The 114,876-nt window shown below is 61.5% G+C and carries 109 protein-coding genes, 5 tRNA genes, 1 other RNA gene and 1 riboswitch (2 of these 116 running past the window's edge); of the genes, 36 read left to right on the plus strand and 79 right to left on the minus strand.

The annotated features are described in order from the left end of the window. A protein-coding gene (locus ABI796_RS11095; RefSeq protein WP_170224962.1) for an Fpg/Nei family DNA glycosylase crosses the window boundary here: on the plus strand, nt 1-591 show its 3' portion. It extends 285 nt beyond the left edge of the window; the window shows 591 of its 876 coding nt (coding positions 286-876); the start codon falls outside the window, past its left edge; its stop codon occupies nt 589-591. 10 nt (nt 592-601) lie between these two features. On the opposite strand, the gene ABI796_RS11100 is transcribed toward ABI796_RS11095, so the two are convergent. From ABI796_RS11100 to ABI796_RS11125, 6 genes are all read right to left on the minus strand, one after another. After that, nucleotides 602-1,216 (minus strand): DsbA family protein, encoded by a 615-nt coding sequence (locus ABI796_RS11100; protein ID WP_141285095.1) that lies wholly within the window; start codon nt 1,214-1,216, stop codon nt 602-604. 80 nt (nt 1,217-1,296) lie between these two features. Further along, nucleotides 1,297-2,586 carry an ATP-dependent Clp protease ATP-binding subunit ClpX gene (clpX, locus tag ABI796_RS11105; RefSeq protein ID WP_141285093.1) on the minus strand — a complete coding sequence of 430 codons (1,290 nt, stop codon included), beginning with the start codon at nt 2,584-2,586 and terminating at the stop codon, nt 1,297-1,299. A 182-nt stretch (nt 2,587-2,768) separates the two neighbouring features. Beyond that, nucleotides 2,769-3,428: an ATP-dependent Clp protease proteolytic subunit gene (locus ABI796_RS11110; protein WP_024816918.1), complete on the minus strand. Its 660-nt coding sequence runs from the start codon at nt 3,426-3,428 to the stop codon at nt 2,769-2,771. Nucleotides 3,429-3,467: 39 nt separating this feature from the next. Next, complete coding sequence (locus ABI796_RS11115) at nt 3,468-4,079, minus strand: ATP-dependent Clp protease proteolytic subunit (protein ID WP_090825208.1); 612 nt, start codon at nt 4,077-4,079, stop codon at nt 3,468-3,470. A 221-nt stretch (nt 4,080-4,300) separates the two neighbouring features. Beyond that, nucleotides 4,301-5,683 (minus strand): trigger factor, encoded by a 1,383-nt coding sequence (tig, locus tag ABI796_RS11120; RefSeq protein ID WP_141285091.1) that lies wholly within the window; start codon nt 5,681-5,683, stop codon nt 4,301-4,303. Between the two features lie 68 nt (nt 5,684-5,751). Next, a tRNA-Pro gene (locus ABI796_RS11125) sits at nt 5,752-5,826 on the minus strand. 128 nt (nt 5,827-5,954) lie between these two features. On the opposite strand from ABI796_RS11125, the gene ABI796_RS11130 reads away from it, so the two are divergent. After that, nucleotides 5,955-6,028, plus strand: a tRNA-Gly gene (locus tag ABI796_RS11130). Nucleotides 6,029-6,106: 78 nt separating this feature from the next. On the opposite strand, the gene ABI796_RS11135 is transcribed toward ABI796_RS11130, so the two are convergent. The 3 genes from ABI796_RS11135 to ABI796_RS11145 all read right to left on the minus strand — a co-directional run bounded on the left by ABI796_RS11135 (nt 6,107) and on the right by ABI796_RS11145 (nt 8,560). After that, nucleotides 6,107-6,994, minus strand: a complete 888-nt coding sequence (locus ABI796_RS11135) for an Fpg/Nei family DNA glycosylase (protein ID WP_141285089.1) — start codon at nt 6,992-6,994, stop codon at nt 6,107-6,109. After that, nucleotides 6,994-7,476 carry a ribose-5-phosphate isomerase gene (locus ABI796_RS11140; RefSeq protein ID WP_141285087.1) on the minus strand — a complete coding sequence of 161 codons (483 nt, stop codon included), beginning with the start codon at nt 7,474-7,476 and terminating at the stop codon, nt 6,994-6,996. Before ABI796_RS11140 ends, ABI796_RS11135 begins: the two co-directional genes overlap by 1 nt. 79 nt (nt 7,477-7,555) lie before the next feature. Beyond that, nucleotides 7,556-8,560 (minus strand): hypothetical protein, encoded by a 1,005-nt coding sequence (locus tag ABI796_RS11145; RefSeq protein ID WP_141285085.1) that lies wholly within the window; start codon nt 8,558-8,560, stop codon nt 7,556-7,558. Nucleotides 8,561-8,694: 134 nt separating this feature from the next. Between ABI796_RS11145 and pepN the strand changes: the two genes are divergently transcribed. Further along, on the plus strand, nt 8,695-11,256 hold the full coding sequence (pepN, locus tag ABI796_RS11150) for an aminopeptidase N (RefSeq protein WP_141285083.1): 2,562 nt from the start codon (nt 8,695-8,697) through the stop codon (nt 11,254-11,256). A 55-nt stretch (nt 11,257-11,311) separates the two neighbouring features. Further along, on the plus strand, nt 11,312-11,791 hold the full coding sequence (locus tag ABI796_RS11155; RefSeq protein WP_141285081.1) for an OsmC family protein: 480 nt from the start codon (nt 11,312-11,314) through the stop codon (nt 11,789-11,791). Here ABI796_RS11155 and ABI796_RS11160 read toward each other — a convergent pair. Continuing rightward, on the minus strand, nt 11,788-12,786 hold the full coding sequence (locus ABI796_RS11160) for an NAD-dependent epimerase/dehydratase family protein (protein ID WP_141285079.1): 999 nt from the start codon (nt 12,784-12,786) through the stop codon (nt 11,788-11,790). The genes ABI796_RS11155 and ABI796_RS11160 overlap by 4 nt on opposite strands. An 87-nt stretch (nt 12,787-12,873) precedes the next feature. Here ABI796_RS11160 and ABI796_RS11165 point away from each other — a divergent pair, with 87 nt between their 5' ends. Both ABI796_RS11165 and ABI796_RS11170 read left to right on the plus strand, forming a co-directional pair. Further along, complete coding sequence (locus ABI796_RS11165; RefSeq protein ID WP_141285076.1) at nt 12,874-13,572, plus strand: mechanosensitive ion channel family protein; 699 nt, start codon at nt 12,874-12,876, stop codon at nt 13,570-13,572. Continuing rightward, nucleotides 13,565-14,041: a globin gene (locus tag ABI796_RS11170; protein ID WP_141285074.1), complete on the plus strand. Its 477-nt coding sequence runs from the start codon at nt 13,565-13,567 to the stop codon at nt 14,039-14,041. Before ABI796_RS11165 ends, ABI796_RS11170 begins: the two co-directional genes overlap by 8 nt. Here the strand turns inward: ABI796_RS11170 and ABI796_RS11175 are convergent. After that, the gene (locus tag ABI796_RS11175) at nt 14,027-14,716 is read right to left on the minus strand and encodes a hypothetical protein (protein ID WP_141285072.1); all 690 of its coding nucleotides are present in this window, start codon (nt 14,714-14,716) and stop codon (nt 14,027-14,029) included. The two genes, ABI796_RS11170 and ABI796_RS11175, sit on opposite strands and share 15 nt — an antisense overlap. 63 nt (nt 14,717-14,779) lie before the next feature. Here ABI796_RS11175 and ABI796_RS11180 point away from each other — a divergent pair, with 63 nt between their 5' ends. Next, nucleotides 14,780-15,685: an acyl-CoA thioesterase II gene (locus ABI796_RS11180; RefSeq protein ID WP_141285070.1), complete on the plus strand. Its 906-nt coding sequence runs from the start codon at nt 14,780-14,782 to the stop codon at nt 15,683-15,685. A 76-nt stretch (nt 15,686-15,761) separates the two neighbouring features. On the opposite strand, the gene ettA is transcribed toward ABI796_RS11180, so the two are convergent. Together ettA and ABI796_RS11190 are read right to left on the minus strand one after the other, a co-directional pair. Next, the gene (gene ettA / locus ABI796_RS11185) at nt 15,762-17,444 is read right to left on the minus strand and encodes an energy-dependent translational throttle protein EttA (protein ID WP_141285068.1); all 1,683 of its coding nucleotides are present in this window, start codon (nt 17,442-17,444) and stop codon (nt 15,762-15,764) included. Between the two features lie 56 nt (nt 17,445-17,500). Continuing rightward, a complete protein-coding gene (locus tag ABI796_RS11190; RefSeq protein WP_246095856.1) occupies nt 17,501-17,770 on the minus strand; it encodes a DUF6993 domain-containing protein in 270 nt (89 codons plus the stop codon). Between ABI796_RS11190 and ABI796_RS11195 the strand changes: the two genes are divergently transcribed. After that, the gene (locus ABI796_RS11195; protein ID WP_170224960.1) at nt 17,760-17,996 is read left to right on the plus strand and encodes a hypothetical protein; all 237 of its coding nucleotides are present in this window, start codon (nt 17,760-17,762) and stop codon (nt 17,994-17,996) included. The two genes, ABI796_RS11190 and ABI796_RS11195, sit on opposite strands and share 11 nt — an antisense overlap. 126 nt (nt 17,997-18,122) lie before the next feature. Beyond that, nucleotides 18,123-18,581, plus strand: coding sequence for an SRPBCC domain-containing protein (locus ABI796_RS11200; protein ID WP_141285062.1), 459 nt, complete (start codon nt 18,123-18,125; stop codon nt 18,579-18,581). Between the two features lie 71 nt (nt 18,582-18,652). Here the strand turns inward: ABI796_RS11200 and ABI796_RS11205 are convergent. Next, a tRNA-Arg gene (locus tag ABI796_RS11205) sits at nt 18,653-18,725 on the minus strand. Between the two features lie 220 nt (nt 18,726-18,945). Here ABI796_RS11205 and ABI796_RS11210 point away from each other — a divergent pair. Beyond that, a complete protein-coding gene (locus ABI796_RS11210; RefSeq protein WP_141285060.1) occupies nt 18,946-19,500 on the plus strand; it encodes a single-stranded DNA-binding protein in 555 nt (184 codons plus the stop codon). Between the two features lie 72 nt (nt 19,501-19,572). On the opposite strand, the gene ABI796_RS11215 is transcribed toward ABI796_RS11210, so the two are convergent. Both ABI796_RS11215 and map read right to left on the minus strand, forming a co-directional pair. After that, nucleotides 19,573-19,848 carry a hypothetical protein gene (locus ABI796_RS11215; RefSeq protein ID WP_170224961.1) on the minus strand — a complete coding sequence of 92 codons (276 nt, stop codon included), beginning with the start codon at nt 19,846-19,848 and terminating at the stop codon, nt 19,573-19,575. A 102-nt stretch (nt 19,849-19,950) separates the two neighbouring features. Continuing rightward, nucleotides 19,951-20,718 carry a type I methionyl aminopeptidase gene (gene map, locus ABI796_RS11220; RefSeq protein WP_141285058.1) on the minus strand — a complete coding sequence of 256 codons (768 nt, stop codon included), beginning with the start codon at nt 20,716-20,718 and terminating at the stop codon, nt 19,951-19,953. Between the two features lie 96 nt (nt 20,719-20,814). Between map and ABI796_RS11225 the strand changes: the two genes are divergently transcribed. Beyond that, nucleotides 20,815-21,501 (plus strand): DNA alkylation repair protein, encoded by a 687-nt coding sequence (locus tag ABI796_RS11225; RefSeq protein ID WP_141285056.1) that lies wholly within the window; start codon nt 20,815-20,817, stop codon nt 21,499-21,501. A 24-nt stretch (nt 21,502-21,525) separates the two neighbouring features. On the opposite strand, the gene mptB is transcribed toward ABI796_RS11225, so the two are convergent. Further along, nucleotides 21,526-23,082: a polyprenol phosphomannose-dependent alpha 1,6 mannosyltransferase MptB gene (mptB, locus tag ABI796_RS11230; protein WP_174754582.1), complete on the minus strand. Its 1,557-nt coding sequence runs from the start codon at nt 23,080-23,082 to the stop codon at nt 21,526-21,528. A 147-nt stretch (nt 23,083-23,229) separates the two neighbouring features. On the opposite strand from mptB, the gene orn reads away from it, so the two are divergent. From orn to ABI796_RS11250, 4 genes are all read left to right on the plus strand, one after another. Next, the gene (gene orn / locus ABI796_RS11235) at nt 23,230-23,856 is read left to right on the plus strand and encodes an oligoribonuclease (protein ID WP_141285054.1); all 627 of its coding nucleotides are present in this window, start codon (nt 23,230-23,232) and stop codon (nt 23,854-23,856) included. 140 nt (nt 23,857-23,996) lie between these two features. Then, nucleotides 23,997-24,072, plus strand: a tRNA-His gene (locus ABI796_RS11240). Nucleotides 24,073-24,190: 118 nt separating this feature from the next. Continuing rightward, nucleotides 24,191-24,763 (plus strand): peptide deformylase, encoded by a 573-nt coding sequence (gene def, locus ABI796_RS11245; RefSeq protein WP_141285052.1) that lies wholly within the window; start codon nt 24,191-24,193, stop codon nt 24,761-24,763. Nucleotides 24,764-24,766: 3 nt separating this feature from the next. Next, nucleotides 24,767-25,597: an acyltransferase domain-containing protein gene (locus tag ABI796_RS11250; protein ID WP_141285050.1), complete on the plus strand. Its 831-nt coding sequence runs from the start codon at nt 24,767-24,769 to the stop codon at nt 25,595-25,597. Here ABI796_RS11250 and ABI796_RS11255 read toward each other — a convergent pair. From ABI796_RS11255 to rnpB, 4 genes are all read right to left on the minus strand, one after another. Next, nucleotides 25,582-26,382, minus strand: a complete 801-nt coding sequence (locus tag ABI796_RS11255) for an HNH endonuclease family protein (RefSeq protein WP_141285048.1) — start codon at nt 26,380-26,382, stop codon at nt 25,582-25,584. The two genes, ABI796_RS11250 and ABI796_RS11255, sit on opposite strands and share 16 nt — an antisense overlap. Nucleotides 26,383-26,504: 122 nt before the next feature. After that, on the minus strand, nt 26,505-26,714 hold the full coding sequence (locus tag ABI796_RS11260; protein ID WP_141285046.1) for a hypothetical protein: 210 nt from the start codon (nt 26,712-26,714) through the stop codon (nt 26,505-26,507). Between the two features lie 73 nt (nt 26,715-26,787). Continuing rightward, nucleotides 26,788-28,275 (minus strand): glyceraldehyde-3-phosphate dehydrogenase, encoded by a 1,488-nt coding sequence (locus ABI796_RS11265; RefSeq protein ID WP_141285044.1) that lies wholly within the window; start codon nt 28,273-28,275, stop codon nt 26,788-26,790. A 263-nt stretch (nt 28,276-28,538) separates the two neighbouring features. Next, nucleotides 28,539-28,930: RNase P RNA component class A (rnpB, locus tag ABI796_RS11270), an RNA gene on the minus strand. 58 nt (nt 28,931-28,988) lie between these two features. Between rnpB and ABI796_RS11275 the strand changes: the two genes are divergently transcribed. Beyond that, nucleotides 28,989-29,753: a YaaA family protein gene (locus ABI796_RS11275; protein WP_141285042.1), complete on the plus strand. Its 765-nt coding sequence runs from the start codon at nt 28,989-28,991 to the stop codon at nt 29,751-29,753. A 30-nt stretch (nt 29,754-29,783) separates the two neighbouring features. Here ABI796_RS11275 and ABI796_RS11280 read toward each other — a convergent pair whose 3' ends face one another. Both ABI796_RS11280 and ABI796_RS11285 read right to left on the minus strand, forming a co-directional pair. Then, nucleotides 29,784-30,521, minus strand: a complete 738-nt coding sequence (locus ABI796_RS11280) for a zinc ribbon domain-containing protein (protein WP_141285040.1) — start codon at nt 30,519-30,521, stop codon at nt 29,784-29,786. A gap of 89 nt (nt 30,522-30,610) precedes the next feature. Continuing rightward, a complete protein-coding gene (locus ABI796_RS11285; RefSeq protein ID WP_141285038.1) occupies nt 30,611-31,522 on the minus strand; it encodes a Nif3-like dinuclear metal center hexameric protein in 912 nt (303 codons plus the stop codon). 145 nt (nt 31,523-31,667) lie between these two features. On the opposite strand from ABI796_RS11285, the gene msrA reads away from it, so the two are divergent. The 3 genes from msrA to epsC all read left to right on the plus strand — a co-directional run bounded on the left by msrA (nt 31,668) and on the right by epsC (nt 33,820). After that, complete coding sequence (msrA, locus tag ABI796_RS11290) at nt 31,668-32,192, plus strand: peptide-methionine (S)-S-oxide reductase MsrA (protein WP_141285036.1); 525 nt, start codon at nt 31,668-31,670, stop codon at nt 32,190-32,192. A gap of 66 nt (nt 32,193-32,258) precedes the next feature. Next, the gene (gene cysK / locus ABI796_RS11295; protein ID WP_024817121.1) at nt 32,259-33,194 is read left to right on the plus strand and encodes a cysteine synthase A; all 936 of its coding nucleotides are present in this window, start codon (nt 32,259-32,261) and stop codon (nt 33,192-33,194) included. Nucleotides 33,195-33,235: 41 nt separating this feature from the next. Continuing rightward, nucleotides 33,236-33,820 (plus strand): serine O-acetyltransferase EpsC, encoded by a 585-nt coding sequence (epsC, locus tag ABI796_RS11300; protein WP_141285034.1) that lies wholly within the window; start codon nt 33,236-33,238, stop codon nt 33,818-33,820. Here the strand turns inward: epsC and ABI796_RS11305 are convergent. Together ABI796_RS11305 and gndA are read right to left on the minus strand one after the other, a co-directional pair. Continuing rightward, on the minus strand, nt 33,817-34,656 hold the full coding sequence (locus tag ABI796_RS11305) for an oxidoreductase (protein WP_141285032.1): 840 nt from the start codon (nt 34,654-34,656) through the stop codon (nt 33,817-33,819). The genes epsC and ABI796_RS11305 overlap by 4 nt on opposite strands. 102 nt (nt 34,657-34,758) lie before the next feature. Then, nucleotides 34,759-36,195: an NADP-dependent phosphogluconate dehydrogenase gene (gene gndA, locus ABI796_RS11310; RefSeq protein ID WP_141285030.1), complete on the minus strand. Its 1,437-nt coding sequence runs from the start codon at nt 36,193-36,195 to the stop codon at nt 34,759-34,761. Between the two features lie 220 nt (nt 36,196-36,415). On the opposite strand from gndA, the gene ABI796_RS11315 reads away from it, so the two are divergent. Continuing rightward, on the plus strand, nt 36,416-37,144 hold the full coding sequence (locus ABI796_RS11315) for a FadR/GntR family transcriptional regulator (protein WP_141285028.1): 729 nt from the start codon (nt 36,416-36,418) through the stop codon (nt 37,142-37,144). 4 nt (nt 37,145-37,148) lie between these two features. On the opposite strand, the gene ABI796_RS11320 is transcribed toward ABI796_RS11315, so the two are convergent. Genes ABI796_RS11320 through ABI796_RS11330 form a run of 3 tightly spaced genes read right to left on the minus strand, consistent with a single transcriptional unit; the run spans nt 37,149 to nt 39,912 of the window. Then, complete coding sequence (locus ABI796_RS11320) at nt 37,149-38,198, minus strand: L-idonate 5-dehydrogenase (RefSeq protein ID WP_141285026.1); 1,050 nt, start codon at nt 38,196-38,198, stop codon at nt 37,149-37,151. Continuing rightward, on the minus strand, nt 38,198-38,968 hold the full coding sequence (locus ABI796_RS11325) for an SDR family oxidoreductase (RefSeq protein ID WP_141285024.1): 771 nt from the start codon (nt 38,966-38,968) through the stop codon (nt 38,198-38,200). Before ABI796_RS11325 ends, ABI796_RS11320 begins: the two co-directional genes overlap by 1 nt. A 2-nt stretch (nt 38,969-38,970) precedes the next feature. Continuing rightward, nucleotides 38,971-39,912: an NAD(P)-dependent oxidoreductase gene (locus ABI796_RS11330; protein WP_141285022.1), complete on the minus strand. Its 942-nt coding sequence runs from the start codon at nt 39,910-39,912 to the stop codon at nt 38,971-38,973. Nucleotides 39,913-39,982: 70 nt separating this feature from the next. Between ABI796_RS11330 and ABI796_RS11335 the strand changes: the two genes are divergently transcribed. Further along, nucleotides 39,983-41,050: a D-2-hydroxyacid dehydrogenase gene (locus ABI796_RS11335; RefSeq protein ID WP_141285020.1), complete on the plus strand. Its 1,068-nt coding sequence runs from the start codon at nt 39,983-39,985 to the stop codon at nt 41,048-41,050. Between the two features lie 8 nt (nt 41,051-41,058). Here ABI796_RS11335 and ABI796_RS11340 read toward each other — a convergent pair whose 3' ends face one another. From ABI796_RS11340 to ABI796_RS11375, 8 genes are all read right to left on the minus strand, one after another. Further along, nucleotides 41,059-43,116, minus strand: coding sequence for an acyltransferase family protein (locus ABI796_RS11340; RefSeq protein WP_141285018.1), 2,058 nt, complete (start codon nt 43,114-43,116; stop codon nt 41,059-41,061). A 176-nt stretch (nt 43,117-43,292) separates the two neighbouring features. Further along, nucleotides 43,293-44,651 (minus strand): MFS transporter, encoded by a 1,359-nt coding sequence (locus ABI796_RS11345; RefSeq protein ID WP_141285016.1) that lies wholly within the window; start codon nt 44,649-44,651, stop codon nt 43,293-43,295. Nucleotides 44,652-44,793: 142 nt separating this feature from the next. Then, on the minus strand, nt 44,794-45,588 hold the full coding sequence (locus tag ABI796_RS11350) for an IclR family transcriptional regulator (RefSeq protein WP_141285014.1): 795 nt from the start codon (nt 45,586-45,588) through the stop codon (nt 44,794-44,796). 222 nt (nt 45,589-45,810) lie between these two features. Then, nucleotides 45,811-46,101 (minus strand): hypothetical protein, encoded by a 291-nt coding sequence (locus ABI796_RS11355; protein ID WP_141285012.1) that lies wholly within the window; start codon nt 46,099-46,101, stop codon nt 45,811-45,813. Nucleotides 46,102-46,229: 128 nt separating this feature from the next. Continuing rightward, nucleotides 46,230-46,305: transfer RNA gene (locus tag ABI796_RS11360), tRNA-Val, on the minus strand. Nucleotides 46,306-46,371: 66 nt separating this feature from the next. Beyond that, entirely contained in the window at nt 46,372-47,328 is a 957-nt protein-coding gene (locus ABI796_RS11365) for an NAD-dependent protein deacetylase (protein WP_141285010.1), read from the minus strand. Between the two features lie 2 nt (nt 47,329-47,330). After that, nucleotides 47,331-47,828, minus strand: a complete 498-nt coding sequence (locus tag ABI796_RS11370) for a peroxiredoxin (protein WP_141285008.1) — start codon at nt 47,826-47,828, stop codon at nt 47,331-47,333. After that, on the minus strand, nt 47,825-48,244 hold the full coding sequence (locus ABI796_RS11375) for a DUF3052 domain-containing protein (protein WP_026005795.1): 420 nt from the start codon (nt 48,242-48,244) through the stop codon (nt 47,825-47,827). Before ABI796_RS11375 ends, ABI796_RS11370 begins: the two co-directional genes overlap by 4 nt. Before the next feature lie 379 nt (nt 48,245-48,623). Here ABI796_RS11375 and aceE point away from each other — a divergent pair, with 379 nt between their 5' ends. The 6 genes from aceE to ABI796_RS11405 all read left to right on the plus strand — a co-directional run bounded on the left by aceE (nt 48,624) and on the right by ABI796_RS11405 (nt 56,688). Then, a complete protein-coding gene (gene aceE, locus ABI796_RS11380; protein ID WP_344762962.1) occupies nt 48,624-51,428 on the plus strand; it encodes a pyruvate dehydrogenase (acetyl-transferring), homodimeric type in 2,805 nt (934 codons plus the stop codon). Between the two features lie 208 nt (nt 51,429-51,636). Further along, entirely contained in the window at nt 51,637-52,881 is a 1,245-nt protein-coding gene (locus ABI796_RS11385) for a CdaR family transcriptional regulator (RefSeq protein WP_141285309.1), read from the plus strand. Nucleotides 52,882-52,969: 88 nt separating this feature from the next. Next, the gene (locus ABI796_RS11390; protein ID WP_174754590.1) at nt 52,970-53,899 is read left to right on the plus strand and encodes an ACP S-malonyltransferase; all 930 of its coding nucleotides are present in this window, start codon (nt 52,970-52,972) and stop codon (nt 53,897-53,899) included. Then, nucleotides 53,896-54,957: a beta-ketoacyl-ACP synthase III gene (locus ABI796_RS11395; protein ID WP_141285305.1), complete on the plus strand. Its 1,062-nt coding sequence runs from the start codon at nt 53,896-53,898 to the stop codon at nt 54,955-54,957. The genes ABI796_RS11390 and ABI796_RS11395 overlap by 4 nt, the downstream gene beginning before the upstream one ends. Nucleotides 54,958-55,074: 117 nt before the next feature. Beyond that, nucleotides 55,075-55,320 carry an acyl carrier protein gene (locus tag ABI796_RS11400; protein ID WP_011692310.1) on the plus strand — a complete coding sequence of 82 codons (246 nt, stop codon included), beginning with the start codon at nt 55,075-55,077 and terminating at the stop codon, nt 55,318-55,320. 132 nt (nt 55,321-55,452) lie between these two features. Further along, on the plus strand, nt 55,453-56,688 hold the full coding sequence (locus tag ABI796_RS11405) for a beta-ketoacyl synthase (RefSeq protein ID WP_141285303.1): 1,236 nt from the start codon (nt 55,453-55,455) through the stop codon (nt 56,686-56,688). A 107-nt stretch (nt 56,689-56,795) separates the two neighbouring features. Here the strand turns inward: ABI796_RS11405 and ABI796_RS11410 are convergent, their stop codons facing one another. The 17 genes from ABI796_RS11410 to ABI796_RS11490 all read right to left on the minus strand — a co-directional run bounded on the left by ABI796_RS11410 (nt 56,796) and on the right by ABI796_RS11490 (nt 70,194). After that, a complete protein-coding gene (locus tag ABI796_RS11410) occupies nt 56,796-57,299 on the minus strand; it encodes a DUF3145 domain-containing protein (RefSeq protein ID WP_018776197.1) in 504 nt (167 codons plus the stop codon). Nucleotides 57,300-57,549: 250 nt separating this feature from the next. Next, on the minus strand, nt 57,550-58,476 hold the full coding sequence (locus tag ABI796_RS11415; RefSeq protein ID WP_141285301.1) for a tyrosine recombinase XerC: 927 nt from the start codon (nt 58,474-58,476) through the stop codon (nt 57,550-57,552). Between the two features lie 61 nt (nt 58,477-58,537). Next, complete coding sequence (dprA, locus tag ABI796_RS11420; protein ID WP_141285299.1) at nt 58,538-59,770, minus strand: DNA-processing protein DprA; 1,233 nt, start codon at nt 59,768-59,770, stop codon at nt 58,538-58,540. After that, complete coding sequence (locus ABI796_RS11425; protein ID WP_141285297.1) at nt 59,767-61,308, minus strand: YifB family Mg chelatase-like AAA ATPase; 1,542 nt, start codon at nt 61,306-61,308, stop codon at nt 59,767-59,769. Before ABI796_RS11425 ends, dprA begins: the two co-directional genes overlap by 4 nt. Beyond that, nucleotides 61,308-61,673 (minus strand): YraN family protein, encoded by a 366-nt coding sequence (locus ABI796_RS11430; RefSeq protein WP_141285295.1) that lies wholly within the window; start codon nt 61,671-61,673, stop codon nt 61,308-61,310. Before ABI796_RS11430 ends, ABI796_RS11425 begins: the two co-directional genes overlap by 1 nt. A gap of 116 nt (nt 61,674-61,789) precedes the next feature. Beyond that, nucleotides 61,790-62,134 (minus strand): DUF2469 domain-containing protein, encoded by a 345-nt coding sequence (locus tag ABI796_RS11435; protein ID WP_018776202.1) that lies wholly within the window; start codon nt 62,132-62,134, stop codon nt 61,790-61,792. 57 nt (nt 62,135-62,191) lie between these two features. Then, nucleotides 62,192-62,977 carry a ribonuclease HII gene (locus tag ABI796_RS11440; protein WP_141285293.1) on the minus strand — a complete coding sequence of 262 codons (786 nt, stop codon included), beginning with the start codon at nt 62,975-62,977 and terminating at the stop codon, nt 62,192-62,194. Nucleotides 62,978-63,009: 32 nt separating this feature from the next. Continuing rightward, nucleotides 63,010-63,837, minus strand: a complete 828-nt coding sequence (gene lepB / locus ABI796_RS11445) for a signal peptidase I (RefSeq protein WP_141285291.1) — start codon at nt 63,835-63,837, stop codon at nt 63,010-63,012. Next, nucleotides 63,838-64,515 (minus strand): signal peptidase I, encoded by a 678-nt coding sequence (gene lepB, locus ABI796_RS11450; protein WP_141285289.1) that lies wholly within the window; start codon nt 64,513-64,515, stop codon nt 63,838-63,840. Nucleotides 64,516-64,595: 80 nt separating this feature from the next. Further along, complete coding sequence (gene rplS, locus ABI796_RS11455; RefSeq protein ID WP_141285287.1) at nt 64,596-64,949, minus strand: 50S ribosomal protein L19; 354 nt, start codon at nt 64,947-64,949, stop codon at nt 64,596-64,598. 267 nt (nt 64,950-65,216) lie between these two features. Next, a complete protein-coding gene (gene trmD, locus ABI796_RS11460) occupies nt 65,217-66,017 on the minus strand; it encodes a tRNA (guanosine(37)-N1)-methyltransferase TrmD (RefSeq protein WP_141285285.1) in 801 nt (266 codons plus the stop codon). Continuing rightward, a complete protein-coding gene (gene rimM, locus ABI796_RS11465; RefSeq protein ID WP_141285283.1) occupies nt 66,018-66,572 on the minus strand; it encodes a ribosome maturation factor RimM in 555 nt (184 codons plus the stop codon). Nucleotides 66,573-66,701: 129 nt separating this feature from the next. Beyond that, nucleotides 66,702-66,944, minus strand: coding sequence for an RNA-binding protein (locus ABI796_RS11470; protein WP_011775119.1), 243 nt, complete (start codon nt 66,942-66,944; stop codon nt 66,702-66,704). Nucleotide 66,945: 1 nt separating this feature from the next. Further along, a complete protein-coding gene (rpsP, locus tag ABI796_RS11475; protein ID WP_017199647.1) occupies nt 66,946-67,365 on the minus strand; it encodes a 30S ribosomal protein S16 in 420 nt (139 codons plus the stop codon). A 235-nt stretch (nt 67,366-67,600) separates the two neighbouring features. Continuing rightward, a complete protein-coding gene (locus tag ABI796_RS11480) occupies nt 67,601-68,038 on the minus strand; it encodes a hypothetical protein (protein ID WP_246095862.1) in 438 nt (145 codons plus the stop codon). Between the two features lie 122 nt (nt 68,039-68,160). Beyond that, complete coding sequence (locus ABI796_RS11485) at nt 68,161-69,033, minus strand: VOC family protein (RefSeq protein ID WP_141285279.1); 873 nt, start codon at nt 69,031-69,033, stop codon at nt 68,161-68,163. A gap of 78 nt (nt 69,034-69,111) precedes the next feature. After that, complete coding sequence (locus ABI796_RS11490) at nt 69,112-70,194, minus strand: amidohydrolase family protein (protein ID WP_141285278.1); 1,083 nt, start codon at nt 70,192-70,194, stop codon at nt 69,112-69,114. Between the two features lie 82 nt (nt 70,195-70,276). Beyond that, nucleotides 70,277-70,384: riboswitch (TPP riboswitch) on the plus strand. On the opposite strand from ABI796_RS11490, the gene thiC reads away from it, so the two are divergent. Beyond that, the gene (gene thiC / locus ABI796_RS11495; protein ID WP_281283988.1) at nt 70,380-72,239 is read left to right on the plus strand and encodes a phosphomethylpyrimidine synthase ThiC; all 1,860 of its coding nucleotides are present in this window, start codon (nt 70,380-70,382) and stop codon (nt 72,237-72,239) included. Its footprint overlaps the riboswitch before it by 5 nt. Here thiC and ABI796_RS11500 read toward each other — a convergent pair. Together ABI796_RS11500 and ffh are read right to left on the minus strand one after the other, a co-directional pair. Continuing rightward, nucleotides 72,222-72,944 (minus strand): alpha/beta fold hydrolase, encoded by a 723-nt coding sequence (locus ABI796_RS11500; protein ID WP_141285276.1) that lies wholly within the window; start codon nt 72,942-72,944, stop codon nt 72,222-72,224. The genes thiC and ABI796_RS11500 overlap by 18 nt on opposite strands. Nucleotides 72,945-73,013: 69 nt before the next feature. Beyond that, nucleotides 73,014-74,594, minus strand: a complete 1,581-nt coding sequence (gene ffh, locus ABI796_RS11505; RefSeq protein ID WP_141285274.1) for a signal recognition particle protein — start codon at nt 74,592-74,594, stop codon at nt 73,014-73,016. Nucleotides 74,595-74,624: 30 nt separating this feature from the next. Between ffh and ABI796_RS11510 the strand changes: the two genes are divergently transcribed. Beyond that, the gene (locus tag ABI796_RS11510; protein WP_141285272.1) at nt 74,625-76,163 is read left to right on the plus strand and encodes a glucose-6-phosphate dehydrogenase; all 1,539 of its coding nucleotides are present in this window, start codon (nt 74,625-74,627) and stop codon (nt 76,161-76,163) included. Between the two features lie 74 nt (nt 76,164-76,237). Here ABI796_RS11510 and ABI796_RS11515 read toward each other — a convergent pair whose 3' ends face one another. Together ABI796_RS11515 and ABI796_RS11520 are read right to left on the minus strand one after the other, a co-directional pair. Next, nucleotides 76,238-76,576 (minus strand): P-II family nitrogen regulator, encoded by a 339-nt coding sequence (locus ABI796_RS11515; RefSeq protein WP_011775128.1) that lies wholly within the window; start codon nt 76,574-76,576, stop codon nt 76,238-76,240. Next, entirely contained in the window at nt 76,573-77,904 is a 1,332-nt protein-coding gene (locus ABI796_RS11520; protein WP_141285270.1) for an ammonium transporter, read from the minus strand. Before ABI796_RS11520 ends, ABI796_RS11515 begins: the two co-directional genes overlap by 4 nt. Before the next feature lie 276 nt (nt 77,905-78,180). Here ABI796_RS11520 and ABI796_RS11525 point away from each other — a divergent pair, with 276 nt between their 5' ends. Then, nucleotides 78,181-79,419 carry an MFS transporter gene (locus ABI796_RS11525; RefSeq protein WP_141285268.1) on the plus strand — a complete coding sequence of 413 codons (1,239 nt, stop codon included), beginning with the start codon at nt 78,181-78,183 and terminating at the stop codon, nt 79,417-79,419. Here ABI796_RS11525 and ftsY read toward each other — a convergent pair. Further along, a complete protein-coding gene (gene ftsY / locus ABI796_RS11530) occupies nt 79,412-80,617 on the minus strand; it encodes a signal recognition particle-docking protein FtsY (RefSeq protein WP_141285266.1) in 1,206 nt (401 codons plus the stop codon). The genes ABI796_RS11525 and ftsY overlap by 8 nt on opposite strands. A 20-nt stretch (nt 80,618-80,637) precedes the next feature. Continuing rightward, a complete protein-coding gene (smc, locus tag ABI796_RS11535; protein ID WP_174754589.1) occupies nt 80,638-84,216 on the minus strand; it encodes a chromosome segregation protein SMC in 3,579 nt (1,192 codons plus the stop codon). A 351-nt stretch (nt 84,217-84,567) separates the two neighbouring features. Between smc and ABI796_RS11540 the strand changes: the two genes are divergently transcribed. Further along, nucleotides 84,568-89,460, plus strand: a complete 4,893-nt coding sequence (locus ABI796_RS11540) for a DUF4082 domain-containing protein (protein ID WP_141285262.1) — start codon at nt 84,568-84,570, stop codon at nt 89,458-89,460. Between the two features lie 31 nt (nt 89,461-89,491). Here the strand turns inward: ABI796_RS11540 and ABI796_RS11545 are convergent, their stop codons facing one another. From ABI796_RS11545 to coaD, 8 genes are all read right to left on the minus strand, one after another. Beyond that, entirely contained in the window at nt 89,492-90,520 is a 1,029-nt protein-coding gene (locus tag ABI796_RS11545) for a PD40 domain-containing protein (RefSeq protein ID WP_141285260.1), read from the minus strand. Beyond that, nucleotides 90,517-91,740 carry an MFS transporter gene (locus tag ABI796_RS11550; RefSeq protein WP_141285321.1) on the minus strand — a complete coding sequence of 408 codons (1,224 nt, stop codon included), beginning with the start codon at nt 91,738-91,740 and terminating at the stop codon, nt 90,517-90,519. The genes ABI796_RS11545 and ABI796_RS11550 overlap by 4 nt, the downstream gene beginning before the upstream one ends. 80 nt (nt 91,741-91,820) lie before the next feature. Next, a complete protein-coding gene (locus ABI796_RS11555; protein WP_141285258.1) occupies nt 91,821-92,555 on the minus strand; it encodes a hypothetical protein in 735 nt (244 codons plus the stop codon). 180 nt (nt 92,556-92,735) lie between these two features. Next, nucleotides 92,736-93,698 carry a bifunctional DNA-formamidopyrimidine glycosylase/DNA-(apurinic or apyrimidinic site) lyase gene (gene mutM, locus ABI796_RS11560; RefSeq protein ID WP_141285256.1) on the minus strand — a complete coding sequence of 321 codons (963 nt, stop codon included), beginning with the start codon at nt 93,696-93,698 and terminating at the stop codon, nt 92,736-92,738. Between the two features lie 3 nt (nt 93,699-93,701). Continuing rightward, nucleotides 93,702-94,409: a ribonuclease III gene (rnc, locus tag ABI796_RS11565; RefSeq protein WP_141285254.1), complete on the minus strand. Its 708-nt coding sequence runs from the start codon at nt 94,407-94,409 to the stop codon at nt 93,702-93,704. A gap of 23 nt (nt 94,410-94,432) precedes the next feature. After that, nucleotides 94,433-94,636, minus strand: coding sequence for a 50S ribosomal protein L32 (rpmF, locus tag ABI796_RS11570; protein WP_011775139.1), 204 nt, complete (start codon nt 94,634-94,636; stop codon nt 94,433-94,435). Nucleotides 94,637-94,669: 33 nt separating this feature from the next. Next, nucleotides 94,670-95,197: a DUF177 domain-containing protein gene (locus tag ABI796_RS11575; RefSeq protein WP_141285252.1), complete on the minus strand. Its 528-nt coding sequence runs from the start codon at nt 95,195-95,197 to the stop codon at nt 94,670-94,672. 167 nt (nt 95,198-95,364) lie between these two features. Next, nucleotides 95,365-95,865, minus strand: a complete 501-nt coding sequence (gene coaD, locus ABI796_RS11580) for a pantetheine-phosphate adenylyltransferase (RefSeq protein ID WP_141285250.1) — start codon at nt 95,863-95,865, stop codon at nt 95,365-95,367. Between the two features lie 35 nt (nt 95,866-95,900). Here coaD and ABI796_RS11585 point away from each other — a divergent pair, with 35 nt between their 5' ends. After that, nucleotides 95,901-97,166, plus strand: a complete 1,266-nt coding sequence (locus ABI796_RS11585) for an aminotransferase class I/II-fold pyridoxal phosphate-dependent enzyme (RefSeq protein ID WP_141285248.1) — start codon at nt 95,901-95,903, stop codon at nt 97,164-97,166. Next, entirely contained in the window at nt 97,163-97,957 is a 795-nt protein-coding gene (locus tag ABI796_RS11590; RefSeq protein ID WP_174754588.1) for a spermidine synthase, read from the plus strand. The genes ABI796_RS11585 and ABI796_RS11590 overlap by 4 nt, the downstream gene beginning before the upstream one ends. A gap of 34 nt (nt 97,958-97,991) precedes the next feature. Here the strand turns inward: ABI796_RS11590 and rsmD are convergent, their stop codons facing one another. From rsmD to ABI796_RS11610, 4 genes are read right to left on the minus strand one after another with little or no spacing between them, the layout of a single operon-like run. Beyond that, nucleotides 97,992-98,558 carry a 16S rRNA (guanine(966)-N(2))-methyltransferase RsmD gene (gene rsmD / locus ABI796_RS11595; protein WP_141285244.1) on the minus strand — a complete coding sequence of 189 codons (567 nt, stop codon included), beginning with the start codon at nt 98,556-98,558 and terminating at the stop codon, nt 97,992-97,994. 33 nt (nt 98,559-98,591) lie between these two features. Continuing rightward, nucleotides 98,592-100,847: an ATP-dependent DNA helicase RecG gene (locus ABI796_RS11600; RefSeq protein ID WP_141285242.1), complete on the minus strand. Its 2,256-nt coding sequence runs from the start codon at nt 100,845-100,847 to the stop codon at nt 98,592-98,594. Continuing rightward, nucleotides 100,837-101,913 carry a DAK2 domain-containing protein gene (locus tag ABI796_RS11605; protein WP_141285319.1) on the minus strand — a complete coding sequence of 359 codons (1,077 nt, stop codon included), beginning with the start codon at nt 101,911-101,913 and terminating at the stop codon, nt 100,837-100,839. The genes ABI796_RS11600 and ABI796_RS11605 overlap by 11 nt, the downstream gene beginning before the upstream one ends. A gap of 22 nt (nt 101,914-101,935) precedes the next feature. Further along, nucleotides 101,936-102,949, minus strand: coding sequence for a thiamine-phosphate kinase (locus ABI796_RS11610; RefSeq protein WP_141285240.1), 1,014 nt, complete (start codon nt 102,947-102,949; stop codon nt 101,936-101,938). 234 nt (nt 102,950-103,183) lie between these two features. Between ABI796_RS11610 and ABI796_RS11615 the strand changes: the two genes are divergently transcribed. Next, nucleotides 103,184-103,693 carry a DUF3515 family protein gene (locus ABI796_RS11615; protein WP_141285238.1) on the plus strand — a complete coding sequence of 170 codons (510 nt, stop codon included), beginning with the start codon at nt 103,184-103,186 and terminating at the stop codon, nt 103,691-103,693. Nucleotides 103,694-103,708: 15 nt separating this feature from the next. Here the strand turns inward: ABI796_RS11615 and ABI796_RS11620 are convergent, their stop codons facing one another. From ABI796_RS11620 to leuC, 6 genes are all read right to left on the minus strand, one after another. After that, on the minus strand, nt 103,709-104,845 hold the full coding sequence (locus ABI796_RS11620) for a D-alanine--D-alanine ligase family protein (RefSeq protein WP_141285236.1): 1,137 nt from the start codon (nt 104,843-104,845) through the stop codon (nt 103,709-103,711). Further along, entirely contained in the window at nt 104,845-105,897 is a 1,053-nt protein-coding gene (locus tag ABI796_RS11625; RefSeq protein WP_141285234.1) for an NAD(P)H-dependent glycerol-3-phosphate dehydrogenase, read from the minus strand. The genes ABI796_RS11620 and ABI796_RS11625 overlap by 1 nt, the downstream gene beginning before the upstream one ends. Next, a complete protein-coding gene (locus ABI796_RS11630) occupies nt 105,894-106,664 on the minus strand; it encodes a lysophospholipid acyltransferase family protein (protein ID WP_141285232.1) in 771 nt (256 codons plus the stop codon). The genes ABI796_RS11625 and ABI796_RS11630 overlap by 4 nt, the downstream gene beginning before the upstream one ends. An 11-nt stretch (nt 106,665-106,675) precedes the next feature. Next, a complete protein-coding gene (murA, locus tag ABI796_RS11635) occupies nt 106,676-108,001 on the minus strand; it encodes a UDP-N-acetylglucosamine 1-carboxyvinyltransferase (protein ID WP_024817180.1) in 1,326 nt (441 codons plus the stop codon). Nucleotides 108,002-108,209: 208 nt separating this feature from the next. Then, nucleotides 108,210-108,818, minus strand: coding sequence for a 3-isopropylmalate dehydratase small subunit (leuD, locus tag ABI796_RS11640; RefSeq protein WP_141285230.1), 609 nt, complete (start codon nt 108,816-108,818; stop codon nt 108,210-108,212). A 9-nt stretch (nt 108,819-108,827) separates the two neighbouring features. Beyond that, nucleotides 108,828-110,279, minus strand: a complete 1,452-nt coding sequence (gene leuC, locus ABI796_RS11645) for a 3-isopropylmalate dehydratase large subunit (protein ID WP_141285228.1) — start codon at nt 110,277-110,279, stop codon at nt 108,828-108,830. 123 nt (nt 110,280-110,402) lie between these two features. On the opposite strand from leuC, the gene ABI796_RS11650 reads away from it, so the two are divergent. Continuing rightward, the gene (locus ABI796_RS11650) at nt 110,403-111,122 is read left to right on the plus strand and encodes an IclR family transcriptional regulator (protein ID WP_014922101.1); all 720 of its coding nucleotides are present in this window, start codon (nt 110,403-110,405) and stop codon (nt 111,120-111,122) included. Nucleotide 111,123: 1 nt separating this feature from the next. Further along, a complete protein-coding gene (locus ABI796_RS11655) occupies nt 111,124-111,660 on the plus strand; it encodes a DUF1697 domain-containing protein (RefSeq protein ID WP_141285317.1) in 537 nt (178 codons plus the stop codon). Between the two features lie 27 nt (nt 111,661-111,687). On the opposite strand, the gene ABI796_RS11660 is transcribed toward ABI796_RS11655, so the two are convergent. Both ABI796_RS11660 and ABI796_RS11665 read right to left on the minus strand, forming a co-directional pair. Next, on the minus strand, nt 111,688-113,307 hold the full coding sequence (locus ABI796_RS11660; protein ID WP_141285226.1) for a GTPase: 1,620 nt from the start codon (nt 113,305-113,307) through the stop codon (nt 111,688-111,690). Further along, a protein-coding gene (locus ABI796_RS11665) for a dynamin family protein (protein ID WP_141285224.1) crosses the window boundary here: on the minus strand, nt 113,304-114,876 show its 3' portion. Its footprint extends 209 nt past the window's final position; the window shows 1,573 of its 1,782 coding nt (coding positions 210-1,782); its start codon lies off the right edge, out of view; it ends in the stop codon at nt 113,304-113,306. The genes ABI796_RS11660 and ABI796_RS11665 overlap by 4 nt, the downstream gene beginning before the upstream one ends.

Below are 114,876 nucleotides of genomic sequence, written 5' to 3' on the forward strand. Positions count from 1 at the left end.
ATTGCGGCCCGCCTCTTGTTGCACCGGCCCTCGGATGACGCCCACATCGGGGTGGACTTGACTGAAGCCGGGACCAAAAAGAGCCTGGCAATCCACGTGGTGAAGGATCCGCAGGATGTTCCCGGCATTGCCACCCTCGGGCCGGAGCCCCTCAGCCCGGATTTCGACCTCGATGCACTGGCAGGCATCCTCGGGGCAAGTTCGCAGCAGATCAAAGGGCTCCTGCGAAGCCAAAGCGTCATTGCCGGCATAGGCAACGCCTACAGCGATGAGATTCTCCACGCCGCCAGGATTTCGCCCTTTGCCACCGCCAAGTCCTTGGACCAGGCAACCGTGACACGGCTCTATGACGCCATGCAGGAAGTTCTGGTGGGGGCGGTCAACGCAGCAGCCGGCAAGCCATCCAGCGAGCTCAAGGACACCAAGCGCAGCAACTTCAGGGTGCACGCCCGCACGGGCCTACCTTGCCCGGTGTGCGGGGATACAGTCAGGGAGGTGTCCTTTGCGGACACCTCCCTGCAGTACTGTGCTACGTGTCAAACCAACGGAAAAATCCTGGCTGACCGGCGAACTTCACGGTTCTTGAAGTAGCCGTGCACACCTAGTTGAATTCGGGGCTTTCAGTGCGGCTGCGCTTGAGTTCGAAAAAGTGGGGGTAGCCGGCCAAAGTCACCGTGGCGTCCCAGATCTTTCCGGCTTCCTCACCACGGGGAATACGGGTCAGGACCGGGCCGAAGAACGCCGTGCCGTTCACGGCTACCACGGGAGTTCCTACGTCCTGGCCTACCAATGAGATGCCTGACTCGTGGCTCGCCCGCAACTGGGCATCGTATTCCTCTGAGTCCGCGAAGCGTGCCAGCTCAGCAGGCAGGCCGGTCTCGGCCAAGGCTTTACGGATAACCGATGCACGGTCCTTGTTGCCCTCATGATGGATCTGCTCCCCCATGGCATCGTAAAGAGGCTTCACGTAGCTGCTGCCATGGATCTCCTGGGCTGCGATGATCACGCGAACAGGACCCCAGCTGTCGTCCATCATTGCCCGGTAATCCTCGGGCAGATCCCGGCCCTCATTCAGCACCGAGAGGCTCATGACGTGCCATTCGGTCTCGATCCCCCGCACCTGCTCCACTTCGCCGATCCAACGCGAGGTGATCCACGCAAACGGGCAGACGGGATCGAACCAAAAATCAGCCTTGTTGACGTTCTGCTCGGGCACAGGTAACTCCTCTGAAGGGTATGAAAGCGACAGGATAGTGGCCCTGGGAGGAACCACGTCTTGTTGAGGCCAACAGGTGGCTAAGCCGACTTATTCCGGCGCTTGGCCACGACGTCGTGGGCGATCATGGTCGGTTGCGCGGTCTTTGCCACCACGTCAGCGGTGATCACCACGGTTGCTATGTCATCCCTGCTGGGGAGGTCGAACATAACGGGCAGCAGTACATCTTCCATGATGGCCCGGAGACCACGTGCACCGGTGCCACGCTCAAGCGCCTGATCCGCTATGGCGTCCAGGGCGTCGTCCTCGAACTGCAGCTCAACGCCATCAAGCTGGAACATTTTCTGGTACTGCTTCACCAACGCGTTCTTGGGCGTGGACAGGATCTGGATCAAAGCCGGCCGGTCCAGGCTGGAAACTGTGGTGATCACAGGAAGACGCCCAATGAATTCCGGGATGAGGCCGAACTTGAGCAAGTCCTCCGGCATAACCTCGCCGTACGTGTCAACGTTGTCCCGGGCCTCGTTCAGGGGGGCGCCAAAACCGATGCCCTTCCGGCCGGACCGTGAACCAATGATGTCTTCGAGCCCGGCGAAGGCACCGGCCACAATGAAGAGAACATTGGTGGTGTCGATCTGGATGAATTCCTGGTGAGGGTGCTTCCGGCCGCCCTGCGGCGGAACGGAGGCCACAGTGCCTTCCAGGATCTTCAGGAGAGCCTGCTGCACACCTTCGCCGGAGACATCCCGGGTGATGGAAGGGTTCTCGCTCTTACGGGAGATTTTGTCGATCTCGTCGATGTAAATGATGCCCTGCTCTGCCTTTTTGACATCATAATCAGCAGCCTGAATGAGTTTGAGCAGGATGTTTTCTACGTCCTCGCCCACATATCCAGCTTCGGTCAAAGCTGTGGCGTCTGCTACGGCGAACGGCACATTAAGCCGGCGGGCCAGCGTCTGTGCGAGGTAGGTCTTACCGCAACCGGTGGGACCGATCAGCAGGATATTGGACTTGGCGATCTCCACATCTTCATGATGCGAACCCTCCCCGAGGCTGCCGGTCTTGGGAGCATGACCGGCTTGAATGCGCTTGTAGTGGTTATAAACAGCAACCGCCAGTGAGCGCTTGGCCGGTTCCTGGCCGATCACGTATTCCTGCAGGAAGTCGAAGATTTCACGGGGTTTAGGCAGTTCAAAGCTACCAAGATCGGAAACTTCAGCGAGTTCCTCTTCGATGATCTCGTTGCAGAGTTCGATGCACTCATCGCAGATGTACACACCGGGCCCGGCAATCAGCTTCCGTACCTGCTTCTGGCTCTTTCCGCAGAAAGAACACTTCAGCAGATCCGTGCTCTCGCCAATCCGAGCCATGTGGGAATCCCTTCGTTGCATGCGGGTGATGCGGCTCCACGCCGTACTCAAGTGTGCGGCTGCGCCGCGGTTGGCACCACCGTGACAACATCCACTCTAGGTCACAATGGGCTGCTTAGGTGGAAACAGAACGCCGGTGCGGTCCATATTTCGTGAACCGCACCGGCGTCCAAATCCCTGAACTACCGGGTAATTGCCTGAGGCTTGATCTTCCGTGAGTCCAGCACCTGATCAATAAGACCGTAGCTCAGTGCATCAGCAGCGGTAAGAATCTTGTCTCGCTCGATGTCGTTGTTGACCTGTTCGGACGTGCGGCCCGAGTGGTGCGCCAATGTGTCCTCAAGCCAGGTGCGCATGCGCATGACTTCCGCAGCCTGGATCTCGAGGTCGGACGCCTGTCCACCCTGGCCACCGGAAAGAGCCGGCTGGTGGATCAGGACGCGGGCGTTCGGCAAAGCAAGTCGCTTACCGGGCGTACCAGCGGCAAGGAGGACAGCAGCGGCGCTTGCGGCCTGACCCAGGCATACGGTCTGGATCTCCGGGCGGATGTACTGCATGGTGTCATAGATGGCCGTCATGGCCGTGAACGAGCCACCCGGAGAGTTGATGTAAAGGGTGATGTCGCGGTCCGGGTCAGTTGATTCCAGAACCAACAACTGGGCCATGATGTCATCAGCGGAAGCGTCGTCCACCTGGACGCCGAGGAAGATGATGCGGTCCTCGAACAGCTTGGTGTACGGGTCCTGGCGCTTGAAGCCATAAGGCGTGCGCTCCTCGAACTGGGGCAGGACGTAACGGCTGGACGGGAGATTACCGGCAGACCATCCGAAGTTGTAGTTCATGTTCTTTACTCCTGGGGTTTCAGTGGTTCTTAGTGCCGGTTAGTTGTCGGAGTTCGACTGGTTGGCCGTTCCGCCGCCACCTGCAACAGAACCGGCGTGAGCCGAGATCTTGTCGAAGAAGCCGTATTCCAGTGCCTCAGCGGCCGTGAACCACTTATCGCGGTCGTTGTCCTTGAGGATGGTTTCCACGGATTGTCCGGTCTGTTCTGCCGTGAGTTCTGCCATGACTTTCTTCATGTGCAGGATCAGCTCTGCCTGAATCTTGATGTCCGACGCCGTTCCGCCGATGCCGCCTGAAGGCTGGTGCATCAGGATACGGGCGTTGGGCGTTGCGTAACGCTTGCCCTTGGTGCCGGAGGACAGGAGGAACTGACCCATGGACGCTGCCAGACCCGTTGCCACGGTAACGACGTCGTTGGGGATGAACTGCATGGTGTCGTAGATTGCCATGCCGGCCGTGACAGAACCACCCGGGGAGTTGATGTACAGGTAGATGTCCTTCTCCGGGTCCTCGGCCGAAAGGAGGAGGAGCTGAGAGCAAATGGCGTTGGCGTTCTCGTCACGGACTTCAGAGCCGAGCCAGATGATGCGCTCTTTCAGCAGGCGGTTGTAGATGTAGTTGTCCTGGGCCGCGGGATCGACAGTTGCCATCCGGGGAGCCTCTGATTGCTGTGACATAAGTACTTACCTCTCGCTGGTGCCAGTGACCTCACTGAACTTCACTACTTGGACACTAACCGTTTTCACGGGCGATTTGTTCGCCGAAATCGCACTGTTCGCTGACGGCGCACGTCTGCGGTTGAGCACGAATGTCCAGCCTTAAAGCAAACCAGCCCCGGATCGTGTGATCCGGGGCTGGTTGGAGTTGTTGACTAGAACTTCACTGCTGCGGGGTCATCGCTTGCAGGAGCGTCAGCTTCTTCGCTTGCTTCAACAGCTGCGGCCTCTTCGGCTGCTGCTTCGCCTGCAGGGCGAACGAAGTCGGTGAGGTCAACCTTGTTGCCCTCTGAGTCCACTACCTCGGCCTGGCCAAGCACAACGGCCAGAGCCTTGCGGCGGCGAACCTCGGAAACCATCATGGGAACCTGGCCGCTCTGATCAATGATCTGGGCGAACTGGTTGGGATCCATGCCGTACTGGCTTGCCGTGGTGACGATGTAGTCGATCAGCTCGTTCTGGCTGACGTCCACTTCTTCCTTGTCAGCAATGGCATCAAGGATGATCTCGTTCTGGAAGGCGCGCTCGGTGTTGGCCTTGACCTCGGCGCGGTGCTCCTCGGTGTCGTGGTCACCTTCGCCGTGAGCGTTCTCCGGGTTGAAGTGAGCTTCGATCTGCTCTTCAACAACCGAGTCCGGAACAGGGACCTCAACAAGTTCAACCAGCTTGTCCAGAACCTTGTCGCGGGCTTCAACACCCTGCTCCACAACCTTGGAGTCGGCAGCCTGCTTGGCGAGGTCCTCACGGAGCTCGGCAAGGGTGTCGAATTCGGAGGCGAGCTGGGCGAAGTCGTCATTTGCCTCAGGAAGCTCGCGCTCCTTGACGGCCTTGACAACAACCTTGACCTGCGCGGCTTCACCGGCGTGGTCTCCGCCAACAAGGGTGGTCTCGAAAATTGCCTCTTCGTCGGCCGAGAGGCCGGTTACGGCTTCGTCGAGGCCTTCGAGCATGGTGCCGGCGCCCACCTGGTAGGAAAGGCCGGAAGCGGAATCGATGTCTTCGCCATCAATGGTGGCGGTGATGTCGATGGTCAGGAAGTCATCGTTCTTGGCAGGACGCTCAACGGACTTCAGCGTGCCAAAGCGGCCGCGCAGTTCGTCCAGTGCCTTGTCGACATCAGCTTCGGAAGACTCAGCCGCAGCAACCTCGACCTTGATGCCGGCGTAGTCCGGCAGCTCGATCTCGGGGCGGACATCAATTTCAACCTGGAACTTGAGTTCGCCATCGGTTGCGGACGGATCCGGAACCTCAGTGATCTCAACTTCGGGACGGCTCAGGGGGCGAACGCCCGTTTCCTGAACTGCAGCCTGGTACCAGCCGTTGAGGCCATCATTGATGGCGGTCTCCAGAACGTAGCCGCGGCCAACGCGCTGGTCGATCAGCTTGGAGGGAACTTTGCCCTTGCGGAATCCGGGAACCTGGATCTGCGAAGCAACGGTCTTGTACGCGGCATCGATGCTCGGCTTCAGTTCCTCAAAGGGAACCTCAACGTTGAGCTTGACCCGCGTTGCGGTGAGGTTCTCGACAGCGCTCTTCACAGTCTAAGTACTCCTGAATTTGTGGGTATGGGGTTCTGTCGTGTCCCTGAAGCGACACAAACACAGAGTCGGGGTGACAGGATTTGAACCTGCGACTTCCTGCTCCCAAAGCAGGCGCTCTAGCCAAGCTGAGCTACACCCCGAACGCACAGGACAGTCTACGGGGAAGTGAGCCAAGAATGCACATTTGACACTGCCGCCGGAATTAGGTTTAGTTGTACCCGGCTTCAACAGCCACCGGGAAGATGTTCAGAACAAGAATATCCGTCCTGGGGACGTAGCTTAATGGTAAAGCCTCAGTCTTCCAAACTGATTACGCGGGTTCGATTCCCGTCGTCCCCTCCAAGAAGAAGGGCCCCGATCCACGGATCGGGGCCCTTTCTGTTTTCCGGAACCGCGTTGGATTTGCTTGCCGGAACTGCGTTAGACCTGGCAGCCAGGGCACCAGTAGAGTTTGCGGGCGCCGATTTCCGCCATACCCACCAGCGTTCCGCAGGCGCGGCAGGGAAGGCCGTCCCGCTTATAAACAAAGTGGGCATCGGCGTCGGGCGCTACAACACCGCTACCGGTCCACAGCGCGGACGGAGTGGTAACAATCCGTCCATCACGGACGCCGTCGGACATGGTGGCCACGGTGTCGTCCCAGAGCCGTCCGGCCGTTTCGGCATCGATGCTGCTTCCCGGTGTCCATGGATCCACTGCTTGGCGAAACAAAACCTCGGCCCTGTAAATGTTGCCTACACCGGCAAGGACGGACTGGTCCATCAACAGCAGCGCCACAGGTGTCTTGCGGCGGCGCAGGCGCCGGCTGAATTCTTCGCGGTCCCCCGGGCGATTGCGCAGGGGATCGGGCCCCAATCGGTCCAACACGGCCTGGGCCTCGGCAGAGGTGATCGCCGCGCAGGTGGTGGCGCCCCGGAGATCGGCCCAGCCATGGCCGGAGACCAGGCGGACCCGGACGGCTCCTACCGGCGCCGGAGGGCCGGTGTACTCCCCTGTATCCGAAGATGGCCCCGCTTCCCGCTCGCCAATGCGGCGAGGAGCGCCAATGCTGGAGGCGCCGGTGAAGGAACGGTCTCCGCCAAAGCTCCACGCCCCGTAAAGTCCCAAATGGACATGGAGGAAGAGCTCATGATCAAACCTGAGGAAGAACTGCTTCCCATGGGCCGTCGCCTCCAGCATCGTGTGGCCGGTAAGGAGCTCCGCGCCAGCGGTGAACCTGCCTTGCGGGCTGGAAACATCCAGGCGCCGGCCCCCAAAAACGTCCTGGAATTGACGGGCCAACCTATGGACCGAATGCCCCTCAGGCACTACTCAACAATCTCGCCGGTGTTTTCATACACCGCAATTTTGCCGATGCGGCGAATGTGACGTTCGTCATTGCTGAACGGTTCCTGCAGGAAGGCCTCAATGAGTTCCGTAGCTTCTTCAACGGTGTGCTGACGTCCGCCAACAGCCACCACGTTGGCATCGTTGTGCTCGCGGGCCAGCTTTGCAGTGGAAAGATTCCAGGCCAAAGCGGCACGAACGCCGTTGACTTTATTCGCAGCAATCTGCTCACCATTGCCCGAGCCGCCCAGGACGATGCCCAAAGCGTGGACGCCGGCTTTCTGGTCCGCCACAACCGCAAGGCCCGCGTTGATGCAGAAGGAAGGGTAGTCATCCAAGGCGTCATACTCCTTGGGCCCGTGATCCACCACTTCGTAGCCTTTGGCTGTGAGGTGGCTGACCAGGTGGGCACTGAGTTCCATGCCGGCGTGGTCCGTAGCGATGTGGACGCGGGGTGTAGTCACAGGAAGTCCATTCTTTCTGGGCGCGCGGGTGCGGCATTGGCCGGGCGCGACAATGAGGGATGCGCTACCTAGGGTACCGCTACCGGGGTTGTTGGGCCTGCCCGTCACCGTGGGCCCTGTGCGCTGCACGGTTGAGGACTCCGGCGAGCCTGTCAGCTGAAGCCTGTGTCCCTGCGCTCAGCGCCACCCGGCCTCCGTTAAGTTTCCTTACGACCACCGCCGGGCCACTTCCCACGAGCATCGCGGTTGCGTCGTCGTGGCGCCGCCATCCCCAGCCGCCATAGTCTGCAGCTTTTACCTCCGCGGCGGCGGCTGCATCGATGTCGACGGCGGGCACAGCCAGGACCCGTACGATCCCGCCGGCGAATACCTGGAGCCCTCCCCTGTCCGCGCGCACCCGGGCGAACAGAAATCCCGCGCCCACCAGAGCGGCGGCTGCAACCAGCGCACCGAGCCAAGGAACAGCCACCGCTATCAGTGCCGCCGGGAACAGCGCCGAGACGACGATCATGATGAACACCGAGCTCCGGGCGTGAACCCATAGCCTGAGTGTGTCGCGGGCGAGATCCGGATCCTCCAGAAGCCGCAGCTCTTCTTCAAGCGCTGCGTCATCTTCCCGGGTCCAGCGCGGGTCCGGTTTGAAAGCGAAAATCATCACGACTCCCAACGCCACGGCGGCACCGCTGCCCATGGCCAGCACGATGGGGTCCACATGGGATTCGCGGGCATCTGCCAGTCCGGACTGACCCACCAGTCCGGCCGCCACCACCGTGGTGATGAAAAGGCTCACCGTCAGGCCAAGGCCCATCATGGCCCGGCGCATGACGACGGGCCTGGTGATGGAAACTGCCTGAAGAAAGACCGCCCAACCACAGAAGATGATCAGACCGGCCCCGCCGGCCACATAGGCGCCGAAAGGCGCGAAGGAAGTGCCGCCGTCGGCGTTCCACATCACCGCAACAGGATGCGGGAGGTCGTTGCGCAGCATCTGGGCGCACACCACAAAGCCGATGGCGAGCAGCAGCGGAAAGGCGACCGCAAACCTCAGTGCTCGGAAATCGAGGGTTTCCCGGAACGATGCCATGATCCAACGCTACTCCGTAGGGCGACACTGTGGTGCCTGCTCCTTGCCTTCCGGGGGCGGAGTGAAAGAATGGCTTCACACCAGCGTCCCGGCCTGACGGGCCGGACATCCCAAAGATCCTTCGGAGGCACCACTTGCCAGGCCTGAACCTCACGCGCGACGAAGCCGCGAAACGAGCCGAACTGCTCGACGTCCTCTCTTACAACGTCACCCTGGACCTGACCCAAGGCCCGGAAACCTTTGGCTCCACCACCGTTGTCAGGTTTTCCGCGGAGCCCGGAACATCGACGTTCATTGACGCCATCACGGCCGCAGTCCACAAAGTGAGCCTCAACGGCACCGAACTGGACCCCTCCGAGGTTTCGGACGGCGTCCGGATTCAGCTCCCGGACCTTGCAGCAGACAACGAGCTCGTTGTGGTGGCCGATGCCCCGTACATGAACACCGGAGAAGGCCTTCACCGCTTTGTTGACCCTGTTGACGGCGAGGTTTACCTTTACACGCAGTTCGAAGTTCCTGACTCCCGGCGCATGTTCGCTGTGTTTGAGCAGCCCGATCTGAAGGCGAGCTTCACTTTCACCGTGACGGCACCTTCGCATTGGGACGTGATTTCCAACTCCCCCACGCCGGTTCCCGTTGAAGCCCCGGCTGCCGAGGATGGCACTGCGCGTTCCGTGTGGAACTTCGCCCCTACACCGCGCCTTTCCTCCTACGTCACAGCCTTGATTGCCGGACCGTACCAGTCAGTCCGCTCCGAGGTCACCAGCTCCGACGGCCGGGTCATTCCCCTGGGAGTCTTTGCCCGGAAATCACTCATGCAGTACCTCGATGCGGACAACATCTTCGAACTGACCCGCCAAGGATTCGAGTTCTTCGAAGCACAGTTCGGGTTCCCGTACCCGTTCGAAAAATACGATCAACTCTTCGTCCCCGAGTTCAACGCCGGAGCCATGGAAAACGCCGGTGCCGTGACCATCCTGGAAGGCTATGTCTTCCGGGGAAAGGTCACCGGCGCACAGATTGAACGCCGTGCCATCACCGTCCTGCACGAACTGGCGCACATGTGGTTCGGGGACCTGGTGACCATGCGCTGGTGGAACGACCTCTGGCTCAACGAATCATTCGCCGAATACATGTCGCACCTGGCCGCCGTGGAGAACACGGAGTTCCGCCGGGCCTGGACCACGTTTGCTTCCGTGGAGAAGTCCTGGGCTTACAAGCAGGACCAGCTGCCCACCACGCACCCGATCTTCGCCGAAATCAACAACCTCGAAGATGTCGAGGTGAACTTCGACGGCATCACTTACGCCAAGGGCGCCTCCGTACTGCGGCAATTGGTGGCGTGGGTGGGCCCCGAGCAGTTCATGGCCGGCGTACGCACGTACTTCGCCAAACACGCGTGGAAGAACACCGAGCTCTCCGATCTCATGGTTGAGCTCGAAGCCGCCAGTGGCCGCGACCTGGACGCCTGGGGCAAGCTGTGGCTCGAAACTGCCGGAGTGAACACCCTCGCTCCAGAGCTGACCGTCGACGCCGAGGGCACCATCACCGCTTTCTCGATCCTGCAGTCCGCGATCGAGGATCAGCCCACCCTCCGCCCGCACCGTCTCGCAGTGGGCTTCTACTCACTCTCCGCTGACGGCAAACTCGAACGGACCCACCGAGAGGAACTGGACGTCGACGGCCCCCGCACCGAAGTAACGGCCTTGGTGGGCAAGGCGCGGCCGGACCTGATCCTGCTCAACGATGACGATCTGGCTTACGCCAAGGTCCGCCTCGATGAGCACTCCCTGGCAACTGCAAAAGCACACCTGAAGGACTTCGCCGCCAGCCTCCCGCGAACCCTGGTATGGGGTTCGGCTTGGGACGCGGCCCGCGACGGTGAGACCCCTGCCCGCGGTTACGTGGACCTGATCCTGGCGAACATTGCCTCCGAAACAGACTCTTCGGTCATCCTGGTCCAACTGCGCCAACTCGCAACCACCCTGACCTACTATGTGGCCGCTGAGCACAAGCTTGAGACGACCATCGCGGCTGCGGACACGTTGTGGGAGCTCGCCTCGGCAGCCACTGCGGGCTCGGATGCCCAACTGCAATTCGCCAAGTCCTACGCCCAATTGGCCCGCAGCGGCGGGCAGTTGCACCGCCTGCAGGCCCTCCTGGACGGAACGGACACGCTGGAAGGCCTCTCGATAGACCAGGACATGCGCTGGGAGCTGCTCACAGCACTGGTTGCCGGTGGGCGGCAAGGCCAGGCCCGTATTGATGAGGAGCTTGGCCGAGACAACACCTCCAACGGCCAAAATGCTGCGGCGCAGGCCAAAGCAGCCATCCCTACACCCGAAGCAAAGGCGGAGGCGTGGGAGTCGATCGTGGTCAAGGGAGAGCTCTCCAATGCCCTGCAGGCATCCGCTGTGGCCGGATTCATGCGCGTGGCAGACACCGCTCTGCTGGAGCCCTTCGCGCAGAAGTACTTTGACGCCGTGCCGGCAATCGTCAAGGAACGCACCCACGCCCTGGCCCAGCAGATTGTGGTGGGTCTCTACCCGTCCCAGCTCACTACGCAGGACACGGTGGATCGCACGGATCAGTTCCTGGCGGCACTTCCCGAAGACAGCGCCGCTCTCCGCCGGATGATGCTGGAAAACCGCGACGGCGTGGCACGCGCCCTCCGGGCGAGGGCGGCGGACGTCTAGAACGGGAGCTTATTGAGGCTCATGCGGACAGTCTGCGCCTGACTAGACTGTCCGCATGAGCCTGAGCGAACACCACTATGCATTGACCGTCCGCTGGACCGGAAACCTTGGCGAGGGCACGGCCAGCTACCGGGGTTACTCACGCGACCACGACATCGAGATCAGCGGCCTGCCGACGCTGAAGGGTTCGGCAGATCCCACCTTCCATGGGGACCGGACGCGATACAACCCGGAACAGCTGCTACTCGCAGCCCTCTCGCAATGCCACATGCTGTCTTTCCTTCATGTCGCCGTCAAGCACGGCGTGGTGGTGACCGGCTATGAGGACAACGCTGAAGGGCTCATGAAGCTCAACCGGGACGGCAGCGGGCAGTTCGAAAGTGTCACGCTGAAGCCGCACGTCACCATAACCGATTCCGCCCAGGCGGAATTGCTCCCACAGTTGCATCATGAGGCCAACGAGGTTTGCTTCATCGCCCGCAGCGTCAACTTCCCCGTCCTCCACGAGCCAATGACGACGGCGGAGGCAACCTAACGCTGTTCGCGTCGGCGCAGTGCCACGAGTCCCTGCTCGGTCTCACTGCGCAGCCCGGCCTTGCGGTCCCTGTCCAAGCCCCTTTGCTTCTCGTCCTCAAGAGTGGCAGCCAGGGTCTCCTGCCACGGGCGCAGGGTCATCCCCCGCGCCGTAGCGGCGCGGTTGCTTCTGGCCTGAAAGCCCTCATGGCCTGCCGGTAACCATAAAGGCAGGGAATCCTGTCCGGACCAGTAGCCGACGCCGTGTTGGACCAACCACTCTTCCGGAGCACGCACCGTGACGTCTGCCGAAGCCCCGGCCGCGCGTTGGGATTCCTGGAGGTAGTCCTCGAACCGCACCACCTCCCCCAAGGCGTTGTAGGTACCCGTGAGGCCTTGTTCGGCAGACTGCAGGATCCAGGCCGCGAGATCCCCGACGTCAATGATCTGCGTGGAGGCATCCGGGACATCCGGGACAAGCACGGGATCAGAATTCGCAGCGAACCGCGCCGGCCAGTAGCCGTACCTATCGGTACCGTCCCCCGGTCCGCCAATGAGCCCGGAGCGGACAATATGCGCCTTCTCCCCCACAGCGTCACGGGTCATGCGCTCAATTGCCGACTTTGATTCTCCATACGTGTCCGGGGTGCCCGCCTGTCCCTCGGGCAACGGCTCCAAAAGCGCCGCGCTTTCGTCCGCGCCCGGTACCGAGTGGTCCGCGTACACGGAGCAACTGGAGACGAAAGTCCAATGAGCAGCTGCCGGACCCAACACCTCAAGTGCCACACCGGCCTGAACAGGATCCCGGGTAACATCCACCACCTCATCCCAGCCGCCGGTAACGTCCGCGAAGGCCGCGGCACCCAAGGAACGGTCACCCCTTAGCCACGTGACGCCGTCGGGCGGGTCTGCTGAGGTACCCCGCGCCAAACACGTCACATGATGTCCGGCAGCAACAGCCTGCCGGGCGATTTCTGCGGACAGGAAGACGGTGCCGCCCAAGACCAGGATGCGCATACCGTCACGCTACGGCGCTAGGGTTGTAGGTGGACAGAGTGTTCCGCGCCCGGCGAACACGGGCCGACGACAAGGAGCTATTTCACCTTGACCTCCATCCCCTTGGCGGAAACCATCAATATTGAACCCGAAAAAATTGACCTCATGTCAATCCTCATCACCGTCGGCGTAGGCCTGGCCGTGTGGATCGTGGCACGCTTCATCATCCTTCGCATCACACGGCGGGTATCCGCGGGCAGTTCATTCTTCAAGAAACCGCACTTCAAATGGGTCCAGCCGGCAATCCGTGCCCTGGATCACGAACGCCGCTCCCAGCGCGCCGAAACCATCGGCTCCCTGCTCACCAGCCTTGTGAGCGTCGTGGTGGTGGTGATCGTCATCATCTACGTCCTCAAGTACCTGAATGTGGACGTCGCCCCGCTCCTGACCAGCGTGGGAATCCTCGGTGTTGCCATTGGTTTTGGTGCACAGCAGTTGATTCGCGATTTCCTTGCAGGAATCTTTATCACCATCGAGGACCAATACGGGATCGGCGACGTCATTGTCACCAGTGAAGTCATTGGTACCGTTGAATCGGTGGGCCTGCGAATTACAAGGGTCCGCGCTGAGGACGGAGCCATCTGGTACCTGCGCAACGGTGAAATCCTTCGCGTGGGCAACCGATCACAAGGCGACTACGAGCCGTTGGAGACAACTGACCCCAGCGACCAAGACGACGCCGCAGTTGCGCCAGTTACGGCAGGCGCACCGCGTGTCACCAAAGCCGAGGAGAAGTCCAATGAGTAACACTGCAGGTGGGCAGCCACCAGCGCCGCAGGCAGGGCCCCGACGCCAGCTCATGCAGAACGATCCGTTCAGCCAGCCTGCCTACACGGACAGCTTCTACGCCGCAGTGGGCGGGCACGAAACGTTCGTGAAGCTGATCGACGTCTTCTACGACGGCGTTGCCACAGACCCGCTCCTGCGGCCCATGTACCCGGAGGAAGACCTGGGACCGGCCAAGCGCCGCTTCCTCATGTTCCTTGAGCAGTACTGGGGAGGCCCCACCACCTACGGCGAAGAACGGGGCCACCCACGGCTGCGCATGCGACACATGCCTTTCCAAGTGACCCCTGAAGCTAAGGACCGCTGGCTGTTCCACATGCGGACGGCGGTTGATTCCCTGGAGCTCTCCCCGCTGCATGAAGGCACGCTGTGGGACTACATGGAACGGGCTGCCCTGACCATGATCAACAGTCCGTCAGCCGGCGCCTGAGGCCTGGAAACCCATACCCAGGCCGGCCCCCGTGCGAACCAGCACATGCCCGCGGGGTCCGCTCAGGCGGAACCAACGGCCATTGCGGAAAACCTTCTGCTCAGCATCTCCCAGGAACCCCAGGCCGAAAGCAGCGAAGGCAGCGCCCGCCGGCAGTTCGTCCAAGCCGGGAAGTTCGCGGCCCCAGACTGCCGCCCTGGCGCTGTTGACTACCGCGGCGCCCGCCAGCGCGGGGATAACGCCGGCTACCTCTGCGATCCCGGCCTCCGCCGCTGACCTAAGCTCTGCGTCCGCAACTGTGCCTTGGGGTTCCCAGCCGGTCCGGGGAGCACCTACGCCAGCCCAGGACTCGGAAACCGTGGACGGCGGGATAGGCAACTCCACATCCTCAGTCCCGGCCCGGGCTAATCGGTCCATGACCGAAGCCAGCGTCACAGTGACGTCAGCGTGGGCGGGCTCTGCAAGGGCCATGGTCCGGAGGCCCAGAATGGTGGGGGTCGATTCACCGAGGATGCGAGGCCTCAGGACGCACACATAGGCGGCCAGGACGTTGCCCGCTGCCTGCAGGCGGATGGCGCCGTCGTCGATGCTTTTTGCCCTGGTGACAAAAGTTCGCAAGTCTGCGAGGTCACGGGGATCGGCGAAGCGGAAGGACTGGGTCAAGACGTCTGTCACATCATCGACTCTACCGGCATGTCACCGGTTGAGAGGGGTCGGGGCGGCGTCTAAAGTCGAACCATGACTGAGACGAACGCTGGCCTAGAGGTCCAAACACCCGTAGAAGACCCCATGGAAGTGCTGATCGGCCTGCTGGACCTCGGTGACTTTGACGGAGCCCGGACCAACGAGGACATTTTTCTGGGGCCATCCCAAAAACAGCCCAGGCACCGGGTTTTCGGCGGTCAGGTCCTGGCACAATCCATGATGGCCGGTATGCGGACCGTGGAACCGGACCGGGTGGCTCACTCCATGCACGGCTACTTCCTGCGCCCCGGTGATGCCAACAAGCCCATCACTTTCGGAGTGGAAAGGCTCCGGGACGGCCGATCCTTCTCCGCCCGCCGCGTCCACGCCTACCAGGATGGTGTGCCGATTCTCTCCATGATTGCTTCCTTCCAGGTTGAAGACAGTGGTCTGGATCATCAGGCGCAGATGCCCGAAGGCATTCCTGACCCCGAATCCCTGCCCAGCACGGCCGAGTTGCTATCCCACTACGACCACCCCATGGCGCGGCACATGTCCTCGGAACGGCCCTTCGACGTCAGGCACATCGACCCCGCGCTGTACGTGTCCCCGCCCTCAGATCATGTAGCAAGCAACGCCGTATGGATGAAGACCATGGGACCCTTGCCCGATGACCCCAACCTTCACCGCGCAGCTCTGGCCTACGCGAGTGACTACACATTGCTGGAACCAATTCTCCGTAAGCACGGCCTCGCCTGGATGACGCCGGGGATGAGCGTAGCCAGCCTTGACCACGCCATGTGGTGGCACCGTCCAGTGCGGGTGGATGAATGGATGCTCTACGTCCAGGAATCCCCCAGCGCCCAAGGAGCCCGGGGACTTGCAACAGGACGCATCTTTAACCGCGATGGAGAACATGTTGCCACCGTGGCCCAGGAAGGCATGGTCCGGATTCCGTAGCCTTGTTGGTTCCGCCTTGTTAAAGCCGGGAGGCCGATCCCTTCCGGGATCGGCCTCTTTACGTTTCCGCAGGGTTTTAGTCGCGGGTCAGGCGGCGGTGCGTCACGCGGTGCGGCTTTGCAGCATCGGGGCCGAGTCGCTCCACCTTGTTTTCCTCGTAGGAATCGAAGTTACCCTCGAACCAGTACCACTTGGAGGGGTTCTCGTCATCGCCTTCGTAGGCAAGGATGTGGGTAGCTACACGGTCCAGGAACCAGCGGTCGTGCGATACCACTACAGCGCAGCCCGGGAATTCGAGAAGGGCGTTCTCAAGGCTGCTCAGGGTTTCGACGTCGAGGTCGTTGGTAGGTTCGTCAAGGAGAAGGAGGTTGCCACCCTGCTTGAGCGTCAGTGCCAGGTTAAGGCGGTTGCGCTCACCACCGGAGAGCACACCTGCCTTCTTCTGCTGGTCCGGGCCCTTGAAACCAAACGCCGAAACGTAAGCTCGCGAAGGCATTTCGACCTGGCCGACCTGAATGAAGTCATGGCCTTCGGAAACTACTTCCCAAAGGGACTTGTTGGGATCGATGCCACCACGGGACTGGTCCACGTAGGAGATCTTCACGGACTCGCCGATCTTGAGCTCGCCATCATCCAAGGGCTCCATGCCGACGATCGTCTTGAACAGCGTGGACTTACCTACACCGTTGGGGCCGATGACGCCCACAATGCCGTTGCGAGGCAGCGAGAAGGAAAGATCTTCGATCAGAACGCGGTCCTCGAAGCCCTTCTTCAGGTTCTTGGCCTCAATGACTAAGGAGCCCAGGCGCGGTCCCGGCGGGATCTGGATCTCTTCAAAGTCCAGCTTGCGGGTCCGCTCAGCTTCTGCAGCCATTTCCTCGTAGCGGGCCAAACGGGCCTTGGACTTGGTCTGGCGGCCCTTGGCGTTGGAGCGCACCCACTCAAGTTCCTCGGTGAGGCGCTTGGACAGCTTCGCGTCCTTCTTGCCCTGGACCTCCAAACGGGCTTTCTTCTTCTCCAGGTAGGTGGAGTAGTTGCCCTCATAGGGGTAGAGGTGGCCGCGGTCGACTTCAGCGATCCATTCAGCAACGTGATCCAGGAAGTAACGATCGTGAGTCACGGCAAGGACAGCACCGGGGTACTGAGCCAGGTGCTGCTCGAGCCAAAGTACGCTCTCTGCGTCCAAGTGGTTGGTGGGCTCGTCAAGGAGCAGGAGGTCAGGCTTCTGCAGGAGAAGCTTGCAGAGCGCTACGCGGCGACGCTCACCACCGGAGAGAACTGTGACATCCGAATCGGCAGGCGGGCAGCGCAGGGCATCCATGGCCTGCTCAAGCTGGGAATCGATATCCCAGGCGTCGGCAGCGTCAATGGCTTCCTGAAGTTTGCCCATCTCGTCCAGGAGCGTCTCGTAGTCCGCATCCGGGTTGGCCATCTCTTCGGAGATCTCATTGAAGCGCTGGATCTTGCCGTAGATCTCGCCAACACCCTCCTGGACGTTGCCCAGGACGGTCTTTTCCTCGTTCAGCGGCGGTTCCTGCAAGAGGATGCCCACGGTGTAACCGGGGCTCAGGCGGGCCTCGCCGTTTGACGGGGTGTCCAGTCCGGCCATGATCTTCAGGATGGTGGACTTACCAGCACCGTTCGGGCCCACGACGCCAATCTTCGCGCCGGGGAAGAACGACATGCTGACATCGTCCAGAATAAGTTTGTCGCCAACGGCCTTGCGAGCCTTGGTCATCGTGTAAATGAATTCCGCCATGCCCTTAAATCTAATGGGTAGGCGTACATAACTCACATTCGGCCCTTGTGGCGGAACTAGCGGGCGTCCCCCACGAAGCATTTTCCTGTGGCCAGAACCGGCAGCACAGTGACCACTACCCCGCCGTCGCGGATTTGGCCCATGATGCAACTGTCACCGGCCCGCGCTGCAGCCTCCATGGCGTCAACATCGAGTCCGGTGGGCGTGCGGCTTACGGAAACCTCTACGTCGGCATTGGGGATCCCTGCTGAGACCAAGGCGGCCCTCAACGTCTCACGGTCCGGTTTAGGGTTACCGGCAACCAGCGTTTTCAGCGTGGACTCCACGGTGGATGTGGCAGCCGCAACTGCGGGATCCATTGTCTCCGTGGCTTGTGGACCAGCTGAGATCGAGGGCGAAGCCGTGGGCTTCCCGGCTGCCGGTGCAGGCGTCGCCGTGCAAGCAGTCATCGTCAATGCGGCAGCGGTCATCAGCAATATTGCAGCGATGCCGGGTTTCGAGGCCTCTGCTGCCTTGCTGCTTGCTCCTGGGGTTCGCCTGCTCATCACCTAGCCATTCTGCCATTCACGGGCGTGTGCGCCATTCACGTGGCGTTTGGGCAGGCGTAGCGTTTCCCCTGCAGGGGTTACCTGCGGTCCGGAGTGAAGTTCAGGGAGTCTTGGGAATGGAGAGCCCACCATGAGCGAACAAGCGCGTGATGCTGTGGCATCGATCACTATTGCGGCCCCACATGAGAAGGTGTGGGAGGCCCTGACTGATCCTGCCCTCATAGAGCAATATTTCCTCGGAACCAAGGTCACTACGACGTGGCAGGTGGGCGATCCGATTACCTACGCGGGTGAGTACAACGGAAAGCCGTACCACGACACGGGCACGATCCTTGCTTTCGATCCTCCGAAGTTACTGAGGACCACTCACTACAGCCCGTCCTCGGGGCTTCCGGACATTCCCGAGAACCACCACACGGTGGAATACAGCGTTACTGAACACCCTGCCGGGGCACAGGATTTCGGCCTTACGACCGTAACCATCACCCAAGGCAACAATTCGAGCCAACAGGAAGTGGAACAATCCACGGCAACCTGGCAGCTGGTCCTCCAAAATCTCAAAGAGTTTCTTGAGACAAGAATTTCTTAAGACGAGGCTTTCTTGAGAAAGGCTTGGATGGGACTACCCCCTTGGATGTGGTTCCAAGGGGGTAGTTTCTGTGCCCCAGGAGGGAATCGAACCCCCGACCGGCGGATTAGAAGGCCGCTGCTCTATCCCCTGAGCTACTGGGGCGCACTGACGTCTCGACCAACGGGAGCCGCTGCGCCACAAAGAGTTTACAGTGCGAACGCCCCTCAGCTTGCCACCACCACGCAAACACCTTCTACTCCTCCACAGAGGCGGCATCGTCAAGGTTATGCACATAGACCCGTATGGCACTGCCCTTCGTCTCTGCCCTGGATAAAGCTGATAGAGCCGGACAGGCGCATTCCTACACTAAGAAGGATCACCCATGAATGACATGATCAGCGTCCGGGGCTTCGTGGCCTCGGAGGTCAAGAGTTCCACCACAACGAGGGGCACGGCCACCGCATCGTTCCGCCTCGGAACAACTGAGCGGCGCTTCGATCGCGCCACCAACACCTGGGTGGACGGAAACACCAACTGGTACACGGTTCAATCTTTCCGCTACCTTGCCGGGCATGTTGGATGCAGCATCAAGAAGGGACAACGGGTACTCGTCGTCGGGAAGCTCCGTTTGCGGCAATGGGAACACGAGGGCCGCGTTTACCATGTAGCCGAAATCGACGCAGAGTCAGTAGGGCACGACCTCATGTGGGGCTCTGCCAACTTCACTCGAATGAATGGGACTTCAGCCCCTCCCGAGTCAGCACCTGCTGTGGAAACGCCCGGAACGGCTGAGAACAGCAACGAGTGGGACTCTGAAGACCACGAACCAGTTCCCCCCGAAGATGAGTCCCTCGCAAGCGACATAGAGAATCCCGACGGCACCGGTCCCCTGCTGGTCAACACCACAACGGGAGAACTGGTGGGTGCCGGCGTCTAGGCGGCGCCAGGACGCACGCGCCTGCAGGACCAGCCCTGCCGGTCGGGCCTATTCTGGGTCGATGGCACCCAATCACGCAGCTTCGAGGATCACCACGGCTCCTGCTACCTGGTTGGAGGTCCAGGAATTGTTCGGAACCAAGGGCGAACCTTCCCGGTGCTGGTGCCGCTGGTTCGCCCTTACCGCCAGAGACTGGGCTGATTCATCCCCGGGTGACCCTAAGGAAAGGTTGAAGTCGGCCTTCGGCAAAGGTCCAGCGCCCCGCGTCCTGGCCTTCAGGAATGGAAGTCGACGGCCCCGGAACTGTTCCACGGCACGCTGCGGGTTTTCACCGCTGCCGGCTTCCATGCAGTTTCTGAATCAGTTCCGGGGCGGCCTGTGGTCCGGCTCCAGAGGGGACAAGCGGGTTCACGGGAACAATAGTGCAGTTCAACAGGCGGGCACGGTGGCCTAGGGCAGCGTCAGGATGACGGGCCCCTCAGCAGTGACAGCTATGGTGTGTTCGCTGTGGGCCGCGCGCCGGCCGTTTGCTGAACGAAGAGTCCATTCGTCCTGGTCGTGGTAATAATCGTCCTTGCCGCCCAGGATCAACATGGGTTCAATGGCAATGACCAAACCTTCTTCAAGTTTCATGCCCCGGCCAGGCCTGCCGAGGTTGGGCACTGGCGGCTCGGCGTGCATGGTCCTTCCTATGCCGTGTCCGCCGTGATCAGCCAACAGTCCGAAGCCCGCACGTTTAGCCTCACCGCCGATCGCATAGGCCAGGTCTCCCATTTTGTTGCCGACGCGGGCCGCGTCGACGCCACGCGCCAAGGCTGCTTCTGTTGCGTCCACCAGGGCCTGGTCTTCCGGGTCGGCAGTGCCTACAACAAAGCTGATGGCTGCGTCACCGCACCATCCTTCCAGGAACGCGCCGCAATCAACGCTGAGCAGATCGCCGTCTTCAAGCACATAAGCGTTCGGGATCCCGTGGACCACGGCGTCGTTGACGCTGGTACAAATCACCCCTGGGAATGGCACTGCCGCCCACCGGGGATGGTAATCGAGGAACGCTGGCTTCGCGCCGGCGTCGGAAATCACGGCCGACGCAACGTGGTCGAGTTCCTTCAAGGAGGTGCCTACGGCAGCATGCTCACGCACGGCGGACAATGCATTGGCAACTACGCGTCCGGCTTCGCGCATCATTGCGATCTGGTCCGGTGATTTCAGCATGGACATCTCCCCACTCTACGGCCGCCCCGCAGCCGGAGCGAGGCCCCCTGCCCCGGAAACCAGCTGAGCCTCTGAAGCCGTCACTGGCCCTAGTGTTGTGGCATGACCAACAACCACCTGGTGCATTCGATCCGGGCTACCCTGGTTTCGGCCGCTGACGCCGAGCGGGGACGTGGCGCCCAGGCCTACATGAAATCCGAGATGCCGTCCTTGGGCGTCCGGGTACCCGAGGTACGCAAAATTGTGAAAGCGGCAACGAAGCAGTTCCCCCTGACGTCGCCGGATGAGCTGCGGCATGCCGTTCTTGAACTGTGGCGCAAAGCCGAGGTACGCGAAGAGCGCTACGCAGCCATCGATCTGACGGGGTTGAAAATTGTTGCCGAGGACCTGCAGATGCTGCCTGTCTACGAGGAGATCATTCGTACAGGTGCCTGGTGGGACCTTGTTGACGGTGTTGCGCATCGGATCCTCGGGCTCCTGCTCGCTCACAGGTCAACCATGACGCCTATACTGCTTCAGTGGTCCGCAGATGTAGACATGTGGGTCCGACGGGCAGCAATCACAGCACAGCTGGGAGCCAAGTCCAAGACTGATACGGGCCTGCTTGCTGCGGTCATCACCTCGAACCTGGCCGACAACGAATTCTTCATCCGTAAAGCTATTGGGTGGGCGCTTCGCGAGTACAGCAAAACGGATCCGTCGTGGGTCAGGACGTTCGTTTCCACGAACGGGCATGAGTTGAGTCCATTGTCCGTCCGCGAGGCACTGCGGCTGTTGCCGTCTCTATGAGTGCCATAGACCTGAGCGGTTAACTCAGATGATGGGACGCAAACCTGCTTCGTCCCGCACCCGGAACAACCCCTTTGTTTTGGGATCCACAAAGATCAAGTAAACAGCGAACAAGAGCGCTATGAGGGCTGCACCGTAGCGGGCCAGAATGAGGGCCAGTCCCAAGTCTTCGCTCTGAAGGTAGGGAAACACATCCAACTGGTCCGAGATCGCGTAGACCATGAAGAACGAGACGATGAAGTAGAGCGCCTTGACTTGCCAGTCGTTGCGGATACCGGTCACAGCGAAAAGCGGTATCAGCCAGACCACGTACCACGACTGGATCATGGGGGCGAGCAGGACAATGACGGCAAATGCCAGGGTCAGGCGGCGCATCAGGCGATCGTAGTCACCTCGGAAAATCAGCCACGCCACTGCTGCAACCATCAACACCTTGCCGGCGTCATAGACCCATTTCGCCAACGCCCAGCCGTCCAGGCCGAAGGCGTTGAAAATCAGAGCAACAACCATTCCGATGAGACCAACCGGGGCATACCAGATCCACACGCTGCCGGGCGCTGACAGGCCGTTGATCCATCCGAACCCAAAGCCGTTGACCAGGCTCAAGGCGTAGAGAAGACCGAAGCTCAGGCCTGCTGTGAGGAACCAGTAAAGGAACTTGCGGGGCCACGACGCATGCTTGCCTGCCCACAAGAGCCCTATGAAGGGAAGGAACACCACCGTTATTGGCTTAATCGAGATGGAGAGCGTTACCAGGATCAGCCCCCAAATGACACGGCGGGTTGCGCAGTAGTACAGCCCCGCAAGGGCCAGCCCGATCATCAGGGCATCATTGTGGACACTGGCAATGAAGTTGGTGAGAAAGAGCGGGTTGGCTGCTGTCAGCCACAGTGCCCTGTGCGGATTCACGCCGTGCAGTTCTGCCAGCTTGGGTACATAGATGATGCAGAGGACCACACCCGCTGCAGCAACAAGCCTGAAAAGCATGATGCTTGCTTCGGGCTGCACGTTGGTCACCCACACCACAAACTGCTCAATCCACAGGAACAACTGGCCGTAGGGAACCGGCGCCTCGGTCCACATCTTGTCAGCGCCAAGCTGGAAGTAGTTGGGCAGGGCCGAAATCCCGTTCTCATAAGGATTTATGCCTTCCACCATCAACCGGCCTTGACCGATATAGGCGTAGACGTCCCGGCTGAAGAGGGGAATCGTGAACATCATGGGCAAACCCCAGGCCGCCACCGCCTGCAACGTTGCCTTCCGGGCTTCCAGGCCCCAAACGCGGACGCGTTGCCCCAGCCGAAGCCAGGCTCGGACAAGCAGCATGCCACCGATGGCCAGCAACACAATGGACAGGCCAACGCCCACGCCTTCGGTGCGCATCCAGATGAAAAGCGGCAGACGACGGAGTTCAGAGACCGGCGCGAGCCAGCCAACGCCCAACGAGCCGAACACCATGAACATCGAACCGATGAAGCCGGCCATCAAGGGCGAACGTGCGTTATCCACTTCGCCGGCTGCGGCGTCGCCTGACGGCTTTGCTGTCCCTGCCAACCGGGCGGCGGGTACGGGCACCGTCATGTGGTCCTCATCCAATCGTTCACCCGCTGTGTTCGGGTCAAAATTCTGCGTCATGGGGGCTTCCGGCAACAGGAATAAGCGACACTGCCGCGCTCAAAAATCCTACCATCGGAGCACTTGTAAGCTGCTGAGCGATAGGCTGGGCGCGTGCCTATTACTAATGAACGCATCGTGTGGATCGACTGCGAAATGACCGGCTTGGACCTCAATAACGACGCCTTGATAGAGGTTGCGGCGTTGGTGACAGACTCCGAGCTCAATATTCTGGGCGACGGCGTGGATGTGGTCATCAAGCCCGACGATGCCGCCCTGGAGCAAATGAACGACTTTGTGCGGGACATGCACACCCGCTCCAAACTCCTGGACGAGCTCCCCCACGGCAAGACCATGGCCGAGGCCGAGGCACAGGTCCTCGAGTACATCGAAAAGTGGGTGCCGGACCCCCGCAAGGCTCCCTTGGGCGGAAATTCAGTGGGAACCGACAGGATGTTCCTGGCCAGGGACATGCCCAACATTGTGGAACACCTCCACTACCGCGTCATTGATGTCAGCACCATCAAGGAACTCTCACGCCGCTGGTTCCCGCGTGCGTACTTCCAGTCACCGGCCAAGCACGGGGGCCACCGCGCGTTGGGCGACATCAAGGACTCGATCGACGAGCTGCGTTACTACCGCCAGGCTGTCTTCGTCCCGGCACCGGGACCGGACACGGCCACCGCACAGCGCATTTCCAAGGAAATCATGGCTACCGCGGAGACCTTGGGAACCAGCTAGGGATGTGATCTGCACCATTTTTTGAGGTTTTTTCGCGAAAACCGGCAAAAGTGGACTTTGCACCCCAAAACAGCAGGTAAGCTATTTGTCGTTGCCTTGAAGGAAAGCCGGTCAAACGGTTCAGTCCAAAAAGGCACATGGTGGGCTTAGCTCAGTTGGCAGAGCGCCTGGTTGTGGTCCAGGAGGTCGCGGGTTCAACCCCCGTAGCTCACCCCACCGAGATTGGCTCAAGAGCCGGTTTCCACAAAGGCCGCACCGGTTATCCGGTGCGGCCTTTGCTTTTTAACCCGGGCCGGGCGCACGGGACTACAGCGCTAGACGAAGGATTACTGAAATGACCGTCCTGCCAGTCACCATCTGGGGCGAACCTGTACTGCACCGCCGGGCAAGCGAGGTGGAGGTCTTCGACGACGAACTCCGCAGCTTGATCGCGGACATGTTCGAAACCAATGATGCCGCTAACGGGGTGGGGCTCGCCGCACCCCAAATCGGCGTGGGCAAGCGGCTCTTCGTCTATAAGTACGCCAACGACGACGGTGTTCCGGAGCAGGGTGTGGTGGTCAACCCGGTGCTGACACTGTCCAAGGTCTCAGGAGCGCTTCCCGATCCTGACGAACACGTTGAAGGCTGCTTGTCCTTCCCGGGTGAGTACTATCCTTTGCAGCGCGCAGAGTGGACACGGGTTCAGGGCTTCGACGGTGACGGTAATCCCGTGGATTTCGAGGCAACCGGCTGGTTCGCCAGGATCCTGCAGCACGAGTTCGACCACCTGGACGGCAAGTTGTATGTCAACCGGCTGGTGGATCGGTACTCGAAAAAGGCGCTTAAGCAAGCAAAGAAGAACGGTTGGGGCGTGCCGGGCCTGACATGGATGCCGGGCGTCGATCCCGATCCGTTTGGACACTGAGCCATGGCCACCAGCCCTTATACGGATCTTTTCGGGCTCCTTGATATCACCGGCGAAGACGCCGTTGAGTGTGCACATCTTCTGGACACGCCCCCTGATGAGCCTGTACTGCGGGCAATCACAGCAATGCAGGACCGGCTCGGAAACTTTCCGCTTGACCCCGTCACGGCAGATGGGCCTGTACAGGATGAAGCCGGCGTGGAGAGAATCTGGATTGAGGCACTCCTCCGCTTTGCTCCGAACGTTCACGCCTACCACCAGAATCTGGGCATCAACAAAGCTGTTTCTGCGGCCTCTTTGGCGGATGTAGGTTTGCAGCTCCGCATTAACCGGCGGGTCCACGGTCATTTTGGTCTCGATACCTGGGCTTGGCTCACGTTGCATATGGCCGGAAATCTGTTCCGGCTGGGCCGGTTGCAGTTTCACCTGGTGCCTGACGGCAGCCAAACCCCAGAGTGGGTTCTTGGCGTCCACATACCCGAAGATGGCGGCCTCTCCCCTGAGCTGGTGGATGCCAGTTTCGCAGAGGCCCGGTCCTTCTTCCCCAGGTTCTTCCCCGACAAGCCTGCCCGCAACGCTACGTGTGATTCCTGGATGCTTGACCCTTACCTGGCAGAACGCCTTCCCAAGAGCAACATCGCTTCCTTTGCCCGGCGCTTCACACTGGATCGCTGCACCGATGCTCCTACCGATGCCGTCTACTTCACGTTCAGGCAGCGTGGGCTCCATGACCTCAACAGGCTCCCACGGGAAACCTCACTTCAGCGGGTGGTCCTGGAACGGATCGACGACGGCGGTACCTGGCAGCTCGGGCATGGTCACCTGGCGCTGTAAATGGTTTGTTGTTCCGGACAGGAAACCAGAACCTTTTTCATGGCGTCCTTTTCGGCCTGCGTAATCCACAGTTGATAGGCCGCTTTTACTGAGACCTGCCGCGCAACGTAGTGACAACGGAAATTCTTGTTGGCCGGCAGCCACGTGGCGGCGTCACCGGCACCCTTCTTCACATTGGCCGGACCATCCGCGGCAATCAGGTTCAGGGGGTCGTTGGCGAACATTTGCCGCTGCTGGAGGGTGAGTTGCTGGGCCCCCTTCTGCCAGGCATCAGCGAGGGCTACCACGTGATCGATTTGAACAGCCGAGCTGGTGTTCTGGCCTCTTTGGAAGACTACTTGGGCACCCGTATAGGGCTCCTGAAAGTTACCGCCGGATACTTTGCAGGTGGAACCTTCGGTGAACACCACCGCGACGAGGTCCCTTCGGAGAATGTCATTGCGGGTATCGCACCCATTACGATCAGCGTCTGCCCACGCTTGGCCAAATGCGGAGCGATCGTAATCTGACTTGGGCGCGCGCCCTTTTACCGGGAGCCTCTCCAAAGCATCGACAGCTTTCTCAGGAGCAACAACCGCCGCGCCACGAAGGGGTTTCATCCAACCGGCATTGAATACCGGTGCTTCGCTGGGTCCGCCCACCCACGGTTCAGCAGCACTGAATTGTCCGGAGGTGAAGTACCAGGAGAGTCCCGCGACGACGGTGGCAGCGGCCAATCCAAGAATGGCCCACGCTTGGCGGGACCGTCTGCGGGCGCGTTTATAGGCAGACCAAGTGGTACTCAAGAGACTCCATCCAGAGGGAAAGCAATGTCCTACGAGCGTAGAACATGGCCCCGACAGTCAGAGTCGATATCCACAGTGTTCAGGACGAGTCACACTGTTGAGGTACGTCACAGCGTTCAGGTTTATTGCTCCCGCATCACCCGCTGCAGGTCCTCAGTTGCCACCGCGAGGAGGTTTCGCAGCTGCTCCACCCGTTGATCGCTCACGTCACCGGCGGCGTTGGCTGCTATTGCCTGGTCCAAAAGTCTTTGGGCCTGCTTGTGATTGGCCTTGGCTACGTCCAAGGCGTGTTCAAGCGTGGTTTCATGTTCCAACGTAGATTCGTTTTCCATGAACCCATTTTGATCAGGTTTCCCGGCCGATGCCAGTGACTCAGCCGGGAAACCTGTGGATACTTCGGAGTTGCTAGGCGCCAGCAGTTTCAAGCACAGCGATGGGCGCAACCACGTCACGTGCAGGGAAGGACGGCGGGTTCACACCGGCCATCTCTTCCATGACACGAACAACCTGGCAGGAGTAGCCGAATTCGTTGTCGTACCAGACGTACAGAACGAGGTTCTTGTCGTTGGAAATCGTTGCGAGGCCGTCCACGATGCCCGCGCGGCGGGAGCCAACGAAGTCGGTGGAGACAACATCCGGAGAGTCGATGTAATCGATCTGCTTGCGAAGATCCGAGTGGAGGGACATTTCGCGGAGGAAGTCGTTGACTTCATCCCGGGTGGTGCCCTTTTCAAGGTTCAGATTCAAAATGGCCATGGAGACATCCGGGGTGGGTACGCGGATGGCGTTGCCTGTGAGCTTGCCCTGCAGTTCCGGAAGCGCCTTGGCTACAGCCTTCGCGGCACCGGTCTCCGTGATGACCATGTTCAATGCTGCGGAACGGCCGCGGCGGTCACCCTTGTGGAAGTTGTCAATCAGGTTCTGGTCATTGGTGAAGGAGTGAACGGTCTCCACATGGCCGTGAATGATGCCGAATTTGTCATTAATGGCCTTCAGCACCGGCGTAATGGCGTTGGTGGTGCAGGATGCTGCGGTGACGATCTTGTCTTCATCTGAGATGTCGCGGTGGTTGATGCCGTGAACAATGTTCTTCAGATCGCCCTTGCCCGGGGCCGTCAGCAGAACGCGGGCAGCGCCCTTGCTCTGCAGGTGCTGGGAAAGGCCCTCGGCGTCACGCCAGCGGCCGGTGTTGTCTACTACCAAGGCATCCTTGATGCCGTAAGCGGTGTAGTCAACAGTGGCAGGGTTGTCCGAGTAGATCACCTGGATCTGTACACCGTTGGCCGTGATGGTGTTGGCTTCCTCGTCCACGCGGATGGTGCCTTCGAAGGAGCCATGTACCGAGTCCCGGCGAAGCAGCGAAGCGCGCTTCACGAGGTCATTCTCAGCACCCTTGCGGACAACAATCGCGCGAAGGCGCAGACCGTGTCCGCCGCCGGCCTTTTCAATCAGGATGCGGGCCAGGAGACGGCCGATGCGGCCAAAGCCGTACAGCACGACGTCGGTGCTGGTGCGGTCGTCAGCCCCACGCTTTCCCACGATTTCTGCGAGCTCGGCACGCAGGTACTCATCCAGGGAGGCCCCGTTGCCTTCGGCCCGGAACTTCTCGGTCAAGCGTGCAATATCAATGGCGGCCGCACCGAGTTCCAGCTCAGAGAGTGCGTTCAGCAGCGGAGCAGTCTCTTCGAGCAGCAGTTCATGGTTGCTCATCCGGCGCGCAAATCGGTGTGCCTTGAGGATGTTCATGGTGGACTTGTTGATCAGGCTCCGGCCGTGGATGCTCGTGACCACATTGTTTTCCCGGTACAACCGGCCGATTACCGGAATCATGGCTTCGGCGAGGGCCTCCCGGCCCATCCACTTATCAAGACAAGAATCTGACGTCTGGCTCACAGAACTACCTTCCTTGGGTCAACCACATACGTCCTCGTATGCAGATGGCAGCGGCCGCCCGGAGTAGTCCTGCGGCTCATGCGCCGGCGGGCTTCGGTCCACCCACAGCGCCTTGAACGAGAGCAAAGAAAATCCGCCGGCTGCGAACGCAGTCCCGGCGGCAGAACATCTACGTTCAGTAACCATTCTAAGGCGGAAGGCAGGAGCATAGGACGCCCTGCGGCGTGAAATCACTCACACGCCGGTTTCGCGCCAGTCATAAATGGATGGGTCGACCGATACGCCGGGTTCTGTCATCCCTGCCGTTACCGGAAAGGGAGTGGCGGCCATCCATCTACGAACGCCGTTGCCGACGCCCTCCAGCAGCCTACCCGGACACTCGGGCGAGCAGCCCTCAAACGTGTCCTGTCTGGCCTTGCTCCGGGTGGGGTTTACCTAGCCTCCCCGGTCACCCAGGGAGCTGGTGGTCTCTTACACCACCGTTTCACCCTTACCTGCTGCCCTGCGATGCGGAACATCACAGGACACAGGCGGTCTGTTCTCTGTGGCACTGGCCTGCGGGTTACCCCGAGTGGGCGTTACCCACCACCCTGCTCTACGGAGCCCGGACGTTCCTCGAGCCACTTTCGTGACGCGCGACCGCCTGGTCGACCCATCCGCTGTCCAGTCTACCGGCGTCCGGACGTGCCGATGGCCGACGGTAATATCGACTGGTGCTGATTCTGCTGCCGCCTTCCGAAGGCAAGACCCCCGCCGCCAAGGGCCCATCCATTAACTGGGATTCGCTCAGCTTTCCTGAACTGAACCCCTACCGGGCCAAGGTGCTCGAAGCGCTGGGCACCGTGAGCGCGCATGAGGATGCCCTCGCCTTGCTGGGGGTGGGCGCCTCCTTACGGAACGACGTCGAACGCAACACCAGACTCCACGCGGAGCCGGCCGCACCGGCGCACCAGGTCTACTCCGGGGTCCTTTACGACGCCCTGGGGTACAGCACCATGACGCCGACGCAACGCCGCAAGGCCGACGAGTCAGTCCTGGTGGTTTCTGCCCTGTGGGGCGCCATCGGTTTCGGCGACCACGTGCCCGCCTATCGCTTGTCCATGGGAACCGCACTGCCCGACGTCGGGCGCCTTGCTTCCTATTGGAAGCCGCAGCTTAACGCTGCCCTCGCCTCACGCACTGAAGGCGAGCTGTTGGTGGACTGCCGCTCCAGCACCTACGCCGCGGCCTGGGCTCCTCCGGCGTCCCGGACAGTCAACGTGAACGTCTTCAATGAGGCTGACGGCAAGCGCACGGTAGTCAGCCACTTCGCCAAGCACACCCGCGGCGAACTGGCCAGGCACTTGCTGACCCGTCGCGGCAAAGCACCGGCAACCCCGGAGCAGCTCCTGAAGGCTGCCGGTGAAATGTGGACTGCCGAACTGGTTGAGGGCACGGCCCGCAAGCCGCACGCATTGAACATCATCCTGTCCAGCTGATCCGCCCGTTACAGGCGGGGCGGGCTTGATTCAGTTCCACTCCGCCGAGCGAACAAGGATGACACCTGAATCCGGGCAAAAGACAATATCGTCCTCAGCTGCGGCTTTGACTTCGGCGAGATCGCCGGGGCTGAGCATCATGCCGGAGCCTTCGGACTTACCGTGGAAGAGCCGTGCTGCACCGACGCCCCTCTTGGCAATGGTTTTCTCATAGATGGCAAGAATTCCGGCGTCCAGCGATTCGGCGAAGGCGGCCCGCTGGCCCCGAACCACTGCTTCTTCGGCCGCGATCTCGGCTATGGCCTCATCCAGTTCGGCGCGGATGCTGCCAAAAGAACCCTGGATGTCGTCAACGATCACTTGCTGGGCAGCCTGGCGCTCACGCAAGGTGTCCAGTCGTTCCAGGATTTCGAGCTCCACGTCTTCGAGATCCGAGCGACGCTTGTTAAGGGAAGCGATGTCACTCTGCAGGGCCACCAAGTCCTTGGACAGGCCTGTCCCGCTATTAAGCCGGGCCTCGTCGCGTTCAATGCGGCTGGCTACCTGCTCAACGTCAGCTTCCGCGCGCTTAAGTTCTGCTTCTGCGTCGTGGACGGCAACCTTGGCCGCGCCAAGCTCACCGTTGGCCACGCTCAGGGCATCGGTGAGGTCAGTGATACGTGGATCCGTTTCCAGAACCTTCCGGCGGCCGGCCAGTGACCTGAGCTTGGCATCGAGCCCCTGCAGTTCAAGCAATTTCAATTGTTCTGCCGGTGCTGCTTTCGCCACGCTTACCTCCGCTGTTAGCCACCGGTACTGGGGATCAGTTCCGGCTGAACCGCCACTATCCATCAGGGCGGTCCGTATCTTCCTAGACTCTAGTCCCCGCCGGGAGTGAGTATGAAGTCCCAGGGATCGCTGTTGGTGCCGCTGACGCGGATTTCGACGTCGTAGCCTTGGTCCGCGAGTACGTTGCCCAATGCGTCAGCAGCGGCAGGCAGCCACAGCCATTCACTGGCGAAGTGCGAAACATCAATCAAGTAGGGCCGGCCGTTGGTGGCGCCTTCACGGGCTTCGGATGCAGGATGGTGACGCATGTCCGCTGTGACGTACACGTCGGCGTTACTGGCTCTGACGGCGTCGAAGAGGCTGTCCCCGGCTCCACCGCACACGGCAACACGCCTGACCAAACCATCTTTGTCTCCAGCGACCCGGACCCCACCTGCCACAGCGGGCAGCATTTCAAAGACGCGGGCAGCAAAATCACCCAGCGTCTCAAGGTCAGGAAGGTCCCCAACACGGCCAATGCCTTCCTCAGGCAAGCCGTTGCTGGCCGGGGTCAAAGGGGTCACATTCTCCAGGCCAAAGGCATCAGCGAGGACATCGGAAACCCCGCCCACGGCCGAATCTCCATTGGTATGGACGGTCAGCAGCCCTGTTCCGGCCTCAATCAGCCGGTGGACGGCCAGGCCTTTGGCTGAGGTGGCCGCCACGGAGTTCACCCCTTTGAGCAGCAGCGGGTGATGAGTGATCAGCAGGTCCGCTCCCCATTCCACAGCCTCATCGATCACGGCAAGGGTGGGGTCCACGGCAAAGAGCACTTTTGTGACGGGAACACTCGGGCGGCCCACTACGAGGCCTACCTCATCCCAGTCTTCGGCCAGGGACTCCGGCCATAGTTCCTCCACAGCCAGCAACACCTGACCGAGCGTAGGATCACCGCCGGCGTCCGCTGTCTGGTCCTCTTCGACGGAATCCACATCAGAAAGGGGGGTGTTTACTGCTTCCATGCTCTTATTCTTCCCTACTGAGCCGTATTTCTTCCCTACTGAGCCCCCATCAGGTGGCGGCCACTCCGTGGCACCTCCCCGGCGCCGTAATTCTCCCGTAAGGTGAAGCGGGAATCATCAGGCCCTCCGATCCATTGAAGAGAACATGAAAACTTTCGTACTTGGCGGCGGCTGCTTCTGGTGCCTTGATGCCGTTTACCAGAAGACCCGCGGCGTCAGCTCGGTAGTGTCCGGCTACACCGGCGGCCACGTCCGCAACCCCGATTACTACGAGGTATGCTCCGGGACAACCGGCCATGCTGAAGTCGTGGCTGTGACGTTTGACGAAACCGTGGTTCCGGAGGAGGTCATATTGGACATGTTCTTCGCGCTCCATGACCCCACCACGCTGAACCGGCAGGGCTACGACGTTGGTACCCAATACCGTTCATCAATGTTCTACACAACTACGGAAGAAAAGGTGTTGTTCGAAGAAGCAATCGAACGCGCCCAGCCCCTGTGGTCGGATCCGATTGTGACCGAGGTGAGCCGCCTTCCGGAGTTTTATGACGCTGAGGAAGTGCACCAGAATTACTATGCAAAGTTCCCTTATCAGGGCTATTGCCAGGTGATCATCAACCCGAAGCTGGCAAAGGCCAGGAAATATTACTCTGCATGGCTTACTGCTTAGCGGGGTTTCGATCCCGCTGGTTAGGCTGACCTCAGCATTCCCTCTTCAGAGATAGGCGTAATTTTCATGGCAAGGATCTACGACGACGTCACGCAGCTGGTCGGCCGCACTCCGCTGGTTCGTCTGAACCGGCTCACCGAAGGCCTCGACGCCACCGTTGCAGTCAAGCTCGAGTTCTACAACCCGGCCAACAGTGTCAAGGACAGAATCGGCGTGGCCATCATTGACGCTGCCGAAAAGTCCGGAGCCCTGAAGCCGGGCGGAACCATCGTTGAGGGTACTTCAGGCAACACCGGCATCGCCCTTGCCTTGGTAGGCGCAGCACGCGGCTACAAGGTCATCCTGACCATGCCTGAGACCATGTCCACCGAGCGCCGCGTCATGCTGCGCGCTTATGGCGCCGAGATCGTCCTGACGCCCGGATCTGAAGGCATGCGCGGCGCTGTCGAAAAGGCTCAGGAAATTGTTGCCAACACGGAGAACTCCATCTGGGCGCAGCAGTTCGCCAACGAGGCCAACCCTGCGATCCACCGCGCCACCACAGCGGAGGAAGTCTGGGAAGACACCGACGGTGAAGTAGACATCTTCGTGGCCGGCGTAGGCACCGGCGGCACCATCACAGGTGTGGGCCAGGTCCTCAAGGAGCGCAAGCCCGGCGTACAGATTGTGGCCATCGAGCCCAAAGATTCGGCGATCCTCAACGGTGGAGCCCCTGGCCCGCACAAGATCCAGGGCATTGGCGCCAACTTTGTTCCCGAAATCCTGGACACCAACGTCTACGACGAAGTCCTTGACGCGACCCTGGAAGATTCGGTCCGCGTGGCCCGCGAGCTCGGTGCCCGCGAAGGTATCCTGGGCGGCATCTCCTCCGGTGCGATCGTCTGGGGTGCTTTGGAGCTGGCGAAGCGCCCCGAGAACGCCGGCAAGCTGATTGTGGCCGTGGTGTGTGACTTCGGAGAGCGTTACATCTCCACTGTGCTGTTCGACGACATCCGCGGCTAACACTTAGTCCGCACGCCTTCATTTCCTGTAGAAAGGTCTTTGTGAGCTTCTTCGCAAGGCTTAAGGAAGACCTCGACGCCGCCCGGTCCCACGACCCGGCGGCTCGAGGCTCTTTTGAGAACTTTTTCGCATACTCCGGCCTGCACGCCATTTGGGCGCACCGGATAACGCATCGTCTCTGGCAGAATCCGGCGCTGCGTTTTCCTGCGCGCCTGATATCCCAATTGGCAAGATTCCTTACCGGCATTGAAATCCACCCCGGTGCAACCATTGGCCGCCGGTTTTTCATTGACCACGGCATGGGAGTGGTGATTGGCGAGACTGCCGAGATCGGTGAGGACGTGATGATCTATCACGGAGTAACGCTCGGCGGCCGATCGCTGGCCAAGGTCAAACGGCACCCTACCATCGGTGATCGCGTCACCATCGGTGCCGGCGCCAAAGTCCTGGGTCCGATTACCATCGGCGCGGGCAGTGCAATTGGCGCCAATGCCGTAGTGGTCAAGGATGCCCCGGCTGATTCGATCATCACGGGTATCCCCGCGACGTGGCGCCACCGTGATGCACGATCCGAAACCAAGCCTGCCGTGGATCCGGCGGAGTACTACATCGAATACCGGATCTAACCGGCCAGCCTTCGGTAGAAGTTCCAAAAGACAGCATCGAAGGCGCGGTCCGGAAGAATTCTGCGCATTGCCAGGACGCTCCAGGCGCCCCTGCCCACCGGGTAGCGGGTCCTGGGGCGTTTTGCCGTTGCGGCGCGAGCAATGGTTCCAGCCACCACCTTCGCCGGCGTAGACAACACATGGCCGGTTCCGGAGGTGGATGCCAACGCGGCAGCCACAATGTGCGCTTGTTCCCTGTAGGGCCCGCTGCCCGAGGCCATTAACAGGCCCTCCCCCGCTAAGGCGCCCCACTCACTGTCTGTTCCCGATGGTTCAATAATGACCACGTCGATTCCGTGTGGCTTCAACTCCAGCCGCAGCGAATCGCTCATTCCCTCCACGGCAAACTTGGTGCCGTGATACCAGGCGCCCAGTGGTTCGTAGATCTTTCCGCCAATGGAAGTCACATTGATGATCCGGCCTGAGCGGGCCCTGCGCATTCCCGGAATCACCAGTTGGGTCATCCTTGCCAAGCCCATGACATTGACGTCAAACTGTCGCCTGCCCTCGGCCAGCGGAACCTCCTCCAGTGAGCCGTAGGAACCATAGCCGGCATTGTTGACCAGAACATCGATCCGGCCGTGGGCCGCTTCCACGATCGCCACCGCGGACATCATCGATTCCTCCGAGGTGACATCCAAGGGCAGGACGGTGATGCCGTGCTGCTTCAGCGGCTCCATCTTCTCCAGCCGGCGTGCACCCGCGTAGACCGTAAAGCCGGCCGAACTGAGGGCAATGGCAGTAGCGTAACCGATTCCAGTGGAAGCTCCGGTGACAAGTGCAGTGCGGGATGCCATGGTGGCCTCTTCCGGTGAATTCGAACAAACAGTCAGCGACGGCAAAGGCCGGCCCCTCCCAGCGTAACTGGGCTGAACCGGCCTTTGGCGCGAAGCTGTTTGCTAGTGGGTGTCCACTGCCGAGATCTCGGACTTGTCTTCGCCCCAGAGCGTGTGGAATGTACCTTCGGTGTCCACGCGACCGTAGGTGTGTGCACCGAAGAGGTCGCGCTGGCCCTGGATCAAAGCAGCGGCGACGCGCTTACGGCGCAGACCGTCGTAGTAGGCCAGCGAGGAGGAGAAGACCGGTACCGGGATACCCAGCTGGACAGCTGTTGCCACCACGCGGCGCCAGGCCGGAAGTGCCTCGGCAATTGCCTTGGTGAAGGCCGGGGCGAACAGCAGGTTGGCGGGCTTTTCCTCAGCCGCGTAGGCCTTGGTGATGTCCTTGAGCAGCTCTGCACGGATGATGCAGCCTGCGCGCCACAGCGAAGCGATCTCGTCCAGCTTCAGGTCCCAGCCGTATTCCTTGGCAGCGGAGGTCAGCATGTCCAGGCCCTGGGCGTAGGAGACCAGCTTGGAGGCGTACAGTGCCTGGCGGACGTCCTCAACGAACGTCTCCGGGATCTCCACTGTGGCTTCTTCACCGGCGAGCAGTTCCTGGCCGAGCTTGCGCTGCTCGGTCTGGGAAGACAGTGCACGGGCGAACACGGACTCGGCGATGCCGGAGACCGGTGAACCCAGTTCCAGCGCGGAAATGACTGTCCAACGGCCTGTGCCCTTCTGACCTGCAGCGTCAACGACGACGTCCACGAACGGCTTGCCCGTCTTGGCGTCGACGTGCCCGAGGACCTCGGCGGAGATTTCGATCAGGAAGGAGGACAGATCGCCCTTGTTCCACTCGGCGAAGATCTTGGACTGCTCGGCGGGCTCAATGCCGGCGCCGGAGCGAAGGAGGTCGAATGCTTCACCGATGACCTGCATGTCGGCGTATTCAATGCCGTTGTGAACCATCTTGACGAAGTGGCCGGCGCCGTCGGTGCCGATCCATGCGCAGCACGGCTCACCGTCCACCTTGGCCGAGATTTTCTCCAGCAGCGGGCCCAAGGCGTCGTAGGACTCACGCGAGCCGCCGGGCATGATGGACGGGCCGTTCAATGCGCCCTCTTCACCACCGGATACACCGACGCCCACAAAGTGGAGGTCCTTCTTTGCCAGCGCGGCTTCGCGGCGGCGTGTGTCCTCGTAGTGCGAGTTACCGGCGTCGATGATGATGTCCCCGGCTTCGAGCAACGGCTCGAGCTGCTCGATCACGTTGTCAACGGGAGCGCCGGCCTTGACCATGATCAGGACACGGCGGGGCTTTTCGAGTGAATCTACGAGTTCCTGCAGCGTTTCCGTGCGGATGAAATCGCCGTCCGTGCCGTGCTTTTCCAGCAGGGCGTCAGTCTTTTCCACGGAGCGGTTGTGGAGAGCTACGGTGAAGCCGTTGCGGGCAAGGTTGCGGGCCAGGTTGGCGCCCATCACCGCAAGGCCGGTGACACCGATGTGTGCTGACATCAAAACTCCAATTCGTTCGTTACAAACAGTCGCCCGTTCCCCAATGGGGCACGCGGGAAGCGATCTCAAATCCAGGGGCTGTAATAAACCATACGTATTTAATCCATGTGCGGGAAAGCGGCGCCCACGTTTTGGAACGGTGCCGCGTCACAAACAGTCTATGATGCCGCCCCCGATCCCCGGACGCACCGGACCTCGCCGCGCCACTATGCTTACCTCTATGTCAACCAGCCTTCACCACCGCGCCGTAGAGCACTTGGGCACCAGAATCGTCGGCGGCGCCCTTCCTACAGGCCATGTCATGTTGGCCGAGCATTTGGAAGACGAACTCAAAGTCTCCCGCTCCGTGGTCCGTGAAGCTGTCCGGGTTCTGCAGTCCCTGGGGCTTGTGGAAACCATCAAACGGGTAGGTATCCGGGTGTTGCCGGCACACCGCTGGAATCCTTTTGATCCGCTGGTCATCCGGTGGCGGCTTGCAGGCGAGGGGCGTGGCGCCCAGTTGAGGTCCCTCGCGGAACTGCGTTCCGCCGTCGAGCCTATAGCGGCTGAACTGGCAGCAAACAACGCGCCCGAAAGTCTCCGGCAGGAATTGGTGGGCATCTCCCTTGCCATGAAAGAAGCCGGCGATGCCGGCGACATGGCACGCTTCCTTGACCTCGATATCCGGTTCCATGCATTGGTCCTCTCCGGCTCCGGCAATGAAATGTTTGCCAACCTCGTTGGCCAGGTCACGGAGACCCTCACAGGCAGAACAGTCCACGGCCTCATGCCTGAACATCCCCAGAAGCAGGCCCTGCAGTGGCATATGGACGTCGCCCATGCCATAGATGCCGGAGACGGTTCACTGGCACGCGACGCCGCCGCAAAAATCATGCGCCAGACCATCGCGGAGCTGGCACCCAGCTGGAATGACCAGCCCCGCGTCTTCGTCCCCGTAGCGAAGAACTAAGCGGTTACTGCCGGAAGTTCAGCAGTACCTTTCCGGATTCAGCGGAGTTCCTGGCCACCTCAAAAGCCTCCAGTCCTTGAGCGAGACCGAATTCGTGCGTCACCACAGGGTCCACGAACAATGAACCATCGGCCAGGGCAGCAATAACCTGATCGATTTCGTCATTGAACCGGAACGAACCAAGAAGTTCCAGCTCGCGGGTAATGGCGACGGAGATGAGCACCGGCTGGGGCCCGGATGGCAGGAGTCCCACCATCACCACCTTGCCGCCGCGGGTAGCGCCCTTAATGGCCGAGGCAAGGCCAAAATGGCTGCCTGATGATTCAATGACGACGTCGGCGTCCACTGCCGCGATAGCCTCGGCGTCGTCTCCCTTGAGGACCTCGTCAGCGCCAACGGCACGGGCAATTTCCAAGGGTTTGTCATGCATGTCCACGGCGACGATCCGGGCCGCTCCAGCCCTCTTGAGTACGGCGACGGCGAGTGCGCCTATGGGACCGCTGCCGATTACGAGCGCGGTTTTTCCTTCGATGTCTCCCGCGCGGCCCACCGCATGCCAGGCCACGCTTGCGGGCTCAATCAGGGCGGCAGTGCGGAGATTCAGGCTCTCCGGAAGCGGGCGCAGCATCATGGAGGGAAGGTTGGCGTAGCGGCTGAATGCGCCGTCAGTGTGCGGGTAGCGGGCGGCGCTGCCAAGGTAGGTGCAGCCTGGGGAAAGGTTTGGCCGGTCCTGAGGGTACCTGGCATCTCCGGGTGCCGGGGTTGCAGGGTGAACGGCCACGGGTGTTCCTTCTGCGGGGCCGGTGCCATCGGCTGCCTGCTGGACCACCACGCCCACGATCTCGTGTCCAAGGACCATGGGCTCTTTGAGGATGGACTCCCCTGCCGCACCGTGCAGCCAGTAATGGAGGTCCGAGCCGCAGATACCACCGTAGGCAATCTCCACGATCGCTTCATCGGCAGCCGGCGGGGTCAGCGGGATCTGCTCAATCCTGAGGTTACCTTTGCCGTGGGCTACTACTGCAGGTCCGGAGGCCGGGAGGATGACGCTCATCAGACCACCACCGTCATTCCGCCGTCGACGAAGATCGTTTGGCCGTTCACGAAGTTCGAAGCCTGCGAGGCCAGCCATACAGCAGGCCCGGCAAGATCGGCCACTGTCCCCCACCGGTTGGCGGGGGTCCGGCCAAGGATCCAGGAGTTGAAGTCGGCATCGTCCACCAGGTTTTGGGTCATTTCGGTGTGGATGTACCCGGGGGCAATTCCGTTGATCTGAAGGCCGGAGGCAGCCCATTCCGCGGTCATGGCACGGGTCAGATTCCGGAGCCCGCCCTTTGCCGCAACATAAGGTGCAAGAGTGGGCCGGGCCAGGTCTGTCTGGACCGAACAAATATTGATGATCTTGCCCTGTCCTCTGGGAATCATGTGCCGTGCCGCTTCCCGCCCTACCAGGAAGGCGCTGGTCAGGTTGGTGGTGATCACACGGTCCCAGTCCTCAACATCAAGGTCCAGCATGGGCACACGGTGCTGGATTCCGGCGTTGTTTACCAGGATGTCCAGTGGCCCCACGTTCTCTTCGATCCAGGCCACTGACTCAGCGGCGGCCGTGGAATCGGTGACATCGAAGGCGCGGCTGTGGACTCTTCCTTGCGGGTAATCAACAACCATGGCCTGGTGGGCAGCTTCCAGGCGTTCGGCACTGATTCCGTTCAACACCACTGTGGCGCCTGCGTCCGCCAGACCCTTGGCCAAGGCATTGCCAATTCCCCGGCTGGAGCCGGTGACCAAGGCAACCCTGCCGGTCAGATCAAAAAGTCCACTCATAGTCAGTTGTTCATTCCTTCTTTGCTGGCAAGTTGGCTGGTGGTGGCAGTTGCCGGTATTGCGTCACTGAGGTTGGCCAGTGTTTGGCGGACGACGGCGAGGTCCTGGTCCCCGAGTCCTTGGCGCTTGAGTTCGGCGTACAGGTCGATCGCCGCAGATGCCATGGGCACGGCGGAACCAACGGCTTCAGCGCTAAACACCACGAAGCCCAGGTCTTTATGCATGAACTTCGCCGGCCCGGTGGGCTCATAGTTCTTTGCTGACAACCTTGGACCAACGATGTCCAGCACCCGACTTCCGGCAAGTCCTCCTGAGAGAACCTCGTAGAGGGCCTCCACATCCATGCCTGAGCGTTCGGCGAGTTCAGCCGCCTCGGCGAGGGCCGCCGTCGTGGTTCCCACAATGAGCTGGTTGCAGGCTTTCGCGAGCGACCCCGATCCCAAAGGTCCCATGCGCCGTACCGTGGTTCCCATCGTTTCAAGAAGCGGCTTGAGGGCGTCGAACTGGCCTTGCGTGGCGCCAACCATAATGGCAAGCGTTCCGCTGCGGGCGCCGGCAGTGCCACCGCTGACCGGCGCGTCCACTACCACGGCGTTGCCGCGGGAAGCCTGGTGGACTGTTTGGCCGAACTGCTGGACCGCCGCTGGGGAGACGCTGCTCATGATGACGACGGCGGTGCCTGGCTTGGGTGCTTCGGCGCGCCATGATTCGAGCAGGTCTTCTGCGGCCGCCTCAATGAAGGGCAGATCAGGAAGCATGAAGATGATGATGTCTTCTTGCCGCAGTTCGGCGACGTTGGCAGCGCGCCGAACGCCTGCGAGGCGGTCAAAGACGTTGGCGGAACGGTTCCAGGCGGTCACTTTCCATCCGGCCTTTGCGATGTTTCCTGCCATGGGCGCTCCCATGAGTCCCAGGCCGACAAAGCCCACGCTTTTGCTGGTCATGGTCTGTGATACCTCACTTCTTTGTGGTCATCCTTGCGAATTCTGTTCAATATCCTAGCCGCCATTCAGTATGATGAACACTATGACGACTGATGAACTTACCATCGCCATCGCTGTACCCCTCGAAGCCGAGCATGTAGAGCTGATCCGCGCCGTAGATCCTTCCGTGACAGTTCTCTACGAACCCGAGCTCCTTCCGCCGGAACGCTTCCCGGCCGATCACGCAGGCGATCCTGGATTCAAGCGCACCCCAGAGCAGGAGGAACGCTATTGGGACATGCTGAACCGGGCCCAGATCCTGTACGGCTTCCCCAACGAAAGCCCGGCCGGACTGGCTCGTATTGCCGGAAGCAACCCCCATCTGCAATGGATCCACGCCATGGCGGCAGGAGCCGGTGGCGCGGTGAAGGCCTCGGGGCTGGACACCGAAACCCTGCAAAAGTTCCGCGTCACAACGTCCGCCGGAGTCCACGCATTGCCGCTGGCGGAGTTTTCAGCCTTCGGCATCCTCAACGGCTTCAAGCGCAGCGCGGAGATGGCGCAAGACCAAACTGCCAAGGTTTGGCCTGAGCTGAGGACGCCCACCAAGCTCGCCAACGGGTCAAGAGTAGTGATCGCCGGGCTCGGCGAAATCGGCATGGAGACCGCCCGAATCGCACGAGCCCTGGGAATGAAGGTCAGTGGTACCAAGCGCAACGTTGAGGCCATTGAAGGGATCGACGAGGTCACCGACAACGGTGGCCTGCCTGGCCTGCTCGCTGATGCCGACGCCGTCGTCAACACGCTGCCCGGCACTCTGTACACAGAAAAGCTGTTCAATAAGGACATTTTCTCCGCCATGAAGCCGGGCACCGTGTTCGTGAACGTGGGCCGCGGGACCGTGGTGGATGAAGACGCATTGCTGGAGGCGCTGGACAACGGCCAGGTTTCCTACGCCTGCCTGGACGTTTTTGCGGTGGAACCGCTCCCCCAGGACAGCCCCTTGTGGGCCCACCCCCGGGTCCTGGTCTCACCCCATACCTCGGCCTTGAGCACTGCCGAAAACAGGCTCATCGCAGAACGCTTCTGCAGCAACCTGCGCACCTTCCTGGCCGGCGGGGAACTTCCCCACCTCGTTGATCCGGTCCACTTCTATTAGGCCGGCAACTACCATCCTGTGGCGTCCAGCCACCTCTCGGCCAAGGTCCCGGTCATTGTGCTGACGTAAGTGCTCGAGAGGTGGTTGTCGTCGAGGTACACGTAGACGTTGCCCACAATGCCCGGGCACGAGGTGCCGTCACAGATCAGGTCCGTCATGTCCAGGATGGACAACCCGGTGAAGGTGCCCTCCAACTGATCCAAAGGATTGGTCTCAGCCAGAACCGAGGACAGGGCCGGGCGGCAGCGCGGATCATCCACACCCGAAGCCATGGCACACTCACTGGGGCTGAAGGAGAATCGCGGGTTGTCCCGCATGGCGATAACTTCCACGCCTTGATCCGTGATCTCGCCCAGAAGCTCATCAAGTCCCCACGTAAGTTCCTCCTCCGGCGAGTCCGGAACTGCCGCCGTGCCCACCAGGAAAACGGCATCGGGCTGATGAATGCGGATGTGTTCCCGGACGTTCCGGTTGAAGGCATTGCATTCGTCCCCCACCTCATCGGTTTCGGTCATGAACGGGCAGGCGCCAAATGTGATGGCCTGGACCCTCCAATTGTTCTCCTTCGCCAACGGGCCGATCGCCCCGAGCCACTGCAACGAATGGGACTGACCCACCACAAAGACTGTCTTCGCTGCGTCGGCGCCAACGTCATTCTGCTGGCACTCGGCAAACAGCACCGGATCCGCAGGGCGGAGATCGCCGGTACACGGGCCATCCAGTTTTCCCCAATCCTCCGGAAGCTGCTCAGGGGTGGGCAATGTCCGCGCATCCTTGCCAACCCGGTCCACATAGCCAGGCAACAAGGCCCGCGCCCCGGGGTTGTCATCGGGACTCTGATTGGCAATAAGGCTCCTCTCAGCCTGCTGCTGGAAGCCAAACTGAGCCATCGGGGCGGCTGCCACTGCCAGGCAAACCGCCACGGCCAACGCCAGCCGACGTCGCTTTACCTCCGGCCACCGCCATGCACGCAGCGGCTGCTCCACAAACCGGGTAGTAAGAAACGCCAAGAGCAGTGAGGTACCAACTATCAACGCACCGGTCAGAGCATCGGCATGGTCCCGGTCCAACCACACCAAGGTGACCACCAGCAGCGGCCAGTGCCACAGATACAAGGCATATGAGGTAGATCCGAGCCCTACCAACACCTTGGACGACAGGACCCGGTCCACGCCGAATCGGCTTCCCGATTGCCCTGCGATGATGACGGCCACAGCGGCGAGGGTAGGCCATAGTGCCACGTAACCCGGGAAAGCGGTCTGCACCTGAAGGAGGGCGCCACAACTCAACATGGCCGCCACCCCTGCCCACCCGAGCACGCTGCGGACTCCGCGTCCCGGTTGAAGATAAGGAAGCAACAGCGCCACGAGGGTGCCTAAAGCAAATTCCCACAACCGGGCAAAGGTATCAAAATAGGCCAGTTCCTGATGCGCGGCCGTGAAGTAGATCGAATACGCCAGGGAAACGGCAAAAATCAGCCCGAACACTCCCAACAACACTGCCCTGTAGCGCAAGCCGAAGCGCCTGCAGAGCCAAGCCACAGCAACAAAGATGGCCGGCCACATGATGAACACCTGACCCTGGATGGACAGGGACCAGAAGTGCTGAAAGGGGCTTGCGACGCTGTGGTCCGCCGCATAGTAGTTGACCACCTGCCGCTGAAGCAGCCAGTTCTGAACATAGAACAGGGACGCCCACCCCTGGTTGACTATTTCAATCCAGCGCGTGCGGGGAATGACCAGGTAGGTGGCCGCCAACGTGCCAAGCAAAACCACGACGACGGCGGGCAGCAGCCGCCAGAAAAGGTGCAGCCAGTGCCGCACCAGTGACACCGGCCGGGCATCCTCGAAGCGGCTCACGAACTGCAAGGTCATGAGGAAAGCAGAAATCAGCAGAAAAACGTCCACCCCACCCGAAACCCGGCCGAACCAGATGTGGTACGTAACAACCATGAGCACGGCCAGTGAACGCAGGCCCTGAATCTCAGGCCTGAACGCAGTACCCCGGCCGCCCGCCCGGAGCCGCCCAGGACTTTCCGGTGATGCCAGGCCCTTGGTAGCCGTCATGGACACGCTCCTCTTTCGCTGCACCAATTCTGCACTGCCACGGGTGTTTTGCCATCACGCTCCGGGGGCTCATTTCTGTGTCCCGGACAAAGCAGTAAGGCACCCTCCATAAGAAGGGTGCCGCACTGTTTCTGCTGGTTTTCGGGTATTACTGCGCCGGGTTGTTCGTTGGGGAACTACTTTGCGTCTTCCGTGCTCACCAGATCCCTGCCTGCAGTCTCCGGCGTGAAGAACGTGGTCACGAAGGAGATCAGCGCCAGCACCAGCGAATAGATGGCAAGGACCAGCCAGGAGTGATTGGTGGCGGCCAGCATGAGCGCACCCAGCAGAGGCGCCAGACCACCGGCCAGGACGGCTGAGATCTCGCGGCTCATGGCGACGCCCGTAAAGCGGTACTGCGATCCGAAGAGTTCGGGCAGAAGCGGGCATTGCGGACCGAGCATCGACTGAACACCGATCGCGATGCCTACCGCCATGACTATCCAAACCAAGGTGACGTTGCCCAGGGTGACCAGGTAGAAAGCAGGGACGGCGATGATCGCCTGGAACAGAGCACCGTAACGGTAGACAGGAACGCGGCCGAATCTGTCAGACAGCGCACCGAACGTAACCACCAGGACTGCGGCGAACCCGGCCGCAATCAGCAATCCGACAGGCCCAATGGAGTTGTTGCCGGCAAAGACACCTGCCGGCATGCTCATGAAAGAGACGAGCAATGCCGAGTAGATGGAAGAGTTACCGTTCTCTCCCATGCGGAGGCCGATGCCAATAAGCACGTTCTTCTTGGAGTGCTTCCAGAGCGCACCAATCGGGTTCTTGACCACATTCTTGTGCTTCTCCAGCTCCTGGAAGGCCGGGGTTTCCTTGAGCTTGAGGCGAATGAAGATGGCCACTGCGATCAGGATGAAGCTGGCCAGGAAGGGTACGCGCCACAACCAGCCCTGAAGTACAGATTTATCAGCCAGCGCAATGAGTGCAAAGGTTCCAGCGCCGAGGAGCGTTCCCAACTGTATTCCGACGAATGGCAGTGAAGCATAGAAACCGCGACGGCGACGAGGAGCAACTTCCGAAATCAGCGTAGTTGCCCCTGCCTGCTCCGCCCCTGCTCCCAGTCCTTGGATGATGCGCAATGTAACCAGCAGGACAGCGCCGAGCATTCCAGCCTGTTCGAAGGTGGGAAGCAGGCCGATGGCAAAGCTCGCTGTGCCCATCAAAGCGATGGTCAAGATAAGCACCATCTTCCTGCCGAACCTGTCCCCGATGTAGCCGAAGATCAAACCGCCAAACGGACGTGCAGCGAAGCCAACGCCGTAAGTGGCGAACGAAGCGATCAGGGCACCATCCGGGCCCAGTGGGGAAAAGAACAGCGGGCCGAAGATCAGCGCTGACGCAAGGCCGTAAATGTAGAAGTCGTAGTACTCCAGCGCGGAACCTACAGAGCTGGCCAGCGTAGCCCTGCGGAGCTGTTCCGGCTCAACTACAGCGTCGTCAGCCTCGGCTGCGAGCTTTTCATTTGCACGAGTTATCACAAGCACTCCCTCAAAATCACCCCGGGCCCCCGTTGGCCCAGCGAGATAGTGATGGCATCACCGCCAAGATCACTATGATGAACAGCGTACAGCTTGTTGAACGCACTGCCAAGGTTGAAATCAGATTTATTTCTTTGTGGACCTTGACTCAGCCCATGGGGTTGCCAAGGGAGCGCGCCAATTCCTTGAGTTCTTTGACCATGAGCGCCCCCTGCTCCTCCGAATAAGTTGCCTTCAGTGCAGTCACAGACAGGCCCAGGCTTGGCCCGTGAGCACCGTGAGTGGGGACCGGCACAGCCAGGCACACCACGCCCACCGTGGACTCTTCATCCTCGAAGGCATACCCCTGCTGACGGATGGCGGAAATCTGCGCCTTGAGTTCTTCAGCAGTTTTCAGGGAGTTGGGAGTCATGACCGGGAGCTCCATGCCGTCAGGGAACATCGAGTCGATGTCGTGATCGTGCAGCTGGGCGATGAGGGCCTTGCCCACGCTGCAGAGAGAGACCGGCATTTTGTCACCGATATTTGACGTCAGCCGGACAGCAGGATGGCCCTCGTATCGCGCCAGGTAGATGACGTGGTCGCCGTCGAGCATCGCGATCCGTACGGTTTCTCCGGAGAGGGTTGGCGCCTGTTCGCAGTACTTATAAAACTCCTGAACTTCATCGAGCCGGCTCAGATATGCAGCACCGAGCTCAACGAGCTTTCTACCCAAAGCAAAATCCGCCCCTTGCCGGGTGATGAGGCGTGCTTCTTCCAGCGCCAACAAGAGATTGGAGGTAGAGGACTTGGGAATGCCAAGCTCCCGGGAAAGATCGCTCAGCGTCAAACGGCCCGACGGCGACTCCGCAAGCGCCTCCAGCACTGCGGCTGCACGGGTGACGGCGGGCGCCGGCGATGAGGCACCCAGCCCTTCAGAACGGGGAGAGCGGGAATCGGCCATGATTCTCCTTCAACATCGCAATTCGAGTGTTCAATCTGCTGAACAGTACTCATCATAGTGGAATCCGCATGGCGAAGCGGGGCGCCAGTCTTCGGCGCTTCACCACTCGCGTGCGCCGCACTTTTCAAACCCAAAAGTTCTCTGTATATTCATCTTCGAGCTCTCCACCGCGGCATCCCCCAATAGTCGTGGTGGAGAGCTCATCCATTTAACGGTCACCGGCTACGCCGCGGCAAGTTCCTCGCCCCGGATGAACCAACCTCCCCCGGACCCGTCCCGCACCAGCTCCCACGTGAGAATGACTGATGCCGGATTGTTTCCCAAGCGAACCTGAACCTGCCAGACTTCAACATCAACCCGGCCCTGCCCGCGAGGCATGCGGCGGGATACCTCCCACCAGGCAACCCGCTCAAACCAGCGGACAGGTTCCACCACCATGCGCCATTCGCGGCCTCCCCTGACTACTACTGCCGGGGCGCCCTGCTCAACCGTGGGGATATCTACGTGCTCCATGGAGAGAACCGTAGGGGGTAGCTCTGACAATAAAGAGCCAAGGACGGAAATGAGAATCACAGACGGGAAACGAGCACACAAAAAACCCCGCCTTCCAAGTCCCACAACTTGAATGACGGGGTTTTGTTTGGTGGGTCCTACCGGGATCGAACCGATGACATCCACGGTGTAAACGTGGCGCTCTACCAGCTGAGCTAAAGACCCAAACTTCGGCTTCCACGCTTCGCAACTTCCTCAGCGCTTCAACCAACGAACAATGACTCTACATGATCAACCGCCTGAAACACCAATCGGCTCAGAAGCCCCGGGAAGATCCGGCAAAGTGCGTGCAAGATAGTCCAAAGCACCGCTGACTCCGAGCTCCAGTTTCAGCTGTGCAAACTCATCCCCACGGGTAGTTCCGCGGTTGATGATGACCACCGGCTTCCCTGCTTTGGCTGAGTGGCGCACAAAGCGCAATCCACTCTGCACCGTCAGCGAGGATCCCGCCACCAGGAGAGCATCGGCGTTATCCACCATCTCGTATGCCCGGGCAACACGATCTTTGGGGACGTTTTCGCCGAAGTAGACAAAGTCCGGCTTTAGCGTTCCGCCGCAAATGGGGCAGACAGCCATCACGAATGACGTGATGAGCTCAGAATCCTCCACCGTGGCATCAGCGTCCGGGGCCACTTCCACCACTCCGGACTCCACAGCGGCTTCCAGGAAACCCGGATTGATTTCTTCAAGAATCGCGGCAATCAAGCGCCTGCTGAAGGTATGTCCGTTGTCAAGGCACACCACCTGGTCATAGCGCCCGTGCAGATCCACCACATTGATGCTTCCGGCATCCTCATGCAGCCTGTCCACGTTTTGTGTAATGAGTCCTGTCAGCAAGCCGCGACGCTCCAGGAGAGCGACAGCCGCATGGCCGGCATTAGGATCGGCATGCCTGAGGTGGGACCAACCAATATGATTCCGCGCCCAGTAGCGCCTGCGGTTAGCCTCACTCCCAATGAACTCCTGGAAGGTCATGGGGTTCCGGGGCGCAGAGCCTGGGCCACGGTAGTCAGGGATACCGGAATCGGTACTCAACCCTGCACCTGTGAGGACGGCCAGGCGCCTACCCCCAAGCAGGTCCGAAGCTCTCTTGAGTTCTTCGAGTTCCTTGGGGTTCAGCTCCGCCACCGGCGAGGGCTCCATGCTGGCGAATCCAGTCATACCCACGCCGGGGCTATGGCGGCTCATTGCTACAGCTCTGCCAAGGATGACAACGCCTGGCGGTATGCAGCCAAATCCCTTGCTTGACCGCGAGGATTGACCACCACATAGCGGACGATTCCGGCGGCATCGATGATGAAGGTCCCTCTCAATGCCATGCCACTGGCTTCGTCAAAAACACCGTAGGTTCTTGCTACCGCCCCGTGTGGCCAAAAATCTGCCAGCAGGTCAAAGCCGAAATGCTCGTGCTCTGCGTAGGCCCGCTGGGCGAACTTACTGTCTACGGAAATGGCCAATACCGTGGCATCTGAATCCTCAAAGGCAGCGATGTTGTCGCGAATCTCACAGAGCTCTCCAGTACAGATGCCGGAGAAGGCAAAGGGAAAGAACACGACAACAACGTTGCGGCCCCGGAAATCGGTCAAGCGAACAGGCTCGCCGTATTGATTCAGCAGTTCAAAATCCGGTGCGAGCTGCCCAACTTGGGGAACATGCACGGAGGCAGGTGCCTGCTGGACTTCGGTCACTTGTTCTTCTTGGGCACCAAACGCGTGGCGCTCCAGTCCTTTGAAACACCTGCCGAGGTGGTCAGGTGGAGCCCCGAGGTGGGTGCGGCATCCTGGATGTCTGCCGGAGATACGTAGTTGTCACGTCCTGACTTTGGGGTCAGCACCCAAACAACTCCGCCTTCCTTCAGGTTGGTAAGCGAATCCATGAGGGCATCAACAAGGTCACCGTCGCCGTCCCGCCACCAGAAAACAACAGCATCCACGACGTCATGATCATCTTCATCCAACAACTCGGAACCAGTGACATCCTCGATGTCGTCACGCAAGTCGAAATCGACGTCGTCGTCGTAGCCGCGTTCCTGAATCAGATCCCCATCTTTGAAACCCATTCTTTCCGCCACATTTACCGATGTGGCGGCGTCGGCCTCGCTCACGTTTCCTCCTTTTGCAGTGACTTCCATTACTAACAGCCAACACCCTTTGGGCGCGTGCTTCAAGCTATTGTCCCAGCCAGCGGCCATATTCCGCATTCCACACGGTGTTTCGCCGCCACGAGGATTGCGTGCTTTGCGTCACGGAGGCCACAGGGATGTGACATACAACGCGCCTCGGGCCCCACGGCTACGCATCCCGACGCCGCGAAAGCTAGAGTGGCCATGAGCGTTATGGCTGCAGGGCGATCGCCCCGAGAAGTTTCATGGACAGCCAAACGCTCACAAGACCTGCCCGGCGCATCCGACCGGGCTGTTGAACAGAGATGTCGCACACGACGCATTCACGACGGGCAGATACCCTGCCGGACTTGAGGCGCCGATGCATGCGCCAAAAGGAAGGTTGGACGTGGCTGCAGGAGAAGAGACCTCACACATCCTCAGCGGGTTGACTGCCCAGCTGCCTGATCGTGATCCGGAAGAGACCGCGGAGTGGATTGAGTCCCTTGATGCGTTGATCGCGGAGCAGGGTACCGAGCGTGCCCAGTACATTATGCGTTCGTTGTTGCAGCGTGCCGGTGCGAGGTCGGTGGGTGTGCCAATGGTGACGACCACTGATTATGTGAACACGATCCCGGTGGACCAGGAAGCGCAGTTCCCGGGGAACGAGGAGTTCGAGCGCCGGTACCGGGCGTATATGCGGTGGAACGCTGCGGTGATGGTCCACCGTGCGCAGCGGTCCGATATTGGTGTGGGCGGGCATATTTCCACCTATGCCGGTGCTGCGACGTTGTACGAGGTGGGGTTCAACCACTTCTTCCGCGGCAAGGACCACCCTTCGGGCGGGGACCAGGTGTTTTTCCAGGGCCACGCTTCACCGGGCATGTACGCCAGGGCGTTCATGGAAGGCCGCCTGACCGAGGAGGATCTGGACGGGTTCCGTCAGGAAAAGTCCAAGGAAGGCCACGCCCTGTCCTCGTACCCGCACCCGCGGCTGATGCCTGATTTCTGGGAATTCCCCACGGTGTCGATGGGTATCGGCCCGATGAACGCGATCTATCAGGCCCAGTCCAACCGGTACCTGCAGAACCGTGGCATCAAGGACACCAGTGATCAGCAGGTCTGGGCGTTCCTGGGCGACGGGGAAATGGACGAGCCCGAGTCCCGTGGCCTGCTCCAGCTCGCCGCGAACGAGAACCTGGACAACCTGAACTTCGTGATCAACTGCAACCTCCAGCGCCTGGACGGACCGGTCCGCGGCAACGGCAAGATCATGCAGGAACTCGAGGCGTTCTTCCGCGGTGCGGGCTGGAACGTGATCAAGGTCGTCTGGGGCCGTGAGTGGGACTCGCTCCTGGAAGCGGACAAGGACGGGGCGTTGGTGAAAATCATGAACGAAACCCCCGATGGTGACTACCAAACCTACAAGGCCGAGTCCGGCGGGTTCGTCCGTGAACACTTCTTCGGTAAATCCCCGCAGACCAAAGACATGGTCGCGGACCTGGACGACGAGCAGATCTGGGGCCTCAAACGCGGCGGCCACGACTACCGCAAGGTCTACGCCGCCTATAAGGCAGCGACCGAGTTCAAGGGCAAACCCACCGTCATCCTGGCCAAAACCGTCAAGGGCTACGGCCTGGGACCGCACTTCGAGGGCCGCAACGCGACCCACCAGATGAAGAAACTGACCATGGAAGACCTCAAAGCCTTCCGTGACCACCTCCGGATCCCCATCAGCGATGACCAGCTCGACGCTGACCTGTACCGTCCCCCGTACTACCACCCCGGCATGGACGCCCCGGAAATCAAATACCTCATGGAACGCCGCGCCGAGCTCGGCGGGTTCGTGCCCGAACGGCGCCGCACCCACACCCCCGTGACCCTGCCCGAGGCGAAGTCCTACGAGGTAGCCAAACGCGGATCCGGGAAACAACAAGCAGCCACCACCATGGCCTTCGTGAGGCTCCTCAAAGACCTCATGCGGGACAAGAACTTCGGTGCCCGGTTCGTGCCCGTGGTCCCGGACGAATCCCGGACCTTCGGGATGGACGCGTTCTTCCCCACCGCGAAAATCTACAACCCCAAAGGCCAGAACTACCTCTCCGTGGACCGCGACCTCGTCCTGGCCTACAAAGAATCACCCGCCGGCCAACTGATCCACCCCGGCATCAACGAAGCCGGCGCCGTCGCAGCGTTCACCGCCGCCGGAACCGCCTACGCCACCCACGGCGAACCCCTGGTCCCGATCTACGTGTTCTACTCCATGTTCGGCTTCCAACGCACCGGGGACTCGTTCTGGGCCGCAGCAGACCAAATGACCCGCGGGTTCATCATCGGCGCCACCGCAGGACGGACCACCCTCACCGGCGAAGGACTCCAACACGCCGACGGGCACTCCCCCATCCTGGCCTCCACCAACCCCGCCGTGAAAACCTACGACCCCGCCTACGGCTACGAAATCGGCCACATCATCCGCCACGGCCTCGAAGAAATGTACGGCGAAAACCCCGACGCAACAGCAGACAACACGGACAACAACGTGATGTACTACCTCACCGTCTACAACGAACCCATCACCCAACCCGCGGAACCGGAAAACCTCGACATCAACGGGCTCCTCAAAGGCATCTACAAACTCGCAGAAGCCCCGCAAACCGGGAACACAGACGGTAACCGGCCCACCGCGAACATCCTCGCCTCCGGCGTCTCCGTGCCCTGGGCACTCGAAGCCGCCCGGATCCTGGCCGAAGACTGGAACGTCGCCGCCACCGTCTTCTCCGTGACCTCCTGGAACGAACTCCGACGCGACGGACTCGCCGCCGAAGAACACGCCTTCCTCAACCCCGGCCAACCCGCCCGCACCCCGTTCATCACCGAACAACTCGCAGGCACCACCGGACCCGTCATCGCCGTCTCGGACTACATGAAAGCCGTCCCCGACCAAATCCGCCAATTCATCCCCAACGACTTCGCATCCCTCGGAGCAGACGGCTTCGGCTTCTCCGACACCCGCCAAGCCGCACGCCGCTACTTCAAAAACGACACCCACTCCATCGTCGCCAAAACCCTCCAACTCCTCGCCGCCAAGGGAGAAGTTGAAGCAGGTGCGCTGGAAAAGGCAATCGAGAAGTACCGGCTCCTGGATGTCAACGCCGGCACCACCGGCGGAGCAGGCGGCGACGCCTGACAGATGGTGGGCTGACTCCCGCAACGCCAGCAATAAACCCGACGGCGGCTTTCACTCCAAAAGTGAGGGCCGCCGTCGGGCGTTAAACCGTGCGAGGGCATGCTGGAACCGGGCTGCGGCATGCTTGGCCGCGACGTGACCAGCAACAACATCAGTTGTAGCCTTCTCACAAATGGAGCTTGTCCGGGATGGGCCGTATGCTCGTTCCATGGCAGAGCCGAGCAAAACCACCACCAAGCGCAAGGCAGCGCCGCAAGCATTGTCACCTGAAAAGGCCGAAACCCTCCGGCAACTGCGGGCCAACGTGGGTCAACTCTCCACCAGCACCATGCGGCAACTGGAGAAATCACTGCCCTGGTATGGGCGCCTAAGCTCCGATGAACGCTCTGCCTTGGGCCTTGTAGCCCAGAACGGCATTGCTGCCTTTGTGACGTGGTACGAACGCCCAAGTTCGCCGTCGTGGATCCTCACCGACGTCTTCGGCAACGCCCCTACTGAGCTGACCCGCTCCATCAGCCTGCAGAAGGCCCTGCAACTGATCCGGATCGTTGTGGAGGTTGTGGAGGACCAGGTACCGGTCATCGCGCCGGAATCGGACCAACCATCACTCCGCGAAGCCGTCCTGCGCTATTCGCGGGAAGTGGCGTTCGCCGCTGCCGACGTTTACGCGCGGGCCGCCGAATCCCGTGGATCGTGGGACACGCGCCTGGAGGCGTTGATCGTAGATGCGATTCTACGAGGTGAAAACACTGATGCTTTGAGGTCCCGGATCGCTGCACTGGGCTGGAAAGCGCAGGAGCGGTTCACTGTAATGGTGGGGAATTCGCCCTCTGAGCCCAGCGCCAGCTACGTCAGCGAGCTACGCCGCACCGCCGGGCGCTTCTCAGAGGACGCGCTGGTGGGAATTCAAGGTGACCGGCTCATCCTGATCCTTGGAGGTGTGCAGGACCGCGATACCGCCTACGTCAAGCTCAGTGAGCTTTTCGCCCCCGGAGCCGTAGTTTACGGCCCGGAAGCAAGCTCCCTGCTGGAAGCGAGCGGCTCTGCCCAGGCAGCGTTCGCCGGGCTCACCGCAGCCCGTGCCTGGCCCTCCGCCCCGCGACCGGTGGCCGCCGACGACCTCCTTCCTGAGCGCGTAGTTTCCGGTGATGACGCCGCCCGAAGGTCACTGATCAAGAACATTTACAGACCACTCCTGGCCGCTTCGAATGGGCTCGTGGAGACCTTGGGGACATACTTGGAACTCGGCCACTCACTGGAGGCCACGGCGCGTGAACTGTTCGTCCATGCCAACACGGTGCGCTACCGTTTGAAGCGTGTTTGTGACGTGACAGGGTGGGATCCACTCCTTCCCAGGGAGGCATTTGTGCTCCAAACGGCCTTGGTGGTGGGCCGTCTTTCAGCCCAACCAAAAGCCGCTACCGAACGTCACGCGTCACGTTCGCAGAACTGAACCGTTGTAGACTTCCTACAAACTGACCCAGTGAGCTTGGTGTACCAAAACACCAGTGGATCACGTGGCAATTTGGAAAGCTGGATACGTGCTTGCAATCGTCTGCCCTGGACAGGGCTCCCAGACCCCTGGATTTTTAGCCCCTTGGCTGGAACTCCCCTCCGTCGAAGGCCAATTGGCCGCCCTGAGCGAAATCGCAGGCATCGACCTCAAGGCCCACGGAACCACATCGGATGAAGAGACCATCAAGGACACTGCCGTAGCGCAGCCCCTGATCGTCGCTGCCGGCCTGGTTGCTGCCAAGTCCTTGTTTGATGTGGAACTCAGCACCCTTCCCGTCATCCTTGCCGGGCATTCCGTTGGTGAAATCACAGCTTCTGCCCTTGCCGGTGTCCTCACCGAGTCCGAGGCCATGACCTTCGTCCGGGAGCGCGCCAACAGCATGGCCGCAGCAGCTGCTGTGACACCCACGGGCATGAGCGCAGTTGTTGGCGGAGATCCCGCGGAGGTCCTGGCTGCCATTGAGGCCACCGGCGCCACTCCGGCCAACGTCAACGGGGCCGGACAGACAGTGGCCGCCGGAACGTTCGAGCAGCTCAAGGCCTTGGCGGAAAACCCGCCGGCTAAAGCGCGTGTCATCCCGCTGAAGGTCGCCGGCGCCTTCCACACTTCGCACATGGCACCGGCTGTCAGCGCCCTCGAAGCTCTCAAGCCGTCCTTGGCACCGCAGAACCCGGCTGTTCCGCTGTTGTCCAACTTCGACGGCAAGGAAATAACCACAGGTACTGCCGCGGTGGAAAGCCTGATCGCGCAGGTCTCCCGTCCCGTTCGCTGGGATCTGTGCATGGAGACGCTGGTTGAGCGCGGCGTCACCGGCCTCATTGAACTTGCACCCGCCGGCACCTTGGCAGGGCTCGCCAAGCGCGGCATGCCGGGTGTTAAAACTGTTGCCGTCAAAACCCCGGATGACCTGTCCGCGGCCCTCGCGCTCTTCGCAGAACTGGAGGGACAGGCATGAGCACTCCGGTGTTGAACAAGGCCGTTGTCAACGAGAATGCCCGCATCCTGGGCATCGGCGCCTACCGCCCGGACGTCATTGTCACCAACGAAGACGTCTGCCAGTGGATCGACTCCTCGGACGAATGGATCCGCCAGCGTACCGGGATCATCACCCGTCACCGCGCTGCTGCTGACGTCAGCGTGATCGACATGGCAGAAGGTGCTGCACGCGAAGCTCTCAAGCAAGCCGGGATCGAGGCCTCCCAACTGGGCGCCGTGATCGTGTCCACCGTGACGCACCCGTACGCGACGCCGTCGGCTGCTGCTGCACTCACTGACCGTTTGGGCGCGACGCCGGCACCCGCCTTCGACATCTCGGCCGCCTGTGCAGGGTACTGCTACGGCGTGGCACAGGCTGACGCCCTGGTCCGTTCCGGTGCAGCCCAGTACGTCCTGGTAGTCGGTGCGGAGAAGCTCTCCGACGTCATCGACAACCACGAGCGCACCATCTCCTTCCTTCTCGGCGACGGCGCAGGTGCCGTTGTGGTTGGCCCGTCCGACACTCCCGGCATCGGCCCCTCGGTGTGGGGCTCGGATGGCAGCAAGTGGGACGCAATCGGCATGACCCACTCCCTCGAGGACGTCAAGAAGCTGGGCGAATCCGCACGGCACTCCGACGAAATTGACGATCCCGCCATTCTGTCGGCAACCCAGGATGTGTGGCCCACGCTTCGGCAGGACGGGCAGACAGTGTTCCGTTGGGCCGTCTGGGAAATGGCAAAGGTAGCCCAGCAGGCACTGGATGCCGCGGGCATCGAAGCGAGCGACCTCGCTGCTTTCGTTCCCCACCAGGCCAACATGCGCATCATCGACGAGATGGTCAAGAAGCTCAAGCTTCCCGAATCTGTTGTCATCGGCCGCGACATCGCCCAAGCCGGAAACACGTCAGCGGCATCCATCCCCCTGGCAACACACCGCTTGCTTCAGGAGAACCCTGAGCTCAGCGGCGGCCTGGCCCTGCAGATCGGGTTCGGCGCCGGACTTGTCTTCGGCGCCCAGGTAGTGGTTCTGCCGTAGCCCGGGCCCCCTCCCGGCTACCAACAGCCAACTGAATACGACTTACAAACCCAAGCCGCAACCCGCGGTTTGCCCCCTTTCCGGTAATAGCCGGTCCAACAAGAAAAGGAGCCAACAATGGCTAGCAACGAAGAGATCCTGGCCGGCCTGGCTGAAATCGTCAACGAAGAAACCGGCCTCGCCACCGAAGCCGTGGAGCTGGACAAGTCCTTCACCGAGGACCTGGACATCGACTCCATTTCCATGATGACCATCGTGGTCAACGCTGAAGAGAAGTTCGGCGTTCGCATTCCGGACGAAGAGGTCAAGAACCTCAAGACCGTCGGCGACGCCGTCAGCTTCATCGCCAACGCACAGGCCTAGTCCTGACACACGCTGTGCCGGGCCGGGATTCCTATCCTTGAGCCCGGCACAGCCGCAGTAACACCCATAGATTTTCTTGCCTCCCCCTGTGTACCGCGCATGCGGGACGGCTATCCGACAGAGAGTGATCGCATGGCACGCAAAGTAGTCATAACCGGTCTGGGGGCCACCACTCCCATCGGCGGCGACGTACCCACAATGTGGCAGAACGCGCTGAAAGGGGTCTCCGGCGCCCGCACGCTGGGCGACGAGTGGGTGGCCAAGTACGACCTCCCCGTCCACTTTGCTGCCCGGGCCTCGACGCCGGCACTGGAGGTCCTGAGCCGCGTTGAGGCTAAGCGCATGGACCCCTCCACGCAGTTTGGTGTCATCGCAGCCCGCGAGGCATGGTCTGACTCGGGGATTGAAGAGATTGACCACGACCGGCTCGCCGTGGCGTTTGCCACCGGCATCGGTGGCGTCTGGACTCTCCTTGATGCGTGGGACACGCTCAGGGATAAGGGACCCCGCAGGGTTCTGCCCATGACTGTGCCCATGCTTATGCCCAACGGTGTGGCAGCAGCGGTCAGCCTGGACCTTGGAGCCCGCGCCGGAGCACACACTCCCGTTTCGGCCTGCGCGTCAGGCACCGAAGCCCTCCACTTGGGCCTGGACCTGATCCGTTCCGGCAAGGCCGACGTCGTGGTGTGCGGTGGAGCTGAAGCCGCCATTCACCCTATGCCTCTGGCCGCATTCTCCTCCATGCAGGCCTTGTCCCGCCGCAACGACGAACCCGAACGTGCTTCCCGCCCGTACGACCGTGACCGTGATGGCTTTGTCATGGGCGAAGGCGCCGGTGCTTTGGTCCTTGAGGCCGAGGAACACGCCATTGCCCGTGGGGCGCGCATTTACGCCGAACTCGCCGGTACCTCGGTGACTGCCGATGCCTATCACATCACAGCACCGGACCCCGAGGGCCTGGGTGCCACCCGTGCGCTCAAGGCAGCCATGTTCGATGGCCGGATCCAGGCTGAGGACGTCGTTCACGTCAACGCACACGCCACCTCCACTCCCGTGGGTGACAAGCCCGAGTACACGGCCCTGCGCGCCGCCCTGGGGACGCACGTGGACAACGTGGCGGTCTCCGCCACCAAGTCGCAGATGGGCCACCTCCTGGGTGCTTCAGGTGCTGTTGAAGCCGTACTGACCGTGCTGGCCGTCTACGAACGCAAAGCGCCGGTCACCATTAACCTCGAAAACCAGGATCCGGAGATCCCCCTCGACGTCGTGACTTCCGTTCGCGATCTCCCCGCAGGAGACATCGTGGCTTTGAGTAACTCCTTCGGCTTCGGCGGCCACAACGCCGTCATCGCAGTACGGAACGTCTGAGTTTCCCATTTCCGTCCCAACGGGACATGAGAAGGGCCCCACCTCCTGGTGGGGCCCTTCTCATTGCTATGGGAGACGCTTTTTGAGTCAGTGTCAGTGGCTTGCTGCTAGCCCACCTGGTGCAACCAGCGCACCGGAGCACCTTCGGCTGCGTGGCGGAAGGGCTCCAGTTCTTCATCCCAGGCCTCGCCCAAAGCCAACGAGAGCTCGTGATAGACAGCGGAAGGGTCTCCGGCACCGGACTCATAGGCGTAGCGGATGCGATCCTCGGTCACCATGATGTTGCCGTGCACATCAGTGACGGCATGGAAAATACCCAACTCCGGGGTGTGGGACCAACGCGCCCCGTCCACGCCCTGGCTGGGTTCTTCGGTTACCTCGTAACGCAAGTGCGCCCAGCCCCTCAGAGCAGACGCCAATTGGGCCCCCGTACCGGGAGCGCCGGTCCACGAGAGCTCTGCCCGGAACATTCCCGGCGCGGCCGGTTGCGGGGTCCATTCAAGATCGGTTCGCTTATCCACGACCGATCCAATGGCCCACTCAACGTGCGGGCAAAGTGCCGTAGGGGCCGAGTGCACAAACAAGACACCGCGGGTTGTTGCAACAGACATTCCATCCTCCATAGCTGTAGGTACGTCTTCCCCAACGACCTCTGCCTGGATGTTTGCTGTTGCTGCCGGATGCCTTGGAGTTCAAGGGGCCTGACAGGCTATGTAGTTTTAGGTGCACACAATGAATGTGAGCGTTACAGACGATACTGGCACAGATTTAACCCTCAACCGTAAATTGAAGGTTTCCCCGTGGTGCTTTCATTTTGCCGTACGCTGCCCGTTTCCGCCAGTGGGCAGCCCGGGGCACACCTCAGGCCCTCGGGTGCGCCTGCTGGTAGCTCTTGCGGAGACGGTCCACAGAGACGTGGGTATAGATCTGCGTAGTAGCAAGGCTGCTGTGCCCAAGAATTTCCTGCACAGCGCGAAGGTCCGCTCCCCCGTCCAACAAGTGGGTGGCCGCGCTGTGCCGGAGCGCGTGCGGCCCCGTGGCCGAGGTATCACCCAACGCCTGGAGCAGCTTGTTGACCACAGCACGTACTTGGCGCGGATCAACCCGGTTGCCACGCACCCCCAGGAACAACGCCGGCCCGCTTGCAGCTGTTACTACCGCCGGCCTGCCTCGCCTCAGCCAGTCATCAACCGCCACAGCAGCCGGAACACCGAACGGGACTGTCCGTTCCTTGTTGCCTTTACCCACTACCCGCAGCGTACGCCGATCAGGATCAAGGTCATCGATGTCCAGCCCGGCCAGTTCACCGACGCGGATGCCGGTGGCATATAGAAGTTCCACCATTGCCCTGTTACGCAATGCCATTGGCCCTCCGTCAGCGGCGGCGGTGTTCAGATCGTCCACCATCCGGGCAATCTGCTGCTGCTGAAGGACCCCCGGCAGGGACTTGTCCCGCTTGGGCGCCTGCAGTCGGACTGCCGGGTCAGTGCCGATGAGTTCCTCCCGAAGCGCCCAACCGGTGAAGGAGCGGGCAGTTGCGGCCCGGCGCGCCAGTGTGGCCCGTGCCATGCCGGACTCGCTTTGCGCTCCAAGCCAGCGCCGCAATGAGCCCAACTGCAGTTGCCCCAACTCCTGGACACCCTCTGCCACGGCGAAACCGAGAAGACTCTCGACGTCGGCCAGGTAAGCACGGACTGTGTGAGCAGACCTGGCCCGTTCGCCTTCCAAGTAACGCCGAAAGCCCTCGACAGCACTTTGCAGCGGTGCTGGTAATGGTTGTCCGTTCACCCTTCCTACTGTGCCAGCCTCCGGCGCAAACCCGGTGTACCAACATGCTTCCGTTACCGGGCTAGGAAGTTTTGCTTCGTTTCCAGGCACCCCGTTCGGAGCTGGCTAAACCAAGCAGACCCAACCGGCCCAAGCCGGCACGCACAGCGTCTGCACTCAACCCAGCCACCACCGTCAGCTTCTCCACTGAACTTGCGGATCGAAGCGGCAAAGCGTCGAGAAGAATCAGGTCCTCCAGGGACAGTCCATCGTGCACGGCAGCGCCGGTGTCCCTGTCCTCGCTGAGGCGTTCACCTATCCCGCCGGCAAGTTCTGCAATCTCCCCGACGTCGGTGACGCACACAGCTCCGCCGTCCCTAAGGAGCCTGTGGCAGCCCGCCGAGTTGGCGCTGTGAATGGAACCCGGTACCGCCGCAACCACTCTTCCAATGCTTTCAGCATGATGAGCGGTGTTGAGTGCTCCGGATCGCCATCGGGCTTCTACAACCACCGTCACTGAAGCCAACGCCGCAATAATCCTGTTTCTTTGCAGGAATCTGTATCGGGTGGGAGCGGAGCCTGGCGGAACCTCGGAGATGACAGCACCTTGCGTGGCTACTGCCCGCAGGAGGTCTTCGTTGCCTGATGGGTAGAAGCGATCCACGCCTCCTGCCATGACGGCGATAGTGGGCACGCTGGCAACCCCACCGCTCAGGGCTCCTCTGTGGGCATGGGCGTCAATGCCGTAAGCTCCGCCGGAAACCACGGTGAATCCTCGCTGCGCCAGGCCATATGCGAGGTCGCCCGTGACGGACGCGCCGTAGTTGGTGCTGTCCCTCGACCCAACAAGGGCGATCGAATGTCCGGAACCGGGCAGAGGTTGTTCCCGTCCACGCCACCACAAGCACAGCGGCTCCTGCAGGCCAAGGGCTTCCAATTGCTCCGGCCACAGTGCATCACCAGGGATGATCAATCGCCCTCCCAGCCTGGTCATGGTTTCCAGGTCTCTGTCAGGTGCGAGGTCCCTGACGCGGGGTGCCCAGCGACGAACGCTCGCAGGGAGCCCGGCCCAGGACGATGCCCCTCCCCCGTCAACCAGCACTGCAGAGATCTCACGCTCCAGATTTGGCCCTGCTCCCAACTCCCCAGTTGCCACGCCCAAAGCATCCACGGCGCCCAAAGCCCGCACCAACGCCAAGCCCACGGAGTCCTGCGGCTCCATCAGCCGGGCCAGTGCTGCTCTGGCAATTCGTTCCTTATCCTGCTTCCCCAATCCAGCCATGGCTGTGAATCCCTTCGTGTCTCTAGTACTCATGTCGCAGCCGCGGCTTGGCGCAGACCCAAAGCCTGGCCAATGTGATCGATGTCCGGTGTATCACTGTGCGCCAGGTCTGCCAGCGTCCATGCCAGCCGAAGGACCCGATCGTAGCCACGCGCAGTAAGGGTGCCTCGCTCCAGTGCAGTGTCCAGAATCCGGGTAGTCCCTGGAGCGAGCCGCAACTCACCCCGCAAGGTACGCCCGGGCACCTGCGAATTGGTCTCCAGGCCCATGTCCGCTAGGCGCTCATGTTGCCGCTCCCTGGCCGCCATCACCCGCGCAGCTACCGTGAGTGTGTCTTCTTCCTTGCCGGCCTGGCCAAAGTCAGCCAAAGACACGCGCTCAACCTGCAATTGAATATCCACGCGGTCCAGGAGCGGCCCGGAGATCCGACCGAAGTACCTTCGGCGCATCATGGCAGTGCACGTACAGTCCATGCCTTTCCCGGACGCTTTCCCGCACGGGCAGGGATTCGCGGCCAGCACCAGCTGAAACCGGGCCGGATATGCCGCAGTGCCGGCTGAACGGTGTATGACCAGCTCTCCGCTTTCCAGCGGTTGCCTCAGGGCATCCAATACCCGGCGTTCATACTCGGGAGCCTCATCCAGGAACAAGACACCACGATGTGCACGCGAAGCGGCACCGGGCCTGGGAAGTCCCGAGCCTCCGCCGATGATGGCAGCAGAGGTGGCACTGTGGTGGGGATTCTCAAAGGGAGGCCTGCGGATGAGCGTCAGCGCCGATGACTGGACAGCTGCCAACGAGTGAATGGCGGTCACCTCCATGGCCGCTGTGCCGGCCAGGTCCGGGAGCAGGCCCGGCAAACGCTCTGCCAACATCGTTTTGCCGGCTCCCGGTGGCCCCGTCAACAACATGTGGTGTCCTCCGGCGGCGGCCACTTCCAAGGCACGGCGGGCCTCGCCCTGCCCGGACACGTCACAGAGATCGGGCATCAGCGGCGCAATATCCGCATCATCGCTGTAGACATCGACGTCAACGGGGTTGTAATCCAGAGCGAGCTCTTTGGGATCCGCGCCGAAATCGAAGGCGAGCCGGGCAAGTGTCTTGTAGCCGCGGACCTTCGCACCCGGGACCAGCGATGCTTCCGTAACGTTGGCATCAGCCACCACAATGTCCGGGTAGCCGGCCTGAACGGCCGCCATCACGGCAGGAAGGATGCCGCGTACAGGCCTTAATCTTCCGTCCAGCCCAAGCTCAGCAATGAATACACTTCCGCCGATTTCACGGATGTCTCCGGCCGCATGCAGCACGGCCATAGTGATGGCCAGATCAAACCCGGAGCCTCGTTTGGGAAGTGATGCTGGAATCAGGTTGGCCGTGATCTTACGCCTGCTCAGGGGAATTCCGGAGTTTTGGGCGGCGGAGCGGATGCGCTCCTTGGCCTCGTTCAAAGCTGCATCCGGCAATCCCAGGATGATGAAGTTGGGAAGGGTTTGACCGATGTCCGCTTCGACCTCCACGATGTACCCGTTGAGCCCCACCAGGGCGACGCAGTAGCTGCGGCCGACCCCCATCAGAGAACACCGCGCAAATGCTCCAGAAACGGCTCACCGAAGCCGCTGTCAATTACGGACACAACATCAATCCGTCGTCGCAGCGCCTTCAGATCATGTTCCCTGCACCACAAGGAAGAGAGCCGATATAGACGGGCGAGCTTGGTTGCGCCCACGGCCTCAAAAGGATGACCGTAATCCAGGCTCTTCCGGGTCTTCACTTCGGCAACAACAAGCGTGTTGCCCTCGATCGCAACGATGTCGATCTCACCGTCACGGCACCGCCAATTGCGATCCACGATCCTCATTCCCTGGTTCTCCAGGAAATCAGCCGCCAGTGCTTCGCCGTTACGGCCAAGCAGGTCTTTTGCTCTCATGACCACCACCTCCAAACACCAGCTTTCAGGCTGGCGGGGTGAGGCGGCAGGGGGTCACTGCGCTATGTGGGTAAAACCGAAAAAGTCACCGGTGTGGAGGAATACTGAAGCGGGAAAGGCAGGCGTTAGTTGCCCAGATCTCCCAAGTCCCCAAGTCCGCCGTCCTTCGGCAAAGCCAGGTCCTCGCTACGCGGCAGTTCTTCGACGTTGACGTCCTTGAACGTGATGACCCGTACATTCTTGACGAAGCGGGCGGAGCGATAGACGTCCCAGACCCACGCATCCTGCAAGGTGAGGTCAAAGTAGACTTCGCCGTCCGCGCTGCGGGCTTGCAGGTCCACATGATTGGCCAAGTAGAAACGCCGCTCGGTTTCAACTACGTAGCTGAACAGACCGACAACATCCCGGTACTCGCGGTAGAGCTGAAGCTCCATGTCGGTTTCATAGTTCTCAAGGTCCTCAGCGCTCATAGTTCCATCTTGCACTATCAGCCGGGCCGCCCGCGCCACATGGGGTGACAGCGTGGGTCAGGAAGGAATTATGCCAACTTCTTCAGGGCCTGTGAGGTTCCAGCTGGTCCGGTGATGGACGCTGGGTCCTTGCAACCGGATCACATCCCGGTGTGCAGCGGTAGCGTACCCCTTGTTGACGTTCCACCCGTAAGAGGGAACTTCAGAATGCAGGTCCACCATGATCCGGTCCCGGGCAACTTTGGCCAGAACACTGGCAGCAGCAACACTCAGGCAACTCATATCCGCCTTGATCCTGGTATGCACAGGAGCCTCACACCACGGACCAAGGTCCGGGGAGTCGAAGAGTGAGGCCTGAACATCAGGTGACAACCAATTGTGGCTGCCATCCAGCAGTACAACGTCCGGTGTGATGCCACCGGCAAGGATCTCCAGCCAAGCACGGGTGCCAGCCAAACGGAGGGCGGCGATGATGCCGATGTCATCAATTTCCCGGGAAGAGGCGTGCCCTACCGCGGAGGCAACAGCCCACTCGCGAACCAAAGGTTCAAGTCTGTCCCGGTCCTCGGGCTTGAGGAGCTTGCTGTCCTTAACCTCTGCCAGCAGACCGTGCTCTTCAAGGTCCACCACAGCAATCCCAACGCTGACCGGCCCCGCAAGGGCGCCCCGCCCCACCTCATCCACTCCGGCAAGGAAGCGCACCCCGGAGGACAAGAAGGATCGTTCTATCTCAAGGGTAGGGACACCCACCGGGCTCTTGGCCTTTGCAGTGGATCCAGCTTTTGACCTCGCCGAAGTCCTGGCAGGGACCTTGCCCTTGGAACCGGTAGCCGTAGATGCCATGTATTTTGCCCTATGCTCAGTCTGCCAGTGCTCTAGTTGGCCGGGGTACCGTCAGGGACATCGCGGAAAACATCCTGGTAGTTATCCAGGATGGTCCAGCGGTTGATCGGCCAGGCAATGACGGTGGCTTTGCCTTCAACATCTTCAATGTTGATGAAACCCCCGTTGACTTCCTGGTGCATCCGGGAGTCTTCGGAGTGGTTGCGGTTGTCGCCCATCACCCACACTTTTCCTTCCGGAACAACAATATCGAAGGTCTTCGGCTGCGGCACCTCGGCCGGGTTGATGTAGGTTTCATTCACTGGCACCCCGTTAATGGACAGCCGACCCTCAGCGTCGCAACAGGAGACCCTGTCCCCCGGAAGGCCTATGACGCGCTTGACCAGGTGCTGATCATTGTTATCAGGAGCCAGGCCAACGAACTCCAGGCCATCGCCCACCCAGTCCATAGGTCCGGCCGGCTTCGCCGCCACCGGGGGCAACCAGGCTTGGGCATCCTTGAAGACCACAACGTCCCCGCGTGCGAGGTCGAATGGCCCCGGTACCAGGAGGTTGATGAAGATGCGATCGTTGACGTCCAGCGTGCTTTCCATGGACTCGGAGGGGATGTAGAACGCCCTGAACAGGAAAGTCTTGAGCAGGAAGGACAGCACCAGAGCAATCGCCACTACCGTGACGATCTCCTTGACCCAGACGAGGACCGGGTTCTTACGGGGCTTTTCGGCTGCATGTGAACCGCCTTCGGACGGTGAGCCCTCATTCGGGCCAGGTTCAGCCACGCCGGCGGCACTTGCCGTTCCATCCGAGAGCCGGGCGTCGTCGTCGTACCGCTCGGGGTTCTCTGGAGCTTTGTCCGGCATTTACTGTCCGTTCTTCGGTGGTGTTTCGGCCTGCGCTGAGCGAGGCATCTCTGCAAATCTATCAAGTGGCCAGACAATCCGGACCGGTTGGCCTATAACGCGATCAACGGGAACCATGCCACCGCCCGGGGCACCCAAAAGGCCCCGCGAATCAGCAGAACGCGAACGGTGGTCCCCCATGAGCCAAAGGCGGCCCTGAGGGACTACGACGTCGAATTTCTGCTTGCTCGGTTCATCCCCCGGATACAGATAGGGTTCCTCAAGAACCTGACCGTTGACCGTGAGGTTTCCTGCGGCATCACAGCACTGGATGTGGTCTCCCGCCACCCCGATGACCCGCTTGACGTAGGTGGTGTCGCTGCCGGTAAGCCCGAACCACTGGCTCGCCGCTGACACTGCATCGACGAAGGGCCCCTGCCCACTGCTCAGAGGAGCGAAGGAACCGCGGCCGTCGAAGACCACAACATCCCCGCGGCGTATCGGCTCGGAGTTGAACGCCACGCGCGAGACCAGTATCCGGTCTCCTTCTTCAAGGAGGGGTTCCATGGACTCGGAAGGAATGTAATAGACGTCAAGCCACAAGGAACGGACCAGGCCGCTGATGGCCACGGCCAGCACCAGGGCGAGTAAAACAAAACGCCAGCCCTGTTTCCGGGGCTGGCGTTCTGATGTGTCCATGACTCGTATCCCTGTTGCGTTGCGGATTGCTCCGGAACAACCGGGCACGAATCCTGGACCCGTTACGTAAGTCGAAAGACCTACTTGGCGAAGTCGCGCTTTTCCTTGATCTTCGCAGCCTTACCGCGCAGTGCACGCATGTAGTAAAGCTTGGCGCGGCGGACGTCACCCTTGGTGACGACCTCGATCTTGTCGATGATCGGGGAGTGTACCGGGAAGGTACGCTCTACGCCGACACCGAAGGAGACCTTACGGACGGTGAAGGTTTCGCGAACGCCGTCACCCTGGCGGCCCAGGACGAAGCCCTGGAATACCTGGACACGGGAGTTCTTGCCTTCGATGATGTTGACGTGAACCTTGAGGGTATCGCCCGCGCGGAACTCGGGAACATCATTACGCAGCGAAGCTGCATCTACGACATCGAGGATATGCATTAATCCACTCCTGGTGAACGCCACAGGTCATTCACTTTGGGTTACGGCAGACAAGCCCGGGGCACAAAGGCCTACCGGAAATCTCCGCCGAAGTTTCTTAGTGTCCGGCTCTGCCACTGATTGGCATTGCCGGGTTGTCCGACTGTTGGCTGATCTCCCCCTGTGGCAGGTGTCAGCCCAGCAGACACAAGGGTTAATTCTGCCATAGTCGCCACCATCCGGCCAACTGCCCGGACTTTGCCCACTTTACGACGGCGGGAAGCGGACTTAGTTGTTGTCCTTGCCGTCACGCTTGGCCCGCAGGCGGCCATCAACGACGTCGTAGCCCAGGTCCGCGAGGGCCTGACGGTCCGCACGACTCAAGACGCCGGCGTCGAGGCCTTCCATCAGATCCGGCCTGCGCTCAGCTGTCCGACGGAACTGCTCGTGGCGCCGCCATTGTGCGATTTTTCCGTGGTTACCGCTCAGAAGGACGGGCGGGACGTCATGATCACGCCACGCTGAAGGCTTGGTGTACACGGGATATTCCAGGAGACCATCCGAGTGGGACTCTTCAACCAGGGACTCCGGGTTGCCCACCACACCTGGAAGGAGGCGCCCGATCGCTTCGACCATGGCCAGCACCGCAACCTCGCCGCCGTTGAGAACGTAATCACCAAGGCTGACGGGCCGGACCGTGAAATGATCCTGAGCCCAATCGATCACGCGTTCGTCAATGCCTTCGTAGCGGCCGCACGCGAAAACGAGTTGTTGTTCTTCGGCCAGCTCATAAGCCAAGGCCTGATTGAATTTTTCCCCTGCCGGCGACGGCACAATCAGCACCGGCTTGGAGTCCATGCCTGCTCCGGCAACTGATTCCAGCGCCTGAGCCCACGGCTCGGGTTTCATGACCATTCCGGCACCGCCACCATAGGGCGTGTCATCAACCGTCCGGTGCCTGTCCGTGGTGAAGGAGCGCAGATCGTGGACGTTCAGCTCCAGCAATCCGTCCTGGCGGGCCTTGCCTATGAGTGATAGCTCCAGCGGAGCGAGGTACTCAGGAAAGATACTGACAACATCGATCCTCATTCAGGCATCATCCCCGGCACCATCCTTGGGCTCCTTGGGGTTCTCGTCGTTGATCTCGAAGAGGCCCGACGGCGGAGTGATAAGGATGTAGCCATCCTCGACGTTGACCTCCGGAACGATTTCTTCAACGAAGGGAACGAGGATTTCCTTGCCGTCGGGAGCCTTGACTGTCAGGAGGTCCTGGACGGGCAAGGTTGTGAGCGCGGCCACTGTGCCCACTACCTGCGAACCAACCCGGGCCTCCAGGCCCACCAGCTCGTGCTCGTACCAGCCTTCGTCGTCGTCTTCGTCGTCGAGTTCCTCGGTTTCGATGAAGAGCTTCGCCCCCCGGATGACCTCGGCGGCGTTACGGTCCGCGATTTCCTCGAAGCCCAGCAGGAGGATGTCCTTGTTCCACCGGGCACTGCGGATGGTCAGCGGGCCGGCCGAAGCCGGCTCCACCACAAACTCGGTTCCAGCGACGAATCGCTCGGAAGGCGCGTCGGTGAGTACCTGCACCGTTACCTCGCCGCGAATACCGTGCGGTTTGCCGATCCGGGCCACCTGGAGCTGCATGGATTCCTCTGAATTCTTATGTACCGCGCCGCCGGGCAGCCACGGTGATGAAATGGGGGATAAAGCAATCCGGCCCCTCCACCATATTCGGTGAAGGGGCCGGATCTAAGACAAGTAGTGCTGAGCGCGTTACCGGCGACGGTCGGTGTCGACGACGTCGACCCTGACCTGCTCGCCACCAGCCAAAGCTGCAACCACTGTGCGCAATGCGCGTGCGGTGCGTCCCTGACGGCCGATCACCCGTCCGAGGTCCTCCTGGTGAACACGCACCTCGAGGGATTCCCCGCGGCGATTGTTCTTGGCACTGACCTTGACATCCTCAGGGCTGTCAACGATCCCACGGACCAAGTGCTCGAGCGCTTCTGCCAGCAACTTACTCAGCCTCGGTGGTCTCTGCTTCAGCCTCGGCCGGAGCTTCGGCTTCGTCCTTCTTGGCCTTCTTGGTGATGGCTTCCGGGATGATAACGGAACCCTTCTCCGGGGCTACGAAGGCTTCCTTCGGAGCTTTGGTCTTCAGGGTGCCTTCCTGGCCCGGCAGGCCCTTGAACTTCTGCCAGTCACCGGTGATCTTGAGGATCGCGGCAACCTGCTCGGTGGGCTGGGCACCAACTGAAAGCCAGTACTGGGCGCGCTCGGAAGCGACCTCGATGTACGACGGCTCTTCGGTGGGGTGGTACTTGCCGATCTCTTCAATGGCACGGCCATCGCGCTTGGCGCGGGCATCCATGACGACGATGCGGTAGTACGGTGCGCGCATCTTACCGAAGCGCTTAAGGCGAATCTTTACGGCCACTTTTGTGGTCACTCCTGTTTCTGAAACGAGGTTGAACCCGACGTTCTGCACCCGTGGGGCGGGCCATACTTGACGGTTCTAAGGACAAGACACGAGCACGGAGAGAGGGGCCGCACCGATCGAGTACCTGTCTATTGTGCCAGATGCCCGGAGTAAATACGACTTCGGCTGCGTGGGGCGGCGTGTTCTTCCCCACTCCCCCGGTTACTGCTGCGTCTCTGCAGTACTCTGCGCCTTAGTTGGACCAGACATAGAGCCCTGCACGGTCAGCCTTCTCAACGTCCGTTGCAAGGGCAGCGAGCTGCTGGACGTATTGGCGCGATTGCGCAGCGTTGAAAGGCATATCATCCTGCGCAGCCCAGGCGGCGGCGACGTCGTCCAGAACGTTGGCGTCACCTTCGCTTTCGTAGGTCAGAAGCTCGGCAAGAGCCCGCACCATGGCTTCCGGGACCCCAAGGAGTGCATCGCTGGTGACATCCACCAAGGCAAGTTCGTAGTCAGCGCCTGCGGCATGGACTGCCTGGCCGGCCAGATCGCCCAACTGCTCAACCTCGAAGTCGGTGATGCCGTCAATCCGCACGGCCGGGCCGGTGACATCGGCACCCTTCTCCAAGGCCGCGGCCCGCTTGAGTGCTTCATCGTGGGTGGCTACAAAAATTTCGGCAAAGCCCATGGAAAGTACTCTCATTCCTTCGTGCTGACGGGGCGGCGACGCGAAAATCCGAGTGGTTCCGCGCCGTCTCCCTCCAGCCTAGTGCAGCACAACGGGCGCACAGGCAATTCGGCGGACAAGGCCTAGCGGACGGCAACCCGCAGTTTGTTCCGCCAAGGATCCTCAAAGTGAAGCTCGGCTCCGGTGTGATGATTTGGCACACCGGCAACCTTGAGACGATCAGCCAGCGCTGCCACGTGGTCACTTCCCGGCACCTCAATGAGCACCTCGCCCAGGCCAAGAGTGTCTTTTCGCGGACCTGCCCCACGGCTGTTCCAGACGTTCATGGCCATGTGATGGTGATAGCCGCCAGCGGAAACGAACAGTGCCTGCCCGTGCCAGCCTGCGGTGCGCTCGAAGCCGAGCGTTTGGACGTAGAACTTCTGCGCAGTCTCCACATCACCCACTTGCAGGTGGACATGCCCGATCCCGGCGGCGGCTTCGTGCTGCCCTGTCACGGCAGCTTCACTCAGGTGCTGCTGGAGAAAGCGCTGCGGTGGCAATGCCACATTGTCCATCACCACGTTTTTGCCGTCCCACTGCCAAAGCTCACGCGGCTTGTCATAGTAGAGCTCAATGCCGTTGCCTTCGGGGTCTGTGAAGTAGAAGGCTTCACTGACCAGGTGGTCGGCGCTCCCCGCAAAAGCGCGGGGTTCATACTCTGCGGCAGTGGCAATGGTGGCGGCCAATGAAGGCTGGTCCTCGAACAGGATGGCCGTGTGAAACAAGCCGGCCTCGCCCCGCCCTGGAATCTGCAGTCCCGCCGCCGGAGCAAGGTGAACCACCGGCTTGCCGACTCGCCCCAGATACAGCCCACCATCCTGCTCGGCAACCACCTTCAGGCCCAGGGCGCGCTGGTAGTAGTCGCTCATGACCTTCATGTCGCCAACCTTGAGCATGACGGTGCCCATGGTGAGTTCGGCAGGCAGAAGATCCTGACTGGTTGAAATGGTCATGTGAAGCTCCCGGTTCTGAGGTGGCCGCGAATCGGCATCCTTCTACCTTTATAAATTACTTGAAGCTTCAATTTATTCCTAACGGACGACATGTCCTCCAAGGACTATGTGTTTAAGGTCAGTGACCGTGGCCAGGCGGCGTCGAGGGTCGTCACTGCACAACACGACGTCGGCCCGGGCGCCCTCGCTGATGCCCTCGGCTCCCAACCATGCCCGGGCACCCCACGCGGCGGCCTCCAGGACAGCGGCAGGCGGCAGGCCGGCGTCGTGCAGTTCCATCATTTCGTCCGCAATCCTGCCGTGTTTAATGACGCTTCCCGCGTCGGTCCCCGCATAGATGGTGACCCCGGCCTCGAACGCCTCCCCCACGCGCTCATGACGACGATTCCAGAGCCGGAGCATGTGATCCGCGTACTGCGGAAACTTCGGCGCTGCCTGCGCGGCTATGTCCGGGAAGGTGGCGATGTTGACAAGTGTGGGAACTATTGGGACTGACTGCTCCACCAAACGGGGCAGATGCCTGGGCAGGAGGCCGGTGGCGTGCTCAATACAATCAATGTTGGCATCGAGCATGTGATCGATGGTGTCCTCGGCGAAGCAATGAGCCGTAACCCTGGCACCTTCATCATGCGCGGCCGCGATGGCGTCCCTCACGGTCTTTGCCGGAAACGATGCGGCGAGGTCTCCGACGCCACGATCTATCCAGTCGCCCACCAGTTTTACCCAGCCATCACCGTCCCGGGCTTCCTTTCGGACGGTCTCCACCAGCTGCTCCGGTTCAATCTCGTGGCCCAGACCGCGGAGGTAGCGCCGGCTCCTGGCAATATGCCGGCCTGAACGGATGAGTCGGGGCAGATCAGACCGCTGTTGGACCCAGCGCGTGTCGCTGGGCGATCCGCAATCGCGGATCAGCAGCGTTCCGGCGTCGCGGTCCGCTTGGGCCTGAGCCAGGGTGGTTTGCTCATCAACCGCTCCGCCTGCCCCTAGTCCGATGTGGCAGTGAGCATCCACCAAACCAGGCAGAACCCACCCCTCCAACACAACGTCCGGCATGACCGTGGGGCGCTGGAAGGTCAGAACTCCATCCACGGACCACATCCCCTGGCGCTCCTCGGTCGCCGAGACGAGCACAGGTCCAATGAATTCGATGATGTCGGCCATGGTAAAAGCGTAGCGGGGCAGCGCGACACAGCCCGCTGCCGGCATGTGACTGGGCCGCTGTTCAGAGCTGTGGTAGCTTCGTCTACGACCACACGGGGGCCCCTGCAGGGGCTGAGATCGGACTGATGCAGTCTGCGACCGTTGAACCTGTCCGGGTAATGCCGGCGAAGGAAGTGAGTATTCCCTTGAGCACCACAGAAACACAGCACAGCCCTGCCCAAAACGGGACGAACGCGGCCCAAAACGGGAAGAACGCGGGCCAAAATCAGGCCGTCACGCAGTCGTTGAAGTCCCACTCGCTGGCCTGGTTGGAAGATCCCGAGCATGGCATTCGGGTTCCCGTTACGGAGATCGCGTTGGAGTCTTCTCCCAATGGTCTAGCCAACCCGCCTCTACAGGTTTACCGGACAGCCGGCCCGGGCAGCGATCCCGTGGTGGGTCTGGAGCCGTTCCGTACCCCATGGATTGAAGCCCGTGCAGACACTGAGGCGTATTCGGGGCGCGAACGGAACCTGCTCGATGACGGTAAATCCGCAGTTCGGCGAGGAGCAGCTTCAGCGGAGTGGAAAGGCGCGCAGCCGGTGCCGCGCCGCGCCGTCGACGGTAAGACCGTCACGCAAATGCACTACGCGAAACAAGGCATCGTGACACCGGAGATGCAGTTCGTGGCATTGAGGGAGGGCTGCGATGTTGAACTTGTCCGCAGCGAAGTCGCCGCGGGAAGGGCGATTATCCCGAACAACATCAACCACCCCGAATCAGAGCCGATGATCATCGGCAAGGCATTCCTGGTCAAGATCAACGCGAACATCGGCAACTCGGCAGTCACCAGTTCAATAGCCGAAGAAGTGGACAAACTGCAGTGGGCGGCGCAGTGGGGTGCTGACACAGTGATGGATCTCTCCACGGGAGATGACATCCACACCACGCGTGAGTGGATCATCCGCAACTCGCCCGTTCCCATCGGAACAGTCCCCATATACCAGGCGCTGGAGAAGGTGAACGGCGAAGCCAACCAGCTGACGTGGGAGATCTTCCGCGATACCGTGATCGAACAATGCGAGCAGGGCGTGGACTACATGACCATCCATGCAGGCGTTCTGCTCAGGTACGTGCCGTTGACCGCCAACAGGGTCACGGGAATCGTATCCCGCGGCGGTTCCATCATGGCCGGTTGGTGCCTTGCTCACCACCAGGAGAACTTCCTCTACACACACTTTGACGAGCTGTGCGAAATCTTTGCCCAGTACGATGTCGCGTTCTCCTTGGGCGACGGGCTGCGTCCTGGTTCCGTTGCGGACGCCAACGACGCCGCGCAGTTTGCCGAGTTGGATACGCTCGCGGAGTTGACACAGCGGGCGTGGGAATTCGACGTCCAGGTCATGGTGGAAGGCCCCGGCCACATTCCGTTCCATCTTGTGCGGGAGAATGTTGAGCGCCAGCAGGAACTGTGCAAGGGTGCGCCGTTCTACACCTTGGGTCCGCTGGTTACTGACGTCGCGCCTGGCTATGACCACATCACCTCGGCCATCGGTGCTACGGAGATTGCACGCTACGGTACGGCGATGCTCTGTTACGTGACCCCTAAGGAGCACTTGGGTCTCCCCAACAAGGACGACGTCAAGACTGGCGTCATCACGTACAAAATCGCGGCGCACGCGGCTGACCTCGCCAAGGGGCACCCGGGAGCTCACGAACGTGATGATGCGCTGTCCAAGGCGCGGTTCGAGTTCCGCTGGAGGGACCAGTTCGCTTTGTCCCTGGACCCTGTCACCGCAGAAGCGTTCCACGACGAGACACTGCCGGCAGAACCCGCAAAAACCGCCCATTTCTGCTCCATGTGCGGACCTAAGTTCTGTTCGATGCGCATCAGCCAGGACATCCGCGACGAATACGGTTCGGCAGACTCCCAGGCTGCAATCGCAGGAATGTATAACGGGATGCGCGAGAAGAGCCAGGAGTTCCTGGCCTCAGGGGGAAAGGTGTACCTGCCCGAGCTTCAGGTCCCCGCAAACCAGGGCAGCAGTTCAGGAGGCCTGAACTGACATCGCCCGGCCAACATCGGCGATGAACGAACGAATAGCTTGATCGCCGTCAACGGAATCCTGGGGCCGGTGTCCGCCCGCTGCCACGCGGCGGAGGGCACCGGTTTCCTGGAGGTAGCCCGCAATTTCCTCGTAGAGGGGTTCCCACCCGCCGGTGAGGACCAGGGTGGGGACCCCTGGAACAATCTGGAGCGGCGCCTCCCATGGCGGTGCCTGGAGCCGGAGCCTACGGGCGGAACGCCGGGCTTCGGCGGTGTCCAGCCCACCCGTTTCAGCAGAGAACGCCCGGCGGAAATATTCACGCTGGTAATCGGCGTCGTTGAGTTGCGTGCGGGCGTCGAACAACGGTTCCATGAGGGCCCGGTGGGAAGCCGTGGCCGGGAGCTCAGCCGTCAGGGACAAACAGGCGGGCTCCACCAACGTGAGCGAATGCACCAGCTCGGGGCGTTCGATGGCAGCCAGCATGGCCGAAATTGCACCTTGTTCATGGGCAACGACGTGACCTCCACCGGAGTCGGCCAAGGCATTGATCACTATGGCAACGTCCGCCGCCACATTGGATTCCGTTGGTTCGGCGACGGCGTCAAAGCCGTGCCGCCGAAGGAAGAGGGCGTCATAAGCAAGGGCCATGCCATGCTGCTTCGGCCAGGCCGCAGCACCGAAACTGCCCAGGCCGTGGACGAAAACTACGCGCTGCTTATGCATTGATTCAGCCTATTCCACGGCTCTGACATCCTAAGGAGCCGGGAGGCCCGGCTCCTTAGGACGCAATATTTACTTTCCGAGGAACTTGTCAAAGCCCTTGGGAAGATTCAGCGATGACGGATCGAAGTCTGCTGCACCCTGACCAAAAGCCGCTCCGGTAGGGGCTGCCGAGGCAGCGTTTGCCCGCTTGGCTTCGGCATCACGCAGCTCCTGGGCTGCCTTGGCAGGGTTGCCTGAGCGAGCCTTCTTCTTCGGGGCGTTCTTCCCGTTCTTGCGTCCACCGCCGGGGCCTCCGAGCCCAGGCATCCCGGGCATACCCGGCATGCCGCCGCCCTGTGCGAGCTTCTTCATCATCTTCTGCGCTTGGGCAAACCGCTCCAGCAGGCCATTGACCTCGGACACATGCACGCCGGAACCCTTGGCAATACGGGCGCGGCGTGAGCCATTGATGATCTTGGGGGCAACGCGCTCGTGCGGAGTCATGGAGCGGACGATTGCCTCGACGCGGTCGATCTCTTTTTCGTCGAAGTTCTCCAGCTGCTGGCGGATGTTTTGCGCACCCGGCATCATCATGAGCATCTTCTTCATGGAGCCCATGTTGCGGATCTGCTGCATCTGGGCGAGGAAGTCGTCCAGGGTGAAGTCTTCCTGGTCAGCGAATTTCTTCGCCATCCGGGCAGCTTCGTCCTTGTCCCATGCCTTCTCAGCCTGTTCGATCAGGGTGAGGACGTCACCCATGTCCAGGATGCGCGAAGCCATGCGGTCCGGGTGGAAGAGCTCGAAGTCGTCAAGGCCTTCACCGGTAGAGGCAAACATCACCGGCTTACCAGTGACGGACGCCACCGAAAGCGCGGCACCGCCGCGGGCATCGCCGTCGAGCTTGGAAAGCACAATGCCTGTGAAGTTGACGCCCTCATCGAATGCCATGGCCGTGTTGACGGCGTCCTGACCGATCATGGAGTCAATGACAAACAGGACTTCGTTGGGAATGATCGCCTGACGGATACGGCGGGCCTGATCCATCATCTCGGCGTCAACGCCAAGGCGACCGGCGGTGTCAACAATCACGACGTCGTGCAGCTTCTGACGTGCTTCCTCCACACCAGCCTTGGCTACGGCCACGGGGTCACCGGCAGGGTGCTCCAGCTCTGACGTGGCGCCGGGGTGCGGAGCAAACACGGGAACGCCCGCACGCTGTCCCACAACCTGGAGCTGGGTCACTGCGTTGGGGCGCTGAAGATCACAGGCCACCAGCATGGGGCTGTGGCCCTGGGATTTGAGCCACTTGGACAACTTGCCGGCAAGGGTGGTCTTACCGGCACCCTGGAGGCCGGCAAGCATGATGATGGTGGGGCCCGTCTTGGCCAAGCGGATGCGACGGGTTTCGCCACCGAGGATCTCCTTGAGTTCCTCGTTGACGATCTTCACGATCTGTTGGCTCGGGTTCAGTGCCCCCGAGACTTCGGCGCCCAAGGCGCGTTCGCGGATGCGGCCGGTGAACTCGCGGACCACGGATACTGCAACGTCCGCATCCAGCAAGGCACGGCGAATCTCACGAACGGTGGCATCGACATCAGCCTCGGTGAGGCGGCCTTTGCCACGGAGGTTCTTGAAGGTTGCTGTCAACCGGTCAGAGAGTGAATTGAACACGCGCCGTGCACTTCTTTCGATGGTCTACGAATGGCGGCCAATGCGGCACGCCATAGTCCTGATCATTCTTGCCCCGGCAAATATGCCTCAGCCAACAAATCTGATTCGACTACGGGACTCGACTATCTAGGGTACCAAGTCGCACCTGCAAGATGGCATGCTGGCACAGTGACCAGTAAAACAACTGTAAAAACGTTGCTCATCCTCGGCGCGTCCGGGGACCTGACAGGCAGGCTGCTCCTGCCCGGACTGGCAGGGCTCCTGGCTTCCGGACGGGCCCCGGGCCTTCGTCTGGTGGGGGCCGGTTCTGACCCGTGGTCCCCCGAACAGTGGCAGGACCGGGTCAACACGGCCTTCGCTGCAGCATCGAACGCATCCGAGGCAACAGGCCGCGCCGATCTGGCCGCCGTGGCATCAACCACTGAATACCATCAGGTGGACGTCACCGCTGACGGCCCTTTGGCCGAGCTGCTGAGCCGACTGGAGGGGCCAGTGGCCATCTACTTCGCTTTGCCTCCCCACGTCAGCCAGAAGGCCTGCGAAGTGCTTCACCGGGACCAGCTGCCCCCAGGAACCCGGCTGGTGATGGAAAAGCCCTTCGGCTCGGGAACCGAATCCGCCCACGAGCTCAACAAGACACTCGCGGCACTGGTGCCCGAGGACCGCATCCACCGCGTGGATCACTTCCTGGGTAAAGCCACGGTGTTGAACATCCTGGGACTTCGTTTCGCCAACACGTTCCTGGAACCGGTGTGGAACCGGGACCACATTGAAAAAGTGGAAGTCATCTTTGATGAGGACCTGGCCCTTGAGGGCAGGGCACGGTACTACGACACCGCGGGTGCCCTTCGCGATATGGTCCAGAGCCATCTCCTGCACATCATGGCCTTCCTTGCGGTGGACGCCCCGGCCACCGTTGAGGAACGGGACCTGCGCGACGCCGTTGCAACAGTTCTGCGGGCCAGCAGCATCAAGGCCCCGTACGCCCACTCCACACGCCGCGCCCGCTACACGGCAGGAACCCTCGGCGAACGAACGGTACCGGATTACGTTGCCGAAGAAGGCGTAGATCCCTCCCGAAACACCGAAACCCTGGCAGAGGTCCGCGTGGAGATAGATAACTGGCGGTGGAAGGGTGTTCCGTTCATCCTTCGCTCCGGAAAGGCCATGGGACGCCGGCGCAAGGAAGCTGTGATTACCTTCCGCCCCGTCCCCCACCTGCCCAAGGGATTTTCCGGTGTGGACTCCCCCAACCAGCTGCGGATCGGATTCGGCCCGGACGTCCTGGAACTCGACGTCGACGTCAACGGCCCCGGGGACATCTTCAGCCTGGACCGCGCAAGTCTGGTGGCCCAGCTCAACGCAGCCGGCATGCTCCCCTATGGTGAAGTACTCGAAGGCATCCTGAACGGTGATCCTTTGCTGTCCGTTCGGGGTGATACTGCCGAGGACTGCTGGCGGATCATTGAGCCCGTCCTCCGGGCTTGGGAATCCGGCGACGTCCCGCTGGAAGAGTACGACGCCGGCACCGCAGGCCCGGCGGGTTGGCCCACCGCCGTCGTGGACTAAAGCCAGAGCAAACAGCGCAAGCGGGCCGGGTACCTTTCAGTGGTACCCGGCCCGCTTCTTGTTGAGCATGGGACTTAGATTGCGGCTGCGCCGCGCTCTCCGGTCCTGACCCTTACTGCTTCATAGACATCCACGGTCCACACCTTGCCGTCACCGGCGCGGCCTGTGTTTGAGCTGGCGATGAGGACATCAAGGATGTCATCTGCCTGCTCGTCCGTGGCGAGGACCTCAATGCGGATCTTCGGGAGCAGGTCCACGTTGTATTCCGCTCCGCGGTACACCTCGGTATAGCCTCGCTGGCGGCCGTAGCCACTTGCCGCGCTGACCGTCAGGCCCTGGACCCCGTATGATTCGAGGCCTTCCCGGACTGCTTCAAGCTTTTCGGGACGGACGATCGCTGTGATGAGCTTCATGCCTGGACACTCTCCTTGCCTTCTGCGGGGGTCTTGGCTGCAGCGGGATCGGACTTGCCTGTCACTGCGTTATGCAGGGGCTGGAAGCTGCCACCGTGGCCGTTGACGCCGAACTCGTAAGCTGTCTCAGCGTGGAGACTGAGGTCGACACCAACGTTTTCCTGCTCGGTGGAGACCCTGAAGCCCATGGTCTTGTGGATGGCAAAGGCAATGATGGCCGTCATGATCGCCGAGAAAGCGATCGCGATACCGGCTGCTGCGAGCTGTGCCCACATCTGGGTCCAGCCGCCGCCGTAGAAGAGGCCGCCGCCCACTCCATCAGTGGACTTGGCGATGAAGCCCAGTGCCACCGTGCCAATGATGCCGGAGACGAGGTGGACGCCAACAACGTCCAGGGAGTCATCAAAGCCCCAACGGAACTTCAGGCCTACTGCCAGGGCAGAGGCGACACCGGCAACTACGCCCAGGCCCAGGGCACCAATGGGGTCTACGTTTGCGCAGGCCGGGGTGATGGCCACCAAACCGGCAACCACACCGGATGCTGCGCCGAGGGAGGTCGGGTGTCCGTCGCGGATGCGTTCGGTGATGAGCCAGCCGATCATAGCTGCTGCAGGGGCTGCGAGGGTGTTGATCCAGATCAGGCCGGCCTGTTCTGCAGTGGTAGCCGCGCCACCGTTGAAGCCGAACCAGCCGAACCAGAGGATTGCAGCGCCGAGCATCACGAAGGGAATGTTGTGGGGGCGGTGGTTCGGGTCCTTGCCGAAGCCGCGGCGGTTGCCGATGATGAGGACCAGGACCAACGCTGCAACACCTGCGTTGATGTGGACCACGGTGCCACCGGCAAAGTCGATGGCCGGGCCGAGGGCCTTGCCAATGGCGCCTTCCGGACCGAAGAGGCCGCCACCCCAGACCATGTAGGCCAGCGGGCAGTAGACCAGCGTGACCCAGACCGGAACGAAGATGCTCCAGGCGCCGAACTTGGCGCGGTCGGCGATCGCACCACTGATCAGGGCGACGGTAATGATGGCGAAGGTGGCTGCGTAGCCGATCTTGATCATTGCATCCGGTGTGGTCTCAACACCTGCAAGGCCGAAGGCAGCAAACGGGTTACCCACGATTTGCATGAAACCTTCGCCGGAGCTCATCGAAGCGCCCCACAGCACCCAGACAACGCCCACGATGCCGATGGAGATGAAGCTCATCATCATCATGTTCAGGGCTGCCTTGGCGCGTGTCATGCCGCCGTAGAAAAATGCCAGACCAGGTGTCATGAACAGCACAAGCGCCGCCGCCACCATGACCCATACGTGACCTGCGGTAAGTTCCATGGTGCACGTTCCTCTCTTGCTAGATCTGCGGTTCAACCGCTGTCCTGACGCCGTTTTGCGTCCTGCTTAAGAGTTTTGTGCCGCCGTGTTTCACCTGCGCAGGTTTTACATTGCGCGCTCGTTACAACAACCTCCCCAACGTAAATGGTGCATATCCCCGGTGTTACGGATATGTTTCAGGCGTCGGACTTCACAGGAAATACCCGGTTTCTGACCACATGCACCTCAAGATCCCCAGTTTCATCACCCGGAACCCATATGAAGGACCAGCACCGTATGACCCAGTCGCCCAGATCCGTCAAAGCCCCAAGGATCAGGCCGGAGAAGGCGCCCCTTCCGCGCGACATCAAGGTGATGTTGGCCGCGGCCTTCCTGATCGCCCTGGGCTTTGGCTTGGTGGCCCCTGTTCTGCCGCAATTCGCCACGACTTTTGATGTTGGCGCTACCGCTGCCGCTGTCATTGTGAGTATCTTCGCGTTCATGCGGCTGGTCTTCGCCCCTGCCGGTGGTGCCCTGATGGGGCGGTTCGGCGAACGGAACGTGTACGTCTCCGGGCTGCTGATTGTGGCAGTGTCCACTGCGGCATGTGCCTTCGCGCAGGACTATTGGCAACTGCTGATTTTCCGGGGTCTGGGCGGGGCAGGCTCGGTGATGTTCACTGTTGCCGCCATGGGATTGCTCATCCGTCTGGCACCGCCCGAGCGCAGGGGCCGGGTCTCCGGCGCCTACGCCTCGGCATTCCTGATTGGAAGCGTGCTGGGTCCTGTAGTGGGAGGGCTGCTGGCAGGCTTCGGCCTCCGGGTACCTTTCCTTGCCTACGCCGGAGCACTGTTGGTGGCAGCCTTGGTAGTGCGCACCCTGCTCAGCGGCGAAGGCACCGCGGCAGAGGACGCCGCACCCGCACCGGCCATGACCCTCAAGGAAGCCCTGGCCGACTCTGCTTACCGTGCCGCCATTTTCTCAAGCTTCGGCAACGGCTGGGTGACGTTTGGCGTCCGCATGGCCACTATCCCGTTGTTCGCCGTTGCGGTTCTCCAATCGGCACCGGAGACAGCGGCTTGGGCGCTGGCGATCTTTGCCGTGGGCAACGCTTTGGCGCTGACCTTCAGTGGGCGCCTCGCGGATGCGTGGGGACGTAAGCCACTGCTGATCCCCGGACTGGTCATCACCGGCGCAGCCACAGCAGTCATTGGCCTGACCACTGACCTGACTGGATTCCTCATCGCCTCTGCAGTGGCGGGATTCGGCTCCGGCCTGCTGGGCCCGGCGCAACAGGCTGCGGTGGCTGACGTCATCGGCCGTGGACGCTCGGGGGGCAAAGTGCTTGCCGTCTTCCAAATGGCTGCTGACACCGGCGCGATCGTTGGTCCGATCGTGGCGGGGCTGCTGGCTGACCGTTTGGGTTATGGCTGGGCCTTCGGCATAACCGGCGGCGTGCTCCTTTTGACCGCCGTGGCCTGGCTGCCGGCGCGGGAACCTTCGAAGCACTCCCCCGCCGGCCACAACGCTAGTTGAGCAGTGCGTCCACGAAGCTTTCTGCGTCGAACGGCGCAAGATCGTCCGGGCCTTCACCCAAGCCAATAAGCTTCACCGGGACACCCAGTGACTTTTGGATCGCCACAACAATGCCGCCCTTGGCAGTTCCATCCAGCTTTGTGAGCACAATGCCGGTGATGTTCACTACCTCCGCGAACACGCGGGCCTGGTTCAGGCCGTTCTGTCCCGTGGTGGCATCGAGGACCAGCAGGACCTCGTCCACCTCGGCCAGCTTCTCAATGACCCGCTTGACTTTGCCCAGCTCATCCATCAGGCCGGTCTTGTTCTGCAGGCGTCCCGCGGTGTCCACCATCACCACGTCCACTTCCTGATCGATGCCGGCCTTCACGGCCTCGTAGGCAACGGAAGCGGGATCGGCGCCGTCGATGTCGGACTTAACGGTGGGAACACCCACGCGCTGGCCCCAGGTAGCCAGCTGCTCGGCAGCAGCGGCACGGAAAGTATCGGCGGCGCCCAAGAGGACGTCCTTGTCTTCGGCTACCAACACACGTGCCAGCTTGCCCACGGTGGTGGTCTTGCCCACGCCGTTCACACCAACAACAAGCACGACGGCGGGCCGGTCACCCTTACGCTCGACGTTCAACGAACGGTCCATGCCTGGATCCACCAGCTTGATCAGTTCCTCACGGAGCATCGCCTTGACGTCCTCAGGGCTGCGGGTGCCCAGCACCTTGACGCGCTCACGCAAAGCATCCACCAGCTGCATGGTGGGTTCGGTGCCAAGATCGGCCAGCAGGAGGGTCTCTTCCACCTCGTCCCAGACGTTTTCGTCGATCTTGTCGCCGGACAACAATGCCAGGAGGCCCTTGCCCAGAATGTTGTTGGACTTGATCAAGCGGGCGCGAAGGCGGGTGAGCCTGCCTTCCACCGGCGCAGGAGTATCGATGGCAATGGTTTCGAGCCCGGCGGCGTCGTCCGGGACATCCGTATCTTCCACCGTGCCGTCGAAGGTGGGAGCGGGGGCCTTCACCGCATCCGGGCGGTCCTCCACAAGGGTTCCGCCGCCTGCTGCCGACGACTGGACGGGATCGTTTGCGTCACGCGTTCCGGGGTACTTGGCGCCGGTCTTCCGGGCTTTCATCAGTACCGGCACGAGTCCGCCGACCACTACGAGCGCAGCGAGAATGGACAGAATTATGGGTAGGAAATCGTTCACTCCCCTACCTTCTCATAAAGCTATGCCCCGGCACCGAGCCTCTGGCTGATCACCGTTGACACGCCATCGCCCCTCATGGTCACTCCGTAAAGTGCGTCTGCCACTTCCATGGTGCGCTTCTGGTGGGTGATCACAATCAACTGGCTGGACTCACGCAGTTCCTCAAAGATGGTGATGAGGCGCCCCAAGTTGGTGTCATCCAATGCCGCTTCCACTTCATCCATGACATAGAAGGGCGAAGGCCGGGCTTTAAAGATAGCCACCAGCAGCGCCACTGCAGTGAGCGAGCGTTCCCCGCCGGAGAGCAGCGAGAGCCTCTTGATTTTCTTGCCCGCCGGACGTGCTTCCACTTCGATGCCCGTAGTGAGCATGTCGTCAGGATCAGTGAGTACCAACCGGCCCTCGCCGCCGGGGAAAAGCCTGGCGAAAACGTGGTCGAACTGGGCCGAGGTGTCAGCAAAGGCCTCCGTGAACACCTGCTGGACACGGTTATCCACTTCCTTGATGATGTCCAGCAGGTCCTTGCGGCTGGACTTGAGGTCCTCCAGCTGCGAGCTCAGGAACTGGTGCCGTTCCTCCAAAGCAGCGAACTCTTCCAAAGCAAGCGGATTTACTTTGCCAAGGGCGGCCAGCTCACGTTCGGCTTTCTTCAGCCTCTTCTCCTGCTCAGCCCGGACGAATGGAATCCCTTGGATAATGGCGTCGCCGTTTTCATCAACGGGCGCCCGGAGTTCAGCCCACTTATCCGTGGTGGCTCCTGCGGGCAACGGAACCGGCTGATCGGGGCCGTAATCGGCAATGAGCTGCTGGGCGGACAGACCCAACTCTTCAATGGACCGCGCCTCGGCAGCCTCGATGCGAAGCCGCTGCTGTGTCCGGGCCATCTCGTCGCGGTGCACTGAGTCCGTCAATTCGGCAAGCTCCCGCGCCAAGGCGTCATTGCCGGAGCGGACTCCGGCAAGTTCCTGCTCAAGCTGTTCCCGCTGCTGTTCGGCGACGTCACGCTCATAGGCGGCAACGTCCACCGAAACGTCAATAAAACGGAGAGTTTGCTCCACGGCGGAGGCAACCGCCGCCGCGCGCTGGGCCTGCGCACGCCGCCGCTGCGCACGTCGGGCGGCTTCCTCACGGGCCCGGCGCTCGGCAGCTGCAGCCCTTTCAAGTGATGCAGCCCGGTTGCTGATGGCTCCCAACTGCTCCTCAGAAGTCCTCAGCGCGAGCCGGGCCTCGGTTTCCGAGGCCCTGGCAGCCCTGGCAAGGGCCGCGAGTTCGTCCCGCTGATCCGTGGAGGGCTCTTCATCCGGAGCTTCCTGGGCCGCGGCAAGGCGTTCGGCAGCGACTTCCAGGTCCAGTTGGGCTTCTGCGATGTTTGCTTCGGCTTTGGCCATGGACGCAGCAAGCCTCTCGCTTTCGCCAACGGCACTGCGGAGAACCGAGTTCAGGTTGCCCAGGCGTTCAGCTACAGCGGCAAGGCGGGCATCGGATTCGTGCAGACGCTCCAGCGCGGCGTCGGCCCGGTCCTGTGCTTCGACGCGGCGCGCTTGGGCACCGGCCAGGGCGAAGCGTCCACGTTCCAGACGGGCAGTGACCTCCTGAAGCCGGGCAACGGCGTCGTCAACGGCTGCCTGAACTTCAAGCAGCGACGGCGCGGTTGCCGAACCTCCCGTAATTGTCAGGGAGGTCAGAATGTCTCCCTCGCGGGTGACGGCTGTGAGGTCAGGGTGGTGGGTAAGGAGGGCGGCTGCAGCTTCCAGGTCATCGACGACGACGGTTCCGGCCAGGAGCGCGATCACTCCTTGGGCAGCTGGATCGGTAACTGTGAGGACTTCGCTTGCCTGCTGAGAACCTGCGGGCAGCTCAAGGGCGGCATCGGGGGTAGCGCCACGGCTGTCATATCCGGCCAGTAGCAATGCTGCCCGGCCGGCGTCGTCTTCCTTGAGTCGGCGGATCGCTGCGAAAGCGGTGCCGGCATCGGCAACTACCAAAGCGTCCGAGGCACTCCCCAGGGCGGCAGCTATGGCGGCCTCGTATCCAGGCTCGATGCTCAGCAATGCGGACACAGGCCCGAGGACGCCCTCGGCCGTTAAAAGACTCCCCGAGCCGTCCTTGCGGTTGAGCCCCAGCTGAAGGGCGTCGCGGCGGGCCGTCAGGGCGTCCCGTTCCCGGACTGCTTCGCGCTCGGAAGCTTTCAGCTCCTCGATTTCCGCGAGGACTGCGTCAAGGACGTCGTTCGCACTCTCATAATCAGCGTCGAGGCTTTCCTCACCATCCTCAACGCCGGCTACTTGTGACTCGAGGGCAGTGAACTCGCTTTGGGCTTTACGGCGACGTTCATCACCAGCAGCCAGGGACTCCCTGAGGCGGCCCCGTTCGGCCTCGGCAGCCTCAGCCCGGGATCTGGCCGCAGCCACTTGGCCTGCCAATCTGGCCAGGCCCTCGCGGCGGTCGGCAGCTGCGCGCAACATGGCCGTCAGGCGCTTGTCCTCGGCAGCTGCGAGCGCTTCGGCCGAGTCCTTCGCCACGGTGGCTTCCAGGAGCGCTGCCTGCTTGGCCAGGATGTCGTGTTCAAGGGCGGCCTGTTCTTCCCGGACCCTGGCAGCCTGGCGTTCAAGTTGTTCGGGGTCGCGTCCGGTATCCGGGGCAGCCTCGGCCGAACCCAGGAGCCTTCTGCGTTCGGTGGCCAGGGATCCGAGTGAACGGAGCCGTTCCCGGGTTGCCGAGAGCTGATACCAGTGATCACGTGCCGCGTTCAGTCGTGGCGTGGCCTCGGCGGCTTGCTGCTCCAGTACAGCCTGGCGTCGCCTGCCGGTGCCAAGCCCTGCTTCAACTACTTGACGGCGTTCCTTGAGGGCAGCTTCGTCGGCAACGTCCTTTTCCAGAGTGGTGGTCAGTTGAACGAGGTCATCTGCCAGGAGGCGGGCGCGGGCATCCCGGACGTCGAACTGGACTGTCTGGGCGCGGCGGGCGATCTCTGCCTGCTTGCCCAAGGGGGTCAGTTGCCGCCGTATCTCCGCCGTGAGGTCACCGAGCCGGGCAAGATTGGCCTGCATGGCTTCGAGTTTTCGGACCGTCTTTTCCTTGCGGCGGCGGTGCTTGAGGATTCCTGCGGCTTCTTCAATGAAGCCCCGGCGGTCCTCCGGGGTGGCGTGGAGCACGCGGTCCAGTTGGCCCTGTCCAACGATGACGTGCATCTCCCGGCCCAGGCCGGAATCGGAGAGAAGTTCCTGGATGTCCAAGAGCCGGCACGGCGCCCCATTGATGGCGTATTCCGAGCCCCCTGTACGGAACAGGGTCCGGGAGATGGTCACTTCGCTGTATTCGATGGGCAGCGCGTTGTCCGCGTTGTCGATGGTCAAGGCAACATGTGCCCGGCCCAGAGGTGGCCGGCCGGAGGTGCCCGCGAAAATGACATCTTCCATCTTGCCGCCACGGAGGGTTTTGGCCCCCTGCTCTCCCATGACCCAGGCCAAGGCATCCACCACGTTGGATTTGCCCGATCCATTGGGGCCGACGACGGCGGTGACACCGGGCTCAAAGTCGAAGGTCGTGGCCGACGCAAACGACTTAAATCCTCGGACAGTCAAACTTTTCAGGTGCAAGGCGCTTCGGTTCTCCTGGGTGGCCCGGGTGTCTGTATCCACTAAATCTACTGCGGTTTGCGCGAAATCTACGGATCTGAAAGCGGAAGCCCTTGCAGGTGGCATGCCGCACCCCTACACTCCTGCCAAGGGTTACTTGGCGGATTTGTTCCTGTGATCCGGCTTCGGCTTGAACTTCTGTTCGGTCATTGCCGGGTCCGGTCCCGATCTTTGGGAACTTTCATCCGCGCCAACCCCGTGTTTCATAACTGAAGATCTTGGTTTGACCCTGGCTGGGGAGCGGCAAGCAGGGGGCTGCGTTCAATTGCGTGGCCCTGTCTTAGCATTCGGCGTACCACTCCAGGAGTTCTCATGCCCGGTCCTTCAGCCACCCAACCGCAGCGGGTCTTCAAAGGATTCCTTGTGCCCCTGGTGCTTGCCATGGTGGCAGCCCTGCTGCCGTTTACAGCGCCGGCAGCAGTTGCGGCAGGACCTTGCGATCCCGTAGTGAACCTTGTGGCGTGCGAGAACTCCAAGCCGGGAAGTCCGCCCTCGGAGTGGGATATCAGTGGCGCCGGTGATGACAGCATCCAAGGCTTCTCCACCGAAATCAGCGTCAATGCGGGCCAACCCATTCGCTTCAAGGTGGATACGAACGCCAGCAGCTACACCATCGGGATTTACCGCACTGGCTGGTACGGCGGACTGGGTGCCCGCAAAATTGCCGATGTGACGCCGTCGGTCTTCCGGCAGAACCAGCCAGCCTGCCGCAGTGACGCCGCCACCGGCATTTTTGACTGCGGCACATGGGCAGTGTCCGCAACGTGGCAGGTGCCGGCAACAGCGGTCTCAGGGGTCTACGTCGCCCTGCTGAAGCGGCCTGATACCGGGGAGAAAAGCCACATCACGTTTATCGTGCGTAACGACGGAAACCGTTCCGCAGTGCTCTTCCAGACCGCTGACCAGACGTGGCAGGCCTACAACTCATACGGGGGTGCTGACTTCTATCAGGGCGTCAACGGCCGTGCCTATAAGGTCAGCTACAACCGTCCCATGGCAACCAGGGGAGGACCGGATGGCCGGGACTTCTACTTCGCCAACGAATACCCCATGGTGCGTTTCCTTGAGCAGAACGGCTACGACGTCAGCTACATCAGTGGTCTCGATGCGGACCGCAGCGGCGCCGAGTTATTGAACCACAAAGTGTTCCTGTCTGTGGGACACGACGAATACTGGTCAGGACCGCAGCGGGCCAACGTCACGGCCGCGAGGGATGCAGGAGTGAATCTCCAATTCCTCTCCGGCAACGAAATGTACTGGAGAACACGGTTTGAGCCCTCCGCGGTGGATGGTGCAGCCAACCGCACCCTGACCTGCTACAAGGAAACGTGGGCAAACGAAAAGATTGATCCCACAGCGCAGTGGACGGGCACGTGGCGTGATCCTCGCTTCGCTTCCCAAGCCAATGGCGGCGGCCTTCCCGAGAATGGGCTGACGGGCACCTTGTACATGTCCAATTTCTCAGACCTGCCTGTGACAGTATCCGCACAGGAAGGGAAAACACGGCTCTGGCGCAACACGTCCCTGGCGACGCTTCCCGCGGGTTCTTCCGCAGCGTTGGCTCCCCACACGGTGGGATATGAGTCAAACGAAGATCTGGACAATGGATTCCGGCCGGCGGGTTTGGTCAGGTTGTCCACCACGGTAGGGAATGTTCCACAATATCTCCAGGACTTCGGCAACACGGTGGCTCCGGGAACCACCACCCACAACGTGACTCTCTACCGGGCAGCAAGCGGTGCTTTGGTCTTTTCCGCAGGCAGTGTCCAATGGACTTGGGGCCTGGACCAGGAGCACGACGGCAATGGCGCGCCGGCCGATATCCGCATGAGGCAAGCGCAGGTCAATCTTTTGGCCGACATGGGTGCGCAGCCTGCCACGAGGGCTGCCGGACTGGTTGCCGCGGCGCCCAGTACCGATACCACCAAGCCCACTGCCGCCATCTCTGCTCCGGCCAATGGCGCCACGGTACCCCACGGAAACAGCGTCACCGTGACGGGAACTGCCGCCGATGTTGGCGGTGTGGTGGCCGGCGTGGAGGTTTCAACCGATGGCGGCACCACTTGGCACCCGGCACAGGGCACGCAGAACTGGACCTACACATACATCCAAAAGGGCCTCGCTACGGCAACAATCCAGGCCCGGGCCATCGACGATAGCGCCAACATCGGGGCAGCAACCGTCAGGAACCTGACCCTTAGCGGCCCCTACAGCGTCTTCGGCCAGACCATTCCCACGGTCAAGGATTCAGGTGATGGAGGAGCGTACGAGATGGGCTTGAGGTTTACGCCCTCTATAGACGGTTTCATCACAGGTGTCCGCTTCTACAAGAGCACAGCCAACACCGGAACCCACACCGGGTCCCTGTGGAGCTCCACCGGCGAGCGCCTGGCCACAGTGACCTTCACCAATGAGACGGCATCGGGGTGGCAGACCGCACTCTTCACCCAAGCTGTGCCTGTGGCGGCTGGACAGAAATATACCGTGTCCTACTGGGCGCCGAACGGCCACTACTCCACCAAGGACTATCAGTGGGCAAGTTTCGGATCCGCCGATGCACCCTTGAAGGTGGCCGGTGGTTTCGGAGCCGAGCCGGCCGGTGTCTATGCCACGTCTCAAGGCTTTCCCACGACCAGTTTCAACGGCGGCAATTACTTCGCCGATGCCCTCTTCAGCACCGTGGACAGCTCACCCCTGACCGTATCTGGCCATTCACCGATTCCTTCATCCTCCAGCGTTTCCGTCAACACCAAGGTGAGCGCAGTCTTCTCGAAACCCGTCACCGCGGCCAGTGTCCAGCTGACCCTGCAGTCACCTTCCGGGCCGGTGGCAGGCACCACGGCGTACGACGCTGCCACGCGGCGGGCGACCTTCACGCCGTCGAACGCCCTCGCCTTCAGTACTCAATTCACCGCCACGTTGTCCGGCATTGACTCGATCGGTGGATCGGTCACAGCTGGAGGGACGTGGACCTTCACCACGGCAGCAACGTTGCCAGTCCCGGGCGCCTGCCCCTGTAGCCTTTTTGACGACTCGGTTACTCCCGGTATCGCCGAACTGCGTGAGGGAGTTCCCTTGACCTTGGGCGTGAGGTTCTCCAGTGTCTCCGCCGGTGAGGTCCTGGGCATGCGCTTCTACAAGTCAGCAGGCAACACAGGAACCCACAATGGCGCCCTGTACTCAGGCACCGGCCAGCAACTGGCAACCGTCGCCTTCACGAATGAAAGTGCCTCCGGCTGGCAGACCGCAATGTTCAGTCAACCTGTCCAAATGGCCGCGAACACAGACTACATCGTGTCTTACAAGTCACTGACCGGCACCTATTCGGCCACGACCAACGGCTTCGGTTCCGGGATGAGCGTGGGTCCGCTCAGGGCTGCTTCCGACGCAGGCGCCTACACCTACAGCGGCGATTTTGCTGCTTCACGGTCCACCACAAGCTATCTGGTGGACGTGGTAGTCACCGTACCCAACCCGCCGTTCACCGTTGGTTCGCACTCGCCGCTCCCCAACGCGGCCAGTGTTCCCCTGGACTCTGCGGTCAGTGCCGTGCTGTCCGAACCAGCGGTGGCATCCAGCGTGACGCTGGGGCTGAAGATCACCGGCGGAGCTGCGGCAGCAGGGACCACCACCTACGATCAAACCACCCGTAAGGTCACGTTTACTCCTTCTGCACCGTTGGCTGCAGGGACTTCCTACACGGCAACAGTTACTGCCACCTCGGTATCCGGTCAGCCGATGTCAAGCGGGGCCACCTGGACATTCACCACGGTTCCGCCTCCGCGGACTCCCGGGGTGTGCCCGTGCACGCTGTTCCAGGACACTGTGACTCCGACAACGCCGGATGCGAACGACGGTGTGCCGTTGTCCCTGGGTGTGCGCTTTGCCAGTGACACCGCAGGGCAGGTCACCGGGGTTCGCTTCTACAAGGCAGCCGGCAACACCGGGACCCACACCGGTTCGCTGTACACAATCGCTGGACAACTGCTGGCTACCGTTACTTTCGCCAATGAATCGAGCACAGGTTGGCAAACGGCGTCCTTCAGCCAGCCAGTGAGCATTGAGGCGAACACCGAGTACGTGGTGGCCTACAAGTCACCAACCGGCAAGTACTCTTACAGCGCCGGAGGATTTGGCGCGGGCCTGAGCAGCGGGCCGCTGCGGGCGGCCACCGATTCCGGAGCTTTCGCATACAACGGTGACTTCCCGAATGCCTCCTCCACCACCAACTACCTGGTGGATCTGGTGTTCACGGTAACCACGCCGCCACTGACGGTTTCCGAACAGGTGCCGGCGCCGGGCGCTACGGGCATACCTGTGGACGTCAAACCTGCCATCACGTTCTCATCGGCAATACGTCCAGGGGCAGCGTTTACCTTGACTGCCAATGGCAACCCGGTTGCCGGGACGGCAGCGCTTTCGGCCGATAGCCGCAGCCTGACGTTTACTCCTACGGCGGCTCTGCCGGCCAGCACTGTCATTTCCGCAAGTGTGGCCAACGTTGTATCCCAGCAAGGCCAAGCCTTCCCCACCACGGCATGGCAATTCACCACTGCAGCTCCGGCGGTGCAGCTGTCCACGATCTTCGGATCACTGGTTCCCCAGGTTGCCGCGAATTCTGACTTCATGCCGGTGGAACTGGGAACCGCCTTCACGGTATCCCAGGCCGGGAATGTGACAGGCATCCGCTTCTACAAGGGCACAGGCAATACGGGTACCCACGTTGGCTCGCTGTGGAACTCGGCCGGCACCCGTCTGGCGCAAGTGACCTTCACCAATGAGACGGCCACGGGCTGGCAAACTGCAACCCTGGCAACGCCTGTGGCATTGGTGACCGGGCAAACCTACGTGGTGTCCTACCGGGCACCAAATGGCCGGTACTCCTCCACGGCAGGGTTCTTCAACCAGACATGGACCAGTGGGGTCTTCACCGCCACAGGGCCGAACAATGGACGGTACCGGTACGGCTCAGGAGGCGTGATGCCCACCAGTTCCTGGAACGCCACCAACTACTTTGTTGATGTGGTGTACTCCACCACTGCGCCGGCTCAGGCGACCCAGCCGCCAACCACGGCGACGGCGACTCCGACAGCTACGCCCACAGCAACGGCCACGCCGACCGCTACAGCCACCGCGACTCCCAGCCCAACACCCACTCCAACCCAAACCGGCGGGCTTCTCTGCGGGTTGTTGCGGACCTGTTGAGACCGGGCCGGGCCTGGTGGGGGTGCTGTCCCTACCGGACCACGCTGGGAGACCAAGCATGCGGAATGAACAAGCTGGGCTGGGAACCGGGTACGGTTCCCAGCTTCCAGATGTTGCTGTCCCCATCAGTGGTTTCGTCCGGTAGACCATAGAGAACGTTCTGGTTATCCAGCCATTCGATCTGGTCATCCACACTGCGCTTTTCAGCGAGCACTGTTTCCCGTCCCGAAGCGAGGTCCAGCACCGCGACGCTCCAGTGAGCCGCCAGCGCCCCGCCGTCGTTCTTCTTGAACGCAATCCTTGAGCCGTCAGGCGAGATGGACGGACACTCAACGTGATCGTGAACGGCAGTCAGGGTCTTGGCGGACAGACTCCCCCGCACCAGCCAGATGCGGCCCGAGGACGCGGCCGTTGCGTAGAACACATCGCTCTGGCCGGGAGCGAACGTTACCCCCCAGATGTTCCGGTCCGCGGCCAGCAGCCGTTCACCGTTGACCACTAAGGCGAAGTCCTCCAAATTCCCCGATGTTCCGTCCGGGAGCATGATCTCAGTGGCCGTTGAAAAGCCGGCCGCAGCATAAGAATGTCCGGAGACAAACACGGTGGTGGCAATCATGGACCCGTCTGCGCTGATACGGGTCCTGCTGGGTATCCCGGGGACAGGCCATGCCTGTTGCTGCTCCCAGTTGCGGTCCAGGACAACAGCTTCAAAAGCCGTGACCAGTCCCCGGTTCGTCTTCAGGCAGACCACTTTCTCCGATGTTCCGTAGACGCGATCACACTCCTGGCCGCTCACGGCACGGGAACCCCCGGGGGCCGAGAAGGGAACCGTTGCGGCGTTTCCATAGCCCTGGCCGGCCGCGGTGTTCCGGAACAGGATAAACGAGCCGGCCGGAAGCGGCTGGCTCTCAGTGACACCCACCGACGACGACGCAGTCCTGCTCTGTTCATAACGTCCGTAAGCGCCCACGGCGTAGATGCCCGCCGCCACCAATACAAGTACCGTGACGGCAAGGAGGATGCCCCAGCGAAGCCTGCTTTGAGCGAGAACCCCACTCATGCGCCGCTGCTCGGGTCCTCTGACGCTGCAACCGGTGCCCCTCGCAGGATGAAGGCCACAGCTACTACAGCGCAAGCCAGTGCACCTCCGGCCACCACCATGGCCGTTGGAGCACCAACTGCGTACCAAAGGATGCCAAAACCTGCCGAGGCCACCATTCTTGTGAGTGCCACAACAGTTTGGGCCGAGGCTATGCCTGTGGCAAGTTTCCCCGCCGGTGTCAGTTGGCTGGCCAAGGCGGCCAGGACGCCGTCAGTAGCGGCATAGAACGCACCCAGAAGAACCAGGCACCCCACGGTGGCCCACAGCCCTCCAAAAGGCGACGCCGCAAGGAGATACGTTGCCAGCAAGGCAATGTGTCCCCCAACGAACACCGGTATTTTGCCTACCCGGTCCGCCAGACGGCCCAAGGGAATGGCGAACGCGAGAAACACCACGTTTGTGCCTACGAACAACAGCGGAAACCATTGGACGGCAAAGGAATCCCTGGCCTGCAGCACAAGATAAATGAAGCCGTCGCCAATGGTGACCAGTCCCAGGAGCCCTGCAGCAATCAGCAGCTTCCCCAGCCCCGGTTCCTTCAGGTGGCTCCAGGAAAAAGCGAACAGACGCCGCCCTTCGGGCTCCTCCGTGCCCTGAAGCGCACGTGCCTTGATATCCGGCACCACCAAGGCCAGAACAGCAACACCAATCACTGCGAAGGCCAGTGACACAACAAAAACCGTGCTGAACCCGTTGGGGATCATCAGCAACACGAAGAAGGCAATCAACGGGCCGGCCGCAGCGCCAATGTTGTCCAGCATCCGGTGGACGCCAAAGGACCGGGCCAAATGTTCAGGCTGGGCAGACACTGAGATGAGGGCGTCCCGGGGAGCCGTGCGAATACCCTTACCGATCCTGTCCCCGGTGACTATGGCCGCGATGGCCCAAAACCCTCCAGCAAAGAGAAAACCAACCCTGGCGAGCATGGATAGGCCGTATCCAGCCAGGGCTATCCGCTTCGGGTGACCGCTGCGGTCTGCGGCCCAGCCTGCTGCGATCCTTACAATCGCGCTGGCACCTTGGTTGATGCCGTCAATGAACCCGAAAGCTATGGTTGACAGGCCCAGGAAACCGGTGACATACAACGGCAGGATGGCGGTGACTGATTCCGAGGAAACATCGGTCACCATGCTGACAACGCCCAACCAAAGGATGACCGGAGACAAACGGAACGGCACTTCGCCCGATAGTGCCGTTCGTGGTCCCTCCGGCTTGTCCCGTTTCCCGCGGTCCGAAAGTGAGATATACATCGCTGCCCCTAATCCGCCGCCGCGTGGAGGCTGCCCAGTAGTTGGAAGCGGGAGTTGCCGGTACCGGTTGTAACCACCGAAACCGTGACCGTATCCGTGCCCCGGACAAATCGTTCGGCCATGGCCCCGTCCGCGGCTGGTGCAGCCTCGGACCAGAACCCGTGGGAGACCAACGACTGTCGGAAGGACGCCAGGACTTCGGCTTGTGGCTTGGCGATGATGCCATCAGCGGCGACTTGGAGGACATCACCGGATGTGGACACTGAGGTAGACCCAATGGTTGTACCTTCAGGCAGGGTCAGGACTCCGGCCGGCCAACCATCCACCACTTCACCGGCAGCACTGCCCGGTGCAGGCAAAGCGCCGGTGATCAAGGGCGCAGGGGCTGAAGGTTCCGGCAATCCCGTGGGGGTGCCGGTGACAGGAGGCAGGACTTCCAGCGGTTTGCTCGTTGATGGGCCTTCATCGCCCGCGCTCCCGTCACCGCTGCTGCTGCCTTCGGCGCCCGACGTCGGGCTGCCGGACGCAGGACTGCCGGACGCGGGATTGCCGGCCCCGCCCGGGATTTCTCCCGAGGACGTGGGAGCGCCGGATGTTGCGGTGGTTGTTGCGCTGGGAGAAACGGAGGATTCACTTCGGGCAGATGGTCCGGGTTTACCCGCCATTTGGTCAAGGACAATGGCGACGGCGGCGATCAGCACAGCAAGGCAAATGCCCGCAATGACCAACCGCCGCGCCATCATGGCATCCCCGGAGCGTCTGAGCTAAGGAAAGGCTGGCGAACCGATTCAACAAAAAAGGCGGGTAGAACTGACGCCACCCACAGAGTGGTGGCGTTCGTTGTTGCGATGGCGATTCCGGGCGCCAAGCTGATCATGCAGACAGTCTGCCATTGCCATCCGGATTCCGGAACAGTTTTTGGCCTACCAACGTCCGTTACGCGGCCGCGGTTGGCACACCGGGCAGGTATAGGAGGAACGGTTCATGAACTGCTCCCTCTTCATGACGCTCCGCAGGCCTATTGCCTCGCAACGGCCGCAAAGCTCACCGGCACGTCCGTAGGCATTCAGGGAGCGGGCAAAGTACCCGGAATCACCATTGACGTTGACGTAAAGGGAGTCGAAACTTGTCCCTCCGGCGTCGAGTGCGGCGTTCATGACGTCCTTCGCGGACTCGACCAGCCGCTCAGCGTCTGCCCTGCGGAGGGTATCGGTAGCCCTGGCGTAGTGGAGTCGGGCCCGCCACAAGGCTTCATCGGCGTAGATGTTGCCGATACCCGAGATGACTGACTGGTCCAGCAGCGCACGCTTCAGACCGGTCTTCCGGCCTTTGATCTTCCGGTAGAACGCATCGAATGAGAAAAAGGGGTCCAGCGGGTCCCTGGCTATGTGAGCTGCCTCTTCGGCGATCTCCGGTAATGGGGTCTCGCCCAAGCCTCCGGGGCCGCCGTCCACCGTGGGCACCAGAGTGGTCACAAACAAGCCACCGAAAATTCTTTGGTCCACGAACCGCAGCTGTTCGGGCATCTCGGCAACGGGGCTGAGTGTGATTCTGACTTTGAGGTGCTTTTCATCCGCCACATGGGGATCCTGCATCAGCAGTTGACCGCTCATGCCCAAGTGCGCCATCAGGGCCACTTTCGGAAGGTCTTCGCTTGCGGATCCCCTGTGAGAGTCAGACACTGCCAAGGGCATCCAGAGAAACTTCCCTCGGCGCACAACATCCATCACCGTGGTGTGCTCAAGGTTTCCAATGAAGTCTTCGGTTCCCATGGCATGCCTGCGGATGGAGCGGGGGTCCAGGACCTCAACGCCGGTGATAGTCCGTCCCCGAACCCAACGGGCCAAACCCCGGCGGACTACTTCAACTTCGGGAAGTTCGGGCATGCGTCAGGAAGCAGGACCGGCGGCGGAGGGATCCAAGGCAGTCAAAGCACGCCAGGCGTCGGCGGCAGCTTCCTGCTCCGCTTCTTTCTTGGAATGACCTGAGCCGCGGCCATACGGAGTGCCACCAATGTTCAGGACGGCTTCGAACGTCCTGGCGTGATCGGGACCGGAGCCTTCCACCGCATAGTGAATGGCGCCAAGTTGACGGCTCGCCGTGAGCTCCTGGATGCTCGTCTTCCAGTCAGTTCCTGCTCCAAGTGCGCCGGCATCCTTCAGGAGCGGGCCCACAAGGCGCATCACCAGCTGGCGTGCTGTCTCAATATCGTTGGACAGGTATGTGGCACCGATCAAGGCCTCCATGGTGTCAGCCAGAATGGACGCCTTGTTCTTGCCGTCAGTGAGTTTCTCGCCCTGACCGAGGTATATGAACTCGCCGACGCCGATTTCCCGGCCGATTCCGGCCAGAGCACGCGTACTGACGACGGCGGAACGTCGCTTGGCCAGCTCGCCTTCGGGCAGCGAGGGGTTCTCACGGTAGAGAGAATCAGTCACGGAGAATCCCAGGATGGAGTCGCCGAGGAACTCGAGGCGCTCGTTGGTGGGAATCCCGCCGTTCTCATACGCATATGAGCGATGTGTCAGAGCAAGACGAAGCGTCTCGGTGTCAATCGAGACACCGAGACGCTTCAGAAGCTCTTCAGTTGAAGACATCCTTAGTCAGCCTGTACGGCAGATTAGGCGTCTGCGACCTTGCGGCCCTTGTATTCAAGGAACAGCGCGGTGCCGGCAGAGTCAGTAACGACCTTTGCCTGGTGCGGCAGGCTGTAAGTAACCTGACCGTTTTCGATGGTCTTGACCAAGTTGGGGGCAGTTGCCTTCCACTGGGCACGGCGGGCGCGTGTATTTGCGCGAGACATTTTCCGCTTGGGAACAGCCACGGCTATCTCATTTCTCTCTTAGACGAACACTTACTAATCGGTTTGCCGGTCAGTCTTAGCCAGATCAGCTAGGGCAGCCCAGCGAGGGTCAATGACCTCGTGGTGGTGCCCCGGCTCGTCTTCCAGGCGCGCTCCGCATTCGGAACACAGGCCCTGGCAGTCTTCCCGGCACACCGGCTGGAACGGCAGCATAGTGACAACTGCGTCCCGCAACACCGGCTCAAGATCGATTAGATCGTACTCGACTCGACGTTGCTCTTCATCGTCTTCTTCACCTGAAGGCTCAACACCTTCATAGAAGAAAAGTTCTTGCACATTGACCTCAAGGTCATACGCAAGGGGATCCAGGCATCGACCGCATTCGCCGGTTACTTCGACGTTTACGGATCCGGATACCAGAATTCCTTCGTGTACGGCCTCAAGACGAAGATCCAGCTCGATGTCCGAGCCTTCCTTTACGCCAATGAGCGCCACACCAAGGTCACTTGGCGCAGGTACATGCTCGTTGAGTGTCCGCATGGTCCCTGGACTACGTCCAAGGTCCTTGACTACCAGCGCCAAGGGCGAACTTGCATCTCGCTTAATGAGAACTCCTGTAGAACATATGACCGACGTACCATCTTAGCCTGATCACGCTTGAGGACTCAAACCGACGCCGGGCACACGTGAATGCGCAGTGGTTTCAGCTTGGGCAACTCTGCGCGAAGGGCGCAAGGTACCCGTCAAGCCTACCCCTTGCGAGGCTGTTCCGCCGCCGGCTCGCCAGCAAGGAGCCTTTTCAGCACCGATTTCGGAACGAAGTCTGAAATGTCCCCACCGAGAACGTTGATCTCCTTTATCAGCGTGGAGGAAAGGTGCAGGTAATGTGCTTCCGCGGGCAGGAACACCGTTTCGACGCCGGACAGCTGGCGGTTCATAGTGGCCATGGGAAGCTCGTAATCAAAATCCGAGGATGAACGCAAGCCTTTGACTATGGCTGAAACACCCCGGTGACGGCAGTACTCAGCCAACAACCCCTCGCCCATGGGCTCAACGATGATGCCCCGCAAGGAGGCCAGCGTTTCACGGGCCATCTCCATGCGGTCCTCGAGGCTGAACCTGTACTTCTTGGCATAATTGGTGGACACGGCCACGATGACTTCGTCGAACAGGCCGGCGGCCCGGGCGATGACTTCGAGATGTCCGTTGTGGATAGGGTCAAAGGATCCAGGGCATACCGCGCGTCTCATGAGACGAACCTACCCCATGACTTTGCCGGGATACCATGGCTGACATGGCATCCGCAGGCAGCAGCCCCTTCCTTGATTTGAGCGCCGGCATCCCCGGTGACTCCAAGCCGGCACCGTGGCAGCGGGCCGCCATGGGAGCCAACCTGCTCTCCCCCGGAGGAAGCCTGGGCGTGACTATCTTTGAGGAGATGACCACCCTCGCGGTGTCCACCGGGGCCATCAACCTCGGTCAGGGATTTCCCGACGAAGACGGCCCGGAAGAGATCAAGGCCGCAGCACGTCGGGCAATCGCCGATGGCGCCAACCAGTACGCGCCCGGCAAGGGAGTCCCCGTACTCAGGGAGGCCATAGCCGCACACCAGCATCGCTTCTACGGCCTGAAGCCGGATCCGGACACTGAAGTTCTTGTCACAACCGGGGCAACGGAGGCCATTGCCGCCACGCTGCTGGCCTTCATCCAGCCCGGCGACGAAGTCCTTACGTTCGAACCCTTCTACGACTCCTACGGGGCCATCATTAACATGGCCGGAGCCACGCACGTTACTGCTCCCCTTCCTGCCCCGGACTTCCTTCCTGACCTGACGGTTTTGGAAGACTCCTTCAGTGAACGCACCAAAATCGTCCTTCTGAACAATCCACACAACCCAACCGGCGCTGTCTTCCCCGCATACGTCCTGTCACGGATTGTGGAACTGGCGGCAAAGTTCGGTGCCATCATTGTCAGCGACGAAGTGTACGAGCACCTGACTTTCGATGCAGCGCATACTCCCATCGCTTCCCTGCCCGGTGCCGCCGAGCGCACCATCACTGTCTCCTCTGCCGGTAAGACCTTCTCCTTTACCGGCTGGAAAATTGGTTGGCTCACCGGGCCCGAAAACCTGGTGGCCGCGGTTCGCACCGTCAAGCAATTCCTGACCTATAGCTCTGGCACACCTTTCCAAAGTGCCATCGCAGTGGGCTTGGGGCTCCCTGATGAGTTCTATACCGGGATCGCCGCCACCCTCCGGCACAAACGTGACATCCTCGCCGAGGGCCTGCGCGCTGCCGGGTTCGGTGTGTTCAACCCCAGCGGTACGTACTTCATCAATGTGGACACAGCACCCCTGGGAATTCCGGACTCCGTTGAGCTTGCCAGGCGCTTGCCGGGGCTCGTTGGTGTGGCCGCCATCCCCGTTCCGGTGTTTTGCCATCCGGAGGGAGCCGAGCGCACACGCAGCCTCCTCAGATTCGCCTTCTGCAAAAAAACTGACGTCCTGGAAGAGGCCGCTGAACGCCTTGCCACTTTGAAGGACAGGCTCTGAACGCCGCGGGCTCCGGCCAGCACCACGCAACGCGCTTCCTGCGAACAACCGGCCAGCACGCAACGATTGAGGCCGACACCCTCGTTGACGGCGGCTATATCCTCAGCATTGGCGGCGCGGAACAGTCACATGTGAACCTGGCCGATCCCTCGGACATTTTCTACGAATACCTGCGCAGGATCGGTCATGTGGTTGACTTGGCGGCCGAACCCGGAAGGCCCATCCGCGCCCTCCACCTGGGAGCAGGGGCCCTTACCCTGGCGCGCTATATCCAGGCAACCCGCCCCGGCTCGGAACAATATGCTGTTGAGCTTGAGCGCGAACTTCTGGACTTTGTGCTTCAAAAGCTGCCGATGCCTGAAGGCACCGTCCTGACCACACAGATCGGCGACGCCCGCGAATCTTTGGTGGGGCTTCCCGATCAGGTGATGTTCGACGTCGTCATTCTGGATATCTTCTCAGGTCCGGAGGCCCCCGAGCACATCGCCTGCCGCGAGTTCTACGAAGAAGCAGCCGCGCGGCTTCAGCCTGAGGGGATATTGATCATCAACGTGGGCGACGAGCCGGCACTGACGCTCGTGCGCAGCCAAGTGGCCGCGCTACGCCAAGCCATGACGGACGTGGCTGCGTTCGCTGAGGCAGGAATGTTCGCCGGACGTTACCCCGGCAACATCGTCCTGGTGGGCACCGGCAAGCAGTGGCCCAGCGAATGGACAACGCAACTGCTGGCCCGCGGCCCCCACCCCGCCAAGGTCCTGACGGGCGTTGAATTGGACAGCATCTCGGCCTAATGCCAGCGCCCGGTTGTGTTAAGCCCTCCCGGAGTCAGGCCGGCTCAGCGAACCACAGCTTGGTCTCTCCGTATTTCTTATCGGCAAAACACTCCAAAGCCTCAGGCCACTTCGGTTCCGGACTCCGTGAACTCCGTTCCACCACCACCACGGCTGCCTCGTCCAGATGCGCTGCCAACTTGGTCAGGACCTCACTCAGCGCCGGTTCATCCAAGGGGTACGGCGGATCAAGGAAAACCAGGTCCCACATGGCTTCCTCGCTTGCACGCTCCAGGAACGATTCCACCTTGGAACGATGCACCGAGACTCTCTTGCCACCCAGCAACTGGTTCACCAGGTCCGCATTGCGTTGGCAGACATCAGTGGCCTTGGCATCAAACTCCACCAGATCCACGCTCCGGGCACCTCGGCTGGCGCTTTCCACACCCAACGATCCAGAACCTGCATAGAGGTCCAGGACCCGGGCGTCGTCAATAACGGCCAACGATTCCAAACGCGAAAACAATGCCTCTTTCACCCTGTCCGTGGTGGGACGGGTGGCCGTTCCGGGGACACTGGCCAGCGGGTTTCCACCACCAACTCCGGCGATGATCCGGCTCACTGAAATTCTCCACTAACTGGCATCCGGGGAACTCTAACCGCGTTCAAGGAACGCCTCCTTCTCAGGGTTCAAATACTCATCGATCGCAGCGGCCAAAGCCGGTTGATGCTCCAAAGACACGTCTTCGGCCACCAGGTTCTGGGCATCGGTACGTGCCCGGGCAATGATGTCCTCATGTTCCAGTACACGCAGCAGCTTGAGGGTGGATCGCCCTCCGGATTGTGAGGCCCCCAGAATGTCTCCTTCCCTACGGAGCTTCAAGTCCTCTTGGGAGAGCTCAAAGCCGTCCGTAGTTGAAGCTACTGCATCAAGCCGCCGACGACTCGGATGCCCCGGCTCCAGGGTAGTGACCAACAAGCACGTGCCGGGCAATCCCCCACGGCCCACGCGGCCGCGCAACTGGTGGAGCTGTGAAATGCCAAAGCGGTCAGCGTCCAGGATCACCATCAGCGTGGCGTTGTGGACGTCCACGCCCACCTCAATGACCGTTGTGGAGACCAGAACCTTAGTGCTGTTGGAGGCGAACGAGGCCATGGTCTCGGATTTCACCTGCGGATCCTGCCGTCCGTGAAGAGGGACCACGGGCACCCCGGAGAGTGCCGGCTCCTGCAGGAGGGCCTCGACGACGGCGGTCACCGAAGCCAGCTCCCGCGAGGGGCCTTCGTCCCCGAGATCTGCATCGCTGGGTTCCGCCTCCCCGGGACTGAAGTCGCCGTCGTCGTCCGATCCGATCTTGGGGCACACCACGTAGACCTGGTGACCGGAGTCGACTTCTTCGCGTGAACGCTTCCAGATGCGGTCCACCCACCCGGGATTTTCCGCGAGTCCCACCACATGGGTGGAAATAGGCGCACGTCCGGCAGGAAGCTCATCAAGGATGGAGGTTTCGAGGTCGCCAAACACCGTCATGGCCACAGTGCGGGGAATTGGAGTGGCCGTCATGACCAGCAGATGCGGAGGCCGTTGCGCCTTGGCCCGAAGGGCGTCTCGCTGCTCCACGCCGAAGCGGTGCTGCTCATCCACCACAATCAGCCCGAGGTCCTGGAAGCTGGTTTTGTCGCTCAGCAACGCATGGGTGCCAATGACAATTCCGGCATTTCCGGAGGCCGCATCCAGCATTGCCTGCTTGCGCGCAGCCGTTGGCATGGATCCGGTCAGGAGTGTCACCTGCACCGCTTCCTGGGCTGCGTCACCGCCGAGCATGCCCGCACCGCCAAAGATATGGTCCCGGGCCAATGCCCCCAAAGTTTTTCGGATGGAGTGGAAATGCTGTGCCGCCAGTACTTCCGTGGGAGCCAAAAGTGCTGCCTGGCCGCCTGAATCCACCACCTGCAACATGGCACGCAGGGCCACTATCGTCTTGCCCGAACCCACCTCGCCCTGAAGCAGCCTGTTCATGGGGGTGTCGCGCCCGAGCTCATCAGCGAGCGTCTTTCCCACCGCAGCTTGGCCTGCGGTAAGTGTGAAGGGCAGGTTCTGGTCAAATTTGCTGAGCAATCCGTCTTTACGCGGCCGCCGTGCAGTGGCTTCCTCTGCTGCAAGCTGAGCCCGCCGGCGCGCCAAGGCTGTTTGCAGAACGAGGGCTTCCTGGTACCGGAACCGTTCCTGCGCACGTTGCCAGTCCTTGGCGATCTCCGGTGAATGGATCAATCGGTATGCCTCAGCCACCGGCAACAACCCGTCCCTGCGGGCGATGCTTGCCGGAAGTGGATCCTGCAGAGAATCGAGGTCCAGGGTTTGCAGCAAAGCAGTGATCACCTTGTGGATGGACCAACTGGTCAGCTTGGCCGTTGCCGGATAGACGGGAATGGGCATGGCAGCGAGCTTCTCCGGGTCCACAGAGCCCTCGGCTTCAGGGTCCTCATCCAGGAGAAGGAAGTCAGGGTTGGTCAGGCCAAGGGCTCCACCGTAACGGGAAACCTTGCCTGAGAACATGGCCCGCCGGCCGGGAAGAAGTTCTGCTTTCGCCCGGAAACCATTGAAGAAGCTGACCTTCAACGTACCTGGAACACCTGAGCCACCTGCCTCATCCGTAACCACTACGTCCGTGATGGAGCCCCGCCGTGCCCGCATTTGGCGCGTGCTGTTGGAAAGCACCCGCGCAATCAGCGTAACTTCCTCATCCAACGGAAGGTTACTGATGGGCGTCAGTTCACCGCGGCTCAAGTACCTGCGGGGGAAGTAGTTCAGCAAGGCCCCGGTGGTCTTGATCCCCAAGTGCTTGTCGATGACAGCCGCGGAGCGCTTGCCGATCCTCCGTTCGAGGGAAAGTTCCAGCTCAGAATTCATGCCGTGACTGGCCCGGAACATTGGTGGCTGCGTTGGTGCTTTCGGATTCCCTGCCGGAAGCTTCTCCAGCGGCCGTTTCCTGGCCGTTTTCACGGGGTATGGCCAATTGGCTGACCGCAATATCGGTGGGCTCTCCCAGCGAACGGATCAGTGCAACTGCAGGCTCCGGATCGGGAACATGTACGTGGACACGCCATCTGTAGCTGACCTCCACGCCCGGTTCGTCGTCGTCATCATCGTTGCCTTGGGCGCCGCCCACTTGGCTCATGATCACTGACTCGCCCATCTCGTCCAGTCGTTGCCGGAGAATCGCGGCATTCAAAGGGGAAAGGTTGATGGTGCACATGACCTCCACCCCGTCATCGGCCGGCATGTGCTCGTGGATGTGCGGGTCCTGCAGCTGGTAACCGTGAAGGCCATCGAGCAGTTCATCCTGAAGTTCTTCGCCCAGGACGGCAGAGCGGAGGCAATCAAGGACCAGCAGCATCCCCACGCCTCCAGCATCTACAACGCGGGCTTCGTGCAATTGCGCCAGTTCATCCTCGGTCCGGACAACAGCCTGGTAAGCGGCATCAACTACAGCATCAAGGGATAGACCCAGAGCATGATTGCTGTCGTCGCCGCTTTGGGAGGCGTCCACAGCCTGGGCGGCATGCGCTGCGGCTTCAAGGACAGAGAGCATGGTGCCGGCCACCGGCTCGCTGAGTGCAGACCATGCCCGGATCTGGGCCCGGTTCAGTGCGGTGGCAAGCAATGGCGCGCTGAGACGGGACTTCCCCACCAAAGGCTCTGCAGCTGCGCACAGGAAAACAGCAAAAAGGGTGCCCGAGTTTCCACGGGCCTGTTCCATGGCTGCCTGCCCTGCCCGGGACAAAAGGGCCCCGACGTCGTTGCCGGTTTCCGCGGCATCAGTGGCAGTCCCACCCAGGGCAGCCACTGCTGCCCGGACGGTGAGATAGAGATTGGTTCCGGTATCGCCATCGGCAACAGGAAAAATGTTAATCGCGTTCAGACGGTCGCTGTGGTTGCCCAGGATCACCTCCGCCTTGCCGAGCCAGCGTTTCATGGCGTGCGCATTCGCGGCGATCTTAGTCTGCAAAGTGATCCCATCCAACGGTGTCAGCAGTTTGCCCGGAAATCCGGACGCCACTGCCTGGCGGCTCGACAACGGCTTGAACCGAGCCTATCGCAGTGAAGCCCTGCGGTAGCTGAATGCCTGCCGGGAAGGTGGCAAGCAAACCATGGTCTTCTCCCCCGCCCAGCACCCATCGCGTGGCCTCTATGCCAAGGAGCTCGGCTGCTTGCTCCAAAGGGGCCACGAATGGCTCCAAAGCAGCGGGATCGAAATCCAGGACCACGTTGCTGGCATGTGCCAGGCGGCTGCCATCGCGCATCAGGCCATCGGAAATGTCCAACATGGCCGTGGCGCCGGCCCGCGCAGCCAAGGGCCCGGCATCCAAGGGAGGCAACGGCCTGCATTGGTTCTCCACCAAGCTCCGCAGCTCAGCAGAGAGGGAGTCCAGGGGAACCGTGCTTTCCAACAGCGCCCACCCGGCGGCGGCCCTTCCCAACGTCCCCGAAACTGCCACAGTGTCCCCGGGCTTGGCACCGGACCTCAACACCGGGGCTGCTCCGGCAAGCGTGCCGACGACGGCGACAGTCACCGCCAGCTCGCGGCCCCGGCCCAGGTCTCCGCCGGCCACCGAGCAATCCTGAGCGCCCAAGCCAACAATCGCCGCGGTGAGGCCATCGGCAAACGCCTCAACCCACTCGACGGGGGTTGCCGGTGGCATGGTGAGGCTCACCACCAAACTCGTGGCGCTGCCGCCCATGGCGTTAATGTCACTCAGGTTTTGTGCCGCGGCCTTCCACCCAACGTCATATCCGGTGGTCCTGTAGCCGTTGGGCCACTCAAGCCTGAAGTCCTGGTCCTGCGTCTGGGTGTCGATGGAGATGAGGGTCCGGCCATCCGGTGCTGCAATCAGGGCAGCGTCGTCTCCGGGTCCCAGCAGAACGCCGGGGCTACGGTGCAGCCGCGGGAAGATCCTGGCAAGGAGGGCGGACTCCGACAGATCCTGGACGGTCAACTGTTCTACTGGCACTGCACTCGATTCTTCTTTTGACACGATGCTCGGTTCTCTAGTGGCCGACTCTTCTCCAGCACTGCACTTCTCCAGCACTGCACCCGCCCCAACCCGGCTCATCTGCAGGTACTGCATTACGCTATCGCGATCCACCGACAGAATAATGCGGCACCCCCCTGCGGCGCTCCACAGCGCATGTGACCTGCGACAACGCGAAGCCTGCACCCGGCTCGCGCGGGATAGGCTGGATGGATGCACCAAAAGACCCTCCGCCGGACTGCCTTGGCCATAGCCCTGGCCTCCGCATCCGGCACCGCTTTGTCAGCCTGCGCCCCCGCCGTGGACGTCACTGCTGCCGCGGATGCCGCCAACCCCGCCTGCGCGCCCATGATGGTGGCCCTGCCCGATCAGATCGGCGATGCCGCCCTCCGCAAAACCAACAGCCAAGCCACTGCAGCCTGGGGAGATCCTTCCCAGGTCATCCTCCGCTGCGGCGTGAATGTTCCCGGCCCCACCACGGACCGTTGCGTGAGCGTCAACGACATCGACTGGGTCATCAAAGAAGGCGACCCCGTTTACACGCTGACCACTTTTGGTCGGGAACCGGCCACGGAGATTCTGATTGATCCCGTCAAACTGGAGGCAGCGAACATCAGCTCCGCTACCGTGCTGACCGAGCTGGCAGCCGCGGTTGGCAAGATCAAGGCAACCGGAAAGTGCGTCGGCCAGGAAGACCTTCAGAACCTGCCCTCCGCGCAATAGGGATTTTCAGCGAGGTTAGCGCAGCCCGGTCTTACGCGTCAGCGCCAGATGGATCAGTTCATCGATCAGGTCCCCGTAGGCCAAACCGGATGCCGCCCACATCTGCGGGTACATGCTCTTGGGGGTAAAGCCAGGCATCGTGTTGATTTCGTTGATGATCAGTTCACCCGCGGGAGTGTAGAAGAAGTCCACGCGGCTCAGGCCTTCGGCACCGACGGCGTCAAAAGCGACGGCAGCAAGTTCACGCACCCGCGCGATTGCCTCATCCGGCATATCGGCCGGGCAGCTCAAGGCAGCGGCCCCGTCCTCTACATACTTGGCGGCAAAATCATAGAACTGATGCTCTCCTGCTGCCACGGCAATCTCACCCGGCATGGACGTTCGGGGCGCATCAGTGCCCCGTCCTTGAAGGACGGCACACTCGATCTCGCGGCCCACAATGCCGGCCTCGATGACCAGCTTCAAGTCGTGACGGCGGGCCTCCTCGATCGCGGCGTCCAGCCCTTCGATTGAGTCAACCTTGGAAATACCCATGGACGAGCCTGCGCGGGCAGGCTTGACGAACACGGGGAATCCCAGCTTGTCCACCTTCTTACGAACAGCCTCGGCGTCAGTGGTCCATTCGCGGTCGGTGACAGCCACGTAGGGACCAACGCTTAGTCCGGCGGACTCGAAAACCACCTTCATGAAGTGCTTGTCCATTCCCACAGCTGAGGCCAGCACACCGGCGCCCACGTAGCGGGTATCCGAGAGCTCCAGGAGACCTTGGACGGTACCGTCCTCGCCCCAAGGTCCGTGCAGCAGGGGAAATACGACGTCCACAGCACCCAATTCCAGGGGTACGGCATTGGGCTCGGTCACGATGAGCTGATGCTCGCCACCAACCTCGGCCAAGGTGACGGTCTTGCCCGACGGCGCCACCTCGGGAAGAGCTGCCGAGCTCAAGGACCACTGGCTGGTGTCTCCCGAGGCCAGAACCCACTGCCCCGATTTGGCAATGCCAATGGGGATGACCTCGTATTTGTTCTTGTCTATTGCTCCCATGACACCGGCGGCGGTGACACAGCTGACGGCATGTTCGCTGGAGCGTCCCCCAAAAAGAACAGCTACGCGGGGCCGGCTGGTCGCCGGAGTGGAGTGGTCAGTCACCATCAGTAGTCGCCTTCGGACTTCAGTGCCCGGGCCAGCAGTCGCGGCCCCAGGTCATCAACGGACATTCTGCCTTCAAGCACCGCCACAACGGCGGCCGTGATGGGCATTTCAACATTTAATTTGCCGGCGAGCTCATGCACGGCGGGGCCTGATTTGATGCCCTCTGCTGTCTGCGTCATGTGCTCTGCAACTTGGTCGAGGCTAAGACCCTCGCCAAGCAGCCTGCCTGCGGTGTGGTTGCGCGAGAGGGCCGAGGAGCACGTGGCAACGAGGTCCCCGAGTCCGGCCAAACCTGCCATGGTGTGGGCTTCTCCACCAAGGGCCAACGCAAGCCGGGACGTCTCGGCGAGTCCGCGGGTAATCACCGAAGCCTTGGTGTTGTCGCCCATTTGGCGGCCCTCGCAAATGCCTACGGCCAGAGCTATAACGTTCTTGACGATTCCGCCGATTTCCACGCCCACAACGTCAGTACTGGTATAGGGCCGGAAGTACGGTGCCGTGCAGCACAGCGCAATGGCAGCGGCCGTGTCGGCGTCGCTGCAAGCAACAACGGACGCCGTTGGTTGCTCCCTGGCAATCTCCATCGCCAGGTTGGGGCCCGAGACCACTGCTACGCGGGACGCGGGAAGACCCAGCTCCTGGGCGATCACTTCGCTCATCCGGGCGTCCGTGCCCAGTTCCAGGCCCTTCATCAAGGAGACAACCACGGCGTCGGGGGCCAGAAACGGCTTCCACTCCCCCAGTTGCGGGCGCAAGGACTGGGCGGGCACAGCGAGTACCACCAGCGTGGCATCCTTAAGCACCTCCTCCACATCCGTGGAGGCCGTGACTGAGACCGGGAGTTCGATGTCCTTAAGGTATTGCTCGTTGCGGTGCGAAGAGTTGATCTGCTCCACCACTTCGGCCCGGCGTCCCCAGATCCGGATGCTTCGCTCGGATCCGGTAGCCCCAGCAGCATCGGCCAGGACCTTGGCGAATGTGGTTCCCCAAGACCCTGCACCCAAAACAGCCACTACGTCCGGTGTGTTGACGGTGCCGTCCACTGTGGTCATTTGCCGTGATCCCCTTCCTGCGTATCCGAGCCCTCCTGGGTGAACCGGCCGTGCTTGGCCTGCTTGTGGACAGCGGGATCCCAGCGCTCAGCGGGGGCTTCTTCGCCTCGAAGGGTCTCAAGAAGTTCCGTGATGGCGTCCATAATGACCTCGGTGGCAGCGGTCAGCGTGGCGCGGTCCATGGGCCGGTCCTTGAAGGCACCGAGATCAACAGGTTTCCCGATCAGCACGCGAACAGTTTTCCGCGGAAAGATATGGAGGCGCTTGGCATACCGTGGGAAGACTTCCTGTGCACCCCAATGCGCCATGGGAACCACGGGTGCGCCGGTCTGCAAGGCGAGCCTGGCCGCACCGGTGTGTCCCTTCATCGGCCACAGATCGGGGTCGCGGGTGAGGGTACCCTCGGGGTAAATGATGATGGCACCCCCGGCATCCACCACCTCTTTGGCCACCTGAAGCGAGCGGTTCGCTCCCGCCGTCGAGCGTTCAACCGGAATCTGCCGCGTGGCGTGGAGCAATGACCCCAGCACGGGGACCTTGAAGAGGCCGGTCTTCGCGAGGAAGTGCGGTGGCCGTTTCTGGTTGTACACCATGTGTCCGATCACGATGGGATCGATCTCGGTGCAGTGGTTGGGTACGGCGATGAAGCCGCCGGGCGGAAGGTTCTCCACACCCTCCCACTTCTTGGAAATCAGGAGGTTCATCAGCGGACGCGCCAGACCGGCCAGCAGCATGAACGTTGCACGGCTCTTAGCCGATTCCTTCAAAGGAGCCCCCGCTACTTGGTGGTGGTGATATCGAAATCGGCACCCAGGCCGGCCAGCTTCTCGGTGAAGCGCTCGTAACCGCGATTGATGATGTCGATGCCAGTAACCCGTGAAGTGCCCGTGGCAGCCAGCGCCGCGATGAGGTGGCTGAAGCCGCCCCGGAGATCGGGGATGTCTATGTCTGTGCCGCGGAGCGGAGTGGGACCGGAAATGACTGCTGAGTGCAGGAAGTTCCGCTGTCCGAACCGGCAAGGAACACTGCCCAGGCATTCGCGGTGCACCTGGATGTTTGCCCCCATGCGCGCAAGGGCTTCGGTGAAGCCGAAGCGGTTCTCATAGACGGTCTCATGGACAATGGAGACGCCCTCGGCCTGGGTGAGCGCAACCACCAGGGGCTGCTGCCAGTCCGTCATGAAACCGGGGTGGACGTCCGTCTCCAGGACGAGCGGGGAGAGCTTGCCGCCCTGGTGGTAGAAGCGAATGCCGTCGTCGCCGATGTCCATGCCACCACCAACCTTGCGGTAGGTGTTCAGGAACGTCATCATGTCACGCTGCGAAGCGCCCTCTACGAAGATGTCGCCGCGCGTCACCAAGGCAGCAGAAGCCCAGGACGCGGATTCGTTGCGGTCCGGGAGCGCACGGTGGTTATAGCCCCGCAGATCCTTGACGCCCTCGATCCGGATGGTCCGGTCCGTCTGGACGCTGATGATGGCGCCCATCTTCTGCAGGACCGCAATGAGATCGATGATCTCGGGCTCGGTGGCTGCACCAATGAGCTCTGTAATGCCCTCCGCACGCGTGGCGCTGAGCAATACCTGCTCGGTGGCGCCCACCGAGGGGTACGGCAGCGAGATTTTAGCTCCGTGCAGTCCGTTCGGTGCGGAGATGTGGATGCCGCCGGGACGCTTCTCCACCACGGCACCAAACTGCCGAAGGACGTTCAGGTGATAGTCGATCGGCCTGTCGCCGATCTTGCAGCCGCCCAGGTCCGGAATGAAGGCCTCGCCGATCGCGTGGATCAGCGGTCCGCACAGAAGGATGGGAATCCGCGAATCTCCGGCGTGGGCATCAATTGCCGTGCTGGAGGCCGTCTTTGCGTCCTTGGGATCCAAGGTGAGGTCTCCCGATTCGGGATCCTTCACCACGGTCACGCCGTGCAACTGCAGCAGGCTGGTGACAACCTCTACGTCCTTGATTTCCGGCACGTTCCTCAGCACCGATGGTTCGCTGCCCAGCAACGCCGCCACCATGGCCTTGGGCACCAGGTTCTTGGCACCGCGAACGGTCACGCGCCCGGTCAACGGGACGCCACCGCGGATTGTCAGAACACTACTCATCTATACCGGTTTCCTCACGACTACTCGCCCCCCAAACTTACAAAGGCTCCAGCTAAGCATAGAAGCTCGCTTTACCGATCCGAAATGGAACCGCCCGGCGGCCCGATGATGGTTCACCGGAAACAGAGAAACAAAAATGGACCGGCCGGCCCTCCCGAAGGGGGCCAGCCGGTCCGTTGTCCGCAGGTTTGCGGCCTTGCATCAGAGGCTACCGGGCATCGACTTTGGCCGGCAGCGTCTTGGGCTTGAAAGAGGGACGGGTGGCCTCGTAGGCCGTGATGTCCTCTTCATGCTTAAGGGTCAGGCCAATGTCGTCGAGCCCTTCCAGAAGACGCCAACGCGTGTAGTCGTCAATCTCGAACGGAGCCACCACGTTGCCGCACTCAACCGTTTTGGACACCAGGTCCACCTTGACTTCGGTGCCGGGGGCGTTCTCCAGGACCTTCCAGATCAGTTCAATATCATCTTGGGCAACCTCCGCGGCGAGCAGACCCTGCTTGCCGGAGTTTCCGCGGAAGATATCGGCAAAGCGTGAGGACAGAACAGCCTTGAACCCGTAGTCCTTCAATGCCCAGACGGCGTGTTCACGGGATGATCCCGTACCAAAATCAGGTCCGGCCACCAGAACAGAGCCGGCACGGAAAGGTGCTTGGTTCAGGATGAAGGATTCGTCCTTGCGCCAGGCAGCGAACAAAGCGTCCTCAAAGCCTGTACGGGTGATGCGCTTGAGGTACACAGCGGGGATGATCTGGTCAGTGTCAACGTTGCTCTGGCGCAGTGGAACGCCGATGCCCGTGTGAGTAGTGAATGCTTCCATGGGATCCTCCTAGACTGCGATTCCGGTCAGGTTGCCTGCGGCGGCGGACTCAAGGTCCGAAGGCGAGCTCAGCGTGCCTCGAACGGCCGTGGCTGCGGCCACCACCGGCGAGACCAAGTGCGTGCGGCCGCCCTTGCCCTGGCGTCCCTCAAAGTTGCGGTTGGACGTTGACGCGCAACGCTCTCCAGGTTCCAACTGGTCCGGGTTCATGCCCAAGCACATGGAGCATCCGGCGAAACGCCATTCAGCACCAAAGTCCTTGAACACCTTGTCCAGTCCTTCTGCCTCAGCCTCCAACCGGACCCGGGCCGAACCCGGAACCACCAGCATGCGGACGTTGGGGTCCTTTTCGCGCCCACGAATGATGTCCGCAGCGGCTCGAAGGTCTTCAACACGGGAGTTGGTGCAGGATCCCAGGAAGACCGTATCCACGCGGATGTCCTTCATGGGGGTGCCGGCTTCCAGGCCCATGTACTGCAGGGCGCGCTCGGCCGCCGCCTTGGCGTTCTCGTCACCAAAGTCCTCGGGAGAGGGTACCTTGGCGGACAGTGAAACGCCCTGGCCCGGGTTGGTCCCCCAGGTCACGAACGGCTCAAGGGTGTCAGCGTCAAGGTCAACTTCGGCGTCGAAGGTCGCGTCGGCGTCGGTGTTCAGCGTGTTCCAGTACTCGACGGCGGCATCCCAGTCTTCGCCTTCCGGCGCATGGGGGCGGCCCTGCATGTAGTCGTAGGTGGTCTGGTCCGGAGCCACCATTCCGGCGCGGGCGCCGGCTTCGATGGACATGTTGCAAATGGTCATGCGGGCGTCCATGGACAGAGCACGGATGGCCGAGCCGCGGTATTCCAGAACGTACCCCTGCCCGCCGCCGGTCCCGATCTTGGCGATGACAGCGAGGATGATGTCCTTGGCAGTGACGCCGGGACGCAGCGTACCTTCGACGTTGATTGCCATGGTTTTGAACGGCTTCAGCGACAGGGTCTGGGTGGCCATGACATGCTCCACCTCGGACGTGCCGATGCCCATGGCAAGAGCACCGAAGGCGCCGTGGGTTGACGTGTGCGAGTCGCCACAGACCACGGTCATACCGGGCTGTGTCAGGCCCAGCTGGGGACCCACCACGTGCACGATTCCCTGTTCCTTGTCACCGAGGGAGTGAAGGCGGACGCCGAATTCCTTGCAGTTGGCGCGCAGTGTCTCAATCTGCGTACGGCTTGTCAGGTCCGCAATTGGTTTGTCGATGTCCAGCGTGGGAGTGTTGTGGTCCTCGGTGGCAATGGTGAGATCCACGCGTCGCAATGGCCGGCCGGCCAGGCGCAGGCCCTCGAAAGCCTGCGGGGACGTTACCTCATGGACGAGGTGAAGGTCGATGAAGAGAAGATCGGGCTGGGCATTGGCTCCTTCGCCTTCACCCTTGCGCACTACGTGCGCGTCCCAGACTTTCTCGGCCAGTGTCTTTCCCACGGCCTTGCTCCCTTCACTGCGGTTGGTTTGTTGCGTTGTTCTTGTTCCACTGAAGCAGCCCGGCGTCAAAATAGGCCAGTGAAACAACTTGCATCTCAGATATTGAGACGGCAATATCATTACATGGACAATTCTAGTGGAGTCGGTGTCATTGATAAAGCGGCCCAAGTACTCGATGCCCTTGAGGCCGGGCCCACCACTCTTGCGCAGCTTGTGGCAGCCACGGGCCTTGCCCGGCCCACCGTTCACCGGCTCGCGCTGGCCCTTGTTCACCACCGTTTGGTGAGCCGCGACATCCAAGGACGCTTCGTCCTGGGCAGCCGACTGGTGGAACTCGCATCAGCTGCCGGCGAAGACCGGCTCATCGCCTCCGCTGGCCCCGTTCTCATTCAACTCCGTGACGCCACGGGTGAAAGCGCGCAGATCTTCCGCCGCCAAGGCGACTGGCGTGTCTGCGTAGCCTCAGCCGAACGGCCCATCGGCCTGCGCGACACCATTCCCGTGGGCACCCAGCTCTCCATGAAGGCTGGCTCAGCCGCGCAGGTATTGCTGGCGTGGGAAGACCACGACCGACTCCTGGAGGGGCTGCAAAACGCGCGCTTTACGCCCACCGTCCTGGCAGGGGTACGACGCCGGGGCTGGGGTCAGAGCCTTGGCGAACGCGAACCCGGGGTCGCCTCGGTTTCCGCTCCCGTTCGCGGACCGTCCGGCAGGGTCATTGCGGCAGTGTCCATTTCAGGTCCGATTGAGCGCCTCACCCGCCAACCGGGACGCCTTCACGCCGAAGTGGTCTGCAACGCCGCCCGGGTCCTCACCGAAGCCCTGCGGAAGAACAATGACTAGCGTGTTCAGCTATGCAGTCTTCCTCCGCGGCGTCAATGTTGGCGGCATCAACATCAAGATGGCCGATCTCTCCTCTGCACTGAAGGACTACCCGTTCAGCAAGGTCAAAACCCTCTTGGCCAGCGGGAACGTGGTGCTGCAAAGTGAACTCAGCGCCAAGGACGTCAAAACACAGTTCGAGAAATGCCTGCGGGAAACCTTCGGTTACGACGCCTGGGTGGTTGTCCTCACCGCTGCAAGGATCGGCGAATTAGTGGCCGCGTGCCCGTATCCGGCGGACGACAAATCCACGCACAGTTACATCACCCTTGCGTCCGATACTGCGATGCTTGATGAACTCTTCCAGGCCGGCGAAGCGCTTGGCGGCGTGGAACAGGTGCGGCTCGGCCCGGAGGCCTCCGCTTGGCTGGCCCCTGCCGGCGGAACACTGGACAGTCCCTTCAGCAAACTCTCGGCCAAGGCACGCTACAAAGCCAGCACTACTACCAGGAACCTGCGCACCCTCATCAAAGTCAGGGATGCAGCCGCGTCCCTCTAGGCTCTGACTTTTGATGTTGGGCACGGTCTAGCCCGGGCGTGCGGCCTTGAGGGCTGCGTTGAACGCTTTCAAGCGGGTGATCTCCACTTCGACGGGCTCCACAATCCGCTGCTCGGCAACCGCTGCCACGGCTGCCTTCAACCGCTTCGCTGCCCTCGAAGCCCTGGCACGCGCCGCCCATCCACCAAGAATCCTCCCGGTGATGGCAAGGGCGATTCCCAGCACCACTCCCCCGGCAACCATCAGGGTTGGCCACGGCCACCCTTCTGTTCGGGGCACCTCAGGCACTGGCATTTGGAAGTAGCCGAGCGCGGCCAACACACCCAACCAGCCCAGGCCACCTGCTGCGAGCACAAGCGCGATCCATTGGAGGGTATTGAAAAGAAGCCACCACAGGGGACGTTTACCCGCCAAGAGGTCAGTGCCTGCAATCGCTTGATCCAAGGCGTCGGGCAGCTCCTCCCGCCCGTCCCTTGCGGCACTGCGGATGGCGGCACGCCAAGGACCCGGGGCGCCCGCTGAAGCATCGTCCGCAAAATCCCGCACCGCTGCGTCCGTCCTTGCCCTCTCGGGTGCACCGGCAGGTGGCAGAGATGTTCTGTTCAGTTCCGGCCTGGTGTCGTCCCTGCCCAGGTTCAGCCGCCGCAACGGGTCGGGCCGGAAACGCAAAAGCCACCGGGTGACGGGCCAGCCTGTTCTTTTGGCTGATTCCCGCTTAAAAGATCGGTGAACGGCGTCCACAACAACCGGAACATTTGCCGCCGTCGACAATTCAGACGCGAGGCGGGCTTTCGTTCCACCCTTGACGCCCCTGGCTTCGCCCTCGCCGGAGGCTTTGGCAAGTTCCACGGCGGCCTTCGCAACGTCCGCTGCCAGGCGTTCTGTTGTTGCCTCCCGCTGAACCACCACCTTCCTGATCACCGCGCGGAGGCTTTGGACGCCGTCGCCCGTTAGCGCTGAGGCGCCAAGGACCCGGACCTTCCCCAAGCCGTCCCCTGCAAGGATCCCTTCCAAAGACTGCATCACAGCGGCAGCGTCGGCTGTGTTGAGTTTGTCCATCTGGTTCAGGACAACCAGGGTCACCGCCCCATGAGAGGCCATAGGGCGAAGAAAATCATGATGCACTGTAGCGTCGGCGTATTTCTGCGGGTCCAGAACCCACACCAGGACATCAACCATGCCCACCATTCGCTGAACGATCTCCCGGTTCTCCACTCTGGTGGAATCGAAGTCCGGCAGATCCAGCAGCACCAAGCCGGTGTTCTCCTCCGCGAGCCCTGGAACCGGTGGCAGCGTATGCCGCTCTTTGACGTCCAACCAGTCAAGCAGCGGCCCGCTGCCTTCCTCGCCCCAAATGCCCGCCAACGGTGCCGACGTCGTGGGGCGCCGCGCAGTGGCGGTCGCGAGACTGCTGTCCGAAACAGCATTGAACAAGGAGGATTTTCCGCTGCCTGTCGCCCCGAAGAATCCCACCACCGTGTGATCTGCCGACAGTGACCGCCGCGAGGTGGCCCGTTCCAAGACCTCGTACACGGATTGCAGATCAGGATCCGGGAGGACACCCTCAGCCAGTTCCCGTGCAGCATTGAGGGATTCAAGCCTGCGCTGCAGCAGCGACGACTCGCGGACCAGGCCATGACGGCTCATGCTGCCCCCGCCAAGGTGCGCAAGGCCTGGGCGAAGCGGGCGAGGTCTGTTCCGGACTCCGGGCGGGCGGAGTCAAGCCGGCCAAGGAACCTTTCCCTCTCATCGTCCAGGAGCCGTTGGCATTGAGTATGCAAATCATCCCTGGCTTGCTGGGCCAGGCGACGTACCGCATCTTCACCGAATACCGCTTCAAGCAGCTTTTGGCCAACAACAGCCGTTCCACCTGCAATCCCGATCTCCAGGCCGCTGAGGCCGGCAGTCATGGAGAACACCACCACCATGAGTGCGGCACCGAGCCCGTTGACTCCGAAGGACAGCCACCGGGCCTGGGTCCGCTTGCCCTGGCCCTGGGTACGGATCATCTCCATCAAGCCCTGCTGCCAGGACCGTATGGCCGCTGCGGTCTTCGCATCAAAGCCATCGCTGGTACCTGAGAGATCTTCTGAGCCAAGGAGCTCCCTGCCGGCAGCATCGGCACGCCAACGTCTGTCCACGTTCTCGGCTGCGTTCGCAGCCTCGTCCAGGATCACGGCCTGCAGACCGGCTTCTATAGCGGTTTCAACCTTCACGGCCGGAGCCGGCTCGCCACGGAAGAAAGCCCCTACACGGTCCCGCATCCGGCCGATATTCTGCTCCAGCGCACGGAAGAACTCCCCTGTCCCCACAAAGTCCTGCCACCGTGCCAACACCTCGCCGCGAAGCAATGCTCCATCCTTGGTGGCCTCAAGGATGCGCGAGAGCGCTTGCTCATACTCCGCTACGCACGTCATCCGGAGATCCTCTGCGGCAGCCTCCTGGGCAGCAGTAGCTCCCGCAATTCCGTCCATCCGGACGCTGACAGCCTTGACGGCTCCGTTGAGGGTTCTTCGAGCCACTTCCGCCCGTCCGGCTGCATCAGCTGCAAGGTCACCCAACCACTGGCGCAGCGGGATCACGGACTCCTCAGGAAGCATCCCCAGACCGTCCAGAGCACTTTCCGGAACGACGAAGAGTTTGGCCCCGGCCAGTCCTTGCTTGTCCAACATTGCCTGCAGATCTGTCCTGACTTCCTCTTCGGCAGCAGCCGGAACACGGTCAAGGACCACTGCCACAGTGATATCGCGCGAGGCCGCGTCCAGCAGCAACCGCCAAGGTACGGCGTCGGCGTAGCGGTTTGCCGTGGTGACAAACACCCAAAGGTCAGCGGCAGCGAGCAATTGTCCGGCGAGCCTGCGGTTGTCATCGGAGATCGAATCGACATCCGGGGCATCAAGGAGCGCTATTCCCTGAGGCACTGATTCGTGACCCACCAGCACCAATGACGTGATGGCTTGGGCGTCCGGGGTGGCACCTGCCTGATGCGCCGGCAAAGGGTTTGCTGAGACTTTGCCGCGGATCCGGTCCAGGCCCGGAAGTATCCGCCGGCCCTCAAACCACTCCCCGTCCAAGGGATGGTGGAGGAGGATGGGCTGGCGGGTTGTGGGCCTGATGGCGCCGGAACGGGTCACCGGATAGCCAATCAGCGCATTGACCAAGGTGGACTTCCCTGCACCTGTGGAACCGCCCACAACCGCCAGCAGCGGGGCGTCC

This window comes from Paenarthrobacter aurescens (assembly GCF_041549525.1).
Lineage (GTDB): Bacteria > Actinomycetota > Actinomycetes > Actinomycetales > Micrococcaceae > Arthrobacter > Arthrobacter aurescens.

Bases quoted from the DNA above. Each gene is read 5' to 3' on its own strand.
- ABI796_RS11110 (WP_024816918.1), bottom strand. From the start codon at position 3,428: ATGAACTACAACTTCGGATGGTCTGCCGGTAATCTCCCGTCCAGCCGT.
- ABI796_RS11250 (WP_141285050.1), top strand. From the start codon at position 24,767: ATGGCCACCAGCCCTTATACGGATCTTTTCGGGCTCCTTGATATCACC.
- ABI796_RS11285 (WP_141285038.1), bottom strand. From the start codon at position 31,522: ATGGAAGCAGTAAACACCCCCCTTTCTGATGTGGATTCCGTCGAAGAG.
- ABI796_RS11115 (WP_090825208.1), bottom strand. From the start codon at position 4,079: ATGGCAACTGTCGATCCCGCGGCCCAGGACAACTACATCTACAACCGC.
- ABI796_RS11170 (WP_141285074.1), top strand. From the start codon at position 13,565: ATGAGTAACACTGCAGGTGGGCAGCCACCAGCGCCGCAGGCAGGGCCC.
- ABI796_RS11440 (WP_141285293.1), bottom strand. From the start codon at position 62,977: ATGGCATCTACGGCTACCGGTTCCAAGGGCAAGGTCCCTGCCAGGACT.
- ABI796_RS11200 (WP_141285062.1), top strand. From the start codon at position 18,123: ATGAGCGAACAAGCGCGTGATGCTGTGGCATCGATCACTATTGCGGCC.
- def (WP_141285052.1), top strand. From the start codon at position 24,191: ATGACCGTCCTGCCAGTCACCATCTGGGGCGAACCTGTACTGCACCGC.
- ABI796_RS11405 (WP_141285303.1), top strand. From the start codon at position 55,453: ATGGCACGCAAAGTAGTCATAACCGGTCTGGGGGCCACCACTCCCATC.
- ABI796_RS11620 (WP_141285236.1), bottom strand. From the start codon at position 104,845: ATGGTGACTGACCACTCCACTCCGGCGACCAGCCGGCCCCGCGTAGCT.
- ABI796_RS11545 (WP_141285260.1), bottom strand. From the start codon at position 90,520: ATGAGTGGGGTTCTCGCTCAAAGCAGGCTTCGCTGGGGCATCCTCCTT.
- ABI796_RS11350 (WP_141285014.1), bottom strand. From the start codon at position 45,588: ATGGCCGATTCCCGCTCTCCCCGTTCTGAAGGGCTGGGTGCCTCATCG.
- ABI796_RS11615 (WP_141285238.1), top strand. From the start codon at position 103,184: ATGCACCAAAAGACCCTCCGCCGGACTGCCTTGGCCATAGCCCTGGCC.
- ABI796_RS11600 (WP_141285242.1), bottom strand. From the start codon at position 100,847: ATGAATTCTGAGCTGGAACTTTCCCTCGAACGGAGGATCGGCAAGCGC.
- ABI796_RS11155 (WP_141285081.1), top strand. From the start codon at position 11,312: ATGAGCCTGAGCGAACACCACTATGCATTGACCGTCCGCTGGACCGGA.
- ABI796_RS11480 (WP_246095862.1), bottom strand. From the start codon at position 68,038: ATGGGCTTTGCCGAAATTTTTGTAGCCACCCACGATGAAGCACTCAAG.
- ABI796_RS11510 (WP_141285272.1), top strand. From the start codon at position 74,625: ATGGCGGCCAATGCGGCACGCCATAGTCCTGATCATTCTTGCCCCGGC.
- ABI796_RS11330 (WP_141285022.1), bottom strand. From the start codon at position 39,912: ATGACCAGCAAAAGCGTGGGCTTTGTCGGCCTGGGACTCATGGGAGCG.
- ABI796_RS11180 (WP_141285070.1), top strand. From the start codon at position 14,780: ATGACTGAGACGAACGCTGGCCTAGAGGTCCAAACACCCGTAGAAGAC.
- ABI796_RS11160 (WP_141285079.1), bottom strand. From the start codon at position 12,786: ATGCGCATCCTGGTCTTGGGCGGCACCGTCTTCCTGTCCGCAGAAATC.
- ABI796_RS11365 (WP_141285010.1), bottom strand. From the start codon at position 47,328: ATGAGCCGCCATAGCCCCGGCGTGGGTATGACTGGATTCGCCAGCATG.
- ABI796_RS11260 (WP_141285046.1), bottom strand. From the start codon at position 26,714: ATGGAAAACGAATCTACGTTGGAACATGAAACCACGCTTGAACACGCC.
- trmD (WP_141285285.1), bottom strand. From the start codon at position 66,017: ATGAGGATCGATGTTGTCAGTATCTTTCCTGAGTACCTCGCTCCGCTG.
- mptB (WP_174754582.1), bottom strand. From the start codon at position 23,082: ATGACGGTGCCCGTACCCGCCGCCCGGTTGGCAGGGACAGCAAAGCCG.
- clpX (WP_141285093.1), bottom strand. From the start codon at position 2,586: ATGGCTCGGATTGGCGAGAGCACGGATCTGCTGAAGTGTTCTTTCTGC.
- cysK (WP_024817121.1), top strand. From the start codon at position 32,259: ATGGCAAGGATCTACGACGACGTCACGCAGCTGGTCGGCCGCACTCCG.
- ABI796_RS11555 (WP_141285258.1), bottom strand. From the start codon at position 92,555: ATGATGGCGCGGCGGTTGGTCATTGCGGGCATTTGCCTTGCTGTGCTG.
- coaD (WP_141285250.1), bottom strand. From the start codon at position 95,865: ATGAGACGCGCGGTATGCCCTGGATCCTTTGACCCTATCCACAACGGA.
- ABI796_RS11145 (WP_141285085.1), bottom strand. From the start codon at position 8,560: ATGGCATCGTTCCGGGAAACCCTCGATTTCCGAGCACTGAGGTTTGCG.
- ABI796_RS11395 (WP_141285305.1), top strand. From the start codon at position 53,896: ATGAGCACTCCGGTGTTGAACAAGGCCGTTGTCAACGAGAATGCCCGC.
- ABI796_RS11215 (WP_170224961.1), bottom strand. From the start codon at position 19,848: ATGGAAGCCGGCAGCGGTGAAAACCCGCAGCGTGCCGTGGAACAGTTC.
- ABI796_RS11385 (WP_141285309.1), top strand. From the start codon at position 51,637: ATGGCAGAGCCGAGCAAAACCACCACCAAGCGCAAGGCAGCGCCGCAA.
- lepB (WP_141285289.1), bottom strand. From the start codon at position 64,515: ATGGACACATCAGAACGCCAGCCCCGGAAACAGGGCTGGCGTTTTGTT.
- ABI796_RS11340 (WP_141285018.1), bottom strand. From the start codon at position 43,116: ATGACGGCTACCAAGGGCCTGGCATCACCGGAAAGTCCTGGGCGGCTC.
- ABI796_RS11400 (WP_011692310.1), top strand. From the start codon at position 55,075: ATGGCTAGCAACGAAGAGATCCTGGCCGGCCTGGCTGAAATCGTCAAC.
- ABI796_RS11485 (WP_141285279.1), bottom strand. From the start codon at position 69,033: ATGACCATTTCAACCAGTCAGGATCTTCTGCCTGCCGAACTCACCATG.
- gndA (WP_141285030.1), bottom strand. From the start codon at position 36,195: ATGTCAGCACACATCGGTGTCACCGGCCTTGCGGTGATGGGCGCCAAC.
- ABI796_RS11225 (WP_141285056.1), top strand. From the start codon at position 20,815: ATGACCAACAACCACCTGGTGCATTCGATCCGGGCTACCCTGGTTTCG.
- leuD (WP_141285230.1), bottom strand. From the start codon at position 108,818: ATGGAAGCATTCACTACTCACACGGGCATCGGCGTTCCACTGCGCCAG.
- ABI796_RS11435 (WP_018776202.1), bottom strand. From the start codon at position 62,134: ATGAGCGCTGAGGACCTTGAGAACTATGAAACCGACATGGAGCTTCAG.
- ABI796_RS11500 (WP_141285276.1), bottom strand. From the start codon at position 72,944: ATGCATAAGCAGCGCGTAGTTTTCGTCCACGGCCTGGGCAGTTTCGGT.
- ABI796_RS11650 (WP_014922101.1), top strand. From the start codon at position 110,403: ATGGACAATTCTAGTGGAGTCGGTGTCATTGATAAAGCGGCCCAAGTA.
- ABI796_RS11540 (WP_141285262.1), top strand. From the start codon at position 84,568: ATGCCCGGTCCTTCAGCCACCCAACCGCAGCGGGTCTTCAAAGGATTC.
- lepB (WP_141285291.1), bottom strand. From the start codon at position 63,837: ATGCCGGACAAAGCTCCAGAGAACCCCGAGCGGTACGACGACGACGCC.
- rnc (WP_141285254.1), bottom strand. From the start codon at position 94,409: ATGTCTTCAACTGAAGAGCTTCTGAAGCGTCTCGGTGTCTCGATTGAC.
- ABI796_RS11355 (WP_141285012.1), bottom strand. From the start codon at position 46,101: ATGGAGCACGTAGATATCCCCACGGTTGAGCAGGGCGCCCCGGCAGTA.
- ABI796_RS11305 (WP_141285032.1), bottom strand. From the start codon at position 34,656: ATGGCATCCCGCACTGCACTTGTCACCGGAGCTTCCACTGGAATCGGT.
- ettA (WP_141285068.1), bottom strand. From the start codon at position 17,444: ATGGCGGAATTCATTTACACGATGACCAAGGCTCGCAAGGCCGTTGGC.
- ABI796_RS11425 (WP_141285297.1), bottom strand. From the start codon at position 61,308: ATGGGGGTCGGCCGCAGCTACTGCGTCGCCCTGGTGGGGCTCAACGGG.
- ABI796_RS11210 (WP_141285060.1), top strand. From the start codon at position 18,946: ATGAATGACATGATCAGCGTCCGGGGCTTCGTGGCCTCGGAGGTCAAG.
- ABI796_RS11320 (WP_141285026.1), bottom strand. From the start codon at position 38,198: ATGAGCGTCATCCTCCCGGCCTCCGGACCTGCAGTAGTAGCCCACGGC.
- ABI796_RS11315 (WP_141285028.1), top strand. From the start codon at position 36,416: ATGTCAACCAGCCTTCACCACCGCGCCGTAGAGCACTTGGGCACCAGA.
- aceE (WP_344762962.1), top strand. From the start codon at position 48,624: ATGCATGCGCCAAAAGGAAGGTTGGACGTGGCTGCAGGAGAAGAGACC.
- ABI796_RS11525 (WP_141285268.1), top strand. From the start codon at position 78,181: ATGACCCAGTCGCCCAGATCCGTCAAAGCCCCAAGGATCAGGCCGGAG.
- ABI796_RS11335 (WP_141285020.1), top strand. From the start codon at position 39,983: ATGATGAACACTATGACGACTGATGAACTTACCATCGCCATCGCTGTA.
- ABI796_RS11325 (WP_141285024.1), bottom strand. From the start codon at position 38,968: ATGAGTGGACTTTTTGATCTGACCGGCAGGGTTGCCTTGGTCACCGGC.
- ABI796_RS11625 (WP_141285234.1), bottom strand. From the start codon at position 105,897: ATGACCACAGTGGACGGCACCGTCAACACACCGGACGTAGTGGCTGTT.
- rplS (WP_141285287.1), bottom strand. From the start codon at position 64,949: ATGCATATCCTCGATGTCGTAGATGCAGCTTCGCTGCGTAATGATGTT.
- ABI796_RS11520 (WP_141285270.1), bottom strand. From the start codon at position 77,904: ATGGAACTTACCGCAGGTCACGTATGGGTCATGGTGGCGGCGGCGCTT.
- ABI796_RS11605 (WP_141285319.1), bottom strand. From the start codon at position 101,913: ATGAAACGCTGGCTCGGCAAGGCGGAGGTGATCCTGGGCAACCACAGC.
- msrA (WP_141285036.1), top strand. From the start codon at position 31,668: ATGAAAACTTTCGTACTTGGCGGCGGCTGCTTCTGGTGCCTTGATGCC.
- dprA (WP_141285299.1), bottom strand. From the start codon at position 59,770: ATGAGTACTAGAGACACGAAGGGATTCACAGCCATGGCTGGATTGGGG.
- ABI796_RS11660 (WP_141285226.1), bottom strand. From the start codon at position 113,307: ATGAGCCGTCATGGCCTGGTCCGCGAGTCGTCGCTGCTGCAGCGCAGG.
- rimM (WP_141285283.1), bottom strand. From the start codon at position 66,572: ATGCAGCTCCAGGTGGCCCGGATCGGCAAACCGCACGGTATTCGCGGC.
- map (WP_141285058.1), bottom strand. From the start codon at position 20,718: ATGTCCATGCTGAAATCACCGGACCAGATCGCAATGATGCGCGAAGCC.
- mutM (WP_141285256.1), bottom strand. From the start codon at position 93,698: ATGCCCGAACTTCCCGAAGTTGAAGTAGTCCGCCGGGGTTTGGCCCGT.
- murA (WP_024817180.1), bottom strand. From the start codon at position 108,001: ATGAGTAGTGTTCTGACAATCCGCGGTGGCGTCCCGTTGACCGGGCGC.
- ABI796_RS11410 (WP_018776197.1), bottom strand. From the start codon at position 57,299: ATGTCTGTTGCAACAACCCGCGGTGTCTTGTTTGTGCACTCGGCCCCT.
- ABI796_RS11515 (WP_011775128.1), bottom strand. From the start codon at position 76,576: ATGAAGCTCATCACAGCGATCGTCCGTCCCGAAAAGCTTGAAGCAGTC.
- ABI796_RS11490 (WP_141285278.1), bottom strand. From the start codon at position 70,194: ATGGCCGACATCATCGAATTCATTGGACCTGTGCTCGTCTCGGCGACC.
- ABI796_RS11585 (WP_141285248.1), top strand. From the start codon at position 95,901: ATGGCTGACATGGCATCCGCAGGCAGCAGCCCCTTCCTTGATTTGAGC.